Here is a 110,139-nt window from a genome sequence, read left to right on the forward strand (position 1 = left end):
GCACTGCCCGGCGCCGCCTCGAAGCGGCGCTGGGCGTCACGCGGGAAGCGTGTCGTAACCAGCAGCTCGGCCCCGTCGCGGAGCAGCATCAGCGCCAGCTGGAAGCCGATCTTCACCCGGCCCCCGGTGAGCAGCGCGCGGCGTCCCGTCAGGTCCGTGCTCGCGCTTCGGCGTTCGGCGTTCTCCTGGGCGCAGGGCGGGCAGAGCCGGTGGTAGAACGCGTCCGCGAGCCGGTAGTGCTCCTTGCAGACGTAACACCGCCTGCTGCGGGCCAGCGGGCGGGCCACCGCGTCCGGGTCCGGCCGCAGCGGCGCGTCCTCGCGCCGGGACAGGGCCCCCGTCGCCGTCGCCGCGTCGACCGCCGCGTCCGCTTGGGCGCGTTCGGCCGAGCGCGCCTTCTTGCGGTGCTGCCGTCCTTCCCGGGCGAACGACTCCGCCACCCGCTCGGCCTTCAACCGCGCCGGATCGTCGATCGGCAACGCCCGCAGCCGCGTGACGGTGTCGTGGAACGCCGCCAGCTCGGCCTCGGTGATCATGCGCTCCCCTCCTGCGGTACCGGCGTCTCCGCCTCGGGAGAAGGACCGAGCCTGCCAGGGCGGCCGGATTCGAACCGGCGTGCACCGGATCCGCAGGCCGGGGCGCCTGCCTCTGCGCTACGACCCTGGCATCACCGAGATCGTATCCTTCCCGCCGTCGCGGCAGCGACGCACTCATCTGCCGATGTGCGGACGTTCGCTCGTCCGCCCACCCGGACCGAGCGGCGGGTCGGCAAAGTCCGGGTACTCCGCCGATGATGGGGACCGGCCCGCATCGCCTACCTGCTCAGGACTCACCGCCGGGCCCGCGCCCCGACGCCGCGTGCCGCGTGAGTGGTCATTTCTCCTCCAGGGCCGCCCGCATGCGGGTGAAGTAGACCTGCGTGAGCGGGATGGGCGCGAGCGAGCCCACCACCGCGACGAAGAACAAGGGCCACAGCAGGTTCAGCACCATCAGCACGACCCCGGCCGCGATCAGCACGGCGTACCAGCCCGCCATCACGATCACGAACCGGCGGACCTTGCGTTTCACCAACGCCGTCTGCTCCGGGTCCTCCGGGACGGGCGCCGCTGTGTTCTTCGCGCCGGTCCGCATGTTCAGCGCGTAGGCCGGGACCGCGTAGGGCGACTTACGCCACCGTCCGTGCGGGAAAAGGACCACCATGTCGCGGTCGGTGCCGCCGATCCAGGCCTGCCGGTTCGGCTGGTGCTTCATCGGCACCGAACCGTGGGACGACGTGGCCGCGCGCAGGGTGATCCGGGTGCCGTCGCGGTAAACGACGTTGATGTCCGGCAGGTGCCGGCCCCGGCGGATCGGGTAGTCCGGCTCGACGGTCACCGACGCGATCCGCCAGCCGGTGGCGCGGACGGCGCGCGAGCGGCGCCGCCAGTTCATCGCGGCGATGACCGAAAGGACGAGCCCGCTCATCCCGGCGATCGTCCCGATCACCTGCGCCCACACCCAGGTCTGGTCGCTGTTGGTCTCGTCCAGCGTGCGCACCCGATCGGGGTCGGCCTTGTCGTAGATGACCGTGATCTGCTGCCCCTCGGTGTACTGCCGGCCGGAGTCCCAGACGATGTCGGCGTACCGATAGTGGCCGTAGTCCACCGGATACGCCACGTAAATGGTGTCGTCGTCCCGGCTGTGCTTGTAGACGCCCAGCACCTCACCGGTTACGCGCGTCCCGGTCTTCAGCAGGTGGTCGGCCGAGGCGCTCATCGCGACGAAACCTGCGACCACCCCCGCGAGCACGGCCATCCAGACGAGCACGAGGCCCACGGAGCGCAGCACCAACAGCCGCAACCGGGCGGTCTCGACGTCGAGGTCGACCTGCCCTGCGCCGTTGCGTTCGGTCAGCGCCGGCAGCCAGTGCTCGTGCTCGGCGACCAGCGCGGCGCGCCGCCGGTCGAGCCACCGCCCGAGGCCGGCGCAGCCGAGCATCAGTGCAGCGGCCAGGACGAAGACCATGATCTCGCCCGTGAGCTCGCCGTCCTCGAAGACATATCCGGGCGCGGTCAGCGCGTAGACCGTCCCCGCCGCGTCGCCGAGCGCGGCCAAGCCGAAGACGATCGCTCCGGCCAGAAAGGTGTTCTGCCACCGGCGGTGCGTCGTCGCATCCCGGTCCGTCCCCAGCGTCATCGCCTGAGCGTAGACCCGGAAAACACGCCGCGACCTGCGATGAAGCAGACACCGGAAGAAGGCAACCGACCAGGCTCGCCAAGCGTGCAAGCGAGCAGTGCCCATCGGGTGAGCAGTCCCGGAGTGGAGGAAAGCCAGCGCCGCAAGAACCTTGGCCGCGACCTCGATTGCAGCAGCGGCGCAAAGGCACTCTCATAGCCGCGATGAGGACACTTGCCACGGTAGGGTTGACCGGCTGGCATCACCGACGTTCTGACGGCAACGCCGAGGGACACGATGGACACCATGATCGCGGTAACCACCGGGAAGAAAACGCACCCGAGCGCGCCCCGGCCGCACATCCGAAACCAACCGAGCGCCACGCGCAGCCGCCCTGGACGAGTCACAGGGACAGGCCCGCGCAGGCCTGCCGGCGACGATCTCTCACCAATAAACGTGGAGCAAACCTCGAGCACAGCCACGCGACCAAACACATCCAACCGCACAGGACCGCGCTCAACGGCAGCCAACTGCACCACTCGGCCAGCAGGTTCTCCATAACCACAGGTCAGGGCCATGATCGGCCCATACTGGCAGTGAGGGGGTCACCAGCTCTGTTCTGGCTGGTCAAGGACGTACCCGTCAGTCGCTCACACGAGTTCGTCAGCCGTCATCGCCAGGTCCGACCGACATACTCTGGCACGGGTGTCCCACCTCGAGCAGCGCAGCGAAGAGCATTCGCCGACAGCAGTCCTGCAACAGAACCCGAGCCTTGGGAAGTCATCGATAACAGTCGCCGACGCCGGCAGCCCGCACAGAAGCCGTCTCCACACCGGCGACCGGAAGCACGGCAGACCCGCCGTCAGACGCCGGAGTCGCGCCCAGCCATGAGTCAGCGATCGACACGGGGACGACACAGTGCTCACCAGCGGCACTACTGCAACCCCGAAGCCGCGCCCGTGCAGCCGGGCAGCCCACCGTTTGGACGATCGTCAAGATAGACACTAAATCGCCCCTACTCAGGGGTAGCAAAAAAGCCCAGGTCTGTGACCTGGGCCTTGCTCCCCCGCTTGGACTCGAACCAAGAACCCTCCGGTTAACAGCCGAATGCTCTGCCAGTTGAGCTACAGGGGAATGTCGCTCACTTCCGGTGCCGGTCTCTCCGACCGACGAGAAGAACTTTAGCCCATGCCCCAACGCCCTCCGCAGCCACCCCCCACTTAGCGCAACCGCCCCCCGCGGGCCGTTTTCCTGGACAATGGACAGTCGGACGACCTACCGACGGAAGGCGTGGAAGCGGATGAAGAAGTTCCTGCTCGGGGCAGGCCTGGGGTACGTGCTGGGCACCAAAGCAGGCCGGGGGCGGTACGAGCAGCTCGTGCGCACCTACCGCCGGGTCGTCGACCATCCCATGGTGCAGGGTGCCGCCGGGGTTGCCCGGGCCAAGATCGGCGAGAAGGTGCGCCGCTAGACCTGGGCCACGAAGAACACGCGACGGAACTCGAACCACGTGGTCCCGTCGGCCCTGGTCGGGTACGCCGAAGCCAGCCGCGGGGCCAGCTCCGCGCGGAACTGCTCCCACTCGGCGTCGGGCAGCGCTGCCCTGATCGGGCGCAACGCCGTCCCGGTGATCCATTCCAGCACCGGTGACGGCCCCCGCAGCGGCTGCACGTACGTCGTCTCCCAGGCGTCGACGCCGCAGCCCGCGTCGGCCAGGAGGTTCGCGTACTCCAGCGGGCTCGAGACCGCGTCGTCCTCGCGCAGGACGACGTCGGCCAGGCGGGACGACCAGGCCGGGGACGCCGCCAGCTCCCGCGTGAGCGCGTGCGAGGGCGCGGTGAAATTGCCCGGCACCTGAACCGCCAGGTAAGCCCCCGAGGGCAGCGAGGACGCCCATCGGCGCAGCAGCGCGTCGTGGTCCGGCACCCACTGCAGGACGGCGTTCGAGACCACCACGTCGGTGTCCGGCGCCGGCGTCCAGTCGCGGACGTCGAGCAGGGAGGCGTCGAGACCGCGAGCACGGGCGGCGGTCACCATTTCGGGTGAACTATCGCCGCACTCCAGGGTCGCGCCGGGCCAGCGTTCCCGGAGCGAGAGAGTCAGGTTCCCCGGACCGCAGCCCAGGTCGACGACGCGGCGTGGCGACGCGGCACCGATGCGCGACACCAGGTCGTAGAACGGCCGGGCCCGCAGGTCGGCGTAGTCGAGGTACTTCTCGGGATCCCACACGAGCGCCTCCCATTAAGCAGTACGCTTGTACTGAGTACGAGCGTACTGCTACTCCGCGGGGTTGACCAGCTTCGCGGCGACCTGCTCGGCGATGGCCGTCACCAGCTCGGGGTCGGTGCTCGGGTCGGGCCGGACCTGCAGCACGCTGCCGTCGCGGCCGGGCACCTTGCGCTGCACGAACCACGCACCCCCGGCTCCGATCTCCTGCCGGTGCCGCGACCGGATCGACCCGTCGACGCGCAGGTAGACCTCCTTCGGCACCTTGCCCGGCGAAGCCAGCCGGAAGCGCACCGGCGGCAGGTCGGCCAGCACGACCGCCGTGCCCGCCGTGCTCACCTCGGACGACTCGGTCAGCGTGAACACGCCGCCCGCCCAGGCCGCCTTGCCGACGAGGTGCCAGCCGACGCGCCGCGCGCCGTCGCCGTCCGGGATCCACAGCCCGAGCTGCGTCACGACCAGGTGCCCGCCGCCCTCGACCGGGGCGCTGACGACGACGTCCTCGTTCGGGTCCAGCTTGCCCGGGAAGTCCGCGGGCGTGTGGTCACCCAGCAACCGGCGCAGGAAGCTCACGTCAGCCCCACGCGCCGGCGGCCGCCTGCTCGCCCAGCGACTTCTTGTACTGCTCCAGCGCGACCAGGTCGCCGAACAGCGCGCGGTAGTCGTCCGGCGCTTCCACCGGCGAGAGCCGCTGCAGCTTGCCCTTGATCTCCGCGATCTGCCGGCCGACGAGGCCTTCCTGCAGCCGGGCGAGGATCGAGGAGATGTAGCGCGAGTCGACCTCGTCCTTGGCCTGCAACGGTTCCACGGCCAGCTCGGACAGCACGCGCCGGACCGTCCCTTCCGGACAGTGCGGGGCGGCCGCGTCCAGCAGCGCCGGCCCGGTCAGGCCCGAACCCGCGCCACCCGCCTTGAGCACGGCTTCGTGCACCGCGACGTACACCGGGTGCGTGAACGCTTCCAGCGGCAGCGCGTCGTATTCCGGCCCGGCGATCGCGGGCTGCTGCAGCGCCGCCTTCAGCGCCTCGCGCTGGACGGCGAACCGCGGGTCCTTCGGCGCCGGGCGGGCGACGTCCTGCGAAGGCGCCGGAGTCTCCGGGGCGCCGACGCGGGCCGGTTGCTTGAGGGGCGCGCCGCCGCGCCGGTCGGTCGCGCCCGCGCTGCCGCGGACCCGGTTGACCACCTGCGCGACGTCCTGCCAGCCGACCCACCAGGCGAGCTTCGACGCGTAACCGTCGCGGGCCGCGCGGTCCTTGATCGACGCGACCATCGGCACGGTCTTCTGCAGCGCCGCGACCTGGCCGTCGACCGAGTCGAGGTCGTAGTTCTTGAGCGTGCTCCGGATGACGAACTCGAACAGCGGGGTCCGCCGCGCGACCAGGTCCTTCACCGCGCTGTCGCCCTTGGCCAGGCGCAGCTCGCACGGGTCCATGCCGTCCGGCGCCACCGCGATGTAGGTCTGGCCGGCGAACGTCTGGTCGCCTTCGAACGCCTTCAGCGCGGCCTTCTGGCCCGCTTCGTCGCCGTCGAAGGTGAAGATCACTTCGCCGCGGAAGGCGTCGTCGTCCATCATCAGCCGGCGCAGCACCTTCATGTGGTCCTCGCCGAACGCCGTGCCCGACGACGCGACCGCCGTCGGGACGCCCGCCGCGTGCATCGCCATCACGTCGGTGTAGCCCTCGACCACGACGACCTGGTGCCGCTTCGCGATCTCGCGCTTGGCCAGGTCGAGGCCGAACATGACCTGGGACTTCTTGTAGATCGGCGATTCGGCGGTGTTGAGGTACTTCGCCGAGATCCGGTCGTCGTCGAACAGCCGCCGCGCGCCGAAGCCGACGACCTCGTTGCCGACGTCGCGGATCGGCCAGACCAGGCGCCGGTGGAAGCGGTCCATCGGGCCGCGCTGGCCCTCCTTGGACAGCCCCGCCGTCAGCAGCTCCTTGACCTCGAACCCGCGCGTGAGCAGGTGTTTCGTCAGCTTGTCCCAGCCGCCGGGGGCGTACCCGCAGCCGAACGTCTTCGCCGCGGCGGCGTCGAACCCGCGCTCGGACAGGAAGTCCCGCGCGGCGCGCGCCTCGTCGGTGACCAGCTGCTCGGCGTAGAACTCCTGGGCGGCGCGGTGGGCCTCGATCAGCCGGCTGCGGCTGCCGCGGTCGCGCTGGATGGTCGCGCCGCCGCCTTCGTAGGTGAGCCGGATGCCGACCCGGTCGGCCAGCCGCTCGACGGCTTCCACGAAGGTGATCAGGTCGATCTTCTGGATGAACTTGATCACGTCGCCGCCCTCGCCACAGCCGAAGCAGTGGAAGGTGCCGTGCGTCGGGCGGACGTTGAACGACGGGGTCTTCTCGTTGTGGAACGGGCAGAGGCCCTTCAGGCTGCCCCCACCGGCGCGGCGCAGCGCCACGTACTCCCCGACGACCTCGTCGATCCGGTTCCGCTCGCGCACCTCCGCGATGTCGCTCTCCCGAATCCGTCCTGCCACGTCACACACTCTAGTCTTGCTCCTTGCGGCACACTCGGGGCATGGCCTCCACGCCCACCGCCCAGGACACCCTCGCCGCGCAGTTCGCCGAGCACCGCGGTCACCTGATCGGGGTCGCCTACCGGCTGACCGGCACGCGCGCCGACGCCGAGGACGCGGTCCAGGAGTCCTGGCTGCGGCTGGCCGGGCTCGACGACGCCGGCCGCGCGGCGATCCGCGACCTGCGCGGCTGGCTCACCACGGTCGTCGGCCGGATCTGCCTCGACCGGCTGAAGTCGGCCGCGGCGCAGCGGGAGAAGTACGTCGGCAACTGGCTGCCGGAGCCGGTCGTCACGCCGTTCGGACGGCCGGTGAGCGAGGACCCGCTCGACGTCGCCGTGCGCGACGACGGCCTGCGGATGGCCGCGCTCGTCGTGCTCGACAAGCTGACCCCGGAGCAGCGCGTCGCGTTCGTGCTGCACGACGCCTTCTCGGTGCCGTTCGCGGAGATCGCCGACGCGCTCGGCGTCTCGGTCGACGCCGCGCGCCAGTACGCGTCCCGCGGCCGCAAGGCCCTCGCCGACGCCGACCCGGCCCCGCGCGTCCCGCTCGACGACCAGGCGCAGATCCTCGAGAAGTTCGTCACCGCGCTGCAGCAGGGCGACATCCGGGCGATGACCGAGCTGCTGGCCCCGGACGTCGTGCTCATCGGCGACTCGAACGGCAAGGGCCGCACCGCCCGCCAGCTCATCCTGGGCCCGGACAAGATCGTCCGGTTCTTCGTCGGCCTCACGCGCAAGTACGCGCCGGGTATGGCCGAGCGGGGTGTCCCGGTCCTGGTCAACGGCGACCTGGGGATGTACCTGCCGCCGATGCCGGGCCGCGACGGCTTCCTCGCCCTCGACGAGCACGTGCAGTCGGTGACCATCCGCGACGGGAAGATCGTGGCGATCTACGACGTCGTCAACCCGGACAAGCTGACCCGGATCACGCGTCCCGGCGCCGCGCCCGCGTGATCCCGGCCGCCAGCAGCAGGACGGCGAAGGCGCCGAAGTAGGCCAGGGCCCAGCCCGGGCTCAGCGGCGAATCCGACAGGACGGTGGCGGTGCCGCCGTCCCGCCCGGCGTTGGCCTCCCCGCTGCCGCTCAGGAACTTCGTGACGGCGTTCAGCGGCAGCCACCGGTGGATCGCCTGCCCCGCCCGGGGGATCAGCTCGACGACGTTCTCCGCCATCAGCGGGTAGCCGACGAGCAGCGCGACGGCGCCCGCGGTGTACCGCACGAGCAGGCCGACGCCGACCCCGCAGACGGCGGCCAGGGCGAACACCGGGCCGGTCCCGGCGACGATCGTCCAGTCCGCGACGCTGGTCAACGCCAGGTCGGCGTCCGGGGCGAGGACCCGCGCCACCAGCCACGCCGTGAACGCGGCGGCCTCGCCGAGCCCGAAGGCGTACCCGGCGACGACCACGGCCTTCGCCACCAGCGCCGGCCAGCGGCTCGGCACGGCCTGGAAGGTGCCGTGGATCGTGCCGGTGTGGTACTCGCTCGTCACGGCGAGCCCGGCCGCCACCAGGACGGCGACCAGCCCGAGCTGGTAGCCGAACTGGGTGCTCGCGACGGTGGGCGGCAGCCGCGACTCGGTCGCCGTCAGGGCGGTGAGCGCGGCCGGGGCGGCCAGCGCGACGAGCGCGAAGAGGCCGCACACCCACGGCGTGGCGATGCTGAAGAGCTTGATCCGTTCACTGGCCACGAGGTGCATGCCCGGAACGGTCCCGCGGCGGGCCCCGGTCGCGCGTCCGACCGGAGTCCGATTCCCGGGGTCCTACGGGAGCGGGACGCGGCAGGCGTCGCCCGAGGTGAAGCCCTGGTCGACGATGCCGAGGGCGCTGTTCATCCGGGCGCGCGAGTTCTCCAGCGCGATCTGGTAGGTCAGCTCGACGACGCCGTCGCGGCCGAACTCGCGCTCGAGTTCGGCGACCTGCTCGTCGGTCACGGTGACCTGCTCACCGGACATCGCGTCGGCGTAGGCGATCGCGAGCCGCTCCTGGTGGCTGAACGCGGGCGAGGTCGCGTGGTCGTCGATCTTCTTCAGCCGCTCGATGTCCAGGCCGTCGTGCTTCTGCAGCATCGTGCCGAAGTCGACGCACCACGAGCAGCCGATCCGGGTCGCGACGCGGTAGACGGCGAGCTCGCGCACGTTCGCCGGCACCTTCTTCGAGGCCCGTTCCACCATCAGCTCGTGCACGGTGCCGGCCCGCAGCAGGCCGCGGTGGTGCGCGGTGACGGCCACCGGTTCGGGCACCGCGCCGTAGCGCCGCCCGGCGATCCGGTAGACCAGCTTGAGGAACGGGCCGGCTTCGGCCGTCTTCTTCACGGGCATGCGAGGCATCTGCGTCTCCTTCGTTCGCGGTCACGAGGGGGACGAGACCGCTTCCGCGGACGTGACGACGGGCGTCGTGACGCAGGCCACGAGCATGATCGCGGCCGCGGAGGCGAACACGACGGTGAGGCCGGCGGCGCCGAGGCCGCCGGTCGTGGCCAGCGCGAGCCAGCCGAACACCGCGGCGCCGGCGAGCCCGCCGGCCTGCCGGGCGAAGGTCAGCGACCCCAGGGTGACGCCCATCAGGTCCGGCCGGGCGCGGGTCTGGCCCAGCACGGTGTACGCCGAGGTGCAGACGGTGAAGGCGGCGCCGATCGCGAACAACCCCGGCGCGAGCAGCCAGGGAATGCCCGCCGAGGCGGCCGCGACGGCGACCACGGCGAGCCCGGCCGTGCCGAGCAGGCAGCCGAACCGGCCCCACGCGGTCATCTCCGGGCGTTTGCGGGCCAGCGCGGCGAAGGACGCGGACAGCGCGAGCTGCCCGGCGGTCATCGCGACGAGCAGCGCACCGGTCCCGGCCGCGCCCGCGCCCAGCGCGGCGACCAGCGCGACGTAGGTGAAGGTGCCGTAGAGCGCGGCGCCCGCGAGGCCGTTGACCACCACCGCGCGGGCCAGGACGGCGTCCGCGAACACCTTCGGCGAGATCAGCGGGCTCGGCGCGCGGCGCTGCCGGCGCACGAAGAGAGTTCCCGCCGCGGCGGCGGCCCCGACGAGAATCGGTGTCCACAGTGGACTTTTTGCGAGCGCGTCGACGGTGCCGAGTACGACGACGGCGGAACCCGCGACGGCGAGCAGCACGCTGCTCCCGACGTCGAACTTCTCCTTGGTGCGGCGGGGTTTCGCGGGCAGGCCGCGCACGCCGAGCACCAGGGCGGGGACGCAGAGCGGGAGGTTGACCAGGAAGATCCAGCGCCAGCCCGGGCCCGCGGCGAGCAGCCCGCCCAGCGGCGGCCCGCCGAGGGTGGCGGCGGCGAACACCGCCGTCTGCCAGCCCTGACGGCGCAGCAGCTCGTCGCGCTCGAACAGCTCGCCGAGCGCGCTCATCGCCGTGACGATCAGGCCGCTCCCGCCCAGTCCCTGCAGGGCGCGCGCGGCGATCAGCGAGCCGAGGTCGGGCGCGGCGGCGCACCACGCCGAGGCCACGGCGAACACGAGAACCGAGCCGGCGAAGGAGATCCGGCGGCCGTACAGGTCGCCGAACCGGCCGTGCAGCGGCGTCGCGACGGTGAGGGTGAGCAGGCCGGCGGCGGTCACCGCGACGAGACCCGTGCGGGCGTGCAGGTCTTCGCCGATCGAGGGCAGGGCCGCGGTGACGATCAGGCCGTCGAGCTGGGCCATGGCCATGCCGAGCAGCAGGCCGGCGAAGGCGAGGTTCCGAGATGCGTGCATAAAGCACACGTTATAACGTGCCTTATGCACACATCAAGCTCCGACGGCGGCCCCGCCCTCTTCCGGCTGGTCCGGCACTGGGCGCGCCAGTGGGCTCCGGACGTCGTCGAGCGCTTCGCCGCCGACGCCCCGCCGGCGTGGACCGTGCCGAACCTCCTGGTCATCCAGGCCGTCGACGGCGCCACGGCGGACGAGGTGACGGTCGCCGACGTGGCCCACCAGCTGGGCATCGACCGCTCGGTGGCCAGCCGGATGGTCGCCGAAGCGGGCCGGGACGGCTTCGTCGTGCGCGCGACGTCGGCCCGGGACGCGCGCCGCGCGGTGCTGACGCTCACCGACGCGGCGAAGGAGTTCCTCGCCGCTTCGCAGGCCCACCAGCGTCAGGCGTTCGAGGCACTGGTGGGCCACTGGGCCGCGGAGGACCGCGAGCGCTTCGCGGGCTACCTGGGCCGGCTCGCGGACGAGGTCCTCGGTTAGCTGTATTGCCCTGCGAGGTTGGGGACGCGGCTGGCGGGTGGTTGGCCGGCGAGTGCGGTATGGCCGCGATGGTGATTGTAAGTGTGCAACCAGCCCGGTAACGCATCGCGGCGCTGGGTCTCGGTGCGGTAAGGCCGGGCGTAGGCCCATTCGTCGAGCAGGGTGCGGTTGAACCGCTCCACTTTGCCGTTGGTTTGTGGCCGGTAAGGCCGGGTGCGTTTGTGGGCGACGCCCGCGTCGCGCAGCGTGTCGCGCCAGAGCCGAGAGCGGTAGCAGGAGCCGTTGTCGGTCAGCACCCGTGCAACGGTGATCCCGGCATCGGCGAAGAACGCCTGCGCGCGGGTCCAGAACGCGGCCGCGGTCTCCTTCGTCTCATCCGGGAGGATTTCGGTGTAGGCCAGGCGAGAGTGATCGTCCACGGCGTTGTGCAGGTAGCTGTAGCCCAGGTTCGCGCGGCCGCCGACCTTGCGCGGTCGGGCGGGGTCACGGTGGGCGGCGCTGTTGCGGCCACCGGCGGCACGTCCGTGAACGCGGTGGCCGCCGCCGTCGGGGATGTTGCCCAGCTTCTTGATGTCCACGTGCACCAGATCACCGGGTGCCGGGTGTTCGTAGCGGCGGACCACCCGGCCGGTGGCCCGATCCAGATGCCGCAGCCGGGCCAGCCGGTAGCGGGACAGGACCCGATGCACCGTGGAAGGGTTCAACCTGAGCAGGTAGGCGATGCGGGCCGGTCCCCACCGGCGCAGGACGCGGACCTTGATGATCCGTCGTTCGGTCCGGGTGGGAGTCCGGTTCGGGCTGGTGGCAGGCCGTGACGGACGGTCGGTCATGCCTGCTTCGCCGTGGTCGCGGTAGCGGCCGGCCCATCGGACGGCGGTCGTGACCGAGACCTGGAACCGGTCCGCGGCTCGTCGCAGAGGCCAGCCCTCGTCCACGACGCAGCGGGCCAGGCGCAGCCTGCCGGTGGGGGTCAGGGGTGCGTTAGCGTGGGTCACGAGGGCCTCCAGGTAGCCGGTGCAGATGTCGCAATCCACACCGAACCCGGAGGCCCTCCCTCACACCAAGATCATCCGATCACGTGTTGCCCCGTCCCCAACCTCCGTGGTCAATACAGTTAGCCCAGGATTTCGTTCAGAGCTTCCCAGGCGTGCCAGGCCCGGGTGACGCCGAACTGGGCGTTGAAGCGCAACGCGGCCCGGACGTCCTCCGGTGACGCGCCGCCCCGCATCGCGCGCCCGACGTGCGTGCGGAAGGTGTCGGCCAGCGTTTGGTAGTGGACATCGACGCTGAGACTGACGAGGCCCCGCTCGCGTTCGCTGAGCGTGCCGGGCCCGTGGCCGGTGCGCATCCGCGACTGCAGGTCGAAGTAGCCGGCGAAGTGCGGGTCCAGCTCGTTCAGCCGGTCGCGCACCGGCTCCGGCAACGGGCTGGGCGCGGCGTCCGGCCCGGTCGACAGCAGCTCGGGCGCCAGCGGTTCGGCGTCATCGGGGGTGATCCCGAGTTCCGCTTCGAGCTCGGCGATCCGCTCGATGCCCGCAGTGGCAACGTGGTAGCCGCAGTCGTACGAGACGAACCGCAGCAGCTCCCGGATGTCCGAAGTGGACACTCCGGCGGCCAGCCCGGCCCGCGCGTGGGCGGTGAAGGCCAGGCCCAGAATCCCCTGGCAGACGTCGGCCGTGACGCACAGGAACGTCTTCTCCCGGTCGGTCAGCTCCGGGATCGCCCGGACGTGCTTCGCGGTGGCGCCGACCATCTGGGCGAAGACCGGGTCGAGCGCGGCGAGCCGCTCGAGGCTGGTCGGACTTGCGGTGGTGGTCAAGATCGTGCTCCCTCAGTGTAGTGAACGTTCGTAGCGCTACAGCTGTAGTGCGAGTGACGCTACACCTGTAGCGCAATAGGTGTCCAGCTACACTGGACCGACCATGACCGAGAACCGCCGCCGCCCCAACGCCCGCGGCCAGGGCGAGCTGCTGCGCGAAGAGATCGTCACGGCCGCCGTGCGGATGCTCGACGAGCTGGCCGACGACGAAGCGCTGTCCCTGCGAGCCGTCGCGCGCGCGGTGTCGATCGCGGCGACGTCGGTCTACCTGCACTTCCCGGACCGCGACGCGCTCGTGCTGGCGGCGATGCAGCGGTGCCACGAGGAGCTCGTCGCCGCCGGGGACGCGGCGGCCGCGGAGGCGCCGGACCCGGCGGCCGCGCTGCGCGCCCGGATCCTGACGCAGGCGGCGTGGGCGCGCGAGCACCCCGGGCTCTACAAGGTGCTGCACGAGAGCAAGGTCCACCGGCGGCTCGGCATGCCGTTCAAGGAGGTCATGGTGGCGCGCACGATCGACGCGGTCCAGGCGTGCATGGACGCCGGCCTGGCGCCGGCCGACGACGCCACGACCGTCGCCATCGACCTGCGGACCGCCGTCAACGGCATGCTGGCGCAGCGGATCAACGAGCCCGACCTGCCGTGGCCGCCGGCCGTCGAGCAGGTCGACCGGTTCCTCGTGAAGCTGGTCGGCCTGCGGCGCTGACTTGTGCCCGGCGCCGGGACCGGCTTGGGTGAGCGGGTATGACCCCGGGTTTCCAGACGGTGATCCCGCGGATGGTGGTGCGCGATCTCGTCGCCGCCGTCGCGTTCCTGCGTTCGGTCTTCGGCGCGACCGGCGAGGCCGACGGCGGGCGGCCCGCCGAGATCCGCCTCGGCGACTCGCTCGTCATGGTGTCGGCCGAAGGCGAGCGTGAGCTGTTCCCCGCGTTCCTCTACGTGTACGTCGCCGACGCGGACGCGACGTACCGCCGGGCCCTGGACTGCGGCGCGACGAGCCTCGAGGCTCCGGCGAACATGCCCTACGGCGACCGGCGCGCGATGGTCCGCGACCCGTTCGGCAACGTCTTCCAGATCGCGCACCGCCGTGGCTGATCGCGTCCCGCGGCTGCGCCAGGTGGTCCTCGACGCACCGGACGCCCGTGCGCTGGCGGAGTTCTACCGGCGGCTGCTGGGGTTCTCGTACCGCCCGGGCGATCCGGACGACTGGGTGGTCCTGCTCGACGCGTCGGGCGTGCCGCGGCTGGCGTTCCAGCAGGTGCCGTCACTGCCGCCGCCGACGTGGCCGTCCGGCCCGCGGCCGCAGATGCTGCACCTGGACTTGACGGTGGAGACGCGGGCCGAACTGGACGAGCAGCACGACCGGGCGGTGTCCCTGGGCGCGCGGCTGCTGGCGGACCAGGCGGACGATCCGGAGGAGCCGCTGCGCGTCTACGCCGACCCCGCGGGGCACCCGTTCTGCATCTTCGTCGGTCCGGCGTTCTGAGCCACTACTCGCCCGTACTGCCGTCGACCGACTCGCGGATGAGGTCGGCGTGGCCGTTGTGACGGCAGTATTCCTCGACCATGTGGACCAGGATCCAGCGCAGGCTCGGCGAAGTGCCGTCCCGCCGCGTGTGCTTCGACGGCTGCGAAAGGTCACCCTGCGCCAGCGCTTCCGCGTACAGCTCGCGCGACCGCGCAACGGCCCGCTGCCAGAGCTCGCGGAGCTGCTCCGGGGTGTCCTCCGCGGCGGAATCCCAGTCCCAGTCCGGGCTTTCACGCCAGTCGACGGCGTTCCACGGCTCCGCCGGCTCGCGGTCGAACAGGACGCAGGAGAACCAGTAGTCCTCCACGTACGCGAGGTGCTTGAGCAGCCCGCCCAGCGTCAGGGTGGACGGTGGGAGCGTCGCGCGCAGACCCGCTTCGCCCAGCCCGGCGCACTTCCACGCCAGGGTGTCGCGGTGGAAGTCGAGGAAGCCGAGCAGGATCGCGGCTTCGTCGCCGTCGACGGGCGGCTCGGTCCGCCCCTGGTCGTCCACTGAGGTCACGGGCGCCGACTCTACCGAAACTGTCGGACCCCTCCGCTAGGTTTCCGGCATGGCTGAATTCGTACTGGTGGCAGGCGCTTGGCTCGGTTCGTGGGCGTGGGACGACGTGGTCCCGGGGTTGCGCGAAGCGGGTCACGGCGCCCACGCGGTGACGTTGTCCGGCGTCGCCGAAAAACGCGACGTGCCCGCCGGGCAGCAACGGCACGTGCAGGACATCGTCGACGTCGTCTTGCAGGGCGACCTGCGGGACGTCGTGGTGGTCGGGCACAGCTACTCCGGCATCCCGGTGGGGCAGGCGGCCGAGCGGATCGGCGACCGGCTGAGGCGCGCGGTGTTCGTCGACTCCAACGTGCCGGCGGACGGCGAGTCGTTCACCTCCGGCTGGTCCGAGGCGCAGGCCGCGGCCCTCACCGAACGCGGCTTCTGGCCACCGCTGACCGCGGAAGACTATGCGGGGCAAGGACTTTCGGCCGCCGAGATCGCCCGGATCGTGGCGGGCTCGACCCCGCACCCGGCCGCGTCGCTCACCGAACCCGCAGTGCTTTCCCGTCCGCTGGGCGAACTCCCGGCGACCTACGTCAAGTGCCTGCTCGACGGCGAAACGCCGAGCCGGGACGTCGCGAAGCTGCTGGAAAGCGACCGCTGGCAGCTGGTGGAGCTGGACACCGGGCACTGGCCGATGTTCTCGCGGCCGCAGGAGCTGACCACGATCCTGCTGGAGGCGGCGAAGGACTGACCCCGGCCGGTCACGGCGTCAGGGCGCGCACGTCCCAGATCCACACCCCGCCGACGAACTCCGCCGGCTTGCGCAGCAGGAGCTCCACAGTGGACTTCAGCGCTTCCTGGTTCTGGCGCGGCCCGACCACCAGCACGTCCGCGTTCCAGGCGCGCAGGTCCGCCAGCGCCTGGGTGCGGTCGGCTTCGGTGACGTCCGCGGCCTGCCCCGTCTTCTCCACCTCCGCGAACAGGTCCGAGGTCGGCAGGGGCACCGCGCCGTAGCGGCCGCGGCGGTCGTCCGGTGAGGTCGGGCCGACGAAGTAGCCCTCCGGCATCGGGTAGCCGAGGCCCGCGTCGACCTGCCAGTGCAACGGCTCGGCCTCGCCGGTGCTCGGCAGCGGAACGGGCACCAGCGAACCGCCCGGGGCGATGTACTGGCGCCAGATCCCGTCGGCGAAGAAGGGCGGTGAAAGGGGGCGCTGGTGCGTCACCAGTTCCGTCGGCGCGATCGGCAGCAGCACCGCCACCACCGCGCCGATCCAGATCATCCGCAACGGGAACCGGGGCTTGCCGTCCAGCGGTTCCGGCAGCTCGGCCGCCGCCGCCCAGACGCGGTGCGTCGCGATCGCCAGGAGCCCGCCGACCACGGGGATGCAGCCCATCGCGAGCCGGGATTCGAGCAGCGAATCCAGCAGCGGCAGCTGGCCGAGCCACTTCCACGGCCCGGCGATGCCGGTGTCGTCGTGCGCCACCGTGATTTCGACACCCAGCGAAAGGAGGGCCATCACGTACATCGTGATCGCCAGCGCGCGCGAAACGACGTCGCGCCACAGCCAGATCGTGAGCACCACCATGAGCACGATCAGCGGCCAGCCGAAGAACGCGTTCTCCTCGGTGCGGTTCATCGACACGTCCGCGGCCGCCTCGGGCGCGCCGGCGATCGACTGCGTCGCGAAGCGCGTGAACGCCGCCGTGTCGTTGCCCGCCGAACCGTGCAGCAGCGAGTGGAAGCTCTGCGGGCCGAAGAACTGCCAGTACAACGGGAACCCGGCGATCAGCAGCGCGACGACCGCGCCGACGCCGATCCCCTTGCCCAGCGGCGCCAGCATGCCGCGGATTTCGGCGCGGTGCGGGATCAGGTAGGCGATCGCGAACACCACGAACGTGATGGCGAAGATCATCAGCGGTTCTTCGCCCAGCAGGATCTGCCACGCGACGAGCAGGCCGAGCACGATCCCGTTGCGCACCGGGCGTTCGCCGTGCGCGATCTGGATGGTCTTGAGCGCGATGAACGGCAGCACGAACAGCACGACGAAGTTCGGGTGCGCGTTGCCGTGCGAGATCATCGGCGGGGCGAAGCCGCAGAACGCGCCGCCGATCGCGGCCGCGGTGCGGTTGGGCACCAGGTGGCGGGAGAAGACCCAGTACCAGCCGGTCGCGGTGCCGGCGAGCCCCGCGGTGAGCACGATCGCCCACGTCAGCGTCGCGCCGAAGGTCAGCGTGATCGGCGCGAGCGGGATGTTCAGGCCGAACATCGCCGCGTTCGCCGCCATGTTGACGCCGAGCGGGTAGTTCTGGAGGTCCGTGGTGAACGGGTTCTGGAAGTGCAGCACGGCCTTCGCGACGACCGTCGAGTACCACTCCCACTGGCTCTGGTCGGCGGCGCCGTTCCAGAGGTAACCGCGCTTGAGATCGAACCAGAGCCCGTTGTAGAGCAGGATCGTGAACAGCAGGAACCCACCGGTGATGGCGGAGTCCTGCCATGCCCAGCGCTTCGGGCCTTCGGGTGGTTCGGCGGCGGGCGGGACGAGTTCGGGGACGGCTTCGGACTTCAAGCTCACGGTTCGACCACCCTGGCGAGGAAGTGGAGGGCCCCGGTGCCGGCGTGCCGGACCAGCAGCAGGAACGGCCGGTCGACCGTGACGGTGACCGGGTCGTCGATGATCATCGAGGTGAGGCGCATGGTCAGCGCGGTCGCCGCGGCCCCCTCGAAGCCCTGTTCGTCCACGCGCAGCACGGCCTGGTGCAGCACCTCGGACACGATGAGCCGCGGGTCCGGGGAGAGCCCGCTCAGGTCGGCCTTGTCGGTGAACATCGTGCGGACGCCGAGGTCGCGCAGCACGCCGGTGAGCGAACTGGCGACGTCCAGCGAGATCTTGGGCAGCGCGAGCTCGACGGGCTTGAAGCCGATCCCGTCGAGCAGGCTCGTCAAGCTCGCCGGGTCGAGCGCCGCTTCGGCTTCGGCGAGGTCGCCGTCGGGCAGCAGCACCACGGCCTGGAAGCCGCCCGCCGCGACCAGCCGCACGGCCTGCCAGCCGGCGGCGTGCGCGTAGCCGACGCGTTCGCTGAGCCACATGGTCGGGACGTCCCGGGTGCCGGACGGGGCGTGGAACGGCGCGTCGGCGGTGTTCGCCTCGCGGAACGGCAGCTTCCACGCGGCCTTCAGGTACAGCGCGTTGACCAGCACGGCCGCGACGTCCCGGTCGATCGAGCCGGGCGGCAGCAGCTGCGGGATGAGGCCGCGCGTGGTGCGCTCGACGTCCTCGTTGATCAGGGCGCGCGCGGCTTCGGGCTCCTTCTCGAAGGGTGCGCTCGCGACGGCGGCACCGGGCCACCCGGCCAGCTCGGCCTTGAAGGAGTCTTCGAGCGGGAGCCGGTCGTCGGCCCACAGCGTGTTCGAGACGGCGAGCTCGGCCTGCTCGCCGCGGGCCTCTTCGACGAGCTGCGCGGCCTCCCGCAGCAGGACGGCCTGCCGGTCGGGGTCACCGAGCAGGGCGACGAGCTCGTCGCGGGTCTTCCCCCGGGCGGCCCGCGCCGCCAGGGTCAGCGCACTGGCCACCGAATACGGCGAGAAACAGGAGTTCCCGCCCGCGGCGCCGAGGGCCGCGTGAACGGCGAGGGCGAACCGGAGGTGGCTGTCCGTGGCCATGCGGGCGAGCGTACCGGAACGGTTCGCCCCGCCGGGCGGCCACGCGGAACTCCGCCCACCGGTGACAATTCCCCCACCCGGAACCACACAGCCGAATGCCAGAACGCACCCCCGCAAGCCCGTGATCCCGGGGTCGGCCCGCGTACCTGGAGGGGCGGCCCACGTGATCGGAAGGGCATCACCCGTGATCAGGAGGGCATCACGCGTGATTGGGCGGGCATCGGCGTGATGCCCCTTCAGACACGTGTGATGCCTCGCGGAGCACGTGTGATGCCCCGCGGCGCACGGGGCCGGGTCAGCGGTGGTGACGGGTCACGTGCCACGAGTACCACGTGTGGGCCTGCGCGTCCGTGAGGGAGGCGACCTGGTCGATCACCACGCGCAGCAGCCCCGCGTCGTCGCGGGCCGTGTTCCAGGCCGGGACGAACAGCGGGTCCAGCGACTCGGGCGCCCGGCGGGCCAGCGCGTGGACCAGCTCCACCAGCAGCTCCCGCTGCCCCTCCTGCATCGCCAGCCGCCGGCGGTCGCTCATCACGTACCGCAGCGCCAGCGCCTTCAGCAGCGCCACCTCCGCCGCGACCTGCTCGGGGACGCACAGCCGCGCCCGGTAGCAGCCCAGCGGCCCCTCGCCGAACTCCGCGCGGGTGCCCGTGACCGCCGCCGTCGTGAAGCGGCCGACCAGTTCGCTCGTCAACCGCTTCAACGCCACCTGCGCGCCCGGCGAGCCGTCCGGCTCCGCCGACGTCAGCGCCGCCACCACCGGCAGAGCCAGCAGTTCCGCCGCCGCATCCTCCAAAGTGGACACCGACTGCGCCGAGAAGTGCTTGGCCGCGGCCTCGGCGACGGCCGCGCGCTCGTCCGGGTGGGCGAGCACGCGCAGCTTGATCCGGCCGGCCAGCACCCCGTCCTCGACGTCGTGCACCGAGTACGCGACGTCGTCGGCCCAGTCCATGATCTGGGCTTCCAGACACGTCCGCTCCGCCGGCGCCCCTTCGCGGACCCACTCGAACACCGGGACGTCGTCGGCGTACACGCCGTACTTCGCCTGCCCCGGCTTGCGCGGCCACGGGTACTTCGTGGTCGCGTCCAGGCACGCGCGGGTGAGGTTGAGCCCCACCGGGTCGCCGTCGGCGGAGAGGAACTTCGGCTCCAGCCGGGTCAGGATGCGCAACGTCTGGGCGTTGCCCTCGAACCCGCCACACGCGGCGGCCACTTCGTCGAGGGCGCGCTCGCCGTTGTGCCCGAACGGCGGGTGCCCGATGTCGTGCGCCAGCCCGGCGGTGTCGGCCAGGTCCGGGTCCGCGCCCAGCTCGTCGGCGATCCCACGGCCGATCTGCGCGACCTCCAGCGAGTGCGTCAGCCGGGTGCGCGGGACGCCGGTGACCTCGGCGCCCTCGCCCGGCCCGACCACCTGGGTCTTGCCCGCGAGCCGCCGCAACGCCGCCGAGTGCAGCACGCGGGCCCGGTCGCGCGAGAACGCGCTGCGCCCGTCCGCGCGCGTGCCGGGCAGCGCCGCGCCCTTCGCCGGCTCCGGCAGCAGGCGGGCGGTGTCGTGCTCGGTGTAGTCCACCCGACCAGCCTAAACGCGGCCACCGACAAAAAGCTCAACCCAGGAAGGTGGCGAAGAGATCGTCGGCCGGGGTCTTGGTCAGCCGGTAGTACAGCAGCGCGCCGGTCTCACGGATGATGTAGCGCACCTGCGTGACGCGCTCCTGCACGATCGGCCCGCTGTGCGTCGGCGCGGTCCAGGCGTCCAGGCCCAGGTCGTCGGCCATCGTCCGGGCCCGGAAGGAGTGCCACGGGTCGCTGACCAGCACCGCCGTGTGCCAGCCGCGCTCCTGGACCTCGTCCGCGACCGCGCGCAGGCTGCGCAGCGTGTCGCTGCCCTCCCCGACGGCCAGCGTCGCGGACGACGGCACGCCGTGCCGGGTCAGCCAGAGCTGGCCGGCGCGGGCCTCGGTGAAGTTGTCCTCGGCCTTCTTGCCGCCCGCGGTGACGATCGTCTTCGCGACGCCCGCGTCGTAGAGCTGCTTGGCCTTGACCAGCCGCGCCGCGTAGATGTCCGACGGCTTGCCGTTGTACTGCGCGGCGCCCAGCACCACGATGACGTCGGCGGGCGTCCGGTCGTTCTCGCGCGCGACCTGCCAGACGCGGAACGCCGTCCCGCCGACGAGCGCCAGCAGCATGAGGACCGTGCCGAAGGCGATCCGGCGCGCCCAGCTCGCGCGCGTCGGCTTCGTGCGTTCAGCGGTACCCACCCGGCCCATCTTGTCAGAAGGCCACCGGCCCTTCAGAGCCAGCCGCGCTCCTCGGCGACCCGGACCGCTTCGGCCCGCGTCCGGGCCCCGGTCTTGCCGATCGCGGCGGAGAGGTGGTTGCGCACGGTGCCTTCCGACAGGTGCAGGGCGCGAGCGACGTCCGCCACCGTGCTGCCGTCCTTGGCTTCCCGCAGCACGTCCCGCTCCCGCCCGGTGAGCGGGCTGGCGCCGGTGGCCAGCGACTCGGCGGCCAGCGCCGGGTCCACCACCCGGAGTCCACTGTGGACCCGCCGGACGGCTTCGACGAGCTGCTCGGGCGGGGCGTCCTTGACGACGAACCCGGCCGCGCCCGCCGCCATCGCGCGGGCCAGGTAACCGGGCCGGCCGAACGTCGTGCAGATGATCACCCGGCACGACGGCAGCGCGGTCCGCAGCTCGGCCGCCGCCGCCAGGCCGTCCTTGCCCGGCATCTGCACGTCGAGCAGGGCGACGTCGGGCTTGGCCTCGCGAGCCGCGGCCACCACCTCGTCGCCGGAGCCGACCTGCCCGACCACCTCGATGTCCGATTCGAGGCCGAGCACGGTGGCCAGTGCCCCGCGCACCATGGCCTGGTCGTCGGCCAGCAACACCCGGATCAAGCGAGTCCTCCCGCGGGTTCGGCACGCACGGCCGGAGCGGCCGCACGGGGTTCCGGCAGCGGGATCTCCGCCCGCACCAGCAATCCTCCCCCGGGCCGGGCCGATGCCCGCAGGGTGCCCCCGACCGCGGCCAGCCGTTCGGTGAGCCCGCGCAGGCCGTTGCCCGGGACGACCTCGGCGGCCGTGCCGTCGTCCTCGATCTCCAGCCAGGTGTCGCCCAGCCGGACCTTCACCTGCTTGGCCCCGGAGTGGCGCAGCACGTTCGTCACGGCCTCGCGCAGCACGTACCCGAAGGTGGTCTGGAACTCCGGCCGGACGTTGTCGACGGCGTGCGGCAGGTCGGGGTCGATCTCCGCGGCCCGCAGCGCCGCGCGCGCCCCGACGAGCTCCGCCGACAGCGACACCTCGCGGTACTCCGACACGGTCGCGCGGACGTCGGAGAGCGCGCTGCGGGTCAGGCTTTCGACCTCGCGGATCTCCTCGACGGCGCGCGGGATGTCGCCGGCGCTCTCCAGCACCCGCCGGGCCAGCCCCGCCTTGACGGTGATCGTGGTCAGGCTGTGCCCGAGCAGGTCGTGCAGGTCGCGGGCGACGCGCTGGCGTTCGTTCGTCACGGCGAGCGTGGCGATCTCCTTGTTGGCCAGCTCGAGCCGCCGGACCGCGCGGATGAGGTTGGCCATGAAGAACATCGCCAGCGTCACCGAGCCGACGGTGATCAGGTCGCCGTAGCCGTCCTGGAACCTGCCGTCCGCCACCAGCAGCAGCGCGCCCACCGCCAGCGTCGCGAGGTCGACGATCACCGCCCACGCGGCCGGGGTCAGGAAGACCATCACCGCCGTGCCGTAGAGCAGGATGAACGGGCTCGCCGAGGCCGCCGCGACCACGCCGAGCCCCAGCAGGTTCATCCCGATGCCGAAGCCCAGCTTCACCGGCCGCGTCCGGCGGAAGACGAAGGGGAACAGCAGGTAGCACAGCGCGTAGGCGTAGACCAGCACGCCGATGAACACGACCTCGGCGTCGACCTCGGGCCGGGAGGCCAGCGACTTCGTGACCGGGATCAGGAACGGCAGCAGGAAGACCGCGCCCATGATCGGCCAGCGCACCTGGTCGGGACCGTTGTTCTCCGGGTCGGGCAGCGGGTCGTCCCACCACGCTTCCCGGCTGTTCAGCCCGAACCGGTGCCTCTCGGACTTCGCCATCGCCGTTCCTCGCCCTTCTCCGGCCCTCAGACGCGGGCGCTGTCCTTACGGTAACGCCTGATCACCAGTGCCCCCAGCACGGCGGTCCACGCCGCGAGCACGCCGACAGCCGTCGGCAGCGAGACCACCATGTCGCTGGTCACGGCGGGTCGCGCGACCTGCAGCACCCAGTACGTCGGCATGATCTGCGCGAGGTCGTGCATCCAGGACGGCATGCCCTCGATCGGGATCCACAGGCCGCCGAGGAACCCCATGCCGAGGGTGACGATCATGCTGATCGGCTGCATCGTCTCGGGGGTGCCGAACTGCCCGATCAGCAGGCCCAGCAGGACCAGCGGGACGGTGCCGAGCCAGACGCCGGCGAAGATCCGGATCCAGCCCGCGGCATCGACGTGCACGCCCTCGACGGTCACGGCCAGCAGCGGCACGAGGATCAGCGCGGGCAGCCCGACGAGCATGCCGGACAGCCCCTTGCCCGCCAGGTAGCCGGTGCCGGTGAGCGGGGTCAGCCGCAGCTGCCGTTGCCACCCGAGCGCGCGTTCCAGGGCGAGCCTGCCGCCGCTCGTGTTGGCCGCGGCAAACGTCCCGAACGTCATCATGTTGATCATGATCACGGCGGCGACCGCGGCGTGGTCCGGTGCGTCCGCCTTCGTGAAGACGCTGGCCTGCAACAGGAACATCAGCACCGGGAACGCGATGACGAAGATCAGGAACCGCGGCGCGCGGAAGTTCCGGCGGATTTCGGTGAGCAGGTAGGTGGTCATCGCGCGGACTCCGGGGTCTCGTCGGCGGTCAGGGAGAGGAAGGCGCCTTCGAGGCCGACGGCGCTGATCTCGACGTCGTGCACGGCGGGTACGGCCGCTTTGAGCGCCCACAGCGTCGCGTCGGAGTCGCCGGTGGAGATCGCGACGCGGTCGCCGCGCAGCTCGAACTCCTTGACGCCGGGCAGCGCCGCGACGACGGCTTCGGTGGCACCCGGGACGGCGGCCCGCAGCGTGCGGCCGCCGGCCAGCGCGCGGACCTCGGCGACCGAGCCGTCGGCGACGACCCGGCCGCGCCGCATGAGCACCACCCGGTCGGCGAACTCCTCGGCCTCTTCGAGGTAGTGCGTGGCGAACACGACCGTCCGACCGGACTCGGTGAACGAGTACATCGACTGCCAGAACTCCCGCCGGGTCCCGACGTCCATCGCGGCCGTCGGCTCGTCGAGGATCAGCAGGTCGGGGTTGCTGACCAGGGCGACGGCGAAGCGCACGCGCTGCTTCTGCCCGCCGGACAGCTTGTTCGCGCGGCGGCCGGCCAGCTCGTCGATCCCGGCGGCGCGCAGGGCCTCGGCCACCGGCATCGGCCGGCGGTGCAGGGCCGCGACCATGCCGACGGTCTCCCCGACGGTCAGGTCGTCCATCAGGGCGCCGCCCTGCAGCATCGCGCCGATGAGGCCGGCGCGGACCGCGTCGACCGGCCGGCGCCCGAACACGCGCACGTCGCCCGCGGCCGGCGTGGTCAGGCCGAGGATCATGTCGACGGTGGTGGACTTGCCCGCGCCGTTGGGGCCGAGCAGGGCGACCACCTCGCCCGGGGCGATCGTCAGGTCGACGCCGTCGACCGCGTGCACGTCGCCGTAGTGCTTGCGCAGGCCGGTGAGATGGACCGCGGCCCCCGCCGCCACCGCCTGGATGTCTGTTTCTCGCATGCCCCCAGGCTGCCGCCCGGCGGGCCCGGGTCCCCAGACCGTGCGTCACGACCTGACCGTGACAGGTGTCAGGGGTGCGGCCCTCCGGAAAGCCGTGAAGGCCCCCTTACCGGCTCAAGATGCCGGTAAGGGGGCCTTCACGGACCTTCGAAGCGGAGTCAGCAGCCGATCAGGCGGCCGGCCAGGTACGACTCCAGCTTGTCGATCGCGACGCGTTCCTGCGCCATGGAGTCGCGGTCGCGGACCGTGACGGCGTCGTCCTCGAGGCTGTCGAAGTCGACCGTCACGCAGTACGGCGTGCCGATCTCCTCCTGGCGGCGGTACCGCTTGCCGATCGACCCGGCGTCGTCGAAGTCGATGTTCCAGTGCTTGCGCAGCAGGTCGGCGACGGCCTTCGCCTTCGGGGTCAGGTCGGCGTTGCGCGACAGCGGCAGCACCGCGGCCTTGAACGGCGAGAGCCGCGGGTCGAGCTTCAGCACCACGCGGGTGTCGGTGCCGCCCTTGGCGTTCGGCACCTCTTCCTCGTGGTAGGCGTCGACCATGAACGCCATCATCGACCGGCCGACACCCGCGGCCGGCTCGATGACGAACGGCCGGTACCGCTGGCCCGAGGCCTGGTCGAAGAACGACAGGTCCTGGCCCGAGTGGTTCGAGTGCGTGGTCAGGTCGAAGTCGGTGCGGTTGGCGATGCCCTCGAGCTCGCCCCACTCCTGCCCGGCGTTGAACGCGAACCGGTACTCGATGTCGACAGTGCGCTTCGCGTAGTGCGAGAGCTTTTCCTTCGGGTGCTCGAAGTGGCGCAGGTTCTCGGCCTTGATACCGAGGTCGGTGTACCACTTCGTGCGCTCGTCGATCCAGTACTGGTGCCAGGTCTCGTCCTCGCCCGGCTCGACGAAGAACTCCATCTCCATCTGCTCGAACTCGCGCGTCCGGAAGATGAAGTTGCCCGGGGTGATCTCGTTGCGGAACGACTTGCCGATCTGGCCGATGCCGAACGGCGGCTTCTTCCGCGTCGTCGTCTGGACGTTGGAGAAGTTCACGAAGATGCCCTGCGCCGTCTCCGGGCGGAGGTAGTGCAGGCCTTCTTCGGTCTCCACCGGGCCGAGGTAGGTCTTCAGCATCATGTTGAAGTCGCGCGGCGCGGTGTACTTGCCGCGGGTGCCGCAGTTCGGGCACGGGACGTCGGACAGGTCGTCCTCGGTGGTCTCCTTGCCGCTGCGCGCCGAGTACTCCTCGGCGAGCTGGTCGGCCCGGAACCGCTTGTGGCACGAGAGGCACTCGATCAGCGGGTCGGTGAACACGTTGACGTGCCCCGAAGCCACCCACACCTGGCGCGGCAGGATCACCGAGGAGTCGAGGCCGACGACGTCGTCCCGGCCCTGGACCACGGTCTTCCACCACTGGCGCTTGATGTTGTCCTTGAGCTCGACCCCGAGCGGCCCGTAGTCCCACGCCGAGCGGGTACCGCCGTAGATCTCTCCGCTGGCGAAGACGAAACCACGGCGCTTGCACAGGCTGACTACGGTATCGATGGTGTTCGTGGGCACTCCACGCTCCGGAAGCATGCGGGGACGGTTATCGGACTAGAACGTCAAGGGTATCCGCCGGGGCCCGCCGCTTTTCGCGCAGGTGAGGCTACGGCCGGGACACCAGCGACGCCGTCACGACGCGGTTGTCCTCGTAACCCTCGGTGCCGCCGACGTACTCGCCCCCGCAGGTGACCAGGAGCAGCTTGTGCGGGCCGTCCGGGTCGAACAGCTGCTCCGACCGGCCGGCCAGCTCGGACTTGTGGATGGTCTCGGCCGCGTCGACCCGGTAGACCCACGCACCGCCCGCGGCGTCGGTCAGCTTGACCTCCTGCCCCTGCTTGACCTGCCACAGCTCGGTGAACGGGCCCTTCTTGCCCTTCCAGTTGACGTGCCCGGAAAGCAACGCGACACCGTGGTCGGCGCCCAGCTTCGCGCCCCACCACGCGGCTTCGTCGAGGCCCTCGGGGATCTTGAGGGCACCCGTGGCGTCGAGGTCCTCCTGGACGAGCTTCGCGGCACCGCCCCCGGGCAGCGACAGCTGAGCCGGCGCCTGCCCGGTGTCCTGCTTCGCGGGCTGGTCCGCGGCCGCGACGGGCGTGGTGGTGGCACCGTTCGCGCCGGCGGGTTCATCCTTTCCGGTGAAGATGAGCAGGGAGGCGACGATCGCCGCGACCACGAACGCGCCGGCGACGCCGGCGATCCACCAGCGGCCGGAGCCCGTCTTCCGCTCCGCCGGGTTCTGCTCCTGCATGCGCCTGTGCTCCTTCGCCGTCGTGACAAGTCACGGACAGACATGCCGTGAAGGACGGCGGAGGTTGCACCGGATCGGAAGCGGGCCGGCGTCGCCCGGTCAGCCGGTGGGGCGCGTCACCAGCCGGGCCGTGACCAGGCGGTTCTCGTCGTAGCCCTCGGTGCCGCCGACGTAGTCGCCGCCGCAGGTCACCAGGACCAGCCGGTGCGGGCCGTCCTGGGCGAACCACTTCGCCGCCTGCTCCGGCAGCGTCTCCTTCGGGAGCGTCACCACGTCGTCGACGCGGTAGACCCAGCGGCCGCCCCTCGCGTCGACGACGCTGACGTCGTCGCCGTCGCGCATCCGCCAGAGCTCGTCGAACGGGCCGCGGTGGCCCTCCCAGTTCACGTGCCCGGACAGCAGCGCGGCGCCCTGGGCCGCGCCCAGCTTGGCGCCCCACCAGGCGGCGTCACCCAGGCCGCGCGGGATCGGCAGCACGCCACGGTCGGTGAGTTCCGTCCGGACCAGGCGGGCGGTGGCACCGTCGGGCAGCCGGACCGTGCCCGGACGCTGCTGCGCGGCGGACTCGCTGTCCGCGGGCAGCACGGCCGGGGCCGCGTTCTCCCCCGGCAGCGAGCCGGGCGGCGGCGCGGCGGCCTGGGTGGTCGTCGGCGGCAGCCAGGTCAGCACGATCACCCCGGCCGCGAAGGCGGCCACGGCCAGCGCCGCCGAGACGGCGGCCAGCCCGGTGCGCAGCACCTAGTCCGTCCCGGACTTGCGCCGCCTGCCCAGTAGCAGCGCGACGGCCCCGAAGAACACCCCGCCGAAGAGCAGGCCGATGCCGAGCGGCACGCGCGAGCCGTCGCTGCCGGTGTCGGGCGCGGCCGCGCCGAGGTACCCGGCCGGGACCTGCGTCGGCACGGCGGCCTGCGAGGCGTTCGTGCCGCCCGCGGTGCCCCCGGCCTTCGCGACGAAGCCCTTCGGGACCGAGCAGCTGACCCCGCCGAGCACGATCGTCGTCCGGACGTCCTGGAGCGCGGCCCCCGCCGCGTCCTTGACGTGGGTGGTGATCTCCACGCGCCAGCCGGCGACGGCGGTGTAGTCGCCGCCCCGCCAGCCGTCCTGGCGGATCAGCTGGTCGAACGCGCCGACGCGGGTCAGCCTGAGATCGGAGAGCGTGGTGTCCTTGCCGGCGTTCGTGATGTCGCCGGGCGGGCCGAGCCGGAGGTTCTTCAGCTCGAGGCCCGCGTTGCCGCCGGGCATCGGGACGATGCCGAGCCCGCCGTCCTGGCGCACCCACAACCGGGTCACCGACGACGTGCCGGTGAGCTTCACCGGCCCGGTGCAGTCCACCGCCGTCTTCGCGCCTTCGAGGACGAGCACGGTGTCGTCGACCGGCTTCGCGCCGCCCTGCCAGGTGTCGCGCAGCGCGTAGGTGGTCTCGGCGACGGCGGTGGGCACGGTGGTCGCCTGCAGCGCGGCGACGACGTTGTGGTCCCGGCTCGCGACGCCCGCCGGGTAGGGGTTGCCGTTGCTGTAGCGGCCGAGGTCGATCTGGTAGTGCCCGCCGAAGGTGGCGCGCTCGCCGTCGTCCTTGGGCACCGAGACGCGGTCCGTGCCGAGCTTCGACTGGCCGGGCAGCAGCGGGGAGCGCTGGGTCTCGGTGATCAGCGCGCCGCCCTTCTGGCCCTCGCTGCCGATCCGGACCGACGCGATGTTCGCGAACGAGACCGGCCCGGTCTTCTCGTCGACGGCCTGGCTCTGCGCCCCGGCCACCCCGGCGCCGACCAGCGGGAAGAGGACGGCCGTCAGTACGGCTGCTTTCGTCACGGAACGGGTCATGTCTCCCCACTGCTCTGCTTCGGGCGGGTCGCCAGCGTACGAGAAGCGACGAAACGCTCCGCGACAACCTTGCACCGTCCGCCACGACATGCGAAGCCGAAGAGGCAATTCCCCACGAACTCACCCGAATGGAGCAATGCGACCGACCGTAGTCCGCAGAGCGCGGTGACGGAGCGGGTGCTATGCGGGGGAACACTAGGATGGGTGGCGCCGTTATCGGCAATGACTACGGAATTCATGGTCGCCGGCGGCGATGACGAGCAGCGTGGAGGCGGGAATGGCGACAGTCACCGGCGGTGGCGCCCAGCCGGGCCTCGGGGAGTGCGCACCGGTGGCGGCCGAAGCGCCGGCACACCCGCCGGCGTCGGTCCTGACCGACGCGGGCGACCTGCTGCGCGCGCTGGCGGCGCCGGTCCGGATCGCGATCGTGCTGCAGCTGCGCGCGGCCGACCGGTGCGTGCACGAGCTGGTGGACGCCCTCGACGTCGCCCAGCCGCTGATCAGCCAGCACCTGCGGGTGCTGAAGACCGCCGGGGTGGTCCAGGGCGAGCGCCGCGGCCGCGAGGTCGTCTACCGGCTCGCCGACGACCACCTGGCGCACATCGTCGTCGACGCCGTCGCCCACGTGCAGGAAGGACAGTGATGAACGCCGCCGCGCCGCGCAGCCAGGCCCCGGTGCCCGGGCGCCGATCGACCCGCCAGCGAGCCGCGGTCGTCGAGCTGCTGAGCACCGTCGACGACTTCCGCTCGGCCCAGGAACTGCACGACGAGCTGCGCAAACGCGGCGACGGCATCGGCCTGACGACGGTCTACCGCACGCTGCAGTCGTTGTCGGAAGCCGGCGAGATCGACGTGCTGCGCACGGACTCGGGCGAGGCGATCTACCGGCGCTGCTCGGCGCACCACCACCATCACCTGGTGTGCCGCCTGTGCGGCCGCACGGTGGAGGTCGAGGGGCCGGCGGTGGAGCGCTGGGCGGAGAAGATCGCGGCCGAGCACGGCTTTTCGGAGATCTCGCACACGGTGGAGATCACCGGGACCTGCGCGGAGCACTGACCCGCGGGCCGCGGGTGCCGCGCTGGGGCGCGCCCCCGAGGAGAGGTCTCGAGACACCGCTGTCACGGGCGTGGCGGCGGTCGCCCCGGCTCAGTACTCGTACGGGTCCTGCGGTGCGGGGATCGTCGTGATCGAGGCCAGGGTGAAGTCCGGCGTGTAGCTGTTGTTCTTCGTGGCCGTGCCGGGGACGACCTGGCCCGTCACCCGGATCCACGTGTCGCTCGCGAGGTGGTCGGCTTCGCCGCCGCGGAGGCGCACCGTCACCGGGAACGCGTCCGCCGCGCAGCAGCTGATCACCAGGCGGGCCAGCAGCGTGCCGCCGCCGGTGTGCACGACGAAGCCGGTCAGGGAGACCGTGCGGTGGTCGAGGGTGCCCGCCGCGTCCCAGCCCGCGCGGCTGACGAACTCGTTGACCGCCAGCGGCACCACGTTCCCCGCGGGCAGGGGCGGGAACGCGGCGGCGTTGGCGGCGGCCGCGCTCGCCGGGACCCGCGCCTCGGTGCGGATCACCGAGTCGGCGCCCAGGGCGGGCGGCGCGACGAGGAAGACGGCCAGCACCGGCACCAGCAGCAGCCAGGCGGGCCGCGCCGAGTGCGAGTGGCCGTCGTGGTCGTGGTCCGGCTCTTCGGAGGTCTTCGCCCGCGCGGCCAGGAGGTCGCGCACGACGGCGACCGCCCCGAGCAGCACCATGACCGCCCCGCCGGCGATGATCCACGGCTGCTGCGCCGGCTTGACGTAACGCAGGTAGTCGCCGTTCACCGCGATCTTGATCAGCGCGCCGCCCAGCAGGATCAGCAGGATGTTCTGCGTTTCGCGTTTCACGCCGCCTCCCACGCCGACGAATGGCGGCGTCCGGGACCAGGCACCAATCCCTTGCCCGCCAACGGCTTCCGGCCCGGCAGAGCACTCGCCACCGTCATGCCACCCCCACCACGAGACCGGCCGCCACGGCACACAGCGCCGCCACCACGAACGTCGCCGGGGCGAACCGCGCCGCGAACGACTTGCCGAACGTGCCCGCCTGCAGCGCGAACAGCTTCACGTCCACCGCCGGCCCGACCACCAGGAACACCAGCTTCGGCAGCATCGGCAACGCCGTCAGCGACGCCGCCACGAACGCGTCCGCCTCGCTGCACAGCGCCAGCACCACCGCCAGCACCGCCATCACCACGATGCCCAGCACCAGCTGGTCGCCCAGCACGCCGAACCACTTCGCCGGCACCAGCACGTTCAGCGCCGACGAGATCAGCGCCCCCAGCACCAGGAAGCCGCCCGCCTCGACCAGGTCCGTGCGGGCCGTCTCGGCGAACACCCGCCACCGCTGACCGCTCGGGACTTCGGGCAGGCGCCGCAGCGCGCGGGCGGTGATCCACTCCAGCTTGCCCCAGCGGGCCCACAGCCAGCCCATCACCATCGCCGTCGCCAGCGAACCCGCGAAGCGCGCCAGCACCATCTCCGGCTTGCCCGGGAACGCCACCGCCGTCGCCACCAGCACCACCGGGTTCACCGCCGGCGCCGCCAGCAGGAACGTCAGCGCCGCCGCCGGTGCGACCCCCTGCCCCATCAGCCGGCGCGCCACCGGCACCGAAGCGCATTCACAGCCCGGCAGCGCGACGCCGGCCAGCCCGGCCACACCGACCGCCGCGCCGGCTCGCCGGGGCAGCACCTTCTCCAGCACCCGGGCGGGCACGAACGCCGCGATCGCCCCGCTGATCAGCACGCCCATCACCAGGAACGGCAGGGCCTGCACGCAGACCGCGACGAACACGGTCGAGCCGGTGCGCAGCGCGGGCACGTCGAACGCCTGCTGCAGCCGGCCCTGGGCGAGGATCGCGACCAGCAGGATCGCGCACAGCACCTCGACGGAGCTGATGCGGAACCGGCGGGTGCGCCGCGCGTTGCCGGAAACGATGTTCACGACGGCGATGATGCCAGCAGGGTCCGACAGCGAGAGCACCGCACAGTCGCGAACGGTCGAAAAAGGCCGGATTCCGACCGGAATCCGCCGTTCGCGCCGGGAAGAACACCCCGGGTGGGTTACTCGCCGGGCACGATTCCCGGCAAATCGGTCCGCAGCTGCGACGCCGTCGACACCACCAGCATCAGCAACGTCCCGAGCGCCGCCGCGTCCAGTCCCGCCGCCGGGAACGCGTACCGCAGGGTCACGTCCACGCCGTTGTCGGAGTGCCCGACGCCCAGCGTCCCGAACAGTCCCTGCCCCGCCCGCTCGGCGACGGCGATCGACAGCTCCGGCCCGTCCGCGAGGTCCCAGCCGACCACGCAGGTCAGCGTCAGCACGGTGAGGCCCTCGCCGAGCCGGGTCGCCTGGATCACGCACGGGACGTCGCCATGGGCGAACGTCAGCGCGCCGTCGTCGTCGACGTGCACCTCGAGGTAGCGCTCGAGGGACTCCTTCGCCTGCGTCAGCAGCTCCGCGGTCTCCGCCGCTTCGGTCGCGCTCATGACGACGACGCCTGGTCGACGGCGCCGCCGAAGCGGCGATCCCGCTTCGCGAACTCCAGGCAGGCACGCCACAGGTGCGTCCGGTCGAAGTCCGGGAACAGGGTGTCCTGGAAGACCATCTCGGCGTAGGCCGACTGCCACAGCAGGAAGTTCGACGTCCGCTGCTCGCCCGAAGGCCGCAGGAACAGGTCCACGTCCGGCATGTCCGGCTGGTAGAGGTACTTGCCGATGGTCTTCTCGGTGACCTTGTCCGGGTTCAGCTTCCCGTCCGCGACGTCGCGCGCGATCCGGTGCATCGCGTCGCCGAGCTCGGCGCGGCCGCCGTAGTTGACGCACATCGTCATGTTCAGCGCCGTGTTGTGCTTGGTCTTCTCCTCGGCCGCCTGCAGCTCCTTGATCACCGACGCCCACAGCTTCGGCCGCCGCCCGGCCCAGCGGATGCGCACGCCGATCGAGCCGAGGTAGTCGACCTGGCGGCGGATCGTGTCGCGGTTGAAGCCCATCAGGAACCGCACCTCTTCGGGGCTGCGCTTCCAGTTCTCCGTCGAGAACGCGTACACCGAGAGCCACTTGACGCCGATTTCCACCGCGCCGGCGGCGACGTCGATCATCACCGCTTCGCCGCGCTTGTGGCCCTCGATCCGCGGCAGGCCGCGCTGGTTGGCCCAGCGGCCGTTGCCGTCCATGACCAGCGCGACGTGCTTCGGGACCAGCTCGCGCGGGATTTCCGGCGGTTTCGCGCCGGACGGGTGCGGATCCGGGGCCCGCTGCTCGTATCGCGACGCCTTGCTCTCGCGTCCCCTGCGCAGCACTGCGAGCCTCCCTGGATGGGTGAAACCGATCTGGCCCGACCCTACTGCCCGGGCACCCCCTGTCCTTCGGGGGTCCGGGTGGCGGAGCCCCCGGCTCGGGGCGAAGCCCCGGATGTCAGCACGGTCTCCCGGGCACGTCGCTCGACCAGGGGCAGGGACCGGAGCTGACGCTCCAGATGCCACTGCAGGTGGGCCGCGACCAGGCCGCTCGCGTCGCGGCGGGTGCCCTGCGGGGTCGACTCGGCCAGCGGCCATTCGCCGTGCAGGAGGGCGGTGAGCAGGTCCAGGACCTCGGGCGCGGGGTGCACGCAGCCGGGCACGCGGCAGTCCTGGCACATCGAGCCGCCGGCGGCGACGCTGAACGCGGTGTGCGGGCCCGGCAGGCCGCAGCGGGCGCACTCGGTGAGCGCGGGCGCCCAGCCGGCGTAGGACATCGCGCGGAGGAAGAACGCGTCGAGCACCAGGGACGCGTCCCGCTCCCCGGCGGCCAGCGAACGCAGCGCGCCGCAGACGAGGAGGTAGAGCTTGAGCACCGGTTCGCCCTCTTCGGCCGAAAGCCGGTCCGCGGTTTCGGCGATCGCGCTGGCCGCGGTGTAGCGCTGGTAGTCGGCGACCAGCGGCAGCGCGAACGCGTCCACGGTCTCGACCTGGGTGATCACGTCGAGCGTGCGGCCGGTGTAGAACTGCACGTCGACGTGGCCGAACGGCTCCAGCCGGGCACCGAAGCGCGACGAGGTGCGCCGCACGCCCTTCGCCACGGCGCGGACCTTGCCGTGCCGTCGCGTGAGCAGGGTGACGATCCGGTCGGCCTCACCCAGCTTGTGCGTGCGCAACACCACCCCGGTGTCGCGGTAGAGGTTCACCACCCCGACATCGTCCCACCTTCGGGCGATGCCGGGGTGGAGCGCCCCGCGGAATCAGCAGTAACGGCCGCAGGAGGCACTGAACGCGATCAGCGGGATGATGACCGCGAACAACAGGACGACGCAGCTGATGCCACCCAGGATCGACGAGACCAGGCAGAGCGTCTTGGTGGTGCGCGACGCCTGCTCCGCCATCATGTAGTTGCCCTGCATCTTGTACGTGCCGACCTCGTTGGACTTCATGATCGCGAAGATGCCGAGGATGATGCCGCCGAGGAAGAGCGAGGCGATCGCCCAGCCCTTGTAGTCCTTGATGGCGTTGATGTCACCGCCACCACCGGGCATGCCGTAGCCGGGAGCGCCGAAGCCGCCGGTGGGCGGCTGGCCGTACGGCCCGGGCTGCCCGTACGGCGCCGGCTGGCCGTAGGGCGCGGGCATCCCGCCCGACGGCGGGCCGTAACCGGGCTGCTGCGGCTGCTGGCCGTAGGGCTGCTGCTGGCCGTAGGGATTGGTCATGAACGTGTACCCCCAATTACTCGTGAACGTCCGCCCGGGTCACCCCGGCGGTGGTGCGGGAAAGGCGTGCTTCAGTGGTTCGGCGGCTGGTTCGGCGGCTGGCCGAACTGGCCGGGGTCGATCTTCCGGGTCTCGCCGGCGTCGTCGTGCGCCTCGGGACGCAGCATCTGGGTGCGCTCGGCCTGCTCGTCGAACGCGGACCCGCCGCCGGCGGAGCCCGGGCGGAGCATCTCGGTGCGCTCGACCTCGTCGAAGGCGGAGCCGCCCGGCGGCGGGGCGAGCGGCTGGCCCGGCTGCGGCTGGCCGAAGCCGCCCGGCTGCGGGGGCTGCGCGAAACCGCCGGACGGCGGCTGCTGCGGGAAACCACCCGGCGCGGGCTGGCCGAAGCCACCGGACTGGGGCTGCTGCGGGAAACCACCCGAGGGCGGCTGGCCCGGCTGCTGCCCCGGCGGCGGGTAGCCGCCGGCGAACGCCTGCGCGCCGGGCTGGGCGAACGGGTTCGGCGCGGCCGAGTCGTCGGCCTGGACGACGACCGTGCCGACGATCTTGTCGGCGAGCGTCTGGGACTTGTCGTCCCACAGCGGCCACAGCCAGCCGATGTAGCAGAGGACGTTGTCGACGAAGTGCGCGAGGTCGCGCAGGAAGGCCATGCCCGCGCCGATCGGCTGCCCGTTGTCCTCGCGGACGAGCTTGATCTTGGCGACGCGCTTGCCCATCGACTGGCCGGTGTTGCCCTGCTGGATCCAGCGGTTGAACACGCACCACACGATCCAGCCGACCATGGCGACGAAGGCCAGCAGCGAGAAGACGAAGTTGAAGTGGAAGACCGCGCCGATGATGCCGATCACGAGGTAGACGGCCAGCGCGGGACCGAAGTCCACGAGCCACCCCACGGCGCGCTGGCCCCAGTTCGCGTAGTTCTGCGGTGCGCCGAAGGGAGTTCCCGCCTGGCCGAACGGCCCGGGCTGCCCGTAGGGCGCGGACTGCCCGTACTGCGGCAACGGCGGACCGGGCTGCGGTTGTCCGAACGGCTGCTGGCCGCCGGGCTGCTGCCCGAACGGCTGCTGACCGTAGGGATCGGTCATCTGGGTCTCCCCCTCGCTGGTCACTCCACCGCACGCTCCGTGCGGAACCGGGTGCGAATGTACGGCACTGGTCCGCGGGAGCGTACTCGGTTCACCTGCGGCCGCGCCGCCCAGGCATCCACTGTCCGGGTGAACCTGACGAGCCTCCGACGCGGTGCGTGGCGAAGCGGTTCCCGTCCGTCGAAATCAGACGTGCAGGCCGGTGAACGGGGCGAACGGGAGGTTGCGAACGACGAACCAGACGCTGAACACGACGCCGACGGTCAGCGGGGTCCAGCGCCAGTGCAGCCAGCTGTTCACCCAGCGGCCACGCAGCCGCCCGGCCGTCCAGGCGATCGTGCTCCAGACGAAGAGCAGGACGAAGACGAGCGACACGGCGTTGTAGTGCAGGGCCGCGGGAAGGTCGCCGTGCATCAGGCTGTAGGCCATCCGCATGCCGCCGCAGCCCGGGCAGTCGATGCCGAACAGCGCCTTGGTCGGGCAGACGGGGAGCCAGCCGCCGGGGGTGGTCGGGTCGCCGATCAGGACCGCCGCGCAGCACACGCCGAGCCCGCCCACGACGGCCATCGGGGCGCTGAGCGCGCGCAGCGTGGCCTTGGCGCCGCGGGCCGGGTATCCCGTGTAGACGGTCGTCATGGGACCAGCGACCAGAAGGAGGCGCCGACGAAGGCGAACATGACCACGATGAACACCAGGTAGAGCCCGATCAGGATGCCGGACGCGATCGCCGACCACATCGCCCACTTGCGGGCTTCGTCGGCGGCCCGGTGCGCTTCCGCGTGGAAGCCCTGGAACCACAGGGAGTTGACCTGGCTCGCCTTCACGATGGCGACGATACCCAACGGCAGGCAGCACATCACCGTCGCCAGGATCGCCCAGACCAGGTTGTTCTCCGGCGGCGGCCCGTAGTTCGGCTGCCAGCCGTAGTGCGGGTACTGCTGGTACGGCTGGGTCACCGGGTATCGCCTCCTGCTGCCGACGTCGTCAGTGGGACGCGGCGTCGTCGGTGAGCGTTCCGAAGAGCAGGACGACCGTCACGATCGCCGCGACCCACAGGACGGCGCCGGCGACCGCGGCGACGATCGCCCACCGCCGGGCGTCACGAGCCGACGCGAGGGCCGCGTCCTGGTCGCCCTGGGCCCAGAGCTTTTCGACCTTGGCGGCCTGGTAGATCGAGAGGGCGCCGAACGGCAGGCAGCACAGGATCGCGCTGACGATCCCCCAGACCAGGTTGGTCGCGGGCGGGGGCCCGGGGTTGTAGTCGGCGGGCGGCCGCTGCTGCTCGGCCACGTCAGAACCCGAGCCGGCGCAGCTGGCGGGGGTCGCGCTGCCACTCTTTGGCCACCTTGACGTGCAGGTCGAGGTAGACCTTGGAGCCGAGCAGCGCCTCGATGTTCTTGCGGGCGGTGGCGCCGACCTCGCGCAGCCGTTCGCCCTTGTGCCCGAGGATGATGCCCTTCTGGCTGGGCCGCTCCACGTAGAGGAACGCGTGCACGTCGATGAGGTCGTCCCGGCCTTCGCGGGGCAGCATCTCCTCGACGGTGACGGCGATCGAGTGCGGCAGCTCGTCGCGGACGCCTTCCAGCGCCGCCTCGCGGATCAGCTCGGCGACCAGCGTCTGCTCGGGCTCGTCGGTGAGCTCGCCGCCCGGGTAGAGCTGCGGACCTTCGGGGAGCCTCTTGACGAGCAGGTCCGCGAGCGCGCCGACCTGGAAGCCGTCCACGGCGGACACCGGGATCAGCTCGGCGAAGTCCATCACGCCCTGCAGCGCGAGGAGCTGCTCGGCGACCTGCTGGGGCTGCACGAGGTCGGTCTTGGTGACGATGCCGATCACGGGGGTGCGCTTGGCGATCTTCTGCAGCTCGGCGGCGATGAACTTGTCGCCGGGCCCGATCTTCTCGTTCGCCGGCACGCACAGGCCGACGACGTCCACTTCGGACCACGTCGTGTGCACGATGTCGTTCAGCCGCTCGCCGAGCAGGGTGCGGGGGCGGTGCAGGCCGGGGGTGTCGATGAGGACGAGCTGGGCGTCTTCCCGGTGCACGATGCCGCGGATCGCGTGCCGCGTGGTCTGCGGCTTGCTGGAGGTGATCGCGACCTTGCTGCCGACGAGGGCGTTGGTCAGCGTCGACTTGCCCGCGTTGGGGCGGCCGACGAAGCAGGCGAAGCCGGACCTGTGCTCCGTCATCGCTCGAGCACCTCGAGAACGGTGCCGTCCGGGGCGGCGAGGATGATCGGCGCGTACTTCGCGAGGTCGCGGACGGCGTGCACGGACGCGCCCTTGAGCAGTCCTTCTTCGCTGACGACGGCGGCGGCTTCGATGCCTTCGGCACCGCTGGACAGCGCCGCGGCGACCGCGGCCTGGAGCGCGGTGAGCTTGAACGACGGCTGGTCGACCGTGCCCGCGGCGTAGGTGCGGCCGTCGGTGTCGCGGACCGCGGCGCCTTCGGGGGCCTGGATGCGGGCGCGCGAGGACCGGGCGAGGGTGACCAGCTTCTGGTCCTCCGCCTCGAGGTCAGGCATGTTCGACGCTCCTGTCGCGTTCGTCGGGGTGGGGCGGGCGGGTGCGGCGCCGGGCGGTGCGGTCGGCCGGGTCGGTCATGGCGTCGGCGTCGGCCGGGTGCACGACCACCGAGGTGATCCGCATGCGGCCGCGCCGGTCCTTGCCTCCTTCGGCGAACAGCCGAAGGCCGGCGACCTCGGCTTCGGCCCCCGGTAGCGGGACCCTACCCAGTCGTTCCGCGAGCAGCCCGCCCACGGTCTCCACGCCGTGGTCTTCGAGGTCGATGCCGAAGAGCTCGCCGAGGTCGTCGACGCCCATCCGGGAGGAGACGCGGACGGCTCCGCCGTCGAGCTCCTCGACCTCGGGGCGTTCGTCGCCGTCGGACTCGTCGGTGATCTCGCCGACGATCTCCTCGAGGACGTCCTCGATGGTGAGCAGGCCGGCGGTGCCGCCGTACTCGTCGACGGCGATCGCCATGTGGTGGTGCGAGCGCTGCATCTCCTTGAGGAGCTCGCCGAGCCGTTTCGAGTCGGGGACGAAGGAGGCTTCGTTCATCAGGGTGTCGACGACGGTGCTCGAGCCGTCCGGGTCCATGTACGCCGACATCAGGTCCTTGATGTTGACGACGCCGACGATGTCGTCGACGGACTCGTCGATCACCGGGAGCCGGGTGAAGCCGGTGCGCAGCGCCAGTGCCAGGGCCTGGCGGACGGTCTTGGTGCGCTCGATCCAGACGATCTCGGTGCGCGGGACCATGACCTCGCGGGCGACGGTGTCGCCGAGCTCGAACACCGAGTGGATCATCTCGCGTTCGGAGTCCTCGACGACGCCGCGTTCCTGGGCGAGGTCGACGAGCTCGCGCAGCTCGACCTCGGAGGTGAACGGGCCTTCGCGGAAGCCCTGGCCGGGGGTGATGGCGTTACCGATGAGGATGAGCAGCCGGGACAGCGGGCCGAGGACCGAGCCGAGGACGCGGACGGGCCCGGCGACGTAGCGGCCGATGCGGTAGGGGTGCTGGCGGCCGAGGGTGCGGGGGCCGACGCCGATGAGGACGTAGCTGACCACGACCATGACGACGGCGGCGACGAGCACGGCGAGGCCGAGGGGCCGGAGCCGGGTGCCGACGAAGACGGTGACCAGCACGGTGGCGGTGAGCTCGCAGCTGAGGCGCAGCAGGAGCAGCAGGTTGATGTGCCGGCGCCGTTCGGCGATGATCGCGGCGAGGTGGCGGGCGCCGGGCAGGCCCATGCGGGCGAGGCCGTCGGCCCGGGCCTGGGACACGGTGCTGATGGCGGCGTCGGCCGCCGCGAACACGCCCGCGAGGAGCACGAGCGCGATCGCGAAGAGGAGCTGGACCATGGCTGACGCCTAGGGCGTTTCCCCGGCGGGTGGTTCGGCGGCCGGGGTGGTGGCCGCGTCGAGCCCGGCGATGCCGAGGACGCGGTCGTCGGTGTTGCGCTGGGCGTCGCGCTTCTGCAGGGCGGCGACGGCGTCCTGGTACTCGCCGAGGATCCGCTTCTGGAGCGCGAACATCTCGCGTTCCTCGGCGGGTTCGGCGTGGTCGTAGCCGAGGAGGTGGAGGCAGCCGTGCACGGTGAGCAGGTGCAGCTCGTCGATCAGGGCGTGGCCCGCGGTCTTGGCCTGGTCCTTGGCGAACGCCGGGCAGAGCACGATGTCCCCGAGCAGCGCCGGCGACGCGTCGGGCGCGTCGGGGCGGCGGGAGGAGTCGAGCTCGTCCATCGGGAAGGCCATGACGTCGGTGGGGCCGGGCAGGTCCATCCAGCGTTCGTGCAGGTCTTCCATGACGTCGAGGGTGACGAGCAGGATGGACAGCTCGGCGAGCGGGCTGACCTCCATCTTGTCGAGGGCGTAGCGGGCGGCCGAGACGATGGACGTCTCGTCGACGTCGACGCCGGACTCGTTGGCGATCTCGATGCTCACCGCCGGTTGCCCTTCCAGCCGTTGCCCTGCTGTCCCTGCGCGTCCTGCACGGCCTGCCACTTCTCGTAGGCGTCGACGATGTCGCCGACGAGCTTGTGCCGGACGACGTCCTGGCTGGTGAGCTCGGCGAAGTGGAGGTCCTCGACGCCGTGGAGGATGTCGCGCACGACGCGGAGGCCGCTGCGCTGGCCGCTGGGCAGGTCGACCTGGGTGATGTCGCCGGTGACGACGATCTTGGAGCCGAAGCCCAGGCGGGTGAGGAACATCTTCATCTGCTCGGGCGTGGTGTTCTGGGCCTCGTCGAGGATGATGAAGGCGTCGTTCAGCGTCCGGCCGCGCATGTAGGCGAGCGGCGCGATCTCGATGGTGCCGGCCTGCATGAGCCGCGGGATCGACTCGGGTTCGACCATGTCGTGCAGCGCGTCGTAGAGGGGCCGCAGGTAGGGGTCGATCTTCTCGTTGAGCGTGCCGGGCAGGTAGCCGAGGCGCTCGCCGGCTTCGACGGCGGGGCGGGTCAGCACGATGCGGGTGACCTGCTTGGCCTGCAGGGCCTGGACGGCCTTCGCCATGGCGAGGTAGGTCTTGCCGGTGCCGGCGGGGCCGATGCCGAAGACGACGGTGTGCTTGTCGATGGCGTCGACGTAGCGCTTCTGGTTGAGCGTCTTGGGCCGGATGGTCTTGCCGCGGCGGGAGACGATGTTGAGGCTGAGGACCTCGGCGGGCGACGCGTCACCGGTGGAGAGCATGCCGACGGTGCGGCGGACGGTGTCGGGTCCGACCTGCTGGCCGCCGGTCGCGAGCTGGACGAGCTCGGCGAAGACGCGTTCGGCGAACGCGACGTCGGCGGGGGTGCCGGTCAGGGTGACCTCGTTGCCGCGGACGTGCACGTCGGCGGCGAGGAGCTCTTCGGCGACGCGCAGGTTCTCGTCGCGGGAACCGAGCAGGCTCAGGGCGGCGGCGTCGGGAATGGGGAACCGGGACTGCGCAGCTTGGACGGCGGCATCCTCGGTCTTGGCGACGTCCCCGGGGGCGTCGGGTCGGGCGGCTCCACCCGGTACGGTTCCGGCCACGTGGCCTCAGGCCTGCTTTCTCGGTGAGGGAGAACGGACCCCACCGATGCTACTGGCACCCACCGACAGAACGCAGACGGGTTTCGGCTAATCAGCCCTCCCGGGCCCCGAAGAACCCGAGCGGCTCCCCGCCGAGCACGTGGGCGTGAACGTGGAAGACGGTCTGCCCGGCATCACCATCGGTGTTGAAGACGACCCGGTACCCGCTCTCGAGAACACCCTCGATCTCGGCGACCTTCCGGGCAGTCCGCGCGACATCGGCCAAAAGCCGAGGATCAGCGGCAGCAAGCTCCCCGAGGTTCCGGTACCGAGTCTTGGGCACTACGAGCACATGAACCTTCGCCTGAGGCCGAATATCCCGAAAGGCAAAGGTGGTCTCATCCTGGTAGACGACATCAGCGGGGATCTCCCCACCAATGATCCGCTCGAAGAGAGTCTCAGCACTGTCACCCATACCCATACCCAAACCCTACCGACCCCCCGCCCCACCACCGCGGCACCCAACGCACACGGAGCGGCACAGGCGGGGGGTCCGGGGGCTAGCCCCCGGCTGGGGATCTGGGGGTTTGACCCCCAGAAGACACAACGAACGCGAAGGGGCACCCGAGGGAGCGAAGCGAGAGGGGGCCGCGGAGCGGTAGACCCTGGGGGTCGATCTACCGCTACCGCGGCGGCCGCCGGACCGAGGGGGGAGGTGCCCGGCGGGGTCTGTGCTTTCCCAGTGGCGCGCCGAACCCGAAACGGTGTGTGGCGCGTTAGTAAACGAGAGTAACGGGTCGGAGTGTGATCGCGCCATAACTGGGCGCAAAATCAGGGGTCTTTTTTCCGGTGATCTTTTCACCGCCACCGGGTGGTCAGGGCGCCGAGCGCGCCGAGGGCGACGGCCGCGGCGGTGGAGGTGCGCAGCACCGTCGTGCCCAGCCGCACGGCTCGTGCGCCGGCTTCTCGCAGGGTGCGGAGTTCCTGGTCGGTGATGCCGCCTTCGGGTCCGACGACGAGGAGGAGGTCGCCGGTGTCGGGGAGGTCGAGGTCGGTGAGCCGGTCGGCGACGTCGGACTCGAGGACGACGGCCAGGGACATCGTGGCGGCGAGGCCGGCGAGCTCGCCCGTGCCGACGGGTTCGGTGACGTCGGGGACGTGGGCGCGGCGGGCTTGCTTGGCGGCGGCACGGGCGGTGGCGCGCCAGCGGGCGAGGGCTTTGTCGCCGCGGCTGCCGTCCTCCCACTTGGCGATGCTGCGGGCGGCTCGCCAGGGGACGATCGCGTCGACGCCGGCTTCGGTGGCGAGCTCGACCGCGAGTTCGCCGCGGTCGCCCTTGGCGAGGGCTTGGGCGAGGACGACGCGCAGGGCCGGTGGTTCCTCGGTCCAGCGTTCCTCGATCGAGAGGGTCAGGGCGGCGTCGCGGCCGGGCTGGACGGCTTCGACGACGCAGCGGGCCATGGTGCCCGCGCCGTCGGAGAGGACGAGCCGTTCCCCGGCGCGCAGGCGGCGGACGGTGGCCGCGTGCCGGGCTTCCTCGCCGTCGAGCACGGTCCCGCCGGAGGCGGGGACGGTGTCGGCGAGGAAGACCGGCAGGGTGGTGTCGGGCACGGGTCAGCGGTGGTTCTTGGCGCGCAGCTTGGAGAAGAGGCCGCCGTGCTTGGTGCCGTTGGACGCCAGCGTCGGGACTTCCTCGCCGCGCTGCTGGGCGAGCTCGACGAGGAGTTCGCGCTGGGCTTCGTCGAGCTTCGTCGGGACCACGACGTCGATGTGGACGTGGAGGTCGCCGCGGCCGTCGACGCGGCCGGAGGACCGCAGCCGGGGCATGCCCTTGCCGGTGAGGACGAGTTCGGCGTTGGGCTGGGTGCCGGGTTCGACGTCGAGCTCGTAGTCGCCGTCGATCAGCGTCGAGATGGGGACCGTGGCGCCGAGGGCGGCGGTGGTCATCGGGATGCGGAAGTTGCAGTGCAGGTCGTGGCCCTGCCGGACGAAGACCTCGTGCGGGGTCTCGTCGATCTCGACGTAGAGGTCGCCGGCCGGGCCGCCGCCGGGGCCGACCTCGCCCTGGCCGGACAGGCGGATGCGCATGCCGTCGCCGACGCCCGGCGGGATCTTGGCGGTGACGTTGCGGCGGGCGCGGATGCGGCCGTCGCCGCCGCACTGGCGGCAGGGGTCGGGGATGACCTCGCCGAAGCCGCGGCAGACCGGGCACGGGCGGGCCGTGACGACCTGGCCGAGGAAGGACCGCTGGACGGACTGGACCTCGCCGGCGCCGCCGCAGGTGTCGCAGGTCTTGACCGACGTGCCTTCGCTGGTGCCGGCGCCGCGGCAGAGGTCGCAGACGATCGCGGTGTCGACGGCGATCTCCTTGTCGACGCCGGTGGCGCAGTCCTCGAGGGACAGGCCGAGCCGGATCAGCGCGTCGGAGCCGGGCTGGACGCGGCTGCGGGGCCCGCGCCCGCGTCCGCCACCGCCGCCGGCCGCGCCGAAGAAGGCGTCCATGATGTCGCCGAGGCCGCCGAACCCGGCGAACGGGTCGCCGCCGCCCCCGCCGCGCGCGCCGCCGTCCATCGGGTCGCCGCCGAGGTCGACGATCTTGCGCTTCTGCGGGTCGGACAGCACCTCGTAGGCCGTGGTGACCTCGCCGAACTTGTGCTGCGCGTCTTCCGACGGGTTGACGTCGGGGTGCAGCTCCCGGGCCAGCTTCCGGTACGCGCGCTTGATGTCCTGATCGCTCGCGTTCTTGGCCACCCCGAGGATGCCGTAGTAGTCCCTCGCCACCGTCTCTGCTTCTCCTTCTGCTCTGCCCGGCTCAGCGGCCGGCCAGGATCTGCCCCACGTAGTTGGCGACCGCGCGCACCGCGGCGATCGTGCCGGGGTAGTCCATCCGGGTCGGGCCGACCACCCCCATGCCGCCGAGCACCATGTCCTGGCCGTATCCGATCGACACGACCGAGGTGCTGCGCATCTGCTCGTCCTCATTTTCCTCACCGATGCGCACCGTGATCGCACCGGGGTTGCGCGCGGCGGCCAGGAGCTTGAGCACGACGACCTGCTCCTCGAGCGCTTCGAGGACCTGGCGCAGCGAACCCGGGAAGTCGGCGACGTTGCGCGTGAGGTTCGCGGTGCCGCCGAGGACCAGGCGTTCTTCGGGGTGTTCGGCGAGCGATTCGACCAGGACGGTGGTGACGCGGATGAGCGCGTCGCGCAGCTCCCCCGGCGCCTGGTCGGGCAGCTCGGCGACGCGCGCGGCGGCTTCGTTGAGCCGCCGTCCGGACATGGCCGTGTTGAGCACCGACCGCAGCCGCGCCACGTCTTCTTCGGTGACGACGTCGCCGAGGTCGACCGTGCGCTGGTCGACGCGGCCGTTGTCGGCGATCAGCACCAGCATCAGCCGCGCCGGGGTGAGCGGCACCACTTCGAGGTGGCGCACCTTGGCGTTGGTCAGCATCGGGTACTGCACGACGGCGACCTGCCGGGTCAGCTGCGCGAGCAGCCGGACCGAGCGGCGGAGGACGTCGTCGAGGTCGGTGCCGCTGTCGAGGAAGGTGGTGATGGCCCGGCGCTCGGCGGCGCTCAGGGGCTTGATCTCGGAGAGCCGGTCGACGAAGAGCCGGTAGCCCTTGTCGGTCGGCACGCGGCCGGCGCTGGTGTGCGGCTGGGTGATGTAGCCCTCTTCTTCGAGCGTGGCCATGTCGTTGCGCACCGTGGCGCTGGACACGCCCAGGTTGTGCCGTTCGACGATCGCCTTGGACCCGACGGGCTCCTGGTTGGAGACGTAGTCGGCCACGATCGCGCGCAGCACGTCGAAGCGGCGCTCCTCCGCGTTGGCCACCGGTTCCTCACCTACCTCGCTCGCTGCCCGTCTTGAGTTTACGGAAGCCTGAGCGGGTCGTGCTCAACCCCGCCCACCGGGTAGGGGGCACGGGTGACCGGGGCCCGCCCCTCGACCGGATCGCGGAGTCGCTCTACCAGGGCCTCGCGGGCCGAGGCGGCGGCTCGAATGTCTTGAATGACTCATTCATGTCATCGGACGAGGTGAATGAGTCATTCAAGACACCGCCGCCACCCCCTCGAACGGCACACCCGGACCCCGCGCACCACCGGAGACTCGGGGACCCGGGCCCGGCGCCGGGTAAAGAATGCGCAAACGAATTCCCATGCATTCTTCCGCCATGAATTCCCGGCTTGAAGGGGGAACCGAAAAGCGGTTTGCTGCCTCTGATCCGCATGCCCTCCCCCGACTCCGAGGTCGCCGTGAACCGCATTGAACCCGCTTCGGCCGGAATGCCCGATATCGCCCGGCGCGCCGCCGAGGCGAAAGCCCGGCTCGAGCATGTCTCGGCGACCGCCTCGAGTGCCGACGGGGCCGTCACGGTCACCGTCAACACCAGCGGTGCGCTGCAGGAACTCACCTTCGGCCCGCGGGCGGACGAGCTGCCGCGGGCCCGGCTCGCCCAGGCCGTCCTCGCGGCCGCCAAGCGCGCGCAGGTCGACGCCGCCCAGCAGCTGACCGCGGTCATGGCGCCGGTCATCGGTGCCGACAGCGATGCGATGAATTTCCTCCGGGAACAGATCCCCGCGCCCGAATTGCCGGAAGAAGAAGCGGCGCCGCCGCGCTGGGAATTCACCGAAACGCCGCGGGAAACTCCGCCACCGCCGCCCGTGCGCCCGGCCCGGCCGCGCGCGGACGACGACGAGGACTTCGGCGGCCCGATCCTGCGCCGGGGGCTCTGATGACCGGCCAAGCGATGAAGGTCGACTTCGACGTCCTCGGCGGCCACGAGGACGAGATCCGGGAGATCGCCGACCGGGTGCAGCAGGCGGTCGAGGCCGCCGGCACCGCCGGCGCGCTCGACTTCGACGCGTTCGGGCTGGTCGGGCAGGTGTTCGCGCTGCCGATCCAGGCGTGGGTGGACACCGCCGAAAGCTTCCTGAGCGCGGCCGTCGAGGCCGGTCACGACGTCGCGGACCGGGTGAAGACCGCGCACACGGCGTTCCGCGACCACGAAGAGAAGACGAAGTGCCTGATCGAGGGCATCGGCAAGGAGCTCCCGGCATGACCGAGACGCAGGAGAACCCCCTGGTCGCGACGGCCGAGTCGCCAGGCGGCTTCTGGAGCGGCATGGGTGACGGCTCGAAGGGCGAGTTGGACAACCTCAACGCCCAGACCGGCGGCGCGGGCATCTTCAGCGACGCCGCCTCCACGCTCACCGACGCCCGCAACGGCGACTGGGGCAACCTCGCCATGGACGTCGGCACCGACGCCCTCGACCTGCTCGGCGCGGCGATGGACCCGCTCGGCACGCTGGCCAGTGCCGGGGTCGGCTGGCTGATCGAGCACATCAGCTTCCTCAAGGACGGGCTCGACAAGCTCGCCGGCAAGCCCGAGGCCGTCACCGCCAAGGCCGTGACCTGGACGAACATCGCCAAGCAGCTCACCGAGACGGCGGAGAGCTACGAACGGCAGGCCAAGAAGGTCCAGCAGTCCTTCAGCGACTGCGGCTCCGCCGAGGCCTACCAGCGGACGGCCGAGAGCTACGTCACCGTCCTGCGCGGCGCCGCGTCGCACGCCGGGGACGCGTCGACGGCCATGAACGTCGGCGCGGCGCTGGTCGGCACCGAGCGCGGGCTGATCCGCGACATGATCTCGTCGTTCGTGGGCGAGCTGATCGTGAAGGCCCTGGCCGCGCTCGCCGCGTCCTGGTGCACCTTCGGCGGCACGATCGCCGCGTTCATCGCCGACACGGTCGTCGAGGGCGGGGTGCTCGCCGAGAAGATCAGCACGCGCATCACGAAGGTCGTCGAGAAGCTGGAGAGCCTGGCGAAGGGCGCGGGCAAGTCGAAGGCGGCCCTCGAAGGCGCGGCGAACGCGCTGAAGAAGGTGGGCAAGGGCGTCGACAAGATCGTGGACAAGAGCGTCGACACGGCCGCGAACATCGAGCGCAGGGCCAACGAGCTCAAGCAGGCGGGCAAGGAGGCGAAGTCCGCCGAGGAGACGGCGAAGGGGTGGAACGACGCCGCCAAGGGGCACGTCCCGGGCCGCGAGAAGGTCGAAGGTCTCGGCGACCGGCTGTCCGACGACGGCCGCAGCTTCCTCAGCCAGAAGGAGTGGCGCGAAGGGGGCGGCAAGGTGCCCGGCTTCAACCTCGCCGACGGGGTCGGGGTGGGCGCCGAGGCGCGGCGGCAGGAGAACGAGCAGATCGACCGCTACCACGAGAGCCGGGAAGCCTACGAAAAGGAACACCCGGAGGGCGAAGGCGAGTGACCGTGGCCGGACAGGCGGAGGTGGAGCTGGCCAACCGGCAAGGCCGGCTCCACCCTTCGCAGCGCGGAAAAGTGCTCGACGGCTCCTTCTGGCTGGCGGCGATCTTCGCGGTCGCCGGGGTGGTCACGGCGGTGGTCGTCCCGGCCACGACGATCGACACGCGGTTCGGCGCCGGGCTCGCCTCGTCCAGCGCGGCCGCCGCCCTCGGCACCGCGATCCCGATCCTGCTCCTGGCCGTCTGGCTCGCGTTCGTCTGCTGGCGCCGGCTGGCCGACCTGCGGGCCGGGCGGCTGGTCGTGATCACCGGCTGGACACGCGACTTCGGCAGGCAGCGCCCCGACCCCGCCTGCCCGATCGCGCTCTCCACCCGGCTCAGCAAGGGCATGAACGAGCACTTCTACCTGACGGCGGGCGGCAAGGAGTTCCAGCTCTACTCGAAGGAGCTCCGTGCGCGGATCCAGGCGGAGCGGGTCAACGCCGTCTACCTGACCCCGCGCACGAAGCTGCTGATCAACGTCCTCCCGGCGTAGCGCCGATCGCATCGAACTCGGCGTCGGTCAGCTCGATGTCCGCGGCGGCGACGTTGTCCTCGAGGTGCGCGACCGACGAGGTGCCGGGGATCGGCAGCACGACGGGCGACCGCTTGAGCAGCCAGGCGAGCGCGAGCTGCGACGGCGAGGCGTCGTGCTCCTTGGCCAGCGTGCTCAACGGGCTGTCCGGCCCGGCGAGGGCACCGGTGGCCAGCGGGAACCACGGGATGAACGCGATGCCGTGCTCGGTGGCGTGGTCGAGGAGCGGCTCGGCGTCGCGCTTGGCCAGGTTGAAGAGGTTCTGCACGGAGACGATCTCCGCGGTCTTCTGCGCCTCCTGCAGGTCGGCGACGCTGACCTCGGACAGGCCGATGTGGCGGATCTTGCCTTCGTCCTGCAGCTTCTTCAGCTCGCCGACCTGCTCGGCGACGGGCACCTTCGGGTCGATCCGGTGCAGCTGGAGCAGGTCGATCCGGTCGAGGCCGAGGTGCCGCAGGCTCAGCTCGACCTGCTGGCGCAGGTACTCGGGCCGCCCGACCGGGATCCACTGGTTCGGCCCCTGCCGGGTGAAGCCGGCCTTGGTCGCGATGACGAGGTCGTCGGCGTAGGGGTGCAGGGCCTTCTTGATCAGCAGGTCGGCCACGAACGGGCCGTAGGCGTCGGCGGTGTCGATCAGGGTCACGCCCAGCTCGACGGCGCGCCGTAGCACGCGCACGGCCTCGTCCGGGTCCTTCGGGTCACCCCAGACCCCGGGCCCGGTGAGCTGCATCGCGCCGTACCCGAGGCGGGTGACCGGGAGGTCGCCGCCGAGGGTGAAAGTGCCTGAGTTCTTCGCGCTCATTCGTCGTCCTAACGTCGTTCGCGGGTCCCCCGGGGCTCAACCCGGCGGACCCGCGGACGATTCCCGGACTCAGGAGTTGCGCGGGAAGCCCAGGTTGACCCCGGCGTGCGAGCGGTCCGGCCACCGCGAGGTCACGACCTTCGTCCGCGTGAAGAAGTGGAACCCCTCCGGCCCGTACGCGTGGCTGTCGCCGAACAGGGAGTCCTTCCAGCCCCCGAACGAGTAGTACCCCACCGGGACCGGGATCGGGACGTTCACCCCGACCATCCCGACCTCGACCTCGTTCTGGAACCGCCGCGCCGACGAGCCGTCGCCGGTGAAGATCGCCACGCCGTTGCCGTACGGGTTCGCGTTGATCAGGTCCAGTGCGTCGTCGTAGGAAGCCGTGCGCGCCACCGACAGCACCGGGCCGAATATCTCGTCGGTGTAGATCGACATCTCCGGGCGGACGTGGTCGAACAGCGTCGGGCCGAGCCAGAAGCCGTCACCGGGGACCTCGATGCCGCGGCCGTCGACGACCAGTGACGCGCCCGCCTCGACCCCGGCGTCCACATAGGACGCGACCCGGGCGTGGTGCGCCTTGGTGACCAGCGGCCCCATTTCCGATTCGGGGTCGCGGCCGTCGCCGACGCGCAGCACGGACATCCGCTCGGTGATCTTGCGGACCAGCTCGTCGCCGATCGGGTCGACCGCGACGACCACCGACACGGCCATGCAGCGCTCCCCCGCCGAGCCGAACCCGGCCGACACCGCGGCGTCCGCGGCCAGGTCGAGGTCCGCGTCCGGCAGCACGACCATGTGGTTCTTCGCCCCGCCGAGGGCCTGGACGCGCTTGCCGTGCCGGGTGCCGGTTTCGTAGACGTAGCGTGCGATCGGCGTCGACCCGACGAACGAGATCGCCTTGACGTCGCGGTGTTCGAGGAGCCCGTCCACCGCCGCCTTGTCGCCGTGCAGCACGTTCAGCGCGCCGGCGGGCAGCCCGGCCTCGGCGAACAGCTCCGCGATGAACACCGCGGCGGACGGGTCCTTCTCGCTCGGCTTGAGCACGACGGTGTTGCCGCAGGCCAGCGCGTTCGGGACGAACCAGAGGGGCACCATGGCCGGGAAGTTGAACGGCGAGATCACGCCGACCACGCCGAGCGGCTGCGCGATCGAGTAGACATCGACGCCGGTGGACGCGTTCTCGCTGAACCCGCCCTTGAGCAGCTGCGCGGCGCCGCACGCGTACTCCACGTTCTCGATCGCGCGGGCGACCTCGCCCGCCGCGTCGGACTCGACCTTGCCGTGCTCGCTCGTGACGATCTTCGCCAGCTCGTGCTTGCGCGCGGCCAGCAGCTCGCGGAAGGCGAACAGCACCCGCGTCCGGCCGGCCAGGGACGTCCCGCGCCAGCCCGGCAGCGCCGCCTTGGCCGCGGCGACGGCCGCTTCGACCTCGGCGTCGCCGGCGAAGTCGACGTGCGCCCGGACCTGCCCGGTGGCGGGGTCGAACACCTCGCCCGACCGCGCGGGGGTCCCGGTGAACGGCTTGCCGTCGATCCAGTGGCTGATGCGGTCGGTCACGGCGCGCACTCCTTCGCTCGGGGCAGTTCCCCCGAGTCTCCGGGCGGGCGCCACGCCAACGCCATCGACAACGTGTACGGAGTCACCGTCCCGGCCGTACAGTCTGTCCCTGCCGATCAGACCCGAGGAGCCATGTACCCGACCGTCGCCGAGGTGCTCGCGCTGCCGGTGCTGCGCCAGGGCCGTCCGCACGTCGTCGCCGGCGTGGCCGGGCTCGACGCCCCGGTGCGCTGGGCGCACGTCGCCGAGGTCGCCGACATCGCGCACCTGCTGCGCGGCGGCGAGCTGGTGCTGACGACCGGGGTCGCGCTGCCCGACGACGGCCCGGCGCTGGCCCGCTACGTCGCCGACCTGGCCGGGGTCGGCGCCGCCGGCCTGGTGATCGAGCTGGTCCGGCACTGGAGCGACAAGCTGCCCGCCGCGCTGGTCGAGGCGGCCGAGAAGCACGGCCTGCCGCTGGTGACGCTCTCGCGCGAGACCCGGTACGTGAGCGTCACCGAGGCGGTCAACGGCCAGATCGTCGACGCCCAGGTCGCCGAGCTGCGCGCCGCCGAGCGCGTGCACGAGACGTTCACCACGCTGACGGTCGCGGGCGCCGAACCGGGCGTCGTCCTGGGCGAGGTCGCCCGGCTGACCGAGCAGCCGGTGGTGCTGGAGACGCTGTCCCACGAGGTCCTCGCCTACGACGCGGCCGGCACCGACCCGGCCGAACTGCTCACCGGCTGGCCGGCGCGGTCGCGGGTCGTCCAGATCGGCGAGCGGACCGGCTACCACCCCGGCTCGGGCTGGCTGGTCACCGTCGTCGGCGCACGCGGGCACGACTGGGGGCGGCTCGTGGTCGTCTGCGCCGACCAGCCGCCGCACCGCCACCGCGTGGTCGCCGAGCGGGCCGCGTCCGCGCTGGCCGTGCACCGGCTGGTCGCCAAGGACTCCGACGGCCTGGAGCGGCAGGCCCACCGGGCCGTGCTGCAGGCGCTGCTCGCGTCGCCGGCGCCGACGGCGGAGCTGCTGGCGCGCGCCTCGGCGCTGGCCGTGCCGCTCACCGGGCGGCAGCTGGTCGGGCTGGCGGTCCGGCCTCGGTTGGCCGGCAGCCGACCTGCCTTGTCGACGCCGCCGGTGCTGCGCGAGCTGGCCGAGGCGACGGTGCTGGCGGCGCGCCGCGCGAAGGTGTCGGCGCTGGTGGCGACCGACGACCTCGGCGTGCGGGCGCTGATCGCGCTGTCGCCGGAGGCCAACGCCGACGCTGTGCTGCACCGGCTCGCCACCGACGTCCACGAGGCTCGCGCCAGCGCGCCGGGCGTGCTCGCGGTCGGCACGACGGTGCTTTCGCCGGCCGAAGCGGGCCGGACGCTGCTGGAAGCGGGGCAGGTCGCGGCGGCCGCGTTGGGGACGGGGTTCGATCGGGTCCTGCACCGGCTGTCCGACGTGCGGTTGCGCGGCCTGCTGCACTTGCTGGCGGGCGACGAGCGCGTGACGGCGTTCGCGCACCGGGAGCTGGGCCCGCTGCTCCAGCGCGACGCGGCGTCCGGCAGCCGGCTCGTCCAGGCGTTGCGGCACTACTGCGAGCAGGGCGGCAACAAGTCGGCGGCCGCGGCGGCGGCGCACACGTCGCGGACGGCGTACTACCAGCAGCTCGCCCGGATCGAGCAGGTCCTCGGTGTCCGGCTGGAGGACCCGGAGACGATGCTTTCGCTGTACGTGGCCTTGCTGGCGGGGGACCTCACCCGGACGAGCGAGGAAGACTCACCCGGACGAGGAGCACAGTGATCGACCTCGGGCTGCCGATGGAACCGATATGGCCCTCCTCCCCTTCGCAGCCTGCCTGATGAGCTTGAGCTGCCTCGCCCCGGCGCAGCCGCCGGCGTCGACGTTGCAGCTGACCAGCCACGACACCGCCAACCGGATCGGCTCCGTGGTGCTGACGTGCGACCCGACGGGCGGCACCCACCCCAAGCGCGACAAGGCGTGCGCGGTCCTTGCGGGCGTCGGCGGCGACTTCTCGCGGATCCAGTCGCGCCACCAGATGTGCACGCTGATCTACGCCCCGGTGGACGTGACGGCGGTCGGCACGTGGCACGGCAAGCCGGTGTCGTTCCGGACGACGTACGCGAACCGGTGCGAGGCCGACCGCGAGTCGGACGACGTCTTCGCGTTCTGACGCGCGTTCGCGACACGGAACACGGATCGCCCGACCGGGCACGGCCTGCGCCTGGGCAGGCTGTGCCCATGCCACCTCCGTTCGCCACACCCCGAGCCCGGGCCCTGGACTTCGGCATGAAGAGAGCCCGGCTGGCCCGCAGCCTCAAGGTCCGGGAACTCGGCCGGTTGACCGGCTTGCTGCCCCAGAACATCTCCAACTGGGAGAACGGCAAGCGGGTACCGAAGATCGAAGAGCTCGCCACGATCCTCGGCGCGCTGCGGGTGGAGGCGGCCGAGCGTGCGAGGTTGTACGACCTGGCCCGCAACGCCAGCGAGTCCAACTGGCTCGAGCAGTACGGCCCCGGGATGGCGGCGTTCGCCGAGTACGAGCGCAGCGCGAGTGCTGTCGCTCAGTGGTCCCCGGGCCTCGTGCCCGGGTTGTTGCAGACTCCGGCCTACATCCGCGCTCTGTTCGCCGCCACCTCCCGTTCGCCGGCGGACATGGAGAAGCAGGTGATGTTCCGCCTCGCTCGCCGCGAACAACTGACCGGCCGGCGCTCTCTGCCGTACCAGGCTGTGCTCGGCGAATCGGCGCTGCGCCACAACATCGGCGGACCGTCGGCGATGGCCGAGCAGCTTCGCCATCTGCTCGCAGCATCCCGAGCACGCAACGTCTCGCTGCGCGTGTTGCCGGACAAGAGCGGTTACCACCCCGGGCTCTACGGGCCCTTCGTCCTCTTCGACTTCGAGGACCTGCCGCCGATCGTCTACCTGGAGCACTATCGCGGCAACGGTTATGTCTACAATCGCGATCATGTGGCCGACTACCGTGCGGCCATCGAAAGCCTGTCGGCCCTGGCGCTGAGCGAGCCCGAATCCGAACGGCTCATCCAGGGGGTGCTCGCCGAACTGGAGGCCTGAATGACCTGGCGGAAGTCCTCCTACAGCGGCGAGCAAGGCGAATGCGTCGAGGTGCGGCTCGGCGGTCTGTCGCAGATCCGCGACAGCAAGGACCGCGCGGGCGGGACACTCTCCGTCACCACTCGATCGTGGGATGCCTTCGTGGCCCGCGTTGGCGCGCGGAAGCCGCCGGGCCGCCCCCACGACGGCCCGGTGGCTTCCGCGCAACGTTTTTAACTACGCACAGCCCACGCCGGTGGTTCAACAACTGCCGAGAGTCACGTCGCGGGCGTTCGAGCGGCTGAGGTTCCAGGCGGGCCAGCCGTCCGGGGTGTCGCCGGCGAGGACTTCGCGCAGCACGCACGATCGCAGGGGTTCGGGCAGCCGCGCCGACACCACCGGGACGACGTCGGTGGAGAACCCCGCCAGATACCGGTGGTCCAGGGGTTTCCCGGCGGCCGCTCGGTCGAGGTTGGCGTCGGCGATGAGGCGTTCCGGGTCGAGGACGGCCAGCACCAGCAGCGCGGCGGCCGCGGTGCCGATCGCCGCGCGGGGCAGCCACGCCGAGCGGAGCTTGACCAGCGACGCCAGCACCAGCACGAACACCGCGCCGAACCACAGCTCGCAGACCTCGACCAGCAGCCGCAGGACGGTGAAGCCGTACGCCTCCTGGTAGGTCCACATGCGACTCAACGCCGACCCGGCGAGCACCAGGCTCAGCGCGCTCAAGGCGCCCAGCAGGACGCGCTGGCGGAGCCGGTCGGCTTTCGTGACGTCCGGGGCCCAGCGCAGCGCCGCGCTGACGATGGCCAGCGTCAGCACGGTGACGGCGCACAACTGCCAGAAACCGCCGCGGGCGTACTCGGCGGCCGTCAGGCCGCTGGTGCGCAGGACGTACCCGGTGCCGCCGAACAACACGACCAGCCGGACGCCGACGAACACGCTGAACAGCAGGACGAGGACGGTGAGCGGGACCGTCCACTCCAGACCGTACTCGGTCCGGTGTGGACGTTGCCCGGCCGCGCGATGCGGTGGGGCGGCGAGGAAGTAGCAGGCCCCGGCGACGAGCAACGCGAAGACGGCGAACACGCAACACCAGCGCACGAGGACGCCGACGCTGAGATCGGGGATGACGGCGTTGACGACGGCCGCGAAGGCGGCGTCGGCACTGGCGAGCAGCGGCACGAAGACGGCGACGAGCGCGGCGGTGGCCAGCACGGCGAGGCCGATCCGCCGGGCGACGCCGTCGCGGCGGGCGGCGAAACGTCCCAGCCCGCGTCCGGCCCAGGGAACGGCGCGAAGAGCCTCCAGCGGGACGGCGAGCATGTCGTAGAAGACGGAATTGACGGTCCGCTTGCCCACGACGGCAAGCGACCCGCAGACGACGGCGCCGAGCACGCAGAGCGCGAACAGCCACCCGGACGCCCGCACGGCCCCCATGCCGAGCAGGGCGAGGGCGAGGACGGCCCACCCGGCGTTGCCCCAGGTGAAGGGACTGGCACCGGCCCGCGACCGCCGATCGGCGAGGAAGACGGCGAAGGTGCCGGCCAGCCCGGCCAGCAGCCACCCGACCCCGGGGCGGTCGACGGGCAGCACGAGGGCAGCGACCACTCCGGCCAGCCCGGCGGCGGGCAGAACGGCGGGCGACAGCGGAACAACGGCGGACTTGGGCGGCGGAACCGTCCGCAGGAGGACCGGAGGAGCGGCCACGGCGACCCCACCGGCCCGGCCCCGGTCCGGGAACGCTGCGTCGACCCCGCCAGCCCGAGCTTGACCCGGGGACGCTGCGTCGACCCCGCCGGCCCGGCCTCGGTCCGGGGACGCTGCGTCAACCCCAGCGGTCCGACCTCGATCCGGCGACGCTGCATCGATCCCCCTGGACCGGGCTCGGTCCGGGAACGCTGCGTCGACCCCGCCGACCCGAGCCCCAGCGGCTGCCGAGCCGGAAGCAACGGGAGCCGCACCGCCTCCCGCCGATCGCTTGCCCCGCGGCATCCGCTTGTCCGCACCCGGGTCTCCGGGCTCACCGATCCTGCTCTTGGGCATCGTCTCCAACTCTCGTTCACGTTCGCAAATGCCATCGCCCGCACCATCCGCCCCAGCAGCCCCGATCCCGAAGGTCGCCCGCCGAAGCGCTCAGCCCGTCGGCAGCGTCACCCGGATCCGGCTCCCGACCCCCGCCGAGGGCTCCACCACCCCGATCGTCCCGCCGTGCAGCTCCACCGCCCACCGCGCGATCGCCAGCCCCAGCCCCGTCCCCCGCCGGACGGCCGCTCCCCCGCGTGAACCGCTCGAACACCCGCTCCCGGTCGGCCGGCGCGATCCCCGGCCCCTCGTCGCACACGTCGATGCGCACCTCGCCCGGCCGCACCTCGGCGAGCACCCGCACCTCGCCGCCGGCCGGGCCGTGGCGGACCGCGTTCTCCAGCAGGTTCGCCACCACCTGGAACAACCGCCCGCGGTCGGCGACCACCACCGCGTCCGCAGGCGAAACCGACACCGAGAACGTCACCCCGCGCACCAGCGCCGCCTCCGACACCGCCTCCGTCAGCAGAGAAGCGAGCGAGAACGAAGTCTTGTGCAGCGGGATGGCCCCCGCGTCGAGCCGCGACAGGTCCAGCAGCTCGTCCACCAAGTTCGCCAGGCGCTCGGTCTGCTGCAGCGCCGTCTTCAGGGTGGCGGGATCGGGCTCCTCCACGCCGTCGACCAGGTTCTCCAGCACCCCGTTCAACGCCGTGATCGGCGTCCGCAGCTCGTGGGAGACGTTCGCGACCAGCTCCCGCCGCTGCCGGTCCGCGTCGCCGAGGTCGCCCGCCATCTGGTTGAACGCCTGGGCCAGCTCGCCCACCTCGTCGCGGGTCGTCGCGCGGATCCGGCGCGTGTAGTCGCCCTTCGCCATCGCCCGCGCCGCCGCCGTCATCTCCCGCAACGGCCGCGTCATCCCGTGGGCCAGGACCTGCGACAACACCAGCGCCAGCACCATCGCCGTGATCGTCGTCTTCGGCGGCAGCCAGCCGATCTGCCAGTTGAAGAACGCGAACGCGACGCCGCCGGACGCCACCATCAGGATCGCCAGCTTCAGCTTGATCGACCGGATCCGGTCCAGCGGCCGCGGTACGAGGTTCACGATCCCGCCTCCAGCGCGTATCCGACGCCGTGCACCGTCCGGATGAGGTCCGCGCCGAGCTTCCGGCGCAGCGCCTTGATGTGGCTGTCGACGGCCCGGGTGCCCGCCGACGTGCCGTGCACGTCCCAGTCCCACACCTCCGACAGCAGCCGTTCCCGCGGCTGCACGACCCGCGGCCGCCGCGCGAAGTGCACCAGCAGGTCGAATTCGATCGGCGTCAGCTGCGCCGCGACGCCGGCCCGGGCGACGCGCCGCTCGTCGACGTCGATCTCGAGGTCGCCGAGCACGATCCGCGCGTGCGAGTCGGACCGCGACGAGCGCTCCACCCGCCGCAGCAGCGCGTGCACCCGGGCCGTCAGCACCCGCATCGAGAACGGCTTCGTCAGGTAGTCGTCGGCGCCGACACCCAGCCCGACCAGCATGTCCGTCTCGTCGGCGCGCGCGGTCAGCATGAGCACCGGCACCGGACGGCGGCCCTGGATCCGGCGGCAGACCTCCAGGCCGTCGAACCCCGGGAGCATGACGTCCAGCACGACCAGGTCCGGCTCCGACGTGGCGTCCGCTTCGACCGCGGCCGGCCCGTCGTGGGCGACCTCGACGGTGAACCCCTCGGCCCGCAGCCGGGCCGCGATCGACGCGGCGATGGTGGCGTCGTCCTCGACGACGAGCACCCGCCGCACTCCTGGTTCCATGGCCACGACCTTAGGGATCGGCGGTGGAGAGGGTCCGCGCGAAGTGTGGAGATCCTGTGGAGACGTTTCTCCCGCTTTGCCGGTTCGTGACGGCAAGATGTGTGACGCAGGTCATGCACCCCGACGCCGGTTCGCGCAATCGACAGTCTGCACTCCTGATCAGGGAAGAGTGAACAGTCTGCCGTTGCCCCGGTCACGACCCGGCGCGCAGGATTCCGCAATGGCGCCGACACCCGCAGACCAGCGCGTGCACGACGACGGCCGGGTCGAGCTCGACCCCGCCGACGTCCGGTCTCTCGAAGGCAGCCGGTTCTTCAACGAGGAACTGGCCCCCGTCCCCGTCGAAAAACGGACCTGGACCACCTACAACTACTTCGCGCTCTGGATGGGGATGGCCCACAACATCCCCAGCTACGCCCTGGCCGCGTCGCTGATCGCGCTCGGCATGAACTGGGTGCAGGCGCTGCTCACGATCACGATCGGCAACCTCGTCGTGCTCGCGCCGATGCTGCTCAACAGCCACGCCGGCACGAAGTACGGCATCCCGTTCCCGGTGTTCGCCCGCGCGTTCTACGGCCTGCGCGGCGCCAACCTGGCTGCGCTGCTGCGCGCGTTCATCGCGTGCGGCTGGTTCGGCATCCAGACGTGGGTCGGCGGCGAGGCCATCTACGTCATCCTCGGGCGCCTGCTCGGCTCGGGGTGGCGGGACGCACCGGTGGTCGCCGGCCAGCACTGGACGCTGTGGCTGTCGTTCGTGGTGTTCTGGATCGGCCAGATGCTGATCATCTGGCGCGGCATGGAGGCGGTCCGCAAGTTCGAGAACTGGACGGCACCGCTGGTGTCGGTCGGCTTCCTGGTCATGCTCGGCTACGTGCTGGTCAAGGCGGGCGGGCTCGGCCCGATCCTGTCCGACGGCGGCAAGCTCGGCTGGGGCCCGGACTTCTGGAAGGTGTTCGCGCCGGCCCTGATGGCGATGATCGCGTTCTGGTCGACGCTGTCGCTGAACATGCCGGACTTCACCCGCTTCGGCGGCAGCCAGCGCAAGCAGGTCCGCGGCCAGATCCTCGGCCTGCCGACCACGATGACGTTCATCGCGATCGTGGCCATCCTGACGACGTCGGGCGGGCACGTGCTCTACGGCGAGGACATCTGGGACCCGGCGCAGCTGGCCGACAAGTTCACCAGCCCGGTCGTGGTCGTCGTCGCGCTGGTCGCGCTGGTGCTGGCCACGATCTCGGCGAACCTCGCGGCCAACGTCGTCAGCCCGTCCTACGACTTCTCGAACGCGTTCCCGAAGAAGATCACGTTCGCGATCGGCGGCGGCATCACCGGGGTCATCGGCATCCTCATCCAGCCGTGGCGGCTGTACTCCGACCCGAACATCTACATCTTCGCGTGGCTCGGCTTCTACGGCGGCCTGCTCGGCGCGGTCGCCGGGGTGCTCGTCGCCGGCTACTGGGTCGTCAGCCGCACGAAGCTGAAGCTGAGGGACCTCTACACACCCGATGGGGTGTATTGGTTCAGCGGCGGCTGGAACTGGCGCGCGCTGGTCGCCACGCTGGTGGGGGCCGTGCTCGCGGTCGGCGGGGCGTACGGCGGGCCGTTCCCCGACGCCGGGCTCATCCCGTTCCTCAAGCCGCTTTACGACTACAACTGGGTGGTCGGCCTGGTCGGCGCGTTCGTGGTGTTTTCCGCCCTGGCGCTGCCGAATTCGAGGCAGTCCGCAACCTACGAGAAGGAGGAGATCAGTGAGCGTGGTTCGAGCCGGATTGATCCAGCAGCGGTGGACGGGTGACAAGGAGTCCATGATCAAGGCGGCGGTCGACCACATCGCCACCGCCGCCTCGCAGGGCGCCCAGGTCGTCTGCCTGCAGGAGCTGTTCTACGGGCCGTACTTCTGCCAGGTGCAGGACACCGACTACTACTCCTACACCGAAGGCATCCCGGACGGCCCGACGACCAAGCTCATGCAGGAGGTGGCCGAGCGCCACGGCGTCGTGCTGGTCGTGCCGATGTACGAGGTCGAGCAGCCGGGCGTCTACTACAACACCGCCGCCGTGATCGACGCCGACGGCACCTACCTCGGCAAGCACCGCAAGAACCACATCCCGCAGGTCAAGGGCTTCTGGGAAAAGTTCTACTTCCGGCCCGGGAACCTGGGCTACCCGGTGTTCGACACCGCCGTGGGCCGCATCGGCGTCTACATCTGCTACGAGCGGCACTTCCCCGAGGGCTGGCGCGCGCTGGGGCTGGCCGGGGCGAAGATCGTGTTCAACCCGTCGGCGACCAGCCGCGGCCTGTCGCAGTACCTGTGGCGGCTGGAGCAACCGGCGGCCGCGGTGGCGAACGAGTACTTCGTCGGCGCGATCAACCGCGTCGGCAAGGAACCGCTGGGCGACAACGACTTCTACGGCCAGACGTACTTCGCGGATCCCCGTGGCCAGCTCATCGGCGACGCCGCGTCCGACACCGACGACGAGGTCGTCGTGCGCGACCTCGACATGGCGCAGCTCGACGAGGTCCGGGACCTGTGGGCGTTCTACCGCGACCGCCGCCCGGACACCTACGGCCCCCTCACGGAGGCCTGATGACCACGCTGATCAAGGGCGGCCAGGTCGTTTCGCCGTCGGGTGCGGTGACCGCGGACGTGCTCGTCGACGGCGAGACCATCGCCGCCGTCGGCGTGCCCGGCACGCTCACCGGCGACGAGACGATCGACGCCACCGGCAAGTACGTGCTGCCCGGCGGCATCGACGCGCACACGCACATGGAGATGCCGTTCGGCGGCACGCATTCGGTCGACACGTTCTCGACCGGCACCACGGCCGCGGCCTGGGGCGGCACGACGACGATCATCGACTTCGCCGTGCAGGCCAAGGGCACATCCCTCTTGTCCACTTTGGACAAGTGGCACGGCAAGGCCGACGGCAACTGCGCGATCGACTACGGCTTCCACATGATCGTCTCCGACGTCAACGACCAGTCGCTGAAGGAGATGGAAGCCTGCGTCGGCGCCGGGGTCGGCAGCTTCAAGATGTTCATGGCCTACCCGGGCGTGTTCTACTCCACGGACGGCGAAATCCTGCTGGCCATGCAGAAGGCGCGCGAGATCGGCGCCACGATCATGATGCACGCGGAGAACGGCATCGCGATCGACCAGCTCGCCGCGCAGGCGTTCGAGGCCGGGAACATCGACCCGGTGCAGCACGGCCTGACCCGGCCGCCGGAGCTGGAGGGCGAAGCGACGTCACGGGCGATCCAGCTCGCGAAGGTCACCGGCTCGCCGCTGTACATCGTGCACCTCTCGGCGTCGCAAGCGCTTGCGGCCGTGGCGGAGGCGCGCAACGACGGCCAGAACGTGTTCGCCGAGACGTGCCCGCAGTACCTCTACCTGTCCATCGAGGACCTGGCCAAGCCGGACTTCGAGGGCGCGAAGTACGTCGCGTCGCCGCCGCTGCGGGAGAAGTCGCACCAAGCCGACCTCTGGCGGGGCCTGCGGACGAACGACCTCTCCGTGGTGTCGACCGACCACTGCCCGTTCTGCTTCAAGGACCAGAAGGAGCTGGGCCGCGGCGACTTCCGGGCCATCCCGAACGGCATGCCGGGCGTCGAGCACCGGATGGACCTGCTGCACCAGGGCGTCGTCGCGGGCGAGCTGACGCTCGGGCGCTGGGTCGAGACGTGCTCCGCGACGCCGGCGCGGATGTTCGGGCTGTACCCGCGCAAGGGCGTCATCGCGGCGGGTTCGGACGCGGACATCGTGCTCTACGACCCGTCGGCGACCCAGACGCTGTCGGCCGAGACGCACCACATGAACGTGGACTACTCGGCGTACGAAGGGTTCGAGCTGACGGGCAAGGTGCACACCGTGCTTTCGCGCGGCCGGGTCGTCGTGTCGCCGGACGGGTTCACCGGGTCGACGTCGCACGGCAAGTTCCTGTCCCGCGAGCTGAACCAGTACCTGAACTAGGAGCGCGCGATGGACTTCGGGATCGTGCTGCAGACGGACCCGCCCGCGCGGGACGTCGTGCGGCTGATGAAGGACGCCGAGGACGCCGGGTTCCGCTACGGCTGGACGTTCGACTCCTGCGTGCTGTGGCAGGAACCGTTCGTGATCTACTCGCAGATCCTCGCCGCGACCTCGGCGATGATCGTCGGGCCGATGGTCAGCAGCCCCGGCACCCGGGACTGGTCGGTGCTGGCGTCGACGTTCGCCACGCTCAACGACATGTACGGCAACCGGACCGTCTTCGGCATCGGCCGCGGCGACTCCGCGCACCGGGTCGTCGGGAAGCCACCGTCCACTTTGGCCACGTTGCGCGACTGCATGCGCGTGGTGAAGGACCTCGCCGAGGGCCGCGCGGTGACGATGAACGAGAAGACCGTGCAGATCCCGTGGATCCGCAACGGCCGGCTCGAGATGTGGATGGCCGGGTACGGGCCGAAGGCGCTGAAGACGGTCGGCGAGCACGCCGACGGCTTCATCCTCCAGTGCGCGGACCCGGCGATCGCGCGCTGGACGATCGGTGCGGTGCGTGACGCCGCGCGCGCGGCCGGCCGCGACCCGGGCGGCATCACGATCTGCGTCGCGGCCCCGGCGTACGTCGGCGACGACCTGGCACACCAGCGCGAGCAGCTGCGCTGGTTCGGCGGGATGGTCGGCAACCACGTCGCGGACCTGGTGGCACGCTACGGATCTTCCGGTGCGGTGCCGAAGGAGCTGACCGACTACATCCGCGAACGCGAGGGCTACGACTACAGCCACCACGGCAAGGCGGGCAACCCGTCGACGGAGTTCGTCCCGGACGAGATCGTCGACCGGTTCTGCCTGCTGGGCCCGGCGTCGGCGCACGTGGAGCGGCTGCAGGAACTGGCGGAGCTGGGCGTGGACCAGTTCTCGCTGTACCTGATGCACGACGACCGCGAGGCGACCTTGGCGTCCTACGGCTCGCAGATCATCCCGAAGCTGACAGCCTGACGCGAAAGCACCGCGTAGGGCCCGCCCTACCCCGGTTCCGGGGGTGCGCACCAGCGCGCCCCCGGTCCCGGCGGCGGGACGATCGGGGCCATGAATTCTCCGAAACTCCGTGCTGCGCTGGCTCTGGGGGCCGCCACGCTCGCGGTGGGCGCCCTCGCCCCCGCGGCCACGGCGAGCCCCGCCGGAATCGTCTGGGAATCCGCGTGCGCCGCCGGGTACGAGTGCGGTCACCTCGACGTCCCGCTGTCCTACCAGGACCCGTCCGCCGGCACCGTGTCGATCGCCGTCGGCCGGTTGCCCGCCACCGACCAGGCCCGCAAGCTGGGCACGATCTTCTTCAACCCCGGCGGCCCCGGCTCGTCCGGCCGGTTCGCCCCCGCGTTGACACCCGAGCTGCACCGGCGCTTCGACATCGTCGGGTTCGATCCGCGCGGCGTCGGCGCGAGCTCGAAGATCCACTGCTTCACCGATCCTTCGCAGCTCGAGGTGCTCCAGCGCGCGCTGGGCACGTTCCCGCTGACCCGCGAGGCCGAACAGCGGCAGATCTCGGACACGAAGACGGTCACCGACCTCTGCGAACAGAACGCGGGCCCGCTGGCGAACCACCTCTCGACCGGCACGATCGCCCGCGACCTCGATCGCCTGCGGGCGGCGTTCGGCGAGCCGAAGCTGCGGTACTACGGGAAGTCGTACGGCACCTACCTCGGCGAGACCTACGCGAACCTGTTCCCCGGCCGCGTCGGATCGCTCGCGCTCGACGCCGTCGACGATCCGGCGCGCTGGGCGAGTGGTTCCGGCCCCATGAGCTACCGGCTGCGCGGCTACGAAGACGGGCCCCGCGCGATCGAGTCCTTTTTGGACGCTTGCGCGGCGCGCTGCACCTTCGGCTACGACGAGATCCTCGACCGGCTCGAGGCCGGCCCGATCACGGTGACCGACACGACCGGCCACCAGGTCGCCGTCACCTACCAGAGCGCGATCGCCACGATCCACGCCTACCTGACCGACGCCCAGGCCGCGCCGCAGCTGGCGGCTTTCCTGCAGGCGCTGGCGGATCCGGCGACGCGAGCTCCGGCTTCGGCGGGCGGCCCGCCGGACGTCGACTCCCTGCTGGGCGGTGGCGCGACGCTGTGCTCGGACGCGGCGAACCCGCGTGATCCGGCCGTCTGGTGGGATTTCGCCCGGCGCGCCGACCAGGTCGGACGCGGTTTCGGCCCGTACGACGTCTACAAGACGCTGCCGTGCGCCACCTGGGACGTCTCGGACACCGGCCGCTACGCCGGGCCGTGGAACCGCCCGACGGCGCCGATCCTGCTCCTCGCCAACCGCCAGGGTGACCTGGAGACGCCGTACGCCGGCGCCCAGCGGACCGAGAAGCTGCTGGCCAACGCGCACCTGCTGAGCCTCGACACGTACGGCCACGGTTCGCGCGGCAAGAGCGCGTGCGTGGACGCCTCCCTCGACAGCTACTTCGTCGCCGGTTCGGTGCCCGCCCGGGGCGCGCTCTGCGCTCCGGACCGGGGGCCCTTCGGCTGAAGGTCCTTCATCGCCGCTTCGGGGGTCACCCGGCCCGAAAGGACGGCAGCGGATGGCCGGGCCTCCGGCCCGGCCATCCCCGGATCACTCGCCGGTGTCCTCCCCGGCTTCCTTCTCGGAGGTCGGCACGTGGTCGACCTCGATGGTCCACTCCTTCGCCAGCGCGGCGATCGCGCCGATCGCGGTGACCACCGGCGCGGCGATCGCGGCCACGACGCCCGCCGTGACCGGGATCTCCATGACCGTGTGACCTTCGTCGTTCTTGACCCGGATCCGCCGCACGTTGCCCTGGTGGATGAGCTCCTTGACCCGCGTGACCAGCTCCTGGCCGCGGAACCGCTCGGTCTTCTTCGTCGTCCCGCTGTCGACCGTCATAGTGCGTTCCTCCTCGATGTCGGGGGCTTACGCACCCAGTCTGCGCAGGTCGGAAGGGCCGCCAGAAGAGCTGATCGTCCCTGCTCGCAGGAGGAAAGTCCCCCGCTACGCTGACCTCGTCGTCGCCCGGAGCGGGCCCGAAGGTTCGGCGAGGAGTCGGTCATGCGGACAGAGGACCCGGTGGTGCCGACGGGGTTCGATCGCACCCTCACGCTCAAGGACGGACGTGTCGTGCACGTGCGGCCGCTCGTCCGGGCAGACGCCGCGGAGCTCGGGGAAGCGATCCGGAACGCGGATCCCGCGACGCTGTACCGGCGGTTCTGCGGCACCCCGCCGCGGGTCACCCCGCGGTTGCTGGAGCGCCTCACCGACCTGGACTACCAACGCCGGTTCGCGCTGGTGGCGCGCGACACCGACGGCCACGGGGTCGCGATCGCCCGCTACGGGGCGACCACACAACCCGGGGTCGCCGAGATCGCGGTCGCCGTCGACCCGGCCTGGCGCCGGGTCGGGCTGGCCTCGGCGCTGGTACACATGCTCGGCGAAGCCGCGCTCGCGCGGGGGTTCGACCGGTTCACCGCCCTCTACTTCGCCGACAACCTGCCGGTCTCCGAGCTCCTCGACGACGCCGGGGGCCGGCGCGTGATCGCGGCGGGCGTCGCCGAGGCCGAAGTCCAGCTCCGGCGGAAGGACCCGCTCGAGCCTCCGGCGGCCACTACGTCGCCACGCTCGAAAGCGTGAACGTGCTCGACAGGCCGATCAGGAGGTCGAGGACTGCGGAGGCCGGCAGCAGGTCACGAGCCCGGTGACGCAGGCGGTGGCTTTCTCCCGGTGGTGCGCCGCAGCCGGAACCCGGCGAAGCTGACGAGCAGCAGGACCAGTCCGGCGGTGAGGACGAGCAGGGCACCGCCCACCGCGCCACCGGTCAGGTCCCAGATGGCTTCGGGCACGGCCAGGGTCACGGCGACCACGCCCGCGACGAGCAGCACCCAGGTGCGTTCGCGGCGAACCAGGGCGAGGCAGGCAACGCCCAGGCCGAACGTGAGCAGGTAGGCGACCCAGGCGGTCCCCTCCTCGCCGAGCGGCTGCTGGAACCCGAAGACCGCGAGCGCCAGGCCCGCCCCCAGCCCGAGCAGCCGGTGCGGCACCACGTGGCCGAGCGCCAGCGCGGCGACGAGCAAACCCCCGGTACCCACGCCGAGCCCGCCGTTGAGCGGGGTGACGCCGACGGTGGCGTCGATGCTGAGAAGAGTCGTCGCGGCCAGGAACCCGGCCGAAGCCAGCAACCCCGGCACCGACGGCACGAGAAGGTACCCCGCGACGGCCGTCAGCAGGCCGGCTCCGCAGGCGACGGCGCCGGTGACGATGTCATCGGGAAGCGCGACGGCGATGGTGACGGCGACAGCACCGGCACCGAGCGCGAACAGCGCCCCGGCGACCCGCCCCCGCGCCGCCGACCGGCTGCGCGGCCCGGCGGCGACGGCCCCGGCGGTGAGCAGCACGACGGCCGTGGCACCGGTCACGAAGGTCCGGGCGAACTCACCCCAGTTCCGCCACGAGGCGGCGACCAGCAGCACGGCCCCGACGAGGACCAGGCCACCACCGAGGTAGGCGGCGACCTCCGCCCAGGGAATCCGCAGCCGGCGCGGCGCGGCCGCCTGCAGCGCGCGTTCGACCTCGCCGGCCTGGGCCGGGGACAGCACCGAATCCCCGACCAGCCGGTCGAGCACCTCGCGCACGGACGGTTCTCGCGCCATGCGGCCAGTTTCCGGCGCGGCGGGCGAGCCAGGACAGAGCCACAGGACCCCGGCGAAGGGACTTTCTTCCCGGTTTCCCAGTCGACGAGGGACTGCAGTCGCCGTCAAACCTTCGCCAGTACACCCACTTCCGCGTTTCTTGTTTCCTGATTCACCTTCGACCGAATTCCGTAACGGACGGAAGTGAGCCACCGACCCAGGCAGCGCACCCTCGTGACCGGACGGCGAATCTTCACTTTCGAGATCCGGACCAGTTCCCGCACAGAACGGCACCGGCATGGACATCGCGGAGCGCGCGCAAGCACTCGCCCTGAAGATCCGCAAGCACAAGGACGGTATCGAGACCGAAGAGGCGACCAAGAACGCCTTCGTGATGCCGTTCATCAGCACTGTCCTCGGGTACGACGTGTTCAACCCGGCCGAGGTGATCCCCGAGTTCACCGCCGACGTGGGCACCAAGCGGGGCGAGAAGATCGACTACGCGATCGTGCACGACGGTCAGGTGCAGGTTCTCGTCGAGGCCAAGAAGATCAACGATCCGCTCCGCATCGAGCACGCTTCCCAGCTTTTCCGCTATTTCGCCGTCACGAACGCCCGGATCGCCATCCTGACGAACGGCCAGGTGTACGAGTTCTACACCGACCTCGACGCACCCAACCGGATGGACGCCAAGCCGTTCCTCGTGCTGGACTTCGCCGACATCGACGACACCCTGCTGCCCGAACTGGCCAAGCTCACCAAGGAGTCCTTCGACCTCGACTCGGTCATCAGCGCCGCAGGGGAACTGAAGTACATCGGTCAGCTGAAGCGCATCCTCGCGGCGCAGTTCAAGGAGCCCGAAGACGAGTGGGTGAAGTTCCTGACGACCCGGGTGTACGAAGGATCGTTCACCCAGCGAGTCCGTGAGCAGTTCGCCCCGCTGGTGAGCAAAGCGACCCGCCAGTTCCTGAACGAGCAGGTCAACGACCGGCTGAAGAACGCGCTCGGTGGGCCCGACTCCTACGTGAGCGTGTCGAGCGGCAGCGCTGCGCAACCCGAGCAGCCGCAGCCCGCCGCCGAGGCCAAGGTGACCGACGACAACGAACGAGTGGTCACGACCGAGGAAGAACTCGAGGGCTACCGGATCGTCCGTGCCATCGTCTGTGCCGAAGTCCCCGCCGCCCGGGTTGCCGCGCGCGACACCAAGACCTACTTCGGCGTCCTGCTGGACGACAACAACCGCAAACCGATCGCCCGGCTCTGGTTCAACCGGTCGACGAAGTACCTGGGCGTGTTCGACGAGAACAAGGTCGAGACCCGGCTGCCGATCACCACGGTCGAGGACATCTACCAGCACGCGGACCATCTGCGGCAGACGGTGGCGAGGTACCTCACGCGGGTCGCGACCCCCGAACCCGTGACGCCCGCTCAGTCCACCAGCGCCTGGTAGACCAGCTGCCGCAGCTGCGACCGCAGCCGGTAGGTGCTCGACGGCAACAGCTGCGTGTAGAACCCCACCGTCACATCCTCGTCCGGATCCACCCAGAACGCCGTCGAAGCCGCCCCGCCCCAGGCGAACTCGCCCGCCGAGGACAACGTCCGTGCCTTGACCGGGTCCTCCAGTACCGAGAACCCCAGCCCGAACCCGTGCCCGTCGAAGGGCATCTCGGCGAACAGCGGGCGCCCGTACTCCTCCAGGTCCACGTGGCCCGGCAGGTGGTTGCTCGCCATCAGGGAAACCGTCCGCGGGGACAGCAGCCGCACGCCGTCGAGTTCGCCGCCGCGCAGGAGCATCTCCGTGAAACGCCAGTAGTCCGCGGCCGAGGACACCAGGCCGCCGCCGCCGGAAAGGCAGTCCGGGCGGGAGGTTCCCAGGCGGCCGAACGCCTCGTTCCTGACCGCCCGGCCCGAAGCCGGGTCCGGCACGTACAGCGAAGCCAGCCGGGACACCGAGGAAGCCACGAAACCCGTGTCCGTCATGCCCAGCGGCGAAAAGATCCGCGAGGCGAAGAACTCGTCGAGGGACTGGCCCGAAACCACTTCGACGACGCGCCCGAGGACGTCCGTGGCGATCGAGTAGTTCCACTCCGCGCCCGGCTGGAACAGCAGCGGCAGCGAAGCCCACTGCTCGCAGCAGGACGCCAGGTCCGCACCCGGCGGCGTCCCCCATTCGAACCCGGCCTTGCGGTAGATCGCGTCCACCGGGTGGCCGTGGTGGAAGCCGTAAGTCAGGCCCGCCGTGTGGGTCAGCAGGTGCCAGACGCGGATGGGCTCCGTCGCCGGCTCGGTGTACGGCTTCAGTGCCGACCCCTTGACGAACACCCGCGGCGAAGCGAACTCCGGCAGCCACTGCGAGATCGGGTCGTCCAGCTCCAGCAGGCCCTCTTCGGCGAGGATCATCGCGGCGACCGACGTGATCGGCTTGGTCATCGAGAAGATCCGCCACAGCGTGTCGGTCTCCACCGGCGTGCCCGCTTCGACGTCGCTGTGCCCACCGCGGCCGAGGTGCACGATCCGGCCGTGCCTGCTCACCACCGCGAGCCAGCCCGGCAGCCGACCGTTCTCGACATACCGGTCGAAGTGCGCGTCGACCCGCTTGAGCCGGTCCGCGTCGAACCCGGCCTCGGCCGGCTCGACGTCCACCTTGAGGTTCGCCATGCGGCGAGGTTACTTCTCGCGGGCCCGTTCGGCCGCCTTCTCCTCACGCCAGGCTTCGTCGTTCTTCCCGAGGCGCCAGTACCCCGAGATCGACAGCAGCTCGCGCCGCACCCCGCGCTCGTCGAGCAGGTACCGCCGCAGGTCGCGGACGAACCCCGCTTCGCCGTGCACGAACGCCTGGACGACGCCTTCGCGCCACGGCAGCTCCCGCACCGCCGCGGCGACGTCGCCCCCGGACGAGCGGTGCAGCCAGGTGATCTGCGCGTCGGCCTTCGTGGCCAGCGGCTGCTCCTCGTCGGCGTTCTCGACCAGGATCACCGCGTGCGCCGGGACGCCGGGCGGGAGCGCTTCGAGCGACGCCGCGATGGCCGGCAACGCGCTTTCGTCCCCGGCCAGCAGGTGCCAGTCCGCCTCGGTGCCCGGCGCGTACGCGCCCCCGGGGCCGGACAGCAGCAGTTCGTCCCCCGGCTGCGCCGAGGCCGCCCACGGGCCGGCGATGCCCTCGTCACCGTGGTGGACGAAGTCGAGGACGAGCTCGCCGGCCTGCGGGTCGAACGCCCGGACGGTGTAGGACCGCATCCGCGGCCAGTGCTCTCGCGGCAGCGTGGCCCGGCACTCCTGGACGTCGAACGGCTCCGGGTACTCGACGTCCGGGACCTTGAACAGCACCTTCACGTAGGCGTCGGTGAACGCGTTGGGCGTGAAGCCGGCGATGCCCTCGCCGCCCGCCACGATCCGGATCATGTGCGGGGTCAGCCGCTCGGTGCGCAGCACCCGCAGCCGCACCGCGGGACGCCCGGACCGACGGGGTGCTTCAGCCATTCGACAACTCCAACGAGGGTTCCGGCACTAAGGCTTACCTAACTCAGCCTACGCGCCGAAATGAGCCGTCGCCTACTCAGGTGTGGCCAGTTCTTCGAGCATCCGGGCGAAAGCGACAGCCGTCCGAGTGCGGAACCCGAGGAAGAACCGGTTGGCCAACGGGACTCCCCAGCGTCCCCGGGTCGCCGCGTTGACCACCCGGTGCTCGACCCGCGCGCCGCCCGGATCGGCCGTGACGCGGTACTCGCCGCGGTACCACCAGCCGCCCTGCACCGCGAGGAACCCCCGCTCGCGGTCGACCTCCGTCCGCATCGGATAGCCACCCCCGGTCACCCGGCGCCGCACCGCCTCGAACACCTCGGCCGGCGGCCGTGCGACGACCCCCGACGCCTCCGCAAGCGTTTTCACCCGCGCGGATCCGAGACGCGCGTGTTCTGGAACGCCGTGATCAGCCACTCGCCGTCCTCCTGGACGAGCACGAAGCCGACGGTCGACTCGCGGCCCTCGTCCGTCGTGTCCGCCCCGGTGAGCGACGAACCGCCGCCGGCGACGACCACGGCGACGTCCGGGCGGACGAACCGCACCTTCGCCGACGCGCCGAGCTGCCCGGTCAGCTTGGAACCCTTGAGCGGCCCCTCGAAGAGGGCGCGGTGCGAGCTCTCGATCGCCTCGCGACCGGGGAAGTTGAGCCCGAAGAACGTGACGTAGTCCGCGTCCTCGGTGAAGAGCCGCCCGTACGCGGCGGCATCTCCGGAGTTCCAGGCCTCGGCGAGGCGGTCGAGCACGGCGCGGACGTCGGCTTCGGCGGTGGTGGTGGTCATGAGGTCCCCTTCACGAACGCTGTTCGTTTGACGAACACCGTTCTACATACGAACAATGTTCGCGTCAAGTACAGTGTTCGCGTGACCGTTCCCCCACCGCCGTGGCGCAGCACCCCGCGCCGCCGTGCCGCGAAGCCCGCGCTCTCGCAGGAGCTCGTCGTGAAGACGGCGCTGGCGATCCTGGCCGAGGAAGGCCTGGACGCGGTCACCATGCGGCGGGTCGCGCAGGAGCTGGAAACGGGACCGGCGTCGCTCTACGCGCACGTGGCCAACAAGGACGAGCTGGCGGAGCTGATGCTCGACGCCGTGCTCGCCGAAGCGCCGATCCCGGAGCCGGACCCGGCGCGCTGGGACGAGCAGGTCAAGGAGCTCGTCCGCGGCCAGATCCGGGTGATGGTCGCCCATCCCGGCATCGCCCGGGTGGCGTGGGACATCGCCGTGCCCGTGACGCCGAGCTCGCTGCGGCAGGGCGAGGCGATGCTCGCCCTGCTGCGCGCGGGCGGCCTGACCCTCAAGCAGGCGACGTTCGCCGGCGACGCCTTGGCCCTCTACGCCAAGGCGTACGCCTACGAAGCGAGCGGCTGGACGTGGGGCGACATCGACGAAGCCGAGACGGCGAAACGCGGCGAGCAGATGGTGGCGTACATGCGGTCACTGCCCCCGGACGCGTTCCCGAACATGCTGCACATCGGCGAGTTCTTCTCGGCCGAGACCGCGACCGAACGCCTCGAGTTCGCCCTCGACGTCTACCTCGCCGGCCTGAAGGTCCTGGCAGCGAAGAACTAGGGGCGCAGGACGATCTTGCCGCGCGTGTGCCGCTTCTCCAGCTCGCGGTAGGCCTCGCGCACTTCGTCCAGCGGGTAGACGCGCGCGATCGGCACGTCCAGGAGTCCCTTGCCCACCAGCAGGCTCAGCTCCCGCAGCACCTCGGCCGACGCTCCCGCCATGTTGCCATCGGTCTTCACGTTGTACTTGGCCGCCGCCTCGTAGTCGATGATCGTGTCGATCCGCCCGGGGTGGATCCCCAGGTGCAGCGCCAGGTCCACGTAGCCGGAGCCGAAGGTGTCGACGAACGCGTGCACACCGTCCGGCGCCGCTTCCTTGATCCGGTCGAGAACGCCGTCGCCGTAGGACACCGGGATGACGCCGAACTCGCGCAGCCAGTCGTGGTTCGCTTCCCCGGCCAGGCCGATCACCGTGGCCCCGGCCAGCTTCGCGAGCTGGACCGCCAGCGATCCGACGCCGCCGGCGGCGCCCGAGACGACGACCGTGTCGCCCTCACGCGGGCACACCGCGGCCACCGCGGCGTAGGCGGTGGTGCCGGCGACGAACAGCGCACCGGCGGCCTCCCACGACACCCCGTCCGGCCGCGGAGTGAGGTCCGAAGCCTCCGCCACGACGTGGTCCGCGTGGCTCGAGCGCGTGTGCACGAAGCCGATCACCTCGTCGCCGACCGCGATCTCCTCGACGCCGTCGCCGAGTTCCGCGACGACGCCGGCGAAGTCGCTGCCCTGCCCGGACGGGAACGTCGCCGGCCAGCGCTCGTGCAGGAACCCCCGCCGGATGGCGGCCTCGCCCGGGTTGATCCCGGCGGCGCGGACCTCGACGAGCACCTGCCCCCGTCCCGGTGCCGGCCGCGGGACGCTCTCCACCCGGAGGACGTCCACGTCGCCGTACTCGTCGAACCTGATCGCGCGCGCCATGGGCCCTCCTCGAAGTCGTTGCTCGATACAAGCAACGACCGGGTCCGGCGATTTAATCCCGTCAGCCCGCCAGGCGCCGGACGACGCCGTCGGCCAGCAGCCGCCCGCGGTCGGTGAGCACCGCGCGGCCCCGCGAGTCCAAAGCGGACGGATCGAGCAGGCCTTCGGCCGCCGCCGCCCTGGCCTCCGCGAGGCCCGGCTCGTCCAGCACGTCCAGCGGAAGTCCTTCGGCGACGCGCAGTTCGAGCATGATCCGCTCGAGGTGCTGGTCGTCGTCGGTGAGCACCTCGCGCCCGCCCGCGGGCGAGTCGCCGGCGGCCAGCAGCGCGGCGTAGCGCGCCGGGTGCTTGACGTTCCACCAGCGCACGCCGCCGACGTGACTGTGAGCGCCCGGCCCGGCGCCCCACCAGTCGTCGCCGCGCCAGTAGCCGAGGTTGTGGCGGCAGCGGGCGGCGTCGGAGGCCGCCCAGTTCGACACCTCGTACCAGCGCAGCCCCGCCGCCGACAGCGTGGCGTCGATCATCTCGTAGTCCGCGGCCAGCACGTCGTCGTCCGGCGCGGGCAGCTCGCCGCGGCGCACCCGGCGGGCCAGCGCCGTGCCCTCCTCGACGATCAGCGCGTACGCCGACACGTGGTCGACGCCCGCGGCCAGCACGGCGTCGAGCGTCGCGAGCAGGTCGTCCGGGCGCTCGCCGGGCGTGCCGTAGATCACGTCGAGGTTCACGTGCTCGAACCCGGCCGCGCGCGCCTCGGCGGCGGCCTTGCCCGGCCGGCCCGGGGTGTGCACGCGGTCGAGGATCTTCAGCACGTGCTGCGCGGCCGACTGCATGCCGAGCGAGACGCGCGTGTACCCGGCTTCGCGGATCCCGGCGAAGAACTCCGGCGACGTCGACTCCGGGTTCGACTCCGTCGTCACCTCCGCGCCGGGAGCGAGCCCGAAGACGTCGCGGACGGCGCCGAGCACCGAGGCGAGACCGTCGGCGCCGAGCAGCGACGGCGTCCCGCCGCCGACGAACACCGTGTCGGCGGCGGGCGGCACGACCAGCACGCGTGCGGCGAGCTCCAGCTCGCGCCGCAGCCCTTCGAGCCACGACTGCGGCGACGAGCCGGAGTCGAGCTCGCCCGCGGTGTAGGTGTTGAAGTCGCAGTAGCCGCAGCGCGTCGCGCAGAACGGGACGTGCACGTAGACCCCGAACGTTCTGCTGCCGAGCCCCTTCAGCGCGCTGTCGGGCAGCGCCGGGTCGATCGGGGTGGCGGGGTCGGAACGCAGCACGGGCACCCCCCGATTGTCCCTTACGACGCCGGGAGGTTCGCCGCCGCCCAGTCCGGGTCGGGCGCGATCATCTCGATGACGTCGAGCAGCACACCGTTGGGATCCGCGAGGTAGAAGTGCCGCTGTCCGTACAGCTCGTCGACGACCGGCGTGACCAGCTCCACACCCGCCGCCACCAGTCGCTTCGCCTCGGCCGCGGCGTCGTCGACGACGAGCCCGAACATCAGCCCCGACGTCTCCGGCGCGCGGTAGGCCGGCGGGACCGACTCGTGCCCGCGCTGCACGAAGCTGATTTCGTAGCCGGGCGCACCCGCGTTGATGCTGGCGAACCAGTCCAGCTCGACCGTGACCGGCAGCCCGATCACGTCCCGGTAGAAGCGGGTGGTCGCGGCGACGTCGTCGACCAGGTACCCCGCCCCGAAACCCTTGACCTGCATCCCCAGTTCCTCTCGTTCAAACCACTCTATCTGTAGTACTCTAACCATAGTGGTTTGAAGCGGGCAAGGAGGAACGGGTGCGGCAGAACACCGAACGGCGGACCGCCCTGACGGACGCGGCCATCGAGGTCCTCGCCCGGGACGGCGCGCGCGGGCTGACCTACCGCGCGGTGGACACCGAAGCCGGCGTGCCGCCGGGGACGACGTCGAACTACTTCCGCGACCGCGACCAGCTGCTGGCCGAAGCCGGTGAGCGCGTGCACGTCCGGCTGTCCGCGCCGGAGGAGGTGGTGGCCGATCCGCGGGCCGAAGAGCCCTCGACCGGCCGGGTCGCCGCGCTGCTCGGCGACCTGATGACCCGGCTGACCACCCGCCGAAGCTCCTACCTCGCCCTGCTCGAACTGCGCCTGGAAGCGAACCGGCGCCCCGGGCTGGCGGCGGCGCTGACCTCGACCGTCCGGGAGAGCTTCGAGCTCAGCGCGGGCTTCCACGAAGCCGCGGGACTGCCCGGCGGGCGGGACGAGGTCCTGCTGCTCTATCTGGCCCTGACCGGCCTGACCGTCGAGCGGTTGACATTGCCGGAAGCTTTCGCCGAGTACTCGGACGCGCAGGTCGTGGGCCTGCTGGTCGACCGCATTCTCCCAGGCGGGTGACCCTGCTCCCAGTATTCGGGCAAGCTTGGATCACATCGTGGACGCGTGGCACGCTGACGCCGTGACTCGTGCCGGTGTTCTCCTCGTGGCCCGCCGCCACGTCGACCTCCTGCGGGTCGCCAGCGCCCTCTGCGTACCCGTTCGCTGACTCACCGATCGCCACCACCTGCCACGAACCTGGACAGCCGGCGTCGGAGGAAACCCGCGAGCCGGTGGTCCTCCGCTGCCACGAAAGCCTCTCGGAGGACGCCGCCATGGCCACGCCCACGCGCCAGACCCCCGCCCGCCCAGCGCGCGCCAAGCAGAAGCGCGGCGAGGGGCAGTGGGCGCTCGGTTACCGGGAGCCGCTGAACCCGAACGAGCGGTCGAAGAAGGACGACCACCCGCTCAACGTGCGGGCGCGGATCGAGAACATCTACGCCCACCGCGGGTTCGACGCGATCGACCCGGGTGACCTGCGTGGCCGGTTCCGCTGGTTCGGCCTCTACACCCAGCGCAAGCCGGGCATCGACGGCGGCCGCACCGCGACGCTGGAGCCCGAAGAGCTCGACGACCGCTACTTCATGCTGCGCGTCCGGCTCGACGGCGGCGTGCTGAGCACCGAGCAGCTCACCGTGCTCGGCGAGATCTCGCAGGCGTACGCGCGCGACACCGCCGACATCACCGACCGGCAGAACATCCAGTACCACTGGATCCGCATCGAGGACGTCCCGACGATCTGGGCGAAGCTCGAGAACGCCGGCATGACCACGATGGAGGCCTGCGGCGACAGCCCGCGCGTCATCCTCGGCTCGCCGGTCGCGGGCATCGCGGCGGACGAGGTCATCGACGGCACCCCGGCGATCGACGAGATCAAGCGCCGCTACATCGGCAAGCCCGAGTTCGCGAACCTGCCGCGCAAGTTCAAGACCGCCGTCTCCGGCCAGCCCGACGTCGCGCACGAGATCCACGACGTCGCCTTCGTCGGCGTGGACCACCCGGAGCACGGCCCCGGCTTCGACGTCTGGGTCGGCGGCGGCCTGTCCACCAACCCGATGCTCGGGCAGCGCCTCGGCGCCTGGGTCCCGCTCGACGAGGTGCCCGACGTCTGGGAAGGCGTCATTTCGATCTTCCGCGACTACGGCTACCGCCGGCTGCGCTCGCGGGCCCGGATCAAGTTCCTGGTCAAGGACTGGGGCGCGGAGAAGTTCCGCCAGGTGCTGCAGGACGAGTACCTCGAGCGTGAGCTGATCGACGGCCCGCCGCCGGCCGACCCGGCCGTCCCGATCGACCACGTCGGCGTGCACCCGCAGGTCGACGGCAAGTTCTACCTCGGCGCGGCACCGATCGCCGGCCGCGTCTCCGGGGGCACCCTGGTCGCCGTCGCCAAAGCCGCCGAGCGGGCCGGGTCCGGCCGCGTCCGGCTCACCCCGCAGCAGAAGCTGGTCGTGCTCGACGTCGCGAAGGAGCAGGTCGAGACGCTCCAGGCGGAGCTGGCCGAGATCGGGCTGGAGACGAAGCCGTCGCCGTGGCGGCGCAGCGTGATGGCCTGCACCGGCCTGGAGTTCTGCAAGCTCGCGATCGTCGAGACGAAGGCCCGCGCGCAGCAGCTCGTCGCGGACCTGGAGAAGTCGCTCGCGGACATCCAGGACGGCCTCGACACGCCGGTCACCGTGCACCTCAACGGCTGCCCCAACTCCTGCGCGCGGATCCAGACCGCGGACATCGGCCTCAAGGGCCAGATCGTCACCGACGCCGACGGCAACCAGGTCGAGGGTTTCCAGGTGCACCTCGGCGGCGGGCTCGGCCTCGACGCCGGGTTCGGCCGGAAACTGCGTGGCCACAAGGTGACTTCGGGCGAGCTGACCGGGTACGTCGAGCGCGTCGTGCGCAACTACGTCGCCGGGCGCGAACCCGGCGAACGGTTCCCGCAGTGGGCCGCGCGCGCCGAGGAAAGCGCCCTGCAGTGACTTCCCCCGAACGCGCGGTGCCCTACCACTGCCCGTACTGCGGCGACGAGGACCTGCGGCCGGAAGAGAACGGCGGCTGGCTGTGTTCGGCCTGTCGCCGGGTTTTCTCGGTCAAGTTCCTCGGCCTGTCCCTTCCGGAGGTTTCCCGATGACCGCCACCGCCGACTACAAGACCCTCGCCGAGCGCGCTTCGAAAGAACTCGCCGACGCCACCGCGGACGAAGCGATCCGCTGGACCGTCGAGACGTTCGGCGACGACTTCATCGTGGCGTCCAACATGCAGGACGCCGTGCTGATCGACCTCGCCACGAAGGTGAAGTCCGATGTGGACGTTCTCTTCCTGGAGACCGGCTACCACTTCCCGGAGACCATCGGCACGCGGGACGCCGTCCAGACGGTCTACCCGGGCGTGAAGATCGTCAACGCCCAGGCCGGGCAGAGCGTCGCCGAGCAGGACGCGGAGTACGGCGAGAAGCTGCACGACCGCGACCCGGCGCTGTGCTGCAACCTCCGCAAGGTCGTGCCGCTGCGCAAGACCCTGGCGAACTACTCGGCGTGGGTGACCGGCGTCCGCCGCGTCGACGCGCCGACCCGCGCGAACACCCCGATCGTCACCTGGGACGACCGCAACGGCCTGGTGAAGGTCAACCCGATCGCCGCGTGGACCGACGACGAGTTCAACGGCTACATCCGCGAGCACGGGATCCTCGAGAACCCGCTGGTGTCGATCGGCTACCTGTCGATCGGCTGCGCGCCCTGCACGGCCCGCGTGGAGCCGGGCCAGGACCCGCGCAGCGGCCGGTGGGCGGGTCAGTCGAAGACCGAGTGCGGACTGCACGGCTGATGTCAGACACCGAGGGACGCATGACAACACTGGAACCCGCTACCGATGCGGCACAGGACAACTTGGCCGCGCTCGAATCCGAGGCCATCCACATCTTCCGCGAAGTGGCAGGCGAGTTCGACCGGCCGGTGATCCTCTTCTCCGGCGGCAAGGACTCGACGCTGCTGCTGCACCTGGCGATCAAGGCGTTCTGGCCGGCGCCGGTGCCGTTCCCGCTGCTGCACGTCGACACCGGGCACAACTTCGACGAGGTCATCGAGTTCCGCGACCGGGTCGTCGAGCGCCACGGCCTGCGCCTGGTCGTCGCGAAGGTCCAGGACTGGATCGACGACGGACGGCTCGAGGAGCGCGCGGACGGGATGCGCAACCCGCTGCAGACCACGCCGTTGCTCGACACCATCTCGGAGAACAAGTTCGACGCCGTGTTCGGCGGCGGCCGCCGCGACGAGGAGCGCGCCCGGGCGAAGGAGCGGATCTTCAGCCTCCGCAACGCCTTCGGCCAGTGGGAACCGCGCCGGCAGCGGCCCGAGCTGTGGAACCTCTACAACGGCCGGCACCGCCCGGGCGAACAGGTCCGCGTCTTCCCGCTGTCCAACTGGACCGAGGCCGACGTCTGGAACTACATCGCCCGCGAGAAGGTCGAGCTGCCGTCGATCTACTACGCGCACCAGCGCGAGGTGTACCTGCGCGACGGGATGCTGCTGGCCGAAGGCCCGTGGGGCGGCTCGCGCCCCGGCGAAGAGGTCCGCGAGCTGACCGTCCGCTACCGGACCGTCGGCGACGGGTCGTGCACCGGGGCGATCGAGTCCACCGCGACCACCGTCGAAGACGTCATCGCCGAGGTGTCGGCGTCGCGGCTCACCGAACGCGGCGCCACCCGCGCCGACGACCGGATGTCCGAGGCGGCCATGGAAGACCGCAAGCGTGAGGGGTACTTCTGATGAGCTCGCTGCTTCGCCTGGCCACGGCCGGGAGCGTCGACGACGGCAAGTCCACTTTGGTCGGCCGGCTGCTCTACGACACCAAGTCGGTGCTCGCCGACCAGCTCGACGCGGTCACCCGCGCGTCCGTCGACAAGGGACTGTCCACTCCGGACCTGTCCCTGCTCGTCGACGGCCTGCGCTCGGAACGCGAGCAGGGCATCACCATCGACGTCGCGTACCGGTACTTCGCCACGCCGAAGCGGTCGTTCGTGCTGGCGGACACGCCCGGGCACGTGCAGTACACGCGCAACACGGTGACCGGCGCGTCGACCGCGCAGCTGGCCGTGCTGCTGGTCGACGCGCGCAAGGGCGTCATCGAGCAGACCCGGCGACACGCGGCGGTGCTGGCCCTGCTGGGCGTGCCGCAGCTGGTGCTCGCGGTGAACAAGATCGACCTGGTCGACTACGACGAGGCGACGTTCACCGTGATCGCGAAGGAGTTCGCTTCGCACGCCGAAACGCTGGGGTACCCCCAGGGCTCGGTGCTCGCGATCCCCGTGTCGGCGCTTGAGGGCGACAACGTCGCGACGCGCTCGGAGCGGACACCGTGGTACAGCGGCCCGAGCCTGCTGGAGCACCTGGAGGACGTGCCGGTCGCGCCCGACCCGCACGACTCGGCGCTGCGCTTCCCGGTGCAGTACGTGATCCGCCCGCGCACCCCGGAGTACCCGGACTACCGCGGCTACGCGGGCCAGATCGCCGCGGGCACGGTCCGCCCGGGCGACGAGATCGTCGTGCTGCCGCAGGGCATCCGCAGCCGCGTCGAGCGCATCGACACCGCCGACGGACCGCTCGAAGAGGCCGGCGCCGGGACTTCGGTGACGCTGCTGCTCGCCGACGACATCGACATCTCCCGCGGCGACCTGATCGCCGCCGCGGACGCGCCGCCGCGGATCACCGACGAGATCACCGGCACGCTGTGCTGGCTGTCGTCGAAGCCGCTCAAGGCGGGTGCGCGCGTGCTCGTCAAGCACGGCGCCCGCACGGTGCAGGCGCTGGCCGGCGAGCTGCACGCGCGGTTCGACGAGCAGGCACTGTCCAGTGTGGACGCTCCGGCCACGCTGGAGCTCAACGACATCGGGCTCGTCACGCTGCGGCTGGCCGAGGAGCTGGGCGTCGACGACTACGGCGTCAGCCCGCGCACCGGCGCGTTCCTCGTGATCGACCCGAAGGACGGCGACACCCTCGCCGCGGGCCTGGTGGGTGAGCGCTTCTCGTGACGCCACCCCTGGTCGCCGTCGCGCACGGCAGTCGTGATCCCCGCTCGGCCGCGACCGTGCGGGCGCTCGTCGACGTCGTGCGCGCGCAGGCGCCGGGGCTTTCGGTGCACGAGTCCTTTCTGGACCTGTCCTCACCCCGCGTCACGGACGTGCTGCGCTCGTTGTACGCGTCGGGCCACCGGACGGCGATCGTGGTGCCGCTGCTGCTCGGCAGCGCGTTCCACGCGCGGGTGGATCTGCCGGCGCTGATCGACTCGGTGACGGCGGAGTGCCCGGGCTTCCGCGTCCAGGTGTCGGACGTGCTGGGTGCCGACCCCGCGCTGCAAGCGGTGGCCCTTGACCGGTTGGCTTCCGCGCCTCGCCGGCGCGGGACGGGCGTGCTGCTGAGCGCGGTGGGCTCGTCGAACGCGTCGGCCAACGCTGTTGTCGCTTCCCTGGCCGCACGCTGGGAAGAGCGGCTGGGCTTTCCGGTGAGCGAGACGTTCGCTTCCGCGGCCCAGCCGGACATCCCCGCGGCCGCCGCCCGGTTGCGCGCCCGCGGCGTGCGGCACCTGGTCGTGGCGTCGTGGTTCCTCGCGCCGGGCCTGCTGCCCGACCGGATCGCCCGGCTGGCCCTCGAGGCCGACCCCCGGGCGTTCATCGCGGAGCCCCTGGCCGACGACCCGCGCGTCGCCGACGTCGTCATCAGCCGGTACGCCACCGCGGTGAGCGGACTGCTCCGCCAGCGCGTCTAGCTGCCGGCAACACCGCCAAAAGGCGAGTCTTATTCACATTTGCGGTCACCCTGCGCGCATGGCAACGGTAAATCCTTGACGCGCTAGTTAACTTGCCGGTAACTCTCTAAGCGCTGCGCGGCTTTCTTTCCTCCCCTCCAAAACCGCAGGTAGGTGGATACAGATGAAAGCGCTTCACTTTTCCTGGCTGGCTGCCCTGACGGCGGCCGCGGTCCTTCCGATCGCCCTCGCCGCCCCGGCTTCGGCGGCCACCACCATCGCCTTCGACTGCCAGGCCAACGCACCGATCGTCGGGCCGCAGCAGGTGTCGCTCAACCAGGACGCCGACGTCACCGCGCCCGCCACGGTCGCGCCCGGTGGCGCGTTCGACGTCGTCATCGACCCGGCACCGAACACGGTGCCGAGCCAGGTCAGCGGGAACACCGTCAAGAACATCAACACCTTCGCGCTGAAGTTCCCGATCCCGGCGAACTCGACCTACGTCGGCGCCGACCTCACCGGCGGCTCCGGCCTCGGCTCGACCGCACCCACGATCGCCGTCGCGAACGGGGTCGCCACCTTGAGCTTCCCCGGCCCGATCGCCGGGGGTGCCACCTTCGAACTGCCCACCGTCACCGCCCACCTGACCGCCGGCCAGTCGGGCACCATCGAGACGAAGCTGTCCGGCACCAGCTACAGCGACCCAGGCCTGACCTTCAAGGCCGTGGCGGGCACCATCATCGGCGACATCACCGCGCCGACGGCCTGCTTCCCCAACCCCAGCCCGGTCTTCACCACGACGACGATCGGCTGACCGTCCGGGCCACCCCGTGGGGCCCACACCCACGGGGTGGCCCGCGTAACAGCGGCGGCGCGCGGCGAGTGTGCAAGGGTGTCGGTCATGGCTGACGAACTGGTGCACTACGACGTGGTGGGCGGCACCGCCACGATCACCCTGGACTCCCCGCACAACCGCAACGCGCTTTCGGCGCAGCTGCGCCGCGAACTGTCTTCCTCGCTGGCCGCCGCGGCGGCCGACGATGCCGTGCGGGTGATCGTGCTGACCCACACGGGCCCGGTGTTCTGCGCGGGGATGGACCTCAAGGAGGCTCGCGGCGCCGGCGCGGGCGACCAGGGCGTGAACGAGTTCCCGAAGATCCTCGAGCAGCTGTGGACCAGCCCGAAGCCGGTGGTCGCCCGCCTGGCCGGCCCCGCCCGGGCAGGCGGCATCGGCATGGTGGCGGCGTGCGACATCGCGGTGGCCGTGCCGGAAGCGACGTTCGCCTTCTCGGAGGTCCGCATCGGCGTGGTCCCGGCGGTCATCTCGCTGACGGTCCTCCCCCGGCTGAACACCCGCGCGGCGCACGAACTGTTCCTGACGGGCGACACGTTCGACGCGCGCCGCGCGGTGGAGATCGGCCTGCTGAACTCCGCGACCTCCGATCTCGACGCCGAAGTGGCCCGGTTCGTCAAGGCGCTGGCGGCGGGCGGGCCGAAGGCGCTGGCCGAGACGAAGGCACTGCTGAGCCGCCCCCGCCCGGCGACGCCGTCGGAGGGGTTCGAGGAGATGCTCGGGCTGTCGGCGAAGTTCTTCGCGAGCGAAGAAGGCCAGGAGGGCATCCTGGCCTTCGCCCAGAAGCGCAAGCCGAACTGGGTCCCCCAGGACTGAACCGCCCCAATGTGGCGTTGGTTGCGTCCCACGCACCCAATGTGGCGTTCGGTGCGCCCCACGCACCCAACGCCACATTGGGGCGCTGCTGCCGAAGGCCACTGCCGAGCGCGACCGCCCCCGGCCGGTCATCCGCACGGTCAAGCCCGCGGGACGCCGCTCAGGCGTCCGGCAGCACGACGGTGAGCCGCCACGAACCGGCGCTGCGCCCGCTCGGGCCGAGCGCGCGCTGCGCGTCGGAGAGCACGCTGCGGATCGCCAGGTACGTCTTGGGTTCGGCCTTGCGCAGCGCGTCCGAGCCCGGCCAGATCAGCACGTGCTCCCCCGGCGGCAGCCAGGAAAGGTCGGTCAGGCAGTCGTACAGCGCGTCGAGGTTGTGGCCGAAGTAGTCCGGAAAGGACAGTGCGGCGGCGAACGCGCTCAGCGTGCTGGCCTTGTCCACGGTCGGGTGCGAGTTCACCAGGTGCGGGTACGCGCCCCGGCCGAAGGCCTCTTCCGCGGCGGCCTTCGCCTGCTCCGAGGCGCTCATCGGGCCGGGTCCACGACGACGAACGACGCGTAGTGGTCGCCGGTGTAGTACAGCTCGTGCGCCTGCCCCGTGATCAGCCGCCGCGCGCCGCGGTCGGCACTGCCCGGGGTCTTCACGGTGTACTCGTGGTAATAGCCGGACTTCTTGCCGGGCAACCGCTTCTCGCGGTTCTCGAACACGACGTCGTCGTTGCGCGGGTACGGGTACGGCCCGCCCTTTTCGATCAGCTTCCACGTGTCCCCGGCCTGCGGGGGCAACGCCGAGAGCGCCTTGACCGGCAGCCCGGAGTCCGCGCCCGGCACGGCCGCACCGCCCTTGGCCGGCGCGCTCGCCGACGTGCCCGGCGTGCCGCTCGGGGCAGGGGTCGCCGGGGAGCCGTCGCTGACGACGTCCTTGACCAGCCAGCCCCCGAGAACCAGCACGAGGAGCCCGATCAGGGCGGCGGTGATCCGCCTTCGGTTGAACATGGTGCGCCAGCCTAGGACGGGGTGTCGGAGCGGTCGTCGTCACGCCCGGGCGCGAGCCGGCGGGCGAACAGCCCGACGAGCTTGTCGAGAACCCACGCGGCGGCCAGGCACAGCGGCACGACGACCACCATGACCAGCACGAACTGGACCGGGAACCAGGCCTGGGCGAGCCACAGCTCGACCCCGTCCCACCAGTCGGCAAGCCCGTTGAACACGGTGTGAGCCTACGCGCGCTCTGCTGCCCCCGCGTGCCAGGGGCGGTACGTTGCAGGACATGTTCGCCGTGTACGCGCAGGAACCCAACGCCGACAGCCCCCTGGACTCGCTCGTCGTCGGCGAGCGACCCGAACCCGATGTGCCGGACGGCTGGGTCCGCGTGCACGTCAAGGCGGCCAGCCTCAACATGCACGACCTCTGGACGCTGCGGGGTGTGGGGATCAAGCCCGAGCAGTTCCCGATGATCCTCGGCTGCGACGGCGCCGGGACCCTCGACGACGGCTCCGAGGTCGTGCTCCACTCCGTGATCAACGCGCCGGGCTGGCAGGGCGACGACACCCTCGACCCGAAGCGGACGCTGCTCACCGAGAAGCACCAGGGCACCTTCGCCGACCAGGTCGTCGTGCCGGCCCGCAACGTCGTCCCGAAGCCCGCCGCGCTCAGCTTCGCCGAGGCCGCCACGATGGGCACGGCGTGGCTGACCGCCTACCGGATGCTCTTCGTGAAGTCGGGGCTGCGGCCGGGCCAGACGATGCTGGTGCAGGGCGCCTCCGGCGGCGTCTCGACGGCGCTGGTGCAGCTCGGCCGCGCGGCCGGGTTCCGGGTCTGGGTGACCGGCCGCAGCGAGGAGAAGCGCGCGCTCGCTTCGAGCCTCGGCGCCCACCAGACGTTCGAATCGGGCGCCCGGCTGCCCGAGCGCGTCGACGCCGTGTTCGAGACCGTCGGCAAGGCGACCTGGTCACATTCGGTCAAATCGCTCAAACCGGGCGGGATCATCGTGGTCTCCGGCTCGACCAGCGGCCCCGACGCGAACGCGGAGCTGCAGCGCGTGTTCTTCCTCCAGCTGCGCGTCGCCGGGTCGACCATGGGCACCCGCGACGAGCTCACGGACCTGCTCGCCTACCTCGACCTGACCGGGGTGCGACCCCAGATCGGCGCCGAACTGCCCTTCACCGAGGCCCCTAAGGGGTTCCGGGCGATGCTCGACGGCGACACCGCCGGCAAGATCGTCTTCACCCGCTAGAGGGCCGCTGAGCTGGGCGGATCACCTTGTTCCGCCCGGCTCGCCATCTGGTGAATCTCTAACGTACTCAGTTCGAGATCTGGTCGTTAGCACCTAAAATCGACCAAAACCCAATGCCCGCAAGCTAATCTGTAGTCATGACCGCAACGAAGCGGCCCGCCTCGGCTGGACCGGGCGGCCGGTCCAGCAGCGACCCGGACCCGATCCGGGTCTCCTTCCGGCGTTACGCCGGCGTCCGCACCCGCGTCCTGGAGGTCGGAGACCTCACCCCGGACCCGGAACTCCCCCGTCGCTCGCTGCGCCGCCGCGCGGCCACGCCCCACGTCCGGCCGAGCGCGCCGCGCCTGGTGCTGCTGCACGGCTACTGCGACAGCGCCGACACCTGGCGCCCCGCCCTGGAGCAGCTCGCGGCCGCCGGGATCCCCGCCGTCGCGGTCGATCTGCCCGGGTTCGGGGACGCGCAGCCACTGCGACCCGGCCCGATGCTGCCCCAGCTCGACGCGTTCGCCACCGCCGTCGTCCGCGAGCAGGCCGTGCTCGGCTCGGTCGTGCTGGCCGGCAACTCCCTCGGCGGCACCATGAGCCTGCGCGCGGCGCAGAACGGCCGCCTGCCGATCTCCGGCGTCGTCTCGATCGCCGCGCCCGGCTTCGTCGACTCGTGGCTGATCCGGACCGTCGCGCGCTACCCGCTGCCGCTGCGGCTGTACTCGGCGCTGCCGGTCCCGGTGCCGGGCTTCCTGGTGCGCAAGGTCGCCGAGCAGGTCGTCCCGCGGCTGCTCTACGCCGACTCCGCCGCGGCCGACGCGCTGCAGGTGCAGCGCTTCACCGCGCTCTTCCCGGACTACCGTGCGACCAAGAGCCGGCTGGAGCAGGCCCGGCAGCTCGTCGCGGAGCTGGCCGACGCCTACCGGCTCGAGTCGGTGAAGGTGCCGCTGCTGGTCGTCGCGTGCGGCAAGGACAAGCTCGTCACCGCCGCGTCCGGGCGTCAGCTGCACACGCTGGTGCCGCACAGCAGGCTGCTGGTCCGCGAGGACTGGGGGCACTGCCCGCAGCTGGACGACCCGGTGGAGATCTCGGAGCTGCTCACCTACTTCGCGGCGAGCGCGGTCCGGACCACCCAGGCCAAGCGGGCCGCGGCGACGGCGTCGGAGACCGTGAGCGAGGACACCGCGGCGGGCTGACGCGCTCAGGCTGTACCCGCGCGGAGTTGGCGGTAGGTTCCCGCGTTGGGTCCGTGATCCGGGCCCGTCCACCGCGACGTTCGGGAGACGATGACGTCCGCTCCAGGAGGCTTGGGTTCCAGCTCCGGCATCTTCCGGCGCAAGCCGATCGACCAGATCCAGGACACTTCGGAAAGCGGTGGCCTGAAACGCACCCTGGGCCTGTGGCAGCTGACCGCCATCGGCATCGGCGGCATCATCGGCGCCGGGATCTTCGCCCTCGCCGGCAGCGTCGCGCACGGCGACGACTCGGCCGGCATCGCCGGCGTCGGCCCGGCCGTGCTGATCTCGTTCCTCATCGCCGGCGTCGCGAGCGCCGCGGCCGCGTTCTCCTACGCCGAGTTCGCCGGCCTGATCCCCAAGGCCGGTTCGGCCTACACGTACGGGTACGCGGTGCTCGGCGAGGTCGTCGGCTGGTTCATCGGCTGGGACCTGCTGCTGGAGTACACGGCGATCGTCTCGGTGGTGGCGATCGGCATCTCCGGCTACTTCAGCTTCCTGCTCGGCCAGCTCGGCCTCGACCTGCCCGCCTGGATGCTCGGCGCGCCCGGCACCGGGCCGGGCCACAAGGTCGACCTGTTCGCCGCGCTGCTGTGCCTGCTGATCGCATACCTGCTCAACCGCGGCATCCGCAGCGCCGCCCGGGTCGAGACGGTGATGGTCGGGATCAAGGTCCTGATCGTGCTGGTGGTCATCCTGGTCGGCTTCTTCTACGTCAAGACGGGCAACTACACGCCCTTCGCCCCGGCCGGCTTCGGCGGCGCGGTGACCGGCGCGGCCACGGTGTTCTTCGCCGTCTTCGGCTACGACGCGATGTCGACCGCGGCCGAGGAGTCCAAGGACGCGCAGCGGCACATGCCCAAGGCGATCCTCTACTCGCTGGCCATTTCGATGGTGCTGTACGTGCTGGCCTGCCTGGTGCTGACCGGCATGCAGAAGTACACCGAGATCGACCCGAAGAGCGGCTTCTCGACGGCGTTCAAGTCGGTCGGCCTCTCCGGGCTGGCCACGGTGATCGCGATCGGCGCCATCGTCGGCATCCTCACCGTGCTGTTCACGTTCCTGATGGGCGCCACCCGCGTCGGCTACTCGATGAGCCGCGACGGCCTGCTCCCGGCGTGGTTCGGCAAGACGAACCAGAAGCGCCAGGTGCCGAGCCGGATGACGTGGATCCTGGGTGGCGCGTCCGCGATCATCGCCGGGGTGCTGCCGATCGGCGAGGCCGCGGAGCTGACGAACATCGGCATCCTGCTCGCGTTCGTCGTCGTGTGCGTCGCGGTGATCGTGCTGCGCTACAAGCAGCCGAACCTGCCGCGGACGTTCAAGACGCCGGGCATGCCGGTGGTCCCCGCGATCGGCGTCGTGTTCTCGATCTGGCTGATCACGTTCCTGCAGCCGGCGACCTGGATCCGGTTCGCCGTCTGGTTCGCCATCGGCATGGTCATCTACTTCCTCTACAGCCGGCGGCACTCGCTGCTGAACCGCACCGGCGTCCAGGTCGAGAAGACGGACTAGTGGCGCGCGGCTGAGGGTCGTCGACACCGGCCCGGCCCTGGTCCGGCGACATGAATGAGTCATTCATGTCGCCGGACGAGGTGAATGGGTCATTCACTGCATCGCGGCCGGAGCCTGCACGGGCCGGGGCTCTCACGGGCGCAGCAACGCGCGACACTAACGGAGCCGGTCGAGGCGGGCGGCGGCGTCGCGCGCCTCGACCTTCAGCCGTTCGAGGATGACCGCGGCCGACGCGTCGTAGGCGAGCGGATAGGTCTGGCCGGCCCACAGCGAGATCGCCTCCGGGTCGCCGGCCTTCGCCGACGCCTTGCGCACCGGGCCCGCGAGGTGGTTGAGCTGCGGGTAGGCCGCGGGCGCGCCCTCGGACAGCGCGTCCATGAACTTGTTGACCAGCCCGCGCGCCGGGCGGCCGCTGAAGGCGCGTGTGAACGCCGTCTCGCGCTCGGCGAGCGCCAGCGCCTTGCGGTGGGCCTCGGAGGTCCCGGCTTCGTCGGCGCGCAGGAAGACCGTGCCCAGCTGGGCGGCGACGGCTCCGGCGGCGAGCACGGCGGCGACGTCCGCGCCGTGCACCAGGCCCCCGGCCGCGATCAGCGGCAGGTCGACGCGGGCGGCGACGAGCCGCAGCAACGCGAGGACGCCGTACTCGGCGCCGCCGCCGGGCAGGTTCGCGTCGTCGGTGAACAGGGAGCGGTGCCCGCCCGCTTCGAAGCCCTGGAGGACGAGGGCGTCGGCGCCGAGGTCCGCGGCCCGCCGCGCGGCCTCCGGGGTGGTCACGGTGACGACGACCGTGCTGCCGGCCTCCTTCAGCCGCAGCACGTCCGACGGCGAAGGCGGCCCGAAGGTGAACGACACCACGGGAACGCGCTTTTCGAGCACGACGTCCAGCTTCGCGGGGTACGCGTCGTCGTCCCACTTCGCTTCGCCGAGTTCGACGTCGTACTCGCGGGCGAAGGCCTGCAGGCGCTCGCGGTGCGCGGAGACGTCGGCGCCGGTGTCGGGCTGCGGGACGAACAGGTTGACGCCGAACTCTCGGCCGGTCAGCTCCCGCGTGCGGTCGAACTGCGCGGCGAGCGCCGCGGGCGTGAGCATGCCGGCCGAGAGGAAGCCGAAGCCGCCGGCCTCGGTGACCGCGGCGACCAGCTCGGGCGTGGTCGGCCCGCCCGCCATCGGGGCGGCGATGACGGGGAACGTCAGCTCGTCGAACATGCCCCGACCCTAACGGTCTCAGTCCGGCAGCAGCATGGTGTAGAGCTTCTTGATGCGTCCGTCCTCGACGAGGGCGACGTCGATCCCGCGCACGACCGGCGGCGCGCCCTCCGGGCCGAAAGCCCAGGCCAGGTGGCCCAGGTCGTGGTTGACCAGCACCGGGCCGGCCGCGGAGAACACGAATCCCGGCGACTGGTCCAGCAGGCCCTTGGCCTTGGCGTCCAGCTCGTCGTGCCCGGCCGCCACCCCTTCGGGATCGGCGAACGTGACGTCGGCCGCATAGGTCGCGGCGATCGCCTTCGCGCGGCGGCCCTCGTCACGTTCGTTGAAGACCTGGAGCAGGTTGGCTTCCATCAGCTCGGCCACCGTCGCCATCGCGCACCCCTTTTCTCGAGCGGACCGGCCGCCATATTACGTGAAATGTCACGCAACCGGGGTCAGGGGTGGTCGTTCGGCCGGGGAAGGCTGCCGTGCTCGACCAGCGCGTCGTAGACGCGCTCGAGCGAAGCGGCCAGCCGAGGCATCTCGCCGGGCTCGAGCGCGTCCAGGAAAGCCCTGCGCACGAACTCGACGTGGTCCGGTGCGGCTCGGCGCAGCGCCGCCCAGCCGGCCTCGGACAGCACCACGTCGACGACCCGGCGGTCCTCGGAGTTGGCACCGGTTTCCACCAGACCGCGCTCACGCATCCGCTTCAGGTGGTGCGAGAGCCGGCTGCGCTCCCAGCCGATCCGGATCGCGAGGCCGGTGATCCGCATCCGGCCGCCGGGCTCGCTCGTCAGGGCGACCAGCACGTGGTAGTCGGCGAGCGAGAGACCGCTGTCCTCGCGCAACTGCCGGTTCAGCTCGTACTCCAGCCGGAGATGCACCTTCATGTACGCGTACCAGACGGCCGTCTCGTCGCCCGAAAGCAGCGCGAACGGCGATCCCGGCTCGAAATCCCGCGTCACGGCGCGAGCTTAACCACCCACTCTGGTCTAGACCATCACGGGCGGAAATGCGACGATCCGGGCAGGCGCGACGGCGATGTCGCGCCCTTCCCGCCAGGAGGTCCCGGTGAAGACTCCCTTCGCGCGGCGGCTCGGCCGCGCGCTCGCCGTGCTGGCTTTGATCGGCGCCAGTACGACCGCCGCCCAGCTCACCCCGGCCGCGGCGGCGACGCCGGCGCTGCAGTCGATCGTGCCCGTGCCGGCTTCGGTGACCCCGGCGGCCGGAGTCGCCTTCCCGCTGGTTTCGACGACGAAGATCGTCACCGAGGCCGGCTCGGCGCCGGCCAAGGACGTCGGCACCTACCTGGCCGGCGTGCTGCGGCCGTCGACCGGCTTCGCGCTGCCGGTGTCCGACGCCCCGGCGTCCGTGCCGTCCGACAGCATCGCGCTGCTGCTGAGCGGCGCGCCCGCCTCCGTCGGCGCGCAGGGCTACCAGCTCGTGTCGACGGCGTCCTCGGTCACCGTGCGCGCCCAGACGGCCGACGGGCTCTTCGCCGGCGTCCAGACGCTGCGGCAACTGCTGCCGGGCCGCATTGAAAGCCCTTCGCTTCAGACGGGCCCGTGGACCGTCCCGGGCGCGACGATCGTGGACTACCCGCGCTTCGGCTACCGCGGCGCGATGCTCGACGTCGCCCGGCACTTCCACCCGGTGTCGACGGTGAAGCGGTACATCGACGAGCTCGCCCAGTACAAGATCAACAACCTGCACCTGCACCTGGCCGACGACCAGGGCTGGCGCATCCAGATCGACAGCTGGCCCCGCCTGACGACGTACGGCGGCAGCACGCAGGTCGGCGGCGGCGCGGGCGGCTACTACACGAAGGCGCAGTACACGGACATCGTGAACTACGCGGCTTCGCGGCACATCACGGTCATCCCGGAGATCGACATGCCGGGCCACGTGAACGCGGCGCTGGCGTCGTACGCGGAGCTGAACTGCAATGGGGTCGCGCCTGCTCTGCGCACCGACACGGCGGTCGGCTACAGCTCGCTGTGCATCTCGAAGGACATCACGTACACGTTCATCGCCGACGTCCTGCGCGAACTGGCGGCCCTGACCCCGGGCCCGTACATCCACATCGGCGGCGACGAAGCCCAGTCGACGTCGGCGGCGGACTACGTGACGTTCGTGAACAAGGTGCTCCCCCTGGTGGCGGCCACGGGCAAGTCGGTGGTGGGCTGGCACGACATCGCGAAGGCTTCCCTGCCGGCTTCGGCCAGCCCGCAGTTCTGGGGGACTTCCACTTCGGACTCGGGGGTGTCGACGGCGGTTTCGCGCGGCAGCAAGGTGATCCTGTCGCCGGCGAACAAGGCGTACCTGGACATGAAGTACAACAGCTCGACCCCGATCGGCCTGTCGTGGGCCGGGTACATCGAGGTCCAGGACGCGTACGGCTGGAACCCGGGGTCGTACCTGTCGGGGGTCGGCGAGTCCGCGGTCCGCGGGGTGGAGTCACCGATGTGGACGGAAACGGTGGTGACGCCGTCGGACATCGACTACCTGGCGTTCCCGCGGCTGGCCGCGCATGCCGAACTGGGCTGGTCACCCTGGTCGACGCACGACTGGACGGCGTTCCGGACCCGCTTGGGCGCGCAGGCCCCGCGCTGGGTCGCGCAGGGAATCACCTTCTACCGGTCGTCGCAGGTTTCGTGGGACCCGGGCGGGACGACGAACCCCGGCACGTGCACGGACCCGGCTTGGAGCGCCTCGCAGGTGTACACGGGCGGGAACGTGGTGTCGCACAACGGTCACAAGTGGACGGCGCAGTGGTGGACGCAGGGCGAGGAGCCGGGCACGACGGGCCAGTGGGGAGTGTGGACCGACAACGGCGCCTGCTGAGCCGGTCGCCGGGCCCGCCACGCGGTGGGCCCGGCTCCGGCTGTGCGGACGGTCAGCACCGCACTGCACCCGGTGAAACCGGACCACCCGGCGACCCCGGCGGGCTAGGTTTGGGGCATGAGCGTTGATCTCGAGCAGGTGCGCAGCCTGTCACTGCAGGAGAACGGCCTGGCCACCGTCGCCACGACCCGGGCCGACGGCACCGTCCACTCCTCCGTCGTCAACGCCGGCGTCTTGGCGGACCCGGTGACCGGGGCCCCGGGTGTCGCGTACGTCGCCGTCGGGCGAGCGCACAAGCTCGAACTGCTGCGGCGGGCCGGGCACGCCACCGTGACCTTCCGCCGCGGCTGGAACTGGGCCTCCGTCACCGGCGCCACGCACCTCATCGGACCGGACGACCGCGACCCCGCCTTCGATGCCGCGGGCCTGCCGAAGCTCCTGCGCGACGTCTTCATCGCCGCCACCGGCACCCACGACGACTGGGACGAGTACGACCGCGTGATGGCCGAAGAGCGGCGGGTCGCGGTGTTCGTGACCGCCGACCGGATAATCGGCAACCCCTGACCCGCCCCGCCCCAGGAGTCGTACCGTTGCCCGAGTCCCCCACCCGCGTCACCACGCCGGTCAAGGTGCTGATCGGCGTCCTTCTCGTCGCCGACGCCGGCTTCGGCGCGGCTCTCGCCACCGGCCTGGTGCGCGGCCTCCCGCCGTGGCTGGTCGGCGGCGCCTACGCGGCGACCGTGCTCCTCGCCGTCGTGGCGTTCCGCGTCTCTCGCGCCCTCAGGCTCAAGCGCGGCCTCGAGGGCCTGCAGGATCTCACCTTCGGCGAGGACGGCCTCCGCGTGCCCGCGGGCACGCTCAGCACACGGCTGGTCCCGTGGTCGCAGATCGCCGACATCTCCACGCGCCGATCGGCCCGCTTCGGCGACGGCTACCTGCGCGACGCGCTCTGGGTCGACCTGGTGACCGGCGAAGGCGTCGAGAGCTCGGTGCAGCGCTACACACCCCGCGGCCGGCTCGCGCCGGCGCCACCGCAGCGACGGCAGTTCGAGCAAACGGCCATCCTCGACCCTGCGCTGTTCGACGCGGTGGTCGACCGGGTCCGGAAGGAGCTGCGCCACCGGCAGCTGCACGCCCAGCTCCGCGGCACGCCCCGCATCCGCTGAGCGGCGGTCAGCCGAGTCGACCCAGCAGCTCCTTCGGCACGATCCGCACCGGGAACGGCCGCTCAGCCTCGAACGGTTCGTCACCGGCCGCCTTGCCGACCTGCTGGTAGTGGCCGTCTTCGTCCAGCTCGAACACGGTGAGCGCGGGCTCGACCGGATCGATCACCCAGTAGCTGGGAGTGCCGAGCCGCTCGTAGACCGCCTTCTTGGTGTTGAGGTCATGGATCGCCGTGCTCGGCGACAGCACTTCGACCGCGAGAACCGGCGGTACCGGGAGGTCCTTGTCGGTGAAGTCTTCGTCCCGGCCGACCACGACGTCCGGCTGCAGCTCGATCTTGTCACCGTGATGCACCGCGAACGGCGCGACGACTACGTCGAACTCAGGCGGGCAAGAGTCGACGAGCGTTCTCCAGAGCCATACCGCGATCGTCTGGTGTCGTCTTCCCGGAGCAGGGGTCACCAGGAGCACGCCGTCGATGAGCTCGTAACGTCGGCTGTCATACGGCATCCCCCCGAGGTCGTGCACCGTCAGGGAGCCCGAATCGGCGGGAGGCTCGATGTCTGCCATGACCGTCATGGTGCTCTCCTTTCGCTCTTCGCACCAGAGCACACCAGAGGGCACCGACAGAAACCGCATCGAACACGGGTTCGGCGCCCACATTCACGCGGAGGCGTGAATATGGGCGCCACTGTCACATCACTGCGACACTTACTTCTTGTTCTTGCCTGAGTCCTCAGTGGACAGTGCGGCGACGAAGGCCTCCTGCGGAACCTCGACCCGGCCCACGGTCTTCATCCGCTTCTTGCCTTCCTTCTGCTTCTCCAGCAGCTTGCGCTTCCGCGAAATGTCACCGCCGTAGCACTTGGCCAGAACGTCCTTGCGGATCGCGCGGATCGTTTCGCGGGCGATGATCCGCGAACCGACCGCCGCCTGGATCGGGACCTCGAACTGCTGGCGCGGGATGAGCTCGCGCAGCCGCGTCGCCATCCGGTTGCCGTAGCCGTACGCCGCGTCCTTGTGCACGATCGCCGAGAACGCGTCCACGGTTTCGCCCTGCAACAGGATGTCCACCTTGACCAGGTCGGCGACCTGGTCGCCGGCTTCTTCGTAGTCCAGCGACGCGTAACCGCGCGTCCGCGACTTCAGCGTGTCGAAGAAGTCGAAGATGATTTCCGCCAGCGGGATGTTGTAGCGCAGCTCGACGCGGTCCTCGGACAGGTAGTCCATGCCGAGCAGCGTGCCGCGCTTCGTCTGGCACAGCTCCATGATCGTGCCCACGAACTCCGACGGCGCGAGGATGCTGACCTTCGACACCGGCTCGTGCACCTCGGCGATCTTCAGCCCGGTCGGCCAGTCGGACGGGTTCGTCACGACGACCTCGCTGCGGTCTTCGAGCACCACGCGGTAGATGACGTTCGGCGCCGTCGAGATCAGGTCGAGGCCGAACTCGCGCTCGAGCCGGTCGCGCGTGATCTCCAGGTGCAGCAGGCCGAGGAAGCCGCAGCGGAAGCCGAAGCCCAGCGCCACCGACGTCTCCGGCTCGTAGTCGAGCGCCGCGTCGTTGAGCTGGAGCTTGTCCAGTGCCTCGCGCAGCTCGGGGTAGTCGGAGCCGTCCACCGGATACAGTCCGGAGTAGACCATCGGCTTCGGCTCGCGGTAGCCCGCCAGCGCTTCCTTCGCGCCGTGGCGCTCGGACGTCACGGTGTCGCCGACCTTGGACTGCCGGACGTCCTTCACGCCGGTGATCAGGTAGCCGACCTCGCCGACGCCGAGCCCCTTGCTGGGCTTGGGTTCCGGCGAGATGATGCCGACCTCCAGCAGCTCGTGCGTGGCACCGGTGGACATCATCTTGATCTTCTCGCGCGGCGTGATCTTGCCGTCGACGACGCGGATGTAGGTCACGACGCCGCGGTAGGTGTCGTAGACCGAGTCGAAGATCATCGCGCGGGCCGGCGCGTCGGCGTCGCCCTGCGGTGCCGGGACCTGCTTGACGACCTCGTCGAGCAGCTCGCCGACGCCCATGCCGGTCTTGGCCGAGACCCGCAGGACGTCTTCCGGCTCGCAGCCGATGATGTGGGCCAGCTCACCCGCGTACTTGTCCGGGTCGGCCGAGGGCAGGTCGATCTTGTTGAGCACCGGGATGATCTGGAGGTTGTTCTCCAGCGCGAGGTACAGGTTGGCCAGCGTCTGGGCCTCGATCCCCTGCGCGGCGTCGACCAGCAGGACCGCGCCTTCGCACGCCTCCAGCGCCCGCGACACCTCGTAGGTGAAGTCGACGTGGCCGGGGGTGTCGATCATGTGCAGGACGTGGTCCTGCCCGTCGACCTGCCAGGGCAGCCGGACGTTCTGCGCCTTGATCGTGATCCCGCGCTCGCGCTCGATGTCCATCCGGTCGAGGTACTGAGCGCGCATGGCCCGCTCTTCCACGACGCCGGTGAGCTGCAACATGCGGTCGGCCAGGGTGGACTTGCCGTGGTCGATGTGCGCGATGATGCAGAAGTTCCGGATGAGCTCCGGAGGCGTGAAGGTGGTGTCGGCGAACGTCGTCACTCGAATGAGTCCTCGGAAAGTCGGGGATGGCCACCTCTATGCTCCCATGGCGCTCCGGGTGCGGGTGGGGGTCATCCCCGATGCGGGCTCCCGGGATCCGTGGTGCCCTCGAAGTATGAGCACTTCGCACCAGCCGGCACCCCCTCCCCAGCCGGATCCAGGCGGCTTCGGCCGCGTCCTCGACCGTGCCTTCGGTCACCCTTCGGGAGCGCTCGGGCGCCTCGGCGGCTGGGTGATGGCGCGGGGCAACGCCGCCACCGAGCAGCGCATCGTCGACCTGGCCCGGATCGAACCGGACGAGACCGTCCTGGTCGTCGGTCCCGGCCCCGGCGTCGGCCTGGACGCCGCCGCGCGGCTGGCCGGGCGCACCATCGGCGTCGATCCCTCCCCCGAGATGCTCGGCCTCTGCCACGAGCGCTGCGGCGACCGCGCCGAGCTGCGCGAGGGGTCGGCGGCGCACACCGGCGAGCCCGACGGGTCCATCGACGTCGTCCTGACCGTCAACAACGTGATGCTCTGGGACGATCGCGCGGCCGGGTTCGCCGAGCTGGTCCGGGTGCTGCGCCCCGGCGGGCGCCTGCTGCTGTCCGCGCACGAGAAGTGGCTGCCCGTGAGCAGGCACGTCCTGGCCGACGAAGCCGCCGAAGCGGGCTTCGCCGACCTGCAGACCTGGACCTGGGACCCGCCCGGCTTCGCCGCGCTGGCCGCGCAGCTGCGGGCCGTCAAGCCCGCCTAGCGGGTGTCCGTGCGGATCGGGTGGCCCTCGGGCACCTCGACCAGCACGATCCGCGTGCCGTCCGGGTCGGCGATCCAGGCCTCGTCGAGGCCCCAGGGCTCGCGCTGCCCGTCCCGCACCGGCTCCAGGCCCTTCGCCTTCAGCTCGGCCAGGGTGCCGGCGAGGTCCCGGACCTGCATCCAGAGCACCAGATCGGGCGACGAGCCCGTCTCGCCCCGGCCGGAGACCTCCAGGGAGCCGTGGCCGAGGAAGAACACCGTGCCGCCGGGGAACTCACGCTCCACGGCCAGGCCGAGGGTGTCGCGGTAGAACGCCGTCGTCGCGTCGACGTCGCGCGGGCGGATCAGCAGCCGGCTCTTCAGGACTTCCATCCGACCATCCCTACCGGACGCGCTCAGGCGGCCGCAATCGCGGCGATCCCGGACAGGACGATCACCGACCCCGCGAGCCGCCGCACGGCGTCGCGCTCGCCCAGCACCAGCCAGGCGGCGAGGCCGCCGAGCACGATGCTCAGCTCCCGGGCGGGCGCGACCAGGCTGACCGGCGCCATCGTGAGGGCGAACAGCACGAGGATGTAGGCGATCGGCGAAAGCAGCCCGACGACCAGCACCTCGCGGCGTTGCTCACGCCAGATCCGCGTCACCTCGGCGCGGCCGGCCAGGGCACCGGGGGCGAGCAGCACGCTCTGCAGGACCGAGCCGAGGCCGAAGTAGACGACGGGTGGCACGCCCAGGCCGGTCACCGAGTGCGCGTCCCAGAGGGTGTAGCCGGCGATGACGGCACCGGTCAGGAGGCCGTAGCGGATGCCGGCCTTGACCGCATGCGGGTCACCCGTCTTGCGGCCCGTGCTGATCACCAGCACCCCGGCGATGACCAGGAAGGCGCCGAGCAGCCCGAGCCAGCCGGGGCGTTCGCCGAGCACGAGGACGGCGGCCAGCACCGACAGCAGCGGCCCGGTGCCCCGCGCGACGGGGTAGACGACGGAGAGGTCGCCGACGCGGTACCCGCGTTGCAGCACGATGCCGTAGGCGATGTGCAGCACCGACGTCACCACCGCGGCCACCAGCCAGCTCCACTGTGGACGCTGCGGCTCGACGACCAGCAGCACGACCGTCACCGGCAGGAGCACGACCGCGGAAGCCGTGTAATAGAGCCAGACGAACTGGGTGCCGCCGGAGGAGATCCGCTTCGCGGCCAGGTTCCACGCGGCGTGCACGACGGCGGCGACGAGGACGAAGGACAGGGCGGTGGCGTTCATGGGACCCTTCGGGTTTTCGCGCGCGCGAAAACCGGGTCCTCCAGGCTTTTGCCCCGTCAGATGAACGGCCGGCCGTCCGGGCCCGCCGACGGTGCCGCTCGGACCAGTCCCGCCGGTCCTGGTTGTGCGGTGCTGGGTGCGCGGACCGGCGACGGAACCCTAGGCACTACCGCCGCCCACCGTACTCCTGGTGATCGAGACGGCGCAGGTCCCGCCGGAGGCCGCCGCGAGCCCGGCTGTTAAGGTTGTCGCTCGTTGCCGTGCGGCATTCCGTCATGGAGGAAGCCCGCTCTCGCGAGCGGGGCCACTCGAGCGCGGCGGCGAATCTCACCGAGTGAAACAGGAGTTGCCCTATGGCCAACATCAAGTCGCAGATCAAGCGCATCACGACGAACGAGAAGGCGCGTCAGCGCAACCAGGCGATCCGGTCCTCGGTGAAGACCGCGATCCGCAAGGTCCGCGAAGCCGCCGAGGCCGGCGACAAGGCCAAGGCCGTCGAGCTGCAGCGCGACGCCGCCCAGAAGCTGGACAAGGCCGTCTCGAAGGGCGTTCTGCACGCCAACCAGGCCGCCAACAAGAAGTCGGCGCTGGCGAAGCGCGTCAACGCGCTCTGAGCTGGTTGATTTCTGGGAAAGCCCCGGCTTCGGCCGGGGCTTTCTTCATGCCCGGGTCAGCGGTCGCCCTTGGCGGCCGCCACCTGGAGGACCGCACGTTCCAATGCGTAGCCCGGGTCGGCCGCCACGCCCTTGACCTCGGCGTTCAGCCTCGCCACGACCCGCATCGCGGTCGCGAGGCCGTCCTGGTTCCAGCCCCGGGACTGGCCCTGGGCCTTGCGGATCTTCCACGGCGGCATGCCCAGCTCGCCGGCCAGCTGGTTCGGGTTGCCCCGGCCCGCACCCGAGACCCGGGCGATCGTGCGGACCGCGTCGGCCAGCGCGTCCGCGACCAGGACGTGCGGGACGCCCAGCTGCATCGCCCAGCGCAGCGACTCCAGCGCCGCCGAGCGGTCGCCGCTCACGGCCTTCTCCGCGACCGCGAACCCGGTGACGTCCGCGCGGCCGCGGTGGTAGCGGCGGACCGCTTCGGCGTCGACGGTCCCGCCGGCGTCCGCCACCAGCTGCGTCGCCGCAGACGAGAGTTCTCGCAGGTCGGAGCCCACGGCGTCGATCAGCGCGGCCACCCCCGCGGGGTCGATCTTGCCGCCCGCCCGGCGCACCTCGTGCCGCACGAACTGCTCGCGCTCGGCCGGCTTGGTCAGCTTCGGGCACTCGGTGACCTCGGCGCCCGCCTTCTTCAACACCGCCGGGAGCGTCTTGCCCGCCTTGCTGCGGCCGCCGCCGGTGTGCACGACGACCAGCACGATGCCGTCCGCCGGGTCCTTCAGGTAGGAAGCCACGGCGTCGGCCAGTTCCTGCGAGATGTCCTGCGCCGACTCCAGGACGATCACGCGGCCTTCGCTGAACAGCGACGGGCTGACGAGTTCGGCCAGCTCGGGGGCTGTGAGATCCGACACCCGGACCCGGGTCAGCTCGGCCGTGGCGTCGATCGCCCGGGCCGCGGCGAGCGCCTCGCGGACGGCGCGCTCGATCAGCAGTTCTTCCTCGCCCAGGACCAGGAGCAGCGGGGCCGGGGCGGTGGCTTGCGCGGTCACGGAAGGATCCTCTCACTTGCGGTGTCGTGCGCCCGCTCCGGTGATGTCGAGCGGCCGGCGTGGCACGGCGTGAGCGCCATGTCGTACGGTGTAGCCGAGGCAGCCGCCCCGGATCATCCGGCGAGCGCGCGCCGACAATCGAATACCGCTCATCCAGAGGGGCAGAGGGAACGGCCCGACGAAGCCCCGGCAACCGGCGTACAGCCCGTCATCCCGCGATCGCGGGGTAGCTGACGACCACGGTGCCAATTCCGGCCCGCTTCGGCGGGGCAGATGAGGAAAGGAACCTCGCGATGACCGCCACCCTCGGAACGACCTCCACCACGAAGACCCCGGATCTCGGTCCGGCCGTCGAACTGGTGTCGAAGGAAGAGGGACACCGGCAGCCGCTCGCCCCCGAGTTCGTCTCCGCCGAGGACTTCTCGCCGCTCGAAGTCGCCTACGACTTCGGCCGCGTCCGCCGCGAAGACATCGAGGCCGGCCCCAAGAACATCTGGCGCTACAAGAAGCTCCTCCCGGTTCCGTCCAATGTCGAGGAGATCCCGAACACCGAGCCCGGCGCCACCCGGCTGATCCGCGCCGACCGCCTCGCCAAGGAGCTCGGCCTCAAGCGCGTGTGGGTCAAGGACGACACCGGCAACCCGACGCACTCGTTCAAGGACCGCGTCGTCGCCGTCGCGCTGGCCGCGGCCCGCGAGTTCGGGTTCGAGGTGCTCGCGTGTCCGTCGACCGGCAACCTGGCCAACGCGACGGCCGCCGCCGCGGCCCGCGCGGGCTGGCGGTCGGTCGTGCTGATCCCGAAGACCCTCGAGCGCGCCAAGATCCTCACCACCGCGGTCTACGACGGCGACCTGATCGCCGTCGACGGCAACTACGACGACGTCAACCGCCTCGCCACCGAGCTCGCCGGTGAGCACCCGAAGTGGGCGTTCGTGAACGTGAACGTCCGGCCGTACTACTCCGAAGGCTCGAAGACGCTGGCCTTCGAGGTCGCCGAGCAGCTCGGCTGGCGCATCCCGCCGCAGGTCGTCGTGCCGATCGCCTCCGGTTCGCAGCTGACCAAGGTGGACAAGGGTTTCCGCGAGCTGGGCCAGCTCGGTCTCGTGGACGCCAGCCCGTACAAGGTGTTCGGCGCTCAGGCCACCGGCTGCTCGCCGGTGTCGGCCGCGTTCCGCGCCGGCCAGGACGTGGTCCAGCCGGTCAAGCCGGACACGATCGCCCGCTCGCTGGCGATCGGCAACCCGGCCGACGGCCCGTACGTGCTCGACATCGTCAACCGCACCGGCGGCGCGATCGAGGACGTCAGCGACGAAGAGGTCGTCGAAGGCATCCGGTTGCTCGCCCGCACCGAGGGCATCTTCACCGAGACCGCGGGCGGGGTCACCGTCGCGACGGCGAAGAAGCTGGTCGAGACGGGCAAACTGGACCCGGACGCCGAGACGGTGCTCCTGATCACCGGTGACGGCCTCAAGACCCTCGACGCGATCGAGAACCACGTCGGCCCGAAGGCGACCGTGCCGCCGTCCGCCAAGGCCGTGAACGAGGCGCTCGGCTACTGACCTCCACCGCCGGGGCGGGCTCTGCCGCCCGCCCCGGCCTTCAGCGCTTCGGCGGGCCACGCGGCTCGCCCCGGCGCGCTACCGTCGGGCCTGCCGGGTCGCCGACCACCGCGGTGTCGCCGTCCAGGTCGGTTCGGGTGACCAGGGCACCCAGCGCCGCCAGAGTGTCCATTGTGGACTTACTGGGGTGCCCGTAGGTGTTTCCCGCGCCGACGCTGACCAACGCCACCCTCGGCGCCACTGCCGCGAGGAACGACGGCAGCGAGTAGCGCGAGCCGTGATGGGGCACTTTCAGCACCTCCGCCTTCAGATTTCCGATGTCCGCCAAGAGATCCGCCTGTGCCGCCAGCTCGACGTCGCCGGTCAGGAGCACCCGGCCGGCCGGCGTCTGCGCTCGCAGGACCACCGAACTGTTGTTGATCGTCGTGCCGTCCTGCTGCCCGGCCGAGCGAGCCGGTACGTAGCGCGGGCCGAGCACGTCGAGCGACAGCCCGGCCCACGCCAGCCGCTCCCCCGGATTCAGCTCCACCAGCGGCACCCCCTGCTGCCTTGCCTCCTCCGCGACCTGGCGCCACGCCCACTCCGGCGCCCGCCCCGGGCCGACGGCGATCCCGCCGACCGCCCGGCCGTCGAAGACCGACGCCAGCCCGCCGATGTGGTCGGCGTGCAGGTGGCTCAGCACCAGCAGCGGGATCCGGTCGACCGCCAGCCGGTGCAGGCACTCGTCCACCGGCCCCGGCTCGGGTCCGGTGTCCACGACGACCGCCCGGCCCGGCTCGGCCGTCGCCAGCACGACCGCGTCACCCTGCCCGACGTCGCACTCGACCATCGCCCAGTCCCGCGGTGGCCATGCCGGTGCGAACACCCGGACCGGCACGAACACCAGCAGTACGCCGACGACCAGCACCGCCATCACCAGCCGCACGCGCCGGTGCCGGGCGGCCAGCACCAGCACCCCGAGCACAGCCGCGGCGAGCAGCCCGCCCGTCCAGCCGCCGGGCCACGCGACGACCGCACCGGGGGCCCGCGCGCCGTGGCGCGCCACGGTGATCAGCCACCGCGCCTCCGGGTCGGCCAGGTGCACCAGGAGCTTCCCGGCGCCCGGCCACCAGGCGCCGATCACCGTCGCCAGCACGCCGAGCACCGTCGCCGGAGCCACCACGGGCGCGGCGAGGACGTTGGTCAGCACCGAAACCAGGCTCACCGAACCCGCCATGCCCGCGAGGACCGGCGCCGTCACCAGGAAGGCGGCCGCCGGGATCGCCAGCCCTTCGGCGAACCCCGGCGGGACACCGCGACGAGCCAGCGCGGCGGCCCAGCGGGGCGCGATCAGGACCAGCCCGGCCGTGGCGAACACCGACAGCGCGAACCCGAAGTCCGTCGCCATCGCCGGATCCGTCACCACGAGCACGCACACCGCGAACGCCAGCGCGGGCAACGCCGAGCCTCGCCGGCCCAATGCCAGGGCCAGCAGCGCGACCCCCGCCATCACCCCGGCCCGCAGCACGCTCGGCTCCGGGCCGACCAGGACGAGGAACCCGGCCAGGCACGCGCCCGCGGCCACCGCCGACAGCCGCGGCCCGAGCCGCAGCAGACGCAGCAGGAGCAGGACCGCGCCGCACGCGACGGCGAGGTTTCCCCCGCTGACCGCCGTCAGGTGGGTGAGCCCGGCGGTGACGAACTCCTGCTCGACCCGCGGCGACAACCCGCTCGTGTCGCCCAGGACCAGACCCGGCAGCAGGCCGGCGGGTTCGTCCGGCAGGACCTGGCACAGGTCGTGGAGTCCGGCGCGCAGCCCGGCCGCGGTCCGCTGCCACCACGGCGCCGGCCCGGGCTCCCCCGGCGGGCCGCGCACGGACAACACCGCGGCCGTCAGGTCCGAGCCGCGCGGCGGCATCAGCAAACCGGTCGCCGTCACGTCCTGGCCCGGCAGCAGCGAACCCCAGTGCGCGACCGGCGCCAGCAGCAGCACGCGTCCGGACGACGTGACCGGCCTGCCGTCGACCGACGCCGTGCGGACCTCGGCCGTCAGCACCACCGACCGGGCTCCGGCCTGCTGATCGGCATACCCCGCGCTGCGCACGGGCTTCGGGCGCTCGGCGACGACGACCCGCATCGACGCGGGGAGCCCGTCGGCCGAGGCCGCACGAAGATCGTCACGCTGCGCGTCCCGGATCCGCCAGGCGACCGGGCCCGCGGCGACGAGTCCCAGCACCAGCAGGGCCGCTGCCACGCCGAGCAACCGGGGACGCCCACGCGCCCGCCAGAGCACCAGTCCGGCGAGCACCGCCGAGGCGAGCCCGGCGGCGACGGCCGTCCACCAACCCAACAGCAGGCCGCCGAGTGCGGCGAGCCAGCACGCGAGCGCCGCCGGGACCAGCCGCATGTCCTGCCGGGTGTCGGTCGCGGGAAGGGTGCTCATCCGACCGTCACCTGCTCTCGCAGCTTCTCGAACTTGCTTTCCCCGATGCCCGGGACGTCGCGCAGCTGCTCGACCTTCGTGAAGCCGCCGTGCTCGGTGCGCCACTGGACGATCCGCTGGGCCGTCACCTCGCCGACGCCGGGCAGCGTGTCCAGCTGGTCGGTACTCGCCGAGTTGAGATCGACCTCGGCGCCCGCCGCCGCTCCGGCCGCCGCGGCGGCGGGCGCCGGGATCCCGACCGCCAGCTGCTCCCCGTCGGTCACCCGGCGGGCGAGGTTCAGCGCGCTCAGGTCCGCGCCGGGATCGGCGCCGCCCGCGGCCCGCAGCACGTCCGCGACGCGGGCGCCCTGGACCACGGTGACCAGGCCGGGTGACCGGACGCGGCCGATCACGCTGACGACGAGGCCGGACTGGGGTGTGGCCCGGGCCGAGGCCTCGCTCGCCGGTTTCGCGCTCGGCAAGGCGGGCGGTGGCTCGGGGGTCGGCGGGCCGCCGAAGAGCGCGACCGAGCCGAGGACGATCACCACGACGGAAACGAGGACACCGGCGAACGCCCACCGGCGGCGGCCGGCACCGGCCGGTCCGCCCGGCAGCCAGCGCCGGACCAGCCGGCCGCCGGGCCCGACCGTGCTCGCGTCGGGCGAGAGCTGGTCGGCCAGCCAGGCGAGCCGGTCGTTGACGGGAGGGCCCGGATCCCGGGCGGGCTGCTCGAACACACGATCGACGTTAGGGCTCGCGGGGAGGCGTCCGACAGGGGTGCCGCCGCGTCCTGTGGACAACCGGGGTGATGTGGACGGATCCACCCCGCACGGGCCGGGAACGGCCGTTTCCGTCGTACCCGGGTGGCATGCTGGAGGGTTCGGCGCGCCGGCGGCTGGTGTCGCGCATCTGAGGTTCGCCGACAGCGGCCCGGCCCTGCGCGCCGAAGTGGCGTCGGGTGCATCGGACCTGGATCTGCCGAGGGTCGCGGCGGCTGGTCCGGCGACATGAATGAGTCATTCATGTCGCCGGACGAGGTGAATGAGTCATTCACTGCGTCGCGGGAGGGGCTGCACGAGTCGGGCTCTCATGGTGCAGGTTCCAGCCGCCCCGAACGGCAAACACCTTGCAACGCGCGACACTAGCCGCGGAGCGGAACCGTCCGCTGGACGACCACCCCGAGCACCCCGGGCCCGGTGTGCGCCCCGATCACCGCGCCCAGCTCGGAGACCACGCAACCCGCCGACCGGGGCACGGCCTCTTCCAGCCGGTTCGCCAGCTCGACCGCCCGTTCCGGCGACGCGAGGTGGTGGACGGCCAGCTCGACGTCGTCGTCCCGCGCGGCTTGGGCGGCGAGCTCGACCAGCCGCGCGAGCGCCCGGTTCATGGTGCGGACCTTCTCCAGCGGCAGGATCCGGCCTTCGGACATGTGCAGCACCGGCTTCACCGCCAGCGCCGTGCCGAGCAGCGCCGCCGCCGGGCCGATCCGGCCGCCGCGGCGCAGGTGGTCGAGCGTCTCCACGACGAACAGCGTCGACGAGCAGCCGGCCGCGGTCACCGCGGCGGCTTCGACCTCGGCCGCGTCCGCTCCGGCGGCCGCCGCGGCGGCGGCGTGCAGGGCGGCGAACCCGAGCCCCATCGCGGTGGTGCGCGAGTCGACCACGCGGACCCGGTCCGGCCCGACCTCCTGCGCCGCCAGCACCGCGGCTTCCCAGGTGCCCGACAGCTCGCGCGAGAGGTGCACCGAAACGATCGAGTCGGCGCCGTCGGCGAGCGCCGCGCGGTACTCCTTGACGAACTCCGTGGGTGTCGGCCGGGACGTCGTGACGATCTTGCGCTGGCCCATCGCTTCGGCGACCGCCGCCGGCCCGGTCTCGACGCCGTCGAGGGAGACCACGCCGTCGACCAGGACGTGCAGCGGCACCACCCGGACCGCGTGCCGTTCGGCGAAGCCCTCCGGCAGGTGGGCGGTGGAATCCGTGACTACGGCGACCGACACGCCGTCAGCCTACGTGGCCGGGGGCCAGCACCGGCGCCATCAACACGGACATCGCCTCGCCCACCGCGGCGTGCCCCGGCCAGCCCCAGTGCATGCCGTCGGGGTTGCCCGCGCCGCTGAGGACGTGCTCCCCGACGACGGCTTCGAGGTCCAGCAACGGAACCCCCGCCCGCGCGCTCCACGCCGCCATCGCGGCCGCCGCGGCGGGGCGCGCGGTGTGCACGTTGCCGTAGGCCGCAGCCCGGTGCACCGACGGCAGCATGCCGAAGATCGGCAGCTCGGGCCGCAGGACGCGCAGCGCGCCCACGGCGGTGTCGAGGTACTGCACGGTGAGCTTCGCCGGCAGCACCGTGGGCCGGCCGCGGAACGCGACGGAAAGCCGAGGCTGCGCGGCGAGGTAGTACTTGCGGACCACGCGACGCACCGGGTCGGGCCGCAGGTACTTGAGTCCGGTGCGCAGGTAGGTCGGCAGCGGCGAGGGCAGCGTGTCCATGCTGCCGACCGCCAGCACGACCGCGTCGACGTGGTGGAGGTCGGCCCAGACACGCGGGTCGCCGGTCAGCGACCACCAGGCGTCCCGCGCCGTCCAGCCGATCCCGGCGACCAGGTCGGCGGTGCCGCCCAACGCGGCAGCCGCCACGTTGGGCCACAGCCGCGGCTCGTCCGCGGCGCAGGGTCCTTCGGGACCGTGGAAGCTCAGCGAATCGCCGAACACGAGCAGGCGCGGCCCCATCGGCTAGCCGTGCATCCCCGCGTTGTAGGCGTGCAGCCGCCACTTCCCATCGCGCAGGCCCAGCTCGACCCAGTGGCAGTTCGAGATCCCGCCGAGCGACGGCCAGATCTCCACCGGCAGGTTCACCAGCCGCGCGGTGAGCGCGGTGATCAGCCCGCCGTGCGCGGCCAGCAGCACGGTGTCGCCCACCGAGGAGTTGGCCTGCTGCAGGTCGGTGACCACCTCGCTCGCGCGGTCGGCGACGTCGAGGCGGTTCTCCCCGCCGGGCGGCGCCCAGGTCGCGTCCTTGCGCCAGCGGTCGCGCTCACCGGGGTAGGCCTCGTCGACCTCCGCGCCGGTGAGCCCCTGCCACTCGCCAAGGTGCGTCTCGCGCAGGCGCTTGTCGATCCGCAGCGGGACGCCGATCGCGTCGGTGAGCACGGTGGCCGTGTCGGTGGCGCGGCGCAGGTCGGACGCGATGACGAGGTCCGGGGAGAACCGGGCCAGCGCGGGGACCGCGAACCGGGCCTGGTTCCAGCCGACCGGGGTCAGCGCCGAGTCGAGGTGCCCCTGCATCCGCCCGGCGGCGTTGTAGTCCGTCTCGCCGTGGCGCCAGAGCACGAGCCGCCGCGGGCTCACGGGACGTCCGGGTCCTCGTCGGCGGTCGACTCCTCGAGACCGGCCACCTCGATGCGCGGGCAGTCCTTCCACAGCCTTTCGAGGCCGTAGAACGTGCGCTCCTCGACGTGCTGGACGTGCACCACGACGTCGACGTAGTCCAGCAGGACCCAGCGGCCCTCGCGGGCGCCTTCGCGGCGGACCGGCTTGTGCCCGCTCTCCCGCAGCTTCTCTTCGACGTTGTCGACGATCGCGCCGACCAGGCGCTCGTTGGACGCGGAGGCGATGACGAAGGCGTCGGTGATGACGAGCTGCTCGGACACGTCCAGCACGACTACGTCGCTGGCCTTCTTGTCCGCCGCCGCGTGTGCGGCCGCTACGGCCAGCTCTCGTGCCTCGGACGTGGCTGCCACGGTGCTCCTTCACAGATCGGGTTCGCCCGAGAAGGGTACCCGCCGCGACCAGGGGCGCTTCAGTCGCGCTTCCGGTAGAGATCCTTCTTCGCGATGTAGCGGACGACGCCGTCGGGAACGAGGTACCAGACCGGCTCCCCGCGTTCGACGCGGTCGCGGCAGCCGGTCGAGGAGATCGCCATCGCGGTGACCTCGACGAGGCTCACCTTGCCACTGGGCAGGTGGTGCGAATTGAGCCGGTAGCCGGGCCGCGTGACCCCGATGAAATGGGCGAAGTCGAACAGCTCGTCGGCCTTGTGCCAGGTGAGGATCTGCTCGAGCGCGTCGGCGCCGGTGATGAAGTAGAGCTGGTCGTCGGGGTACTCGGCGTGGAGGTCGCGCAGGGTGTCGACGGTGTAGGTCTGGCCGCCGCGGTCGATGTCGACGCGGCTGACCGAGAAGACCGGGTTGGACGCGGTCGCGATGACCGTCATCAGGTAGCGGTCCTCGGCCCTGGTCACCTTACGGCTGGTCTTCTGCCAGGGCTGGCCGGTGGGGACGAAGATCACTTCGTCGAGCCCGAACCGGGACTGGACCTCGCTGGCCGCGACGAGGTGGCCGTGGTGCACGGGGTCGAACGTGCCGCCCATGACCCCGATCCGCCGTGGTGACATGACTCGGGAGCCTATACATCGCGCGCGCGGTACGTCGGGTGCTGTTCACCACCTCGCCCGACCCGGGCAACGAATGTGATTCAGATCACATAACCACCCGTATTCGACACGAACGGTCCGTTCGCGCCGCCGCCGATTCCCGGTTCGTCGGTGCCATGGGGTAGACGTGGGGCGTGGACACGACCAGCACCACCCCAGCACTCCGCGACCGCGCCGAGACCCTCCTCCGGGCCCTGGCCGGCGATTCGGCGAAGCTGCGCGAAGACCAGTGGACCGCCATCGAGGCCCTGGTCGCGCAGCGGCGTCGCGCGCTGGTCGTGCAGCGCACCGGCTGGGGCAAGTCGGCGGTGTACTTCCTGGCCACGGCCCTGCTGCGGGAACAGGGCAGCGGGCCGACGGTCATCGTCTCGCCCCTGCTCGCCCTGATGCGCAACCAGATCTCGGCCGCGGCCCGCGCCGGGATCCACGCGGCGACCATGAACTCCGCGAACCCCCAGGAGTGGGACCAGGTCCAGGCCTCGGTCGCGGCCGGCGAGATCGACGTCCTGCTGGTCAGCCCCGAACGGCTGAACAACCCGGACTTCCGCGACAACGTGCTGCCGAAACTGACCGCGAGCACCGGGCTGCTGGTGGTCGACGAGGCGCACTGCATCTCCGACTGGGGGCACGACTTCCGGCCGGACTACCGGCGGCTGCGCACGCTGCTGGGCGACCTGCCCGACGGCGTGCCGGTGCTGGCGACCACGGCCACGGCGAACGACCGCGTCGTCACCGACGTCGCCGAGCAGCTGGGCCTCGGCACGGGCACCGACACGCTCGTGCTGCGCGGCAGCCTCGACCGCGAGAGCCTGCGGTTGTCGGTGTGCCGGCTGCCGACGTCGCAGGCGCGGCTGGCCTGGCTCGCCGAGCACCTGGCCGAGCTGCCCGGCTCGGGAATCATCTACACGCTGACGGTGGCGGCGGCGCACGACGTCGCGTCGCTGCTGAAGGACCGCGGTTACCCGGTGGCGGCCTACACCGGCAAGACCGACCCGGCCGACCGGCAGGCGGCCGAGGACGACCTGCTCGGCAACCGCGTCAAGGCCCTGGTCGCGACGTCCGCGCTGGGCATGGGGTTCGACAAGCCGGACCTCGGGTTCGTCGTGCACCTCGGCGCGCCGTCGTCGCCGATCGCGTACTACCAGCAGGTCGGCCGTGCCGGACGTGGCGTGGAGCGCGCCGAGGTCGTGCTGCTGCCGGGCGAAGAGGACCGCGCGATCTGGGCGTACTTCGGGTCGCTCGCCTTCCCCGACGAGCTGCGGGTGACCCAGGTGCTGAACACGCTTTCCTACGCCGACCGTCCCCTTTCGACGGCCGCACTCGAGCCGTCGGTGGAGCTTTCCCGGTCCCGGCTGGAAATGGTGCTCAAGGTCCTGGACGTCGACGGCGCGGTGCGGCGCGTGAAGGGCGGCTGGACGAGCACGGGCGAAGACTGGGAGTACGACCGCGGGCGGTACCGGCGGGTCGCGGAAGCCCGGGAACGCGAGCAGGACGCGATGCTCGGCTACCTGGGGACCGACGGCTGCCGGATGGAGTACCTGCGGCGCCAGCTCGACGACCCCGAAGCGGCGCCGTGCGGCCGGTGCGACAACTGCACCGGCAACCACTGGGACACGACGGTGGCCGACGACGTCGCCGAAGCGACCCGGGAAAGGCTGCAGCGGCCGGGCGTCGAGGTCGCGCCCCGGAAGCAGTGGCCCACCGGGATGTCCTCTTTGGACGTCCCGGTCTCGGGCCGGATCAGCGCCGACGACCAGGCCGAGCCGGGCCAGGTGCTCGGGCGGCTCACCGACGTCGGCTGGGGCAACCGGCTGCGAGAACTCGTCGGGCCCGCCGCGCAGGACACCGACGTCCCCGATTCGGTGTTCAAGGCCTGCGTCCAGGTGCTCGCCGGGTGGCAGTGGGCGGAGCGGCCGGTGGCGGTGGTGGCGGTGCCCTCGGAAACGCGGCCGCGGCTCGTCTACAGCCTGGCGACCCGGCTGGCCGAGATCGGGAAGCTGGACTTCCTCGGGGCGCTCGACGCGGACGGCCCGCCCCCGCGCCAGGCGAACAGCGCGCAACGGCTGGCCGACCTGTGGAAACGGCTGAGCATGCCGTCGGATCTGGCCGGGACTTTGCCGTCGGGGCCGATTCTGCTGGTGGACGACGTCATCGACACCGGCTGGACGATGACGCTGGCCGCGCGCCTGCTGCGGCGGGCCGGGGCGCCCGCGGTGCTGCCGTTCGCGCTGGCCAGCACGGCGTAGGAAGGAGGGCCGGACTCCGGACGGTGGGAACCTTTCGCACCGCGAACGAATGTGGCAAAGTCCCGTTGCACCTTCGGGTGACATGGAGGCCGCCATGACCGAGTCCGCCGTGCAGGTGACCCACCGTCACCGGATGCCGGTGCGCAAGCTGTTCGCGGCGAGCGCGGGCAATGCGCTGGAGTGGTTCGACTGGACGATCTACGCGACGTTCAGCATCTACTTCGCCAGTGCGTTCTTCCCGGCCGGCAACGACACGCTCGCGCTGATCAACACGTTCGCCACCTACGCACTCGCGTTCTTCTTCCGCCCGCTCGGCGGAATCCTGCTCGGGCGCTTCGCGGACACGCGCGGCCGCAAGCCCGCCATGATCCTCACCATCTTGCTCATGGCCGGCGGCTCGGTGGCGATCGGGCTGCTGCCGACGTTCTCGCAGGTGGGCTGGCTGGCGCCGATCCTGCTGCTGCTCGCCCGCGTCGCACAGGGACTGTCGCTCGGCGGTGAGGTGTCGAACGCGTCGGCCTACCTGGGCGAGATCGCGCCGCCGGAGCGTCGTGGCCGGTACTCGGCGTTCTTCTACATCTCGACCGGGACGGCCGTGCTGATCGCGACCGTGCTCGGGTTCCTCCTCTCCCGCGGGCTGGACAAGGCGCAGCTCGCGTCCTGGGGCTGGCGGCTGCCGTTCCTGCTGGGCGGCGTCTTCGGCCTGGTCGGGCTGTGGCTTCGCCGCAGCATCGCCGAGACCGAGCTGTTCGAGCAGACGAAGACCAAGGCGCGGAAGCTCGAGCGGCCGCTGCTGACGACGCTGACGCACCACCCCAAGGCCGTCGGCAGGCTCGTCGGCTTCACGATGCTCTCGACCCTCTGCTACTACACGTTCTTCAGCGCGCTGACGTCGTTCGCGGTGAAGAACCGGCACGCCGACGCGGACGCCGTGTTCCTCGCGCTGTCCGTCGGCACGGCGTTGTTCATTGCCCTGCAGTACCCGATGGGCGCGCTCGCGGACCGGGTCGGGCGGAAGCCGCAGCTGCTCGTCTGGTCGGGGGTGACCGCGCTCGTCGTCGTGCCGCTGTCCACCTTGATCGGCCCGAACATCGGCGGCCTGCTCGTCGTGTTCTGCGTCGGGCTCGGGCTGTACACGGCGATGACGTCGATCGCGCCGGCCATCATGAGCGAGCTGTTCCCGACCGAGCTGCGCGGGCTGGGGATCGGCGCCTGGTACAACCTGACCGTCGCGATCTTCGGCGGCACCGCACCGCTGCTCATCACCGTCTTCGGCGCGGTTTCGCAGACGCTCTACTTCTGGTACGTCGCGGCCGGCGCGGCGATCGCGTTCGCCGTCATCCTCACGCTGCCCGAGACCAAGGGCAGCGAGCTGCGGTAAACCCTTCGTCACCGGCCGGTCACGCTCGCTACGCTGCGGGCTCCAAGACCGAGCCGAGGGAGGGACACCGTGCAGACCGCCGACGTTACCGAGGAGCTGGCGCGCCGCGTGGTGGGCTGCCGCGGGCAAGGCACTGCAGGTCGAGCTGACGCCGGAGCAGGCGCTGATCCAGGCGTCGCCGCGCGAGGGCGTCGACTACCAGGGCAACCTCGCGATGAGCCTGGGCAAGCGGCTCGGCCGCCCGCCCCGCGAAGTCGCGACGTTGATCGCCGGCGCGCTCGAGCTGGACGGGATCGCCGACGCACCCGAAGTCGCGGGTCCGGGCTTCCTGAACTTCGTGCTGCGCAAGGACTGGCTGGAGACCCGCACCGCCGCGCTGATCGGCGACCCGCGTCTCGGCGTGCCCGAAACGACTGAGCCGCGGCGGATCGCGCTGGACTACAGCAGCCCGAACGTCGCGAAGGAGATGCACGTCGGGCACCTGCGCACGACGGTGATCGGCGACACGCTCGCGCGCCTGTTGCGCTTCGCCGGGCACGAAGTGCTGCCGCACAACCACCTCGGCGACTGG

At 71.4% G+C, this 110,139-nt stretch carries 120 protein-coding genes, 2 tRNA genes, 1 pseudogene and 1 riboswitch (2 of these 124 only partly in view); of the genes and pseudogenes, 47 read left to right on the forward strand and 76 right to left on the reverse strand.

Going from position 1 to position 110,139, the window contains the following annotated elements:
- The 4 genes from QRX60_RS49565 to QRX60_RS49580 form a co-directional block, all read right to left on the reverse strand.
- On the reverse strand, window positions 1-536 hold the 5' end (the start) of the coding sequence (locus QRX60_RS49565) for an SDR family NAD(P)-dependent oxidoreductase (RefSeq protein ID WP_285998401.1). Its footprint begins 784 nt before the window's first position; 536 of the gene's 1,320 nt are visible here — the first part of the coding sequence; its start codon is at window positions 534-536; the stop codon falls past the left edge of the window.
- Window positions 537-588: 52 nt separating this feature from the next.
- Window positions 589-666 (reverse strand) — tRNA-Arg (locus QRX60_RS49570).
- 207 nt (window positions 667-873) lie between these two features.
- On the reverse strand, window positions 874-2,175 hold the full coding sequence (locus tag QRX60_RS49575) for a DUF3592 domain-containing protein (protein ID WP_285998402.1): 1,302 nt from the start codon (window positions 2,173-2,175) through the stop codon (window positions 874-876).
- A 1,040-nt stretch (window positions 2,176-3,215) separates the two neighbouring features.
- Window positions 3,216-3,288, reverse strand: a tRNA-Asn gene (locus QRX60_RS49580).
- A 124-nt stretch (window positions 3,289-3,412) separates the two neighbouring features.
- Here QRX60_RS49580 and QRX60_RS49585 point away from each other — a divergent pair.
- Window positions 3,413-3,625 carry a hypothetical protein gene (locus QRX60_RS49585; protein WP_286003890.1) on the forward strand — a complete coding sequence of 71 codons (213 nt, stop codon included), beginning with the start codon at window positions 3,413-3,415 and terminating at the stop codon, window positions 3,623-3,625.
- On the opposite strand, the gene QRX60_RS49590 is transcribed toward QRX60_RS49585, so the two are convergent.
- From QRX60_RS49590 to dnaG, 3 genes are read right to left on the reverse strand one after another with little or no spacing between them, the layout of a single operon-like run.
- Complete coding sequence (locus QRX60_RS49590) at window positions 3,622-4,383, reverse strand: trans-aconitate 2-methyltransferase (RefSeq protein WP_285998403.1); 762 nt, start codon at window positions 4,381-4,383, stop codon at window positions 3,622-3,624. The genes QRX60_RS49585 and QRX60_RS49590 overlap by 4 nt on opposite strands.
- A gap of 48 nt (window positions 4,384-4,431) precedes the next feature.
- Window positions 4,432-4,953 (reverse strand): hypothetical protein, encoded by a 522-nt coding sequence (locus QRX60_RS49595; protein ID WP_285998404.1) that lies wholly within the window; start codon window positions 4,951-4,953, stop codon window positions 4,432-4,434.
- Between the two features lies 1 nt (window position 4,954).
- Complete coding sequence (gene dnaG / locus QRX60_RS49600; RefSeq protein ID WP_285998405.1) at window positions 4,955-6,871, reverse strand: DNA primase; 1,917 nt, start codon at window positions 6,869-6,871, stop codon at window positions 4,955-4,957.
- A 32-nt stretch (window positions 6,872-6,903) separates the two neighbouring features.
- Here dnaG and QRX60_RS49605 point away from each other — a divergent pair, with 32 nt between their 5' ends.
- Window positions 6,904-7,857, forward strand: coding sequence for a sigma-70 family RNA polymerase sigma factor (locus QRX60_RS49605; RefSeq protein WP_285998406.1), 954 nt, complete (start codon window positions 6,904-6,906; stop codon window positions 7,855-7,857).
- Here the strand turns inward: QRX60_RS49605 and QRX60_RS49610 are convergent.
- The 3 genes from QRX60_RS49610 to QRX60_RS49620 all read right to left on the reverse strand — a co-directional run bounded on the left by QRX60_RS49610 (window position 7,829) and on the right by QRX60_RS49620 (window position 10,609).
- Window positions 7,829-8,599: a hypothetical protein gene (locus tag QRX60_RS49610; RefSeq protein WP_285998407.1), complete on the reverse strand. Its 771-nt coding sequence runs from the start codon at window positions 8,597-8,599 to the stop codon at window positions 7,829-7,831. The genes QRX60_RS49605 and QRX60_RS49610 overlap by 29 nt on opposite strands.
- 63 nt (window positions 8,600-8,662) lie before the next feature.
- A complete protein-coding gene (locus QRX60_RS49615; protein ID WP_285998408.1) occupies window positions 8,663-9,229 on the reverse strand; it encodes a carboxymuconolactone decarboxylase family protein in 567 nt (188 codons plus the stop codon).
- 21 nt (window positions 9,230-9,250) lie between these two features.
- Window positions 9,251-10,609: an MFS transporter gene (locus QRX60_RS49620; protein ID WP_285998409.1), complete on the reverse strand. Its 1,359-nt coding sequence runs from the start codon at window positions 10,607-10,609 to the stop codon at window positions 9,251-9,253.
- Between the two features lie 24 nt (window positions 10,610-10,633).
- Between QRX60_RS49620 and QRX60_RS49625 the strand changes: the two genes are divergently transcribed.
- Window positions 10,634-11,086 carry a MarR family winged helix-turn-helix transcriptional regulator gene (locus QRX60_RS49625; RefSeq protein ID WP_285998410.1) on the forward strand — a complete coding sequence of 151 codons (453 nt, stop codon included), beginning with the start codon at window positions 10,634-10,636 and terminating at the stop codon, window positions 11,084-11,086.
- Here the strand turns inward: QRX60_RS49625 and QRX60_RS49630 are convergent.
- Both QRX60_RS49630 and QRX60_RS49635 read right to left on the reverse strand, forming a co-directional pair.
- Window positions 11,083-12,081 (reverse strand): IS481 family transposase, encoded by a 999-nt coding sequence (locus QRX60_RS49630; protein ID WP_286003758.1) that lies wholly within the window; start codon window positions 12,079-12,081, stop codon window positions 11,083-11,085. The genes QRX60_RS49625 and QRX60_RS49630 overlap by 4 nt on opposite strands.
- A 119-nt stretch (window positions 12,082-12,200) precedes the next feature.
- Complete coding sequence (locus QRX60_RS49635) at window positions 12,201-12,905, reverse strand: carboxymuconolactone decarboxylase family protein (protein WP_285998411.1); 705 nt, start codon at window positions 12,903-12,905, stop codon at window positions 12,201-12,203.
- 103 nt (window positions 12,906-13,008) lie between these two features.
- Here QRX60_RS49635 and QRX60_RS49640 point away from each other — a divergent pair, with 103 nt between their 5' ends.
- From QRX60_RS49640 to QRX60_RS49650, 3 genes are read left to right on the forward strand one after another with little or no spacing between them, the layout of a single operon-like run.
- Window positions 13,009-13,608: a TetR/AcrR family transcriptional regulator gene (locus QRX60_RS49640; RefSeq protein ID WP_285998412.1), complete on the forward strand. Its 600-nt coding sequence runs from the start codon at window positions 13,009-13,011 to the stop codon at window positions 13,606-13,608.
- 38 nt (window positions 13,609-13,646) lie between these two features.
- Window positions 13,647-13,997, forward strand: coding sequence for a VOC family protein (locus QRX60_RS49645; RefSeq protein WP_285998413.1), 351 nt, complete (start codon window positions 13,647-13,649; stop codon window positions 13,995-13,997).
- Complete coding sequence (locus QRX60_RS49650) at window positions 13,990-14,388, forward strand: VOC family protein (protein WP_285998414.1); 399 nt, start codon at window positions 13,990-13,992, stop codon at window positions 14,386-14,388. Before QRX60_RS49645 ends, QRX60_RS49650 begins: the two co-directional genes overlap by 8 nt.
- 4 nt (window positions 14,389-14,392) lie before the next feature.
- Here QRX60_RS49650 and QRX60_RS49655 read toward each other — a convergent pair whose 3' ends face one another.
- Window positions 14,393-14,932, reverse strand: a complete 540-nt coding sequence (locus tag QRX60_RS49655) for a DinB family protein (RefSeq protein ID WP_285998415.1) — start codon at window positions 14,930-14,932, stop codon at window positions 14,393-14,395.
- A gap of 49 nt (window positions 14,933-14,981) precedes the next feature.
- Here QRX60_RS49655 and QRX60_RS49660 point away from each other — a divergent pair, with 49 nt between their 5' ends.
- Entirely contained in the window at window positions 14,982-15,668 is a 687-nt protein-coding gene (locus QRX60_RS49660) for an alpha/beta fold hydrolase (RefSeq protein WP_285998416.1), read from the forward strand.
- A 10-nt stretch (window positions 15,669-15,678) separates the two neighbouring features.
- On the opposite strand, the gene QRX60_RS49665 is transcribed toward QRX60_RS49660, so the two are convergent.
- The 12 genes from QRX60_RS49665 to QRX60_RS49720 form a co-directional block, all read right to left on the reverse strand.
- Entirely contained in the window at window positions 15,679-17,490 is a 1,812-nt protein-coding gene (locus QRX60_RS49665; RefSeq protein WP_285998417.1) for a glycosyl transferase, read from the reverse strand.
- Window positions 17,487-18,578, reverse strand: coding sequence for a serpin family protein (locus tag QRX60_RS49670; RefSeq protein ID WP_285998418.1), 1,092 nt, complete (start codon window positions 18,576-18,578; stop codon window positions 17,487-17,489). Before QRX60_RS49670 ends, QRX60_RS49665 begins: the two co-directional genes overlap by 4 nt.
- Window positions 18,579-18,873: 295 nt before the next feature.
- Window positions 18,874-20,148: a deoxyguanosinetriphosphate triphosphohydrolase gene (locus QRX60_RS49675; RefSeq protein WP_285998419.1), complete on the reverse strand. Its 1,275-nt coding sequence runs from the start codon at window positions 20,146-20,148 to the stop codon at window positions 18,874-18,876.
- A 34-nt stretch (window positions 20,149-20,182) separates the two neighbouring features.
- Entirely contained in the window at window positions 20,183-20,836 is a 654-nt protein-coding gene (locus tag QRX60_RS49680; protein WP_285998420.1) for a YdcF family protein, read from the reverse strand.
- A gap of 32 nt (window positions 20,837-20,868) precedes the next feature.
- Complete coding sequence (locus tag QRX60_RS49685; RefSeq protein ID WP_285998421.1) at window positions 20,869-21,474, reverse strand: response regulator transcription factor; 606 nt, start codon at window positions 21,472-21,474, stop codon at window positions 20,869-20,871.
- Window positions 21,471-22,673: a sensor histidine kinase gene (locus tag QRX60_RS49690; protein WP_285998422.1), complete on the reverse strand. Its 1,203-nt coding sequence runs from the start codon at window positions 22,671-22,673 to the stop codon at window positions 21,471-21,473. The genes QRX60_RS49685 and QRX60_RS49690 overlap by 4 nt, the downstream gene beginning before the upstream one ends.
- A 26-nt stretch (window positions 22,674-22,699) precedes the next feature.
- The gene (locus QRX60_RS49695; protein ID WP_285998423.1) at window positions 22,700-23,437 is read right to left on the reverse strand and encodes an ABC transporter permease; all 738 of its coding nucleotides are present in this window, start codon (window positions 23,435-23,437) and stop codon (window positions 22,700-22,702) included.
- Entirely contained in the window at window positions 23,434-24,366 is a 933-nt protein-coding gene (locus QRX60_RS49700) for an ABC transporter ATP-binding protein (RefSeq protein WP_285998424.1), read from the reverse strand. Before QRX60_RS49700 ends, QRX60_RS49695 begins: the two co-directional genes overlap by 4 nt.
- A gap of 158 nt (window positions 24,367-24,524) precedes the next feature.
- Window positions 24,525-25,913 (reverse strand): glycine--tRNA ligase, encoded by a 1,389-nt coding sequence (locus QRX60_RS49705; protein WP_285998425.1) that lies wholly within the window; start codon window positions 25,911-25,913, stop codon window positions 24,525-24,527.
- 88 nt (window positions 25,914-26,001) lie between these two features.
- Window positions 26,002-26,646: a class F sortase gene (locus QRX60_RS49710; RefSeq protein ID WP_285998426.1), complete on the reverse strand. Its 645-nt coding sequence runs from the start codon at window positions 26,644-26,646 to the stop codon at window positions 26,002-26,004.
- 99 nt (window positions 26,647-26,745) lie between these two features.
- A complete protein-coding gene (locus QRX60_RS49715; protein ID WP_285998427.1) occupies window positions 26,746-27,384 on the reverse strand; it encodes a class F sortase in 639 nt (212 codons plus the stop codon).
- Complete coding sequence (locus QRX60_RS49720; protein ID WP_285998428.1) at window positions 27,385-28,467, reverse strand: LPXTG cell wall anchor domain-containing protein; 1,083 nt, start codon at window positions 28,465-28,467, stop codon at window positions 27,385-27,387.
- Between the two features lie 277 nt (window positions 28,468-28,744).
- Here QRX60_RS49720 and QRX60_RS49725 point away from each other — a divergent pair, with 277 nt between their 5' ends.
- Window positions 28,745-29,110 carry an ArsR/SmtB family transcription factor gene (locus tag QRX60_RS49725; RefSeq protein ID WP_285998429.1) on the forward strand — a complete coding sequence of 122 codons (366 nt, stop codon included), beginning with the start codon at window positions 28,745-28,747 and terminating at the stop codon, window positions 29,108-29,110.
- Window positions 29,110-29,523: a Fur family transcriptional regulator gene (locus QRX60_RS49730; RefSeq protein ID WP_285998430.1), complete on the forward strand. Its 414-nt coding sequence runs from the start codon at window positions 29,110-29,112 to the stop codon at window positions 29,521-29,523. Before QRX60_RS49725 ends, QRX60_RS49730 begins: the two co-directional genes overlap by 1 nt.
- 90 nt (window positions 29,524-29,613) lie before the next feature.
- On the opposite strand, the gene QRX60_RS49735 is transcribed toward QRX60_RS49730, so the two are convergent.
- The 19 genes from QRX60_RS49735 to hrcA form a co-directional block, all read right to left on the reverse strand.
- Entirely contained in the window at window positions 29,614-30,345 is a 732-nt protein-coding gene (locus QRX60_RS49735; protein ID WP_285998431.1) for a TIGR03943 family putative permease subunit, read from the reverse strand.
- A 94-nt stretch (window positions 30,346-30,439) separates the two neighbouring features.
- On the reverse strand, window positions 30,440-31,441 hold the full coding sequence (locus QRX60_RS49740) for a permease (protein ID WP_332845812.1): 1,002 nt from the start codon (window positions 31,439-31,441) through the stop codon (window positions 30,440-30,442).
- A gap of 119 nt (window positions 31,442-31,560) precedes the next feature.
- Complete coding sequence (locus QRX60_RS49745; RefSeq protein WP_285998432.1) at window positions 31,561-31,986, reverse strand: YbjN domain-containing protein; 426 nt, start codon at window positions 31,984-31,986, stop codon at window positions 31,561-31,563.
- Entirely contained in the window at window positions 31,983-32,798 is an 816-nt protein-coding gene (locus tag QRX60_RS49750; RefSeq protein ID WP_285998433.1) for an isoprenyl transferase, read from the reverse strand. Before QRX60_RS49750 ends, QRX60_RS49745 begins: the two co-directional genes overlap by 4 nt.
- Before the next feature lie 41 nt (window positions 32,799-32,839).
- Window positions 32,840-33,664: a DNA repair protein RecO gene (gene recO, locus QRX60_RS49755; protein ID WP_285998434.1), complete on the reverse strand. Its 825-nt coding sequence runs from the start codon at window positions 33,662-33,664 to the stop codon at window positions 32,840-32,842.
- 51 nt (window positions 33,665-33,715) lie between these two features.
- A complete protein-coding gene (locus tag QRX60_RS49760; RefSeq protein ID WP_285998435.1) occupies window positions 33,716-34,177 on the reverse strand; it encodes a CD225/dispanin family protein in 462 nt (153 codons plus the stop codon).
- A 71-nt stretch (window positions 34,178-34,248) separates the two neighbouring features.
- Entirely contained in the window at window positions 34,249-35,262 is a 1,014-nt protein-coding gene (locus QRX60_RS49765; protein ID WP_285998436.1) for an RDD family protein, read from the reverse strand.
- A 186-nt stretch (window positions 35,263-35,448) separates the two neighbouring features.
- Window positions 35,449-35,898: a DUF2752 domain-containing protein gene (locus tag QRX60_RS49770; RefSeq protein WP_285998437.1), complete on the reverse strand. Its 450-nt coding sequence runs from the start codon at window positions 35,896-35,898 to the stop codon at window positions 35,449-35,451.
- On the reverse strand, window positions 35,895-36,218 hold the full coding sequence (locus QRX60_RS49775) for a CD225/dispanin family protein (protein WP_285998438.1): 324 nt from the start codon (window positions 36,216-36,218) through the stop codon (window positions 35,895-35,897). The genes QRX60_RS49770 and QRX60_RS49775 overlap by 4 nt, the downstream gene beginning before the upstream one ends.
- Window positions 36,219-36,246: 28 nt before the next feature.
- Window positions 36,247-36,552 (reverse strand): CD225/dispanin family protein, encoded by a 306-nt coding sequence (locus tag QRX60_RS49780; RefSeq protein WP_285998439.1) that lies wholly within the window; start codon window positions 36,550-36,552, stop codon window positions 36,247-36,249.
- A 1-nt stretch (window position 36,553) separates the two neighbouring features.
- Entirely contained in the window at window positions 36,554-37,450 is an 897-nt protein-coding gene (era, locus tag QRX60_RS49785; protein ID WP_285998440.1) for a GTPase Era, read from the reverse strand.
- Window positions 37,447-37,785: a cytidine deaminase gene (locus QRX60_RS49790; protein ID WP_285998441.1), complete on the reverse strand. Its 339-nt coding sequence runs from the start codon at window positions 37,783-37,785 to the stop codon at window positions 37,447-37,449. The genes era and QRX60_RS49790 overlap by 4 nt, the downstream gene beginning before the upstream one ends.
- Complete coding sequence (locus QRX60_RS49795) at window positions 37,778-39,124, reverse strand: hemolysin family protein (RefSeq protein ID WP_285998442.1); 1,347 nt, start codon at window positions 39,122-39,124, stop codon at window positions 37,778-37,780. Before QRX60_RS49795 ends, QRX60_RS49790 begins: the two co-directional genes overlap by 8 nt.
- A 9-nt stretch (window positions 39,125-39,133) precedes the next feature.
- On the reverse strand, window positions 39,134-39,706 hold the full coding sequence (gene ybeY / locus QRX60_RS49800) for an rRNA maturation RNase YbeY (RefSeq protein WP_285998443.1): 573 nt from the start codon (window positions 39,704-39,706) through the stop codon (window positions 39,134-39,136).
- Window positions 39,703-40,776: a PhoH family protein gene (locus tag QRX60_RS49805; RefSeq protein ID WP_285998444.1), complete on the reverse strand. Its 1,074-nt coding sequence runs from the start codon at window positions 40,774-40,776 to the stop codon at window positions 39,703-39,705. Before QRX60_RS49805 ends, ybeY begins: the two co-directional genes overlap by 4 nt.
- Window positions 40,777-40,867: 91 nt before the next feature.
- The gene (locus QRX60_RS49810; RefSeq protein ID WP_286003865.1) at window positions 40,868-41,230 is read right to left on the reverse strand and encodes a histidine triad nucleotide-binding protein; all 363 of its coding nucleotides are present in this window, start codon (window positions 41,228-41,230) and stop codon (window positions 40,868-40,870) included.
- Between the two features lie 383 nt (window positions 41,231-41,613).
- Window positions 41,614-42,366, reverse strand: coding sequence for a 16S rRNA (uracil(1498)-N(3))-methyltransferase (locus QRX60_RS49815; protein WP_285998445.1), 753 nt, complete (start codon window positions 42,364-42,366; stop codon window positions 41,614-41,616).
- Between the two features lie 3 nt (window positions 42,367-42,369).
- Window positions 42,370-43,536 carry a molecular chaperone DnaJ gene (dnaJ, locus tag QRX60_RS49820; RefSeq protein ID WP_285998446.1) on the reverse strand — a complete coding sequence of 389 codons (1,167 nt, stop codon included), beginning with the start codon at window positions 43,534-43,536 and terminating at the stop codon, window positions 42,370-42,372.
- Window positions 43,537-43,567: 31 nt separating this feature from the next.
- Window positions 43,568-44,590, reverse strand: a complete 1,023-nt coding sequence (gene hrcA, locus QRX60_RS49825) for a heat-inducible transcriptional repressor HrcA (RefSeq protein ID WP_285998447.1) — start codon at window positions 44,588-44,590, stop codon at window positions 43,568-43,570.
- A gap of 353 nt (window positions 44,591-44,943) precedes the next feature.
- On the opposite strand from hrcA, the gene QRX60_RS49830 reads away from it, so the two are divergent.
- Genes QRX60_RS49830 through QRX60_RS49845 form a run of 4 tightly spaced genes read left to right on the forward strand, consistent with a single transcriptional unit; the run spans window position 44,944 to window position 47,553 of the window.
- Window positions 44,944-45,492, forward strand: coding sequence for a YbaB/EbfC family nucleoid-associated protein (locus QRX60_RS49830; RefSeq protein WP_285998448.1), 549 nt, complete (start codon window positions 44,944-44,946; stop codon window positions 45,490-45,492).
- A complete protein-coding gene (locus QRX60_RS49835; protein WP_285998449.1) occupies window positions 45,492-45,818 on the forward strand; it encodes a type VII secretion target in 327 nt (108 codons plus the stop codon). Before QRX60_RS49830 ends, QRX60_RS49835 begins: the two co-directional genes overlap by 1 nt.
- The gene (locus QRX60_RS49840) at window positions 45,815-47,023 is read left to right on the forward strand and encodes a hypothetical protein (protein WP_285998450.1); all 1,209 of its coding nucleotides are present in this window, start codon (window positions 45,815-45,817) and stop codon (window positions 47,021-47,023) included. The genes QRX60_RS49835 and QRX60_RS49840 overlap by 4 nt, the downstream gene beginning before the upstream one ends.
- A gap of 2 nt (window positions 47,024-47,025) precedes the next feature.
- Entirely contained in the window at window positions 47,026-47,553 is a 528-nt protein-coding gene (locus QRX60_RS49845; protein ID WP_285998451.1) for a hypothetical protein, read from the forward strand.
- Here QRX60_RS49845 and QRX60_RS49850 read toward each other — a convergent pair.
- Complete coding sequence (locus QRX60_RS49850) at window positions 47,534-48,394, reverse strand: aldo/keto reductase (RefSeq protein ID WP_285998452.1); 861 nt, start codon at window positions 48,392-48,394, stop codon at window positions 47,534-47,536. The two genes, QRX60_RS49845 and QRX60_RS49850, sit on opposite strands and share 20 nt — an antisense overlap.
- A gap of 69 nt (window positions 48,395-48,463) precedes the next feature.
- Window positions 48,464-49,954, reverse strand: coding sequence for a CoA-acylating methylmalonate-semialdehyde dehydrogenase (locus QRX60_RS49855; RefSeq protein ID WP_285998453.1), 1,491 nt, complete (start codon window positions 49,952-49,954; stop codon window positions 48,464-48,466).
- A gap of 132 nt (window positions 49,955-50,086) precedes the next feature.
- Between QRX60_RS49855 and QRX60_RS49860 the strand changes: the two genes are divergently transcribed.
- From QRX60_RS49860 to QRX60_RS49875, 4 genes are all read left to right on the forward strand, one after another.
- Window positions 50,087-51,721 carry a PucR family transcriptional regulator gene (locus QRX60_RS49860; RefSeq protein WP_285998454.1) on the forward strand — a complete coding sequence of 545 codons (1,635 nt, stop codon included), beginning with the start codon at window positions 50,087-50,089 and terminating at the stop codon, window positions 51,719-51,721.
- A 58-nt stretch (window positions 51,722-51,779) separates the two neighbouring features.
- Window positions 51,780-52,112, forward strand: coding sequence for an SSI family serine proteinase inhibitor (locus tag QRX60_RS49865; RefSeq protein ID WP_286003866.1), 333 nt, complete (start codon window positions 51,780-51,782; stop codon window positions 52,110-52,112).
- Between the two features lie 116 nt (window positions 52,113-52,228).
- Complete coding sequence (locus QRX60_RS49870; RefSeq protein ID WP_285998455.1) at window positions 52,229-53,014, forward strand: helix-turn-helix domain-containing protein; 786 nt, start codon at window positions 52,229-52,231, stop codon at window positions 53,012-53,014.
- Complete coding sequence (locus tag QRX60_RS49875; RefSeq protein WP_285998456.1) at window positions 53,015-53,230, forward strand: DUF397 domain-containing protein; 216 nt, start codon at window positions 53,015-53,017, stop codon at window positions 53,228-53,230. It abuts the gene before it with no gap.
- Window positions 53,231-53,254: 24 nt separating this feature from the next.
- Here QRX60_RS49875 and QRX60_RS49880 read toward each other — a convergent pair whose 3' ends face one another.
- From QRX60_RS49880 to QRX60_RS49890, 3 genes are all read right to left on the reverse strand, one after another.
- The gene (locus QRX60_RS49880) at window positions 53,255-54,703 is read right to left on the reverse strand and encodes a DUF4153 domain-containing protein (RefSeq protein WP_285998457.1); all 1,449 of its coding nucleotides are present in this window, start codon (window positions 54,701-54,703) and stop codon (window positions 53,255-53,257) included.
- A 352-nt stretch (window positions 54,704-55,055) separates the two neighbouring features.
- Window positions 55,056-56,120 (reverse strand): sensor histidine kinase, encoded by a 1,065-nt coding sequence (locus tag QRX60_RS49885; RefSeq protein ID WP_456298880.1) that lies wholly within the window; start codon window positions 56,118-56,120, stop codon window positions 55,056-55,058.
- Window positions 56,117-56,812, reverse strand: a complete 696-nt coding sequence (locus QRX60_RS49890) for a response regulator transcription factor (RefSeq protein ID WP_285998458.1) — start codon at window positions 56,810-56,812, stop codon at window positions 56,117-56,119. The genes QRX60_RS49885 and QRX60_RS49890 overlap by 4 nt, the downstream gene beginning before the upstream one ends.
- Window positions 56,813-57,032: 220 nt before the next feature.
- Here QRX60_RS49890 and QRX60_RS49895 point away from each other — a divergent pair, with 220 nt between their 5' ends.
- The 5 genes from QRX60_RS49895 to QRX60_RS49915 all read left to right on the forward strand — a co-directional run bounded on the left by QRX60_RS49895 (window position 57,033) and on the right by QRX60_RS49915 (window position 63,326).
- Window positions 57,033-58,607: an NCS1 family nucleobase:cation symporter-1 gene (locus QRX60_RS49895; protein ID WP_285998459.1), complete on the forward strand. Its 1,575-nt coding sequence runs from the start codon at window positions 57,033-57,035 to the stop codon at window positions 58,605-58,607.
- A 10-nt stretch (window positions 58,608-58,617) separates the two neighbouring features.
- Complete coding sequence (locus tag QRX60_RS49900) at window positions 58,618-59,400, forward strand: nitrilase-related carbon-nitrogen hydrolase (protein WP_286003867.1); 783 nt, start codon at window positions 58,618-58,620, stop codon at window positions 59,398-59,400.
- Window positions 59,400-60,782, forward strand: coding sequence for a dihydropyrimidinase (gene hydA / locus QRX60_RS49905; protein ID WP_285998460.1), 1,383 nt, complete (start codon window positions 59,400-59,402; stop codon window positions 60,780-60,782). The genes QRX60_RS49900 and hydA overlap by 1 nt, the downstream gene beginning before the upstream one ends.
- A 9-nt stretch (window positions 60,783-60,791) precedes the next feature.
- Window positions 60,792-61,790, forward strand: a complete 999-nt coding sequence (locus QRX60_RS49910; RefSeq protein WP_285998461.1) for a TIGR03842 family LLM class F420-dependent oxidoreductase — start codon at window positions 60,792-60,794, stop codon at window positions 61,788-61,790.
- 90 nt (window positions 61,791-61,880) lie between these two features.
- Window positions 61,881-63,326 (forward strand): alpha/beta hydrolase, encoded by a 1,446-nt coding sequence (locus tag QRX60_RS49915; protein WP_285998462.1) that lies wholly within the window; start codon window positions 61,881-61,883, stop codon window positions 63,324-63,326.
- A gap of 84 nt (window positions 63,327-63,410) precedes the next feature.
- Here the strand turns inward: QRX60_RS49915 and QRX60_RS49920 are convergent, their stop codons facing one another.
- Window positions 63,411-63,701, reverse strand: a complete 291-nt coding sequence (locus QRX60_RS49920) for a DUF4342 domain-containing protein (RefSeq protein WP_285998463.1) — start codon at window positions 63,699-63,701, stop codon at window positions 63,411-63,413.
- Between the two features lie 162 nt (window positions 63,702-63,863).
- Here QRX60_RS49920 and QRX60_RS49925 point away from each other — a divergent pair, with 162 nt between their 5' ends.
- Window positions 63,864-64,442: a GNAT family N-acetyltransferase gene (locus tag QRX60_RS49925; RefSeq protein ID WP_285998464.1), complete on the forward strand. Its 579-nt coding sequence runs from the start codon at window positions 63,864-63,866 to the stop codon at window positions 64,440-64,442.
- Window positions 64,443-64,495: 53 nt separating this feature from the next.
- Here the strand turns inward: QRX60_RS49925 and QRX60_RS49930 are convergent, their stop codons facing one another.
- On the reverse strand, window positions 64,496-65,458 hold the full coding sequence (locus tag QRX60_RS49930) for a DUF2157 domain-containing protein (protein ID WP_285998465.1): 963 nt from the start codon (window positions 65,456-65,458) through the stop codon (window positions 64,496-64,498).
- Between the two features lie 277 nt (window positions 65,459-65,735).
- Between QRX60_RS49930 and QRX60_RS49935 the strand changes: the two genes are divergently transcribed.
- A complete protein-coding gene (locus QRX60_RS49935; RefSeq protein ID WP_285998466.1) occupies window positions 65,736-66,887 on the forward strand; it encodes a type I restriction endonuclease in 1,152 nt (383 codons plus the stop codon).
- Here QRX60_RS49935 and QRX60_RS49940 read toward each other — a convergent pair.
- The 4 genes from QRX60_RS49940 to QRX60_RS49955 form a co-directional block, all read right to left on the reverse strand.
- The gene (locus QRX60_RS49940) at window positions 66,866-68,095 is read right to left on the reverse strand and encodes a serine hydrolase domain-containing protein (protein ID WP_285998467.1); all 1,230 of its coding nucleotides are present in this window, start codon (window positions 68,093-68,095) and stop codon (window positions 66,866-66,868) included. The genes QRX60_RS49935 and QRX60_RS49940 overlap by 22 nt on opposite strands.
- A 9-nt stretch (window positions 68,096-68,104) precedes the next feature.
- Window positions 68,105-68,917 (reverse strand): siderophore-interacting protein, encoded by an 813-nt coding sequence (locus QRX60_RS49945; RefSeq protein WP_285998468.1) that lies wholly within the window; start codon window positions 68,915-68,917, stop codon window positions 68,105-68,107.
- Window positions 68,918-68,989: 72 nt separating this feature from the next.
- A complete protein-coding gene (locus tag QRX60_RS49950) occupies window positions 68,990-69,325 on the reverse strand; it encodes a hypothetical protein (RefSeq protein ID WP_285998469.1) in 336 nt (111 codons plus the stop codon).
- Window positions 69,322-69,738, reverse strand: coding sequence for an SgcJ/EcaC family oxidoreductase (locus QRX60_RS49955; protein WP_285998470.1), 417 nt, complete (start codon window positions 69,736-69,738; stop codon window positions 69,322-69,324). Before QRX60_RS49955 ends, QRX60_RS49950 begins: the two co-directional genes overlap by 4 nt.
- Window positions 69,739-69,819: 81 nt before the next feature.
- Here QRX60_RS49955 and QRX60_RS49960 point away from each other — a divergent pair, with 81 nt between their 5' ends.
- Window positions 69,820-70,524, forward strand: coding sequence for a TetR/AcrR family transcriptional regulator (locus QRX60_RS49960; protein WP_285998471.1), 705 nt, complete (start codon window positions 69,820-69,822; stop codon window positions 70,522-70,524).
- On the opposite strand, the gene QRX60_RS49965 is transcribed toward QRX60_RS49960, so the two are convergent.
- The 3 genes from QRX60_RS49965 to QRX60_RS49975 form a co-directional block, all read right to left on the reverse strand.
- Window positions 70,521-71,441, reverse strand: a complete 921-nt coding sequence (locus QRX60_RS49965) for an NADP-dependent oxidoreductase (protein WP_285998472.1) — start codon at window positions 71,439-71,441, stop codon at window positions 70,521-70,523. The genes QRX60_RS49960 and QRX60_RS49965 overlap by 4 nt on opposite strands.
- Window positions 71,442-71,502: 61 nt before the next feature.
- The gene (gene hemW, locus QRX60_RS49970) at window positions 71,503-72,720 is read right to left on the reverse strand and encodes a radical SAM family heme chaperone HemW (RefSeq protein WP_285998473.1); all 1,218 of its coding nucleotides are present in this window, start codon (window positions 72,718-72,720) and stop codon (window positions 71,503-71,505) included.
- Window positions 72,721-72,734: 14 nt separating this feature from the next.
- Window positions 72,735-73,151, reverse strand: coding sequence for a VOC family protein (locus QRX60_RS49975; RefSeq protein ID WP_285998474.1), 417 nt, complete (start codon window positions 73,149-73,151; stop codon window positions 72,735-72,737).
- Window positions 73,152-73,228: 77 nt separating this feature from the next.
- On the opposite strand from QRX60_RS49975, the gene QRX60_RS49980 reads away from it, so the two are divergent.
- The 10 genes from QRX60_RS49980 to QRX60_RS50020 all read left to right on the forward strand — a co-directional run bounded on the left by QRX60_RS49980 (window position 73,229) and on the right by QRX60_RS50020 (window position 81,182).
- The gene (locus tag QRX60_RS49980) at window positions 73,229-73,804 is read left to right on the forward strand and encodes a TetR/AcrR family transcriptional regulator (protein ID WP_285998475.1); all 576 of its coding nucleotides are present in this window, start codon (window positions 73,229-73,231) and stop codon (window positions 73,802-73,804) included.
- 61 nt (window positions 73,805-73,865) lie between these two features.
- On the forward strand, window positions 73,866-73,952 hold the full coding sequence (locus tag QRX60_RS51760) for a putative leader peptide (protein ID WP_408630299.1): 87 nt from the start codon (window positions 73,866-73,868) through the stop codon (window positions 73,950-73,952).
- Window positions 73,953-74,058: 106 nt separating this feature from the next.
- Window positions 74,059-75,753 carry a nitrite/sulfite reductase gene (locus QRX60_RS49985; RefSeq protein ID WP_285998476.1) on the forward strand — a complete coding sequence of 565 codons (1,695 nt, stop codon included), beginning with the start codon at window positions 74,059-74,061 and terminating at the stop codon, window positions 75,751-75,753.
- A complete protein-coding gene (locus tag QRX60_RS49990) occupies window positions 75,750-75,905 on the forward strand; it encodes an Insertion element protein (protein ID WP_285998477.1) in 156 nt (51 codons plus the stop codon). The genes QRX60_RS49985 and QRX60_RS49990 overlap by 4 nt, the downstream gene beginning before the upstream one ends.
- The gene (locus QRX60_RS49995) at window positions 75,902-76,597 is read left to right on the forward strand and encodes a phosphoadenylyl-sulfate reductase (protein WP_285998478.1); all 696 of its coding nucleotides are present in this window, start codon (window positions 75,902-75,904) and stop codon (window positions 76,595-76,597) included. The genes QRX60_RS49990 and QRX60_RS49995 overlap by 4 nt, the downstream gene beginning before the upstream one ends.
- A 20-nt stretch (window positions 76,598-76,617) precedes the next feature.
- Entirely contained in the window at window positions 76,618-77,538 is a 921-nt protein-coding gene (gene cysD / locus QRX60_RS50000; protein ID WP_285998479.1) for a sulfate adenylyltransferase subunit CysD, read from the forward strand.
- Window positions 77,538-78,800, forward strand: coding sequence for a sulfate adenylyltransferase subunit 1 (locus tag QRX60_RS50005; RefSeq protein ID WP_285998480.1), 1,263 nt, complete (start codon window positions 77,538-77,540; stop codon window positions 78,798-78,800). Before cysD ends, QRX60_RS50005 begins: the two co-directional genes overlap by 1 nt.
- Window positions 78,797-79,534, forward strand: a complete 738-nt coding sequence (locus tag QRX60_RS50010; RefSeq protein ID WP_285998481.1) for a sirohydrochlorin chelatase — start codon at window positions 78,797-78,799, stop codon at window positions 79,532-79,534. Before QRX60_RS50005 ends, QRX60_RS50010 begins: the two co-directional genes overlap by 4 nt.
- 163 nt (window positions 79,535-79,697) lie before the next feature.
- Window positions 79,698-80,327, forward strand: coding sequence for a cyclase (locus QRX60_RS50015; RefSeq protein ID WP_285998482.1), 630 nt, complete (start codon window positions 79,698-79,700; stop codon window positions 80,325-80,327).
- Between the two features lie 87 nt (window positions 80,328-80,414).
- The gene (locus QRX60_RS50020; protein ID WP_285998483.1) at window positions 80,415-81,182 is read left to right on the forward strand and encodes an enoyl-CoA hydratase family protein; all 768 of its coding nucleotides are present in this window, start codon (window positions 80,415-80,417) and stop codon (window positions 81,180-81,182) included.
- Between the two features lie 160 nt (window positions 81,183-81,342).
- Here the strand turns inward: QRX60_RS50020 and QRX60_RS50025 are convergent, their stop codons facing one another.
- The 3 genes from QRX60_RS50025 to QRX60_RS50035 are packed head-to-tail and all read right to left on the reverse strand — an operon-like array spanning window position 81,343 to window position 82,393.
- Entirely contained in the window at window positions 81,343-81,711 is a 369-nt protein-coding gene (locus QRX60_RS50025; protein WP_285998484.1) for a barstar family protein, read from the reverse strand.
- Entirely contained in the window at window positions 81,708-82,178 is a 471-nt protein-coding gene (locus QRX60_RS50030; protein WP_285998485.1) for a ribonuclease domain-containing protein, read from the reverse strand. The genes QRX60_RS50025 and QRX60_RS50030 overlap by 4 nt, the downstream gene beginning before the upstream one ends.
- Before the next feature lie 11 nt (window positions 82,179-82,189).
- Entirely contained in the window at window positions 82,190-82,393 is a 204-nt protein-coding gene (locus QRX60_RS50035) for a hypothetical protein (protein WP_086676857.1), read from the reverse strand.
- Between the two features lie 59 nt (window positions 82,394-82,452).
- Between QRX60_RS50035 and QRX60_RS50040 the strand changes: the two genes are divergently transcribed.
- From QRX60_RS50040 to QRX60_RS50050, 3 genes are all read left to right on the forward strand, one after another.
- A complete protein-coding gene (locus QRX60_RS50040) occupies window positions 82,453-83,418 on the forward strand; it encodes a quinone oxidoreductase family protein (protein ID WP_285998486.1) in 966 nt (321 codons plus the stop codon).
- A 137-nt stretch (window positions 83,419-83,555) separates the two neighbouring features.
- On the forward strand, window positions 83,556-84,599 hold the full coding sequence (locus QRX60_RS50045; protein WP_285998487.1) for an alpha/beta fold hydrolase: 1,044 nt from the start codon (window positions 83,556-83,558) through the stop codon (window positions 84,597-84,599).
- Between the two features lie 90 nt (window positions 84,600-84,689).
- Window positions 84,690-86,153 carry an amino acid permease gene (locus QRX60_RS50050; protein ID WP_285998488.1) on the forward strand — a complete coding sequence of 488 codons (1,464 nt, stop codon included), beginning with the start codon at window positions 84,690-84,692 and terminating at the stop codon, window positions 86,151-86,153.
- A 156-nt stretch (window positions 86,154-86,309) separates the two neighbouring features.
- On the opposite strand, the gene QRX60_RS50055 is transcribed toward QRX60_RS50050, so the two are convergent.
- The 3 genes from QRX60_RS50055 to QRX60_RS50065 all read right to left on the reverse strand — a co-directional run bounded on the left by QRX60_RS50055 (window position 86,310) and on the right by QRX60_RS50065 (window position 88,306).
- Window positions 86,310-87,359, reverse strand: a complete 1,050-nt coding sequence (locus tag QRX60_RS50055; RefSeq protein WP_285998489.1) for a nitronate monooxygenase — start codon at window positions 87,357-87,359, stop codon at window positions 86,310-86,312.
- An 18-nt stretch (window positions 87,360-87,377) separates the two neighbouring features.
- Window positions 87,378-87,734, reverse strand: a complete 357-nt coding sequence (locus QRX60_RS50060) for a nuclear transport factor 2 family protein (protein WP_285998490.1) — start codon at window positions 87,732-87,734, stop codon at window positions 87,378-87,380.
- A 62-nt stretch (window positions 87,735-87,796) separates the two neighbouring features.
- Entirely contained in the window at window positions 87,797-88,306 is a 510-nt protein-coding gene (locus QRX60_RS50065; protein ID WP_285998491.1) for a MarR family winged helix-turn-helix transcriptional regulator, read from the reverse strand.
- A gap of 76 nt (window positions 88,307-88,382) precedes the next feature.
- On the opposite strand from QRX60_RS50065, the gene QRX60_RS50070 reads away from it, so the two are divergent.
- The 3 genes from QRX60_RS50070 (at window position 88,383) to QRX60_RS50080 (ending at window position 91,351) form a co-directional block, all read left to right on the forward strand.
- A complete protein-coding gene (locus tag QRX60_RS50070; protein WP_285998492.1) occupies window positions 88,383-90,185 on the forward strand; it encodes a family 20 glycosylhydrolase in 1,803 nt (600 codons plus the stop codon).
- A 117-nt stretch (window positions 90,186-90,302) separates the two neighbouring features.
- Entirely contained in the window at window positions 90,303-90,749 is a 447-nt protein-coding gene (locus QRX60_RS50075) for a pyridoxamine 5'-phosphate oxidase family protein (RefSeq protein WP_285998493.1), read from the forward strand.
- Between the two features lie 26 nt (window positions 90,750-90,775).
- The gene (locus tag QRX60_RS50080) at window positions 90,776-91,351 is read left to right on the forward strand and encodes a PH domain-containing protein (RefSeq protein ID WP_285998494.1); all 576 of its coding nucleotides are present in this window, start codon (window positions 90,776-90,778) and stop codon (window positions 91,349-91,351) included.
- A 7-nt stretch (window positions 91,352-91,358) separates the two neighbouring features.
- Here the strand turns inward: QRX60_RS50080 and QRX60_RS50085 are convergent, their stop codons facing one another.
- Complete coding sequence (locus QRX60_RS50085; RefSeq protein ID WP_286003868.1) at window positions 91,359-91,928, reverse strand: Uma2 family endonuclease; 570 nt, start codon at window positions 91,926-91,928, stop codon at window positions 91,359-91,361.
- A 132-nt stretch (window positions 91,929-92,060) separates the two neighbouring features.
- Window positions 92,061-93,902, reverse strand: a complete 1,842-nt coding sequence (lepA, locus tag QRX60_RS50090; protein WP_285998495.1) for a translation elongation factor 4 — start codon at window positions 93,900-93,902, stop codon at window positions 92,061-92,063.
- Window positions 93,903-94,017: 115 nt separating this feature from the next.
- Here lepA and QRX60_RS50095 point away from each other — a divergent pair, with 115 nt between their 5' ends.
- Entirely contained in the window at window positions 94,018-94,638 is a 621-nt protein-coding gene (locus tag QRX60_RS50095) for a class I SAM-dependent methyltransferase (RefSeq protein WP_285998496.1), read from the forward strand.
- On the opposite strand, the gene QRX60_RS50100 is transcribed toward QRX60_RS50095, so the two are convergent.
- A complete protein-coding gene (locus QRX60_RS50100; protein ID WP_285998497.1) occupies window positions 94,635-95,009 on the reverse strand; it encodes a VOC family protein in 375 nt (124 codons plus the stop codon). The genes QRX60_RS50095 and QRX60_RS50100 overlap by 4 nt on opposite strands.
- A 23-nt stretch (window positions 95,010-95,032) precedes the next feature.
- Window positions 95,033-95,896: a DMT family transporter gene (locus QRX60_RS50105; protein WP_285998498.1), complete on the reverse strand. Its 864-nt coding sequence runs from the start codon at window positions 95,894-95,896 to the stop codon at window positions 95,033-95,035.
- Window positions 95,897-96,249: 353 nt separating this feature from the next.
- Between QRX60_RS50105 and rpsT the strand changes: the two genes are divergently transcribed.
- Entirely contained in the window at window positions 96,250-96,510 is a 261-nt protein-coding gene (gene rpsT / locus QRX60_RS50110) for a 30S ribosomal protein S20 (RefSeq protein ID WP_285998499.1), read from the forward strand.
- A gap of 56 nt (window positions 96,511-96,566) precedes the next feature.
- On the opposite strand, the gene holA is transcribed toward rpsT, so the two are convergent.
- Window positions 96,567-97,547 (reverse strand): DNA polymerase III subunit delta, encoded by a 981-nt coding sequence (holA, locus tag QRX60_RS50115; RefSeq protein ID WP_285998500.1) that lies wholly within the window; start codon window positions 97,545-97,547, stop codon window positions 96,567-96,569.
- A 146-nt stretch (window positions 97,548-97,693) separates the two neighbouring features.
- Window positions 97,694-97,827: riboswitch (SAM riboswitch) on the forward strand.
- Between the two features lie 13 nt (window positions 97,828-97,840).
- Here holA and thrC point away from each other — a divergent pair.
- Window positions 97,841-99,106: a threonine synthase gene (thrC, locus tag QRX60_RS50120; RefSeq protein ID WP_285998501.1), complete on the forward strand. Its 1,266-nt coding sequence runs from the start codon at window positions 97,841-97,843 to the stop codon at window positions 99,104-99,106.
- Window positions 99,107-99,146: 40 nt separating this feature from the next.
- Here thrC and QRX60_RS50125 read toward each other — a convergent pair whose 3' ends face one another.
- From QRX60_RS50125 to nadD, 7 genes are all read right to left on the reverse strand, one after another.
- Window positions 99,147-101,528, reverse strand: coding sequence for a ComEC/Rec2 family competence protein (locus tag QRX60_RS50125; protein WP_285998502.1), 2,382 nt, complete (start codon window positions 101,526-101,528; stop codon window positions 99,147-99,149).
- Window positions 101,525-102,244 (reverse strand): ComEA family DNA-binding protein, encoded by a 720-nt coding sequence (locus QRX60_RS50130; RefSeq protein WP_285998503.1) that lies wholly within the window; start codon window positions 102,242-102,244, stop codon window positions 101,525-101,527. Before QRX60_RS50130 ends, QRX60_RS50125 begins: the two co-directional genes overlap by 4 nt.
- Window positions 102,245-102,648: 404 nt before the next feature.
- Window positions 102,649-103,506, reverse strand: coding sequence for a DegV family protein (locus QRX60_RS50135; RefSeq protein WP_285998504.1), 858 nt, complete (start codon window positions 103,504-103,506; stop codon window positions 102,649-102,651).
- 4 nt (window positions 103,507-103,510) lie between these two features.
- On the reverse strand, window positions 103,511-104,239 hold the full coding sequence (octT, locus tag QRX60_RS50140) for a diglucosylglycerate octanoyltransferase (RefSeq protein ID WP_285998505.1): 729 nt from the start codon (window positions 104,237-104,239) through the stop codon (window positions 103,511-103,513).
- A 3-nt stretch (window positions 104,240-104,242) separates the two neighbouring features.
- Entirely contained in the window at window positions 104,243-104,857 is a 615-nt protein-coding gene (locus tag QRX60_RS50145) for a histidine phosphatase family protein (protein ID WP_285998506.1), read from the reverse strand.
- Window positions 104,854-105,249 (reverse strand): ribosome silencing factor, encoded by a 396-nt coding sequence (gene rsfS / locus QRX60_RS50150; protein WP_285998507.1) that lies wholly within the window; start codon window positions 105,247-105,249, stop codon window positions 104,854-104,856. The genes QRX60_RS50145 and rsfS overlap by 4 nt, the downstream gene beginning before the upstream one ends.
- A 59-nt stretch (window positions 105,250-105,308) precedes the next feature.
- The gene (gene nadD, locus QRX60_RS50155; RefSeq protein ID WP_408630300.1) at window positions 105,309-105,878 is read right to left on the reverse strand and encodes a nicotinate-nucleotide adenylyltransferase; all 570 of its coding nucleotides are present in this window, start codon (window positions 105,876-105,878) and stop codon (window positions 105,309-105,311) included.
- A 197-nt stretch (window positions 105,879-106,075) separates the two neighbouring features.
- On the opposite strand from nadD, the gene QRX60_RS50160 reads away from it, so the two are divergent.
- From QRX60_RS50160 to argS, 3 genes and pseudogenes are all read left to right on the forward strand, one after another.
- Window positions 106,076-108,187: a RecQ family ATP-dependent DNA helicase gene (locus QRX60_RS50160; RefSeq protein ID WP_285998509.1), complete on the forward strand. Its 2,112-nt coding sequence runs from the start codon at window positions 106,076-106,078 to the stop codon at window positions 108,185-108,187.
- Between the two features lie 94 nt (window positions 108,188-108,281).
- Entirely contained in the window at window positions 108,282-109,568 is a 1,287-nt protein-coding gene (locus QRX60_RS50165) for an MFS transporter (RefSeq protein ID WP_285998510.1), read from the forward strand.
- Window positions 109,569-109,637: 69 nt separating this feature from the next.
- Window positions 109,638-110,139: pseudogene (argS, locus tag QRX60_RS50170) on the forward strand (arginine--tRNA ligase) (it continues 1,221 nt past the right edge of the window).

Origin of the sequence: Amycolatopsis mongoliensis (assembly GCF_030285665.1) — a bacterium.
Taxonomy (GTDB): Bacteria; Actinomycetota; Actinomycetes; order Mycobacteriales; family Pseudonocardiaceae; genus Amycolatopsis; species Amycolatopsis mongoliensis.

Excerpts from the sequence above, each read along its gene's own strand:
- QRX60_RS49575 (WP_285998402.1), bottom strand. The coding sequence starts at position 2,175 with ATGACGCTGGGGACGGACCGGGATGCGACGACGCACCGCCGGTGGCAG.
- QRX60_RS49585 (WP_286003890.1), top strand. The coding sequence starts at position 3,413 with ATGGACAGTCGGACGACCTACCGACGGAAGGCGTGGAAGCGGATGAAG.
- QRX60_RS49605 (WP_285998406.1), top strand. The coding sequence starts at position 6,904 with ATGGCCTCCACGCCCACCGCCCAGGACACCCTCGCCGCGCAGTTCGCC.
- QRX60_RS49610 (WP_285998407.1), bottom strand. The coding sequence starts at position 8,599 with ATGCACCTCGTGGCCAGTGAACGGATCAAGCTCTTCAGCATCGCCACG.
- QRX60_RS49615 (WP_285998408.1), bottom strand. The coding sequence starts at position 9,229 with ATGCCTCGCATGCCCGTGAAGAAGACGGCCGAAGCCGGCCCGTTCCTC.
- QRX60_RS49620 (WP_285998409.1), bottom strand. The coding sequence starts at position 10,609 with ATGCACGCATCTCGGAACCTCGCCTTCGCCGGCCTGCTGCTCGGCATG.
- QRX60_RS49625 (WP_285998410.1), top strand. The coding sequence starts at position 10,634 with ATGCACACATCAAGCTCCGACGGCGGCCCCGCCCTCTTCCGGCTGGTC.
- QRX60_RS49640 (WP_285998412.1), top strand. The coding sequence starts at position 13,009 with ATGACCGAGAACCGCCGCCGCCCCAACGCCCGCGGCCAGGGCGAGCTG.
- QRX60_RS49645 (WP_285998413.1), top strand. The coding sequence starts at position 13,647 with ATGACCCCGGGTTTCCAGACGGTGATCCCGCGGATGGTGGTGCGCGAT.
- QRX60_RS49660 (WP_285998416.1), top strand. The coding sequence starts at position 14,982 with ATGGCTGAATTCGTACTGGTGGCAGGCGCTTGGCTCGGTTCGTGGGCG.
- QRX60_RS49670 (WP_285998418.1), bottom strand. The coding sequence starts at position 18,578 with ATGGCCACGGACAGCCACCTCCGGTTCGCCCTCGCCGTTCACGCGGCC.
- QRX60_RS49690 (WP_285998422.1), bottom strand. The coding sequence starts at position 22,673 with ATGGCGAAGTCCGAGAGGCACCGGTTCGGGCTGAACAGCCGGGAAGCG.
- QRX60_RS49695 (WP_285998423.1), bottom strand. The coding sequence starts at position 23,437 with ATGACCACCTACCTGCTCACCGAAATCCGCCGGAACTTCCGCGCGCCG.
- QRX60_RS49700 (WP_285998424.1), bottom strand. The coding sequence starts at position 24,366 with ATGCGAGAAACAGACATCCAGGCGGTGGCGGCGGGGGCCGCGGTCCAT.
- QRX60_RS49710 (WP_285998426.1), bottom strand. The coding sequence starts at position 26,646 with ATGCAGGAGCAGAACCCGGCGGAGCGGAAGACGGGCTCCGGCCGCTGG.
- QRX60_RS49720 (WP_285998428.1), bottom strand. The coding sequence starts at position 28,467 with ATGACCCGTTCCGTGACGAAAGCAGCCGTACTGACGGCCGTCCTCTTC.
- QRX60_RS49725 (WP_285998429.1), top strand. The coding sequence starts at position 28,745 with ATGGCGACAGTCACCGGCGGTGGCGCCCAGCCGGGCCTCGGGGAGTGC.
- QRX60_RS49730 (WP_285998430.1), top strand. The coding sequence starts at position 29,110 with ATGAACGCCGCCGCGCCGCGCAGCCAGGCCCCGGTGCCCGGGCGCCGA.
- QRX60_RS49745 (WP_285998432.1), bottom strand. The coding sequence starts at position 31,986 with ATGAGCGCGACCGAAGCGGCGGAGACCGCGGAGCTGCTGACGCAGGCG.
- QRX60_RS49760 (WP_285998435.1), bottom strand. The coding sequence starts at position 34,177 with ATGACCAATCCCTACGGCCAGCAGCAGCCCTACGGCCAGCAGCCGCAG.
- QRX60_RS49765 (WP_285998436.1), bottom strand. The coding sequence starts at position 35,262 with ATGACCGATCCCTACGGTCAGCAGCCGTTCGGGCAGCAGCCCGGCGGC.
- QRX60_RS49770 (WP_285998437.1), bottom strand. The coding sequence starts at position 35,898 with ATGACGACCGTCTACACGGGATACCCGGCCCGCGGCGCCAAGGCCACG.
- era (WP_285998440.1), bottom strand. The coding sequence starts at position 37,450 with ATGACGGAGCACAGGTCCGGCTTCGCCTGCTTCGTCGGCCGCCCCAAC.
- QRX60_RS49790 (WP_285998441.1), bottom strand. The coding sequence starts at position 37,785 with ATGCCTGACCTCGAGGCGGAGGACCAGAAGCTGGTCACCCTCGCCCGG.
- QRX60_RS49795 (WP_285998442.1), bottom strand. The coding sequence starts at position 39,124 with ATGGTCCAGCTCCTCTTCGCGATCGCGCTCGTGCTCCTCGCGGGCGTG.
- QRX60_RS49810 (WP_286003865.1), bottom strand. The coding sequence starts at position 41,230 with ATGGGTGACAGTGCTGAGACTCTCTTCGAGCGGATCATTGGTGGGGAG.
- QRX60_RS49835 (WP_285998449.1), top strand. The coding sequence starts at position 45,492 with ATGACCGGCCAAGCGATGAAGGTCGACTTCGACGTCCTCGGCGGCCAC.
- QRX60_RS49840 (WP_285998450.1), top strand. The coding sequence starts at position 45,815 with ATGACCGAGACGCAGGAGAACCCCCTGGTCGCGACGGCCGAGTCGCCA.
- QRX60_RS49850 (WP_285998452.1), bottom strand. The coding sequence starts at position 48,394 with ATGAGCGCGAAGAACTCAGGCACTTTCACCCTCGGCGGCGACCTCCCG.
- QRX60_RS49860 (WP_285998454.1), top strand. The coding sequence starts at position 50,087 with ATGTACCCGACCGTCGCCGAGGTGCTCGCGCTGCCGGTGCTGCGCCAG.
- QRX60_RS49865 (WP_286003866.1), top strand. The coding sequence starts at position 51,780 with ATGAGCTTGAGCTGCCTCGCCCCGGCGCAGCCGCCGGCGTCGACGTTG.
- QRX60_RS49870 (WP_285998455.1), top strand. The coding sequence starts at position 52,229 with ATGAAGAGAGCCCGGCTGGCCCGCAGCCTCAAGGTCCGGGAACTCGGC.
- QRX60_RS49875 (WP_285998456.1), top strand. The coding sequence starts at position 53,015 with ATGACCTGGCGGAAGTCCTCCTACAGCGGCGAGCAAGGCGAATGCGTC.
- QRX60_RS49890 (WP_285998458.1), bottom strand. The coding sequence starts at position 56,812 with ATGGAACCAGGAGTGCGGCGGGTGCTCGTCGTCGAGGACGACGCCACC.
- QRX60_RS49895 (WP_285998459.1), top strand. The coding sequence starts at position 57,033 with ATGGCGCCGACACCCGCAGACCAGCGCGTGCACGACGACGGCCGGGTC.
- QRX60_RS49900 (WP_286003867.1), top strand. The coding sequence starts at position 58,618 with ATGATCAAGGCGGCGGTCGACCACATCGCCACCGCCGCCTCGCAGGGC.
- hydA (WP_285998460.1), top strand. The coding sequence starts at position 59,400 with ATGACCACGCTGATCAAGGGCGGCCAGGTCGTTTCGCCGTCGGGTGCG.
- QRX60_RS49910 (WP_285998461.1), top strand. The coding sequence starts at position 60,792 with ATGGACTTCGGGATCGTGCTGCAGACGGACCCGCCCGCGCGGGACGTC.
- QRX60_RS49915 (WP_285998462.1), top strand. The coding sequence starts at position 61,881 with ATGAATTCTCCGAAACTCCGTGCTGCGCTGGCTCTGGGGGCCGCCACG.
- QRX60_RS49920 (WP_285998463.1), bottom strand. The coding sequence starts at position 63,701 with ATGACGGTCGACAGCGGGACGACGAAGAAGACCGAGCGGTTCCGCGGC.
- QRX60_RS49925 (WP_285998464.1), top strand. The coding sequence starts at position 63,864 with ATGCGGACAGAGGACCCGGTGGTGCCGACGGGGTTCGATCGCACCCTC.
- QRX60_RS49930 (WP_285998465.1), bottom strand. The coding sequence starts at position 65,458 with ATGGCGCGAGAACCGTCCGTGCGCGAGGTGCTCGACCGGCTGGTCGGG.
- QRX60_RS49935 (WP_285998466.1), top strand. The coding sequence starts at position 65,736 with ATGGACATCGCGGAGCGCGCGCAAGCACTCGCCCTGAAGATCCGCAAG.
- QRX60_RS49940 (WP_285998467.1), bottom strand. The coding sequence starts at position 68,095 with ATGGCGAACCTCAAGGTGGACGTCGAGCCGGCCGAGGCCGGGTTCGAC.
- QRX60_RS49945 (WP_285998468.1), bottom strand. The coding sequence starts at position 68,917 with ATGGCTGAAGCACCCCGTCGGTCCGGGCGTCCCGCGGTGCGGCTGCGG.
- QRX60_RS49955 (WP_285998470.1), bottom strand. The coding sequence starts at position 69,738 with ATGACCACCACCACCGCCGAAGCCGACGTCCGCGCCGTGCTCGACCGC.
- QRX60_RS49965 (WP_285998472.1), bottom strand. The coding sequence starts at position 71,441 with ATGGCGCGCGCGATCAGGTTCGACGAGTACGGCGACGTGGACGTCCTC.
- QRX60_RS49975 (WP_285998474.1), bottom strand. The coding sequence starts at position 73,151 with ATGCAGGTCAAGGGTTTCGGGGCGGGGTACCTGGTCGACGACGTCGCC.
- QRX60_RS49985 (WP_285998476.1), top strand. The coding sequence starts at position 74,059 with ATGGCCACGCCCACGCGCCAGACCCCCGCCCGCCCAGCGCGCGCCAAG.
- QRX60_RS49995 (WP_285998478.1), top strand. The coding sequence starts at position 75,902 with ATGACCGCCACCGCCGACTACAAGACCCTCGCCGAGCGCGCTTCGAAA.
- cysD (WP_285998479.1), top strand. The coding sequence starts at position 76,618 with ATGACAACACTGGAACCCGCTACCGATGCGGCACAGGACAACTTGGCC.
- QRX60_RS50005 (WP_285998480.1), top strand. The coding sequence starts at position 77,538 with ATGAGCTCGCTGCTTCGCCTGGCCACGGCCGGGAGCGTCGACGACGGC.
- QRX60_RS50015 (WP_285998482.1), top strand. The coding sequence starts at position 79,698 with ATGAAAGCGCTTCACTTTTCCTGGCTGGCTGCCCTGACGGCGGCCGCG.
- QRX60_RS50020 (WP_285998483.1), top strand. The coding sequence starts at position 80,415 with ATGGCTGACGAACTGGTGCACTACGACGTGGTGGGCGGCACCGCCACG.
- QRX60_RS50025 (WP_285998484.1), bottom strand. The coding sequence starts at position 81,711 with ATGAGCGCCTCGGAGCAGGCGAAGGCCGCCGCGGAAGAGGCCTTCGGC.
- QRX60_RS50030 (WP_285998485.1), bottom strand. The coding sequence starts at position 82,178 with ATGTTCAACCGAAGGCGGATCACCGCCGCCCTGATCGGGCTCCTCGTG.
- QRX60_RS50040 (WP_285998486.1), top strand. The coding sequence starts at position 82,453 with ATGTTCGCCGTGTACGCGCAGGAACCCAACGCCGACAGCCCCCTGGAC.
- QRX60_RS50045 (WP_285998487.1), top strand. The coding sequence starts at position 83,556 with ATGACCGCAACGAAGCGGCCCGCCTCGGCTGGACCGGGCGGCCGGTCC.
- QRX60_RS50050 (WP_285998488.1), top strand. The coding sequence starts at position 84,690 with ATGACGTCCGCTCCAGGAGGCTTGGGTTCCAGCTCCGGCATCTTCCGG.
- QRX60_RS50055 (WP_285998489.1), bottom strand. The coding sequence starts at position 87,359 with ATGTTCGACGAGCTGACGTTCCCCGTCATCGCCGCCCCGATGGCGGGC.
- QRX60_RS50060 (WP_285998490.1), bottom strand. The coding sequence starts at position 87,734 with ATGGCGACGGTGGCCGAGCTGATGGAAGCCAACCTGCTCCAGGTCTTC.
- QRX60_RS50070 (WP_285998492.1), top strand. The coding sequence starts at position 88,383 with ATGTCGCGCCCTTCCCGCCAGGAGGTCCCGGTGAAGACTCCCTTCGCG.
- QRX60_RS50075 (WP_285998493.1), top strand. The coding sequence starts at position 90,303 with ATGAGCGTTGATCTCGAGCAGGTGCGCAGCCTGTCACTGCAGGAGAAC.
- QRX60_RS50085 (WP_286003868.1), bottom strand. The coding sequence starts at position 91,928 with ATGACGGTCATGGCAGACATCGAGCCTCCCGCCGATTCGGGCTCCCTG.
- QRX60_RS50095 (WP_285998496.1), top strand. The coding sequence starts at position 94,018 with ATGAGCACTTCGCACCAGCCGGCACCCCCTCCCCAGCCGGATCCAGGC.
- QRX60_RS50100 (WP_285998497.1), bottom strand. The coding sequence starts at position 95,009 with ATGGAAGTCCTGAAGAGCCGGCTGCTGATCCGCCCGCGCGACGTCGAC.
- QRX60_RS50105 (WP_285998498.1), bottom strand. The coding sequence starts at position 95,896 with ATGAACGCCACCGCCCTGTCCTTCGTCCTCGTCGCCGCCGTCGTGCAC.
- rpsT (WP_285998499.1), top strand. The coding sequence starts at position 96,250 with ATGGCCAACATCAAGTCGCAGATCAAGCGCATCACGACGAACGAGAAG.
- thrC (WP_285998501.1), top strand. The coding sequence starts at position 97,841 with ATGACCGCCACCCTCGGAACGACCTCCACCACGAAGACCCCGGATCTC.
- QRX60_RS50125 (WP_285998502.1), bottom strand. The coding sequence starts at position 101,528 with ATGAGCACCCTTCCCGCGACCGACACCCGGCAGGACATGCGGCTGGTC.
- octT (WP_285998505.1), bottom strand. The coding sequence starts at position 104,239 with ATGGGGCCGCGCCTGCTCGTGTTCGGCGATTCGCTGAGCTTCCACGGT.
- nadD (WP_408630300.1), bottom strand. The coding sequence starts at position 105,878 with ATGGGCGGCACGTTCGACCCCGTGCACCACGGCCACCTCGTCGCGGCC.
- QRX60_RS50165 (WP_285998510.1), top strand. The coding sequence starts at position 108,282 with ATGACCGAGTCCGCCGTGCAGGTGACCCACCGTCACCGGATGCCGGTG.